The sequence below is a fragment of the Pseudomonas muyukensis genome, from assembly GCF_019139535.1.
GTDB classification, from domain to species: Bacteria; Pseudomonadota; Gammaproteobacteria; order Pseudomonadales; family Pseudomonadaceae; genus Aquipseudomonas; species Aquipseudomonas muyukensis.
The window spans coordinates 3,826,817-3,942,159 of sequence record NZ_CP077073.1; the positions used below are offsets into that span (position 1 = coordinate 3,826,817).

The window sequence follows — 115,343 nt, forward strand, 5'->3', positions numbered from 1 at the left end:
CGACGCCTTGTTCGCCAAGGCCAAGCAGGAGCTGCCGGGCCTGGCCCGTTATGGCCTGCGCTACGAAATCCTCGATCGCGCGGCGCTGCAGGCCCGTGAGCAACAGCTCGACGGCGACGTCAAGGGGGGCATCCACTGGCTCGACCCGAAGACCGTGAGCAACCCCGGTGGCCTCACCCGCGGCTATGCGGCGCTGTTCGTCCAGCGCGGCGGGCAGTTCCTTCACGGCGATGCCCGCAGCCTGCGCCAGGTCGCGGGTGGCTGGCAGCTGGACAGCCGCCGTGGCACGGTCAGCGCCGACGAGGTGGTGGCCTGCCTGGGCCCGCAGTCGGCCGAGCTGTACGAGCGCCTGGGCTACCACTTCCCGCTGGGCATCAAGCGCGGCTATCACATGCACTACAGCACCCGCGACGGCGCCGAACTCAACCATTCGCTGTGCGACACCCAGGGCGGCTACGTGCTGGCGCCGATGGCCCGGGGCGTGCGCCTGACCACGGGCATCGAGTTTGCCGCCAGCGACGCCGCCGTCAACGAAATCCAGCTGCGCCGCTGCGAGGCGCTGGCGCGCAAGCTGTTCCCGGCCCTGGGCGAGCGCCTGGACGACAAACCCTGGCTGGGCCGTCGCCCGTGCCTGCCGGACATGCGCCCGGTGATCGGCCCGGCGCCGCGGCACCGCAACCTGTGGTTCAACTTCGGCCACGCCCACCACGGCCTGACCCTGGGCCCGGTCAGTGGCCGCCTGCTGGCGGAGCTGCTGACCGGCGCGCCCCCCTTCACCGACCCGGCGCCCTACAGCGCCGCGCGTTTCGACTGACGACCCTGCGGGAGAACAACAACATGACCGCCCCCTTGAGCCTTGCCAGCCTGTCCCCTGCCCCCGACCCGCGCCCGGAGCTGATCCGCATCGAGGGTCTGAACAAGCATTACGGTGCTTTCCATGTGCTGCACGATATCGACCTGTCGGTGCGCGAGGGCGAGCGTATCGTGCTCTGCGGCCCGTCGGGCTCGGGCAAGTCGACGCTGATTCGCTGCATCAATCGCCTGGAGGTCGCCGAGCAGGGCAGCGTCCAGGTAGCGGGCATCGACCTGGCGGGCAACAGCCGCCAGGCCAGCCAGGTACGCAGCGAGATCGGCATGGTGTTCCAGCACTTCAACCTGTTCCCGCACATGAGCGTGCTCGACAACTGCCTGCTGGCGCCGATGAGCGTGCGGGGCTTGTCGCGCCGGGAGGCCGAGGAGCGCGCGCGGCTGTACCTGAGCAAGGTGGGTATCGAGAACCAGGCGCACAAGTACCCCAGCCAGCTTTCCGGTGGGCAGCAGCAGCGCGTGGCGATTGCCCGGGCGCTGTGCATGAAGCCGCGGATCATGCTGTTCGACGAGCCGACCTCGGCGTTGGACCCGGAGATGGTCGCCGAGGTGCTGGAGGTGTTGGTGCAGTTGGCGGACACCGGGATGACCATGCTGTGCGTGACCCACGAGATGGGGTTTGCCCGGCAAGTGGCGCAGCGGGTGCTGTTTCTTGAGGGCGGGCAGATCATCGAGGACAGCAGCCCGCAAGTGTTCTTCGGACAGCCCCGGACGGCGCGGGCGCAGGCGTTCTTGAAGCAGATCCTGCACTAGCGATTAACGGCCTTTCAGGCCAGAACCAATGCTCGCTGTTGCTGTTGCTGTTGCTGTTGCTGTCACCGATCAAAAGGCTAGCGTCAACCCCAGCCAGCGACAGCTGCGCCAGTGCAGGCGCCGCGCGTAACTTCGCGACTTCAGGAGGCCGAACGCAGGCCTTGCGTAGGGAGGTGACGGGCATGGATGCCCGTCAAGCGCTGGGGCCCAGGATGGGCCCTACAGCGCGGTCCTCCCGGGAGCAAGGCCGGAGTGAGGGAACCCGGAGCGGAGCGTAGGGCCGGATGAATGGAGCGCAGCGTTTTTTGGTTACTTTTTGTCGCGTTTGACAAAAAGTGACTCGCCGTAAGGGCGAAAAGGTGATTAAGCGTCGATATAGCAAATGAATGCGTTTACATCTGTGAATACCCACGCCGATTGACTTTGACTTTGACTTTGACTTTGACTTTCAGAGCGTGAGTTTTGAAAGCTATACGCGTATTCATTGGCGATGGCGACGCATAGTCACCTTTCCGCCCTTACGGCGGGTCCCTTTTTTAAGGATCAAAAAGGAACCAAAAAATCCTCGCTCCATTCATCCGGCCCCTACGCTGCGCTCCGGGGTCCCCTCGCTCCGTTCTTGCTCCCGTGGGTACCGCGCTGTACGCCCCATCCTGGGGCGCAGCGCTCGACGGCCATCCATGGCCGTCGCCCCACTACGCAAGAACTCCACTCGGCCTCCTGAAGTCGCAATTGGCGGCGCCTGAACTATCGCGCGCTTAGAAGCAAAATCAAAAACAGAGCAAGAGCAAGAGCAAGAGCAAGAGCAAGAGCAAGAGCAAGAGCAAGAGCAAGAGCAAGAGCAAGAGCAAGAGCAAGAGCAAGAGCATTCTGTCGCCGTCAAAACGACTGGGCGTCGACATCGCCAATGAATGCGCATACAACGCTTAAAAGCCCCCTCCAACCCCAAGCACCCAGTCACGAAAAACCGCCATACCCCACCGCCCACAACAAGGCCCCAACACCATGCTCTATCGCCTGGCCGCCGACGCCCTGGTCGTGCTTCACCTCTGCTTCATCCTGCTGGCCCTGTTCGGCGGCCTGATGGTGCTTTGGCGCCACCGCGCCCTGTTCATCCACCTTCCCGCCCTCGCCTGGGGCCTGGCCGTGGAAGGCCTGCACCTGCAATGCCCGCTCACCGACTGGGAAAACCACCTGCGCCGCGCCGCCGGCGACGCCGGCTACCCAAGCGGCTTCATCGAACACTACCTCTGGCCGCTGATCTACCCCGCCGGCCTGACCCCACAGATCCAACTCTGGCTCGGCGCCGCGCTATTGGCCATCAACCTTGGCATCTACGCCTATGTACTGCGGCACCTAGCGCGTCGCCACCACGAATAACCGCGGGAACGGCAACAGCACCTTGCCATCGCTGGCCGGCGGATAATCGCGCTGCATGGCCTGCAGATACAGTTGCAGGAAATCCCCCTGCTCCTGCTCATCCAGCCGCGCCAGGTACGGCCGCAACGCCGAACCCTTGAACCACTCCACCACCGCCTCGGCGCCGCCGGCCAACGGGTGGTGATAGGTCGTGCGCCACACATCCACCCGCGCGCACAGCGGGCTCAGCAGGTCGTAGTAAAACGCCGCGTTATGCCGCGCTGGCAAGCTGAAGTCAGCGAACTTGGCAGCCCAGGGCCCACGGCCGGCGATCTCGCGCAGCTGCCGGTGGGCCGGCTCGTCGAGGTTGTCCGGCGTCTGTACCGCCAGGCTGCCACCCTCGCTCAGTTGCCGCACCAGGTGCGGGTACAGGCTGCCGTGCTCCGCCAGCCATTGCAGCGAGGCATTGGCGAGGATCAAGTCCTGCGGCTCCTGGGCCGTCCAGCTGGCAATATCGGCGATTTCGCAGCGCACCCGGGGAATGCTCAGGCGCGGGCGCTGCCGGGCCTTGTCGATCATGTCGGCATCGCTGTCCAGCGCCGTGACCTGGGCATCGGCATGGCGCTGCAAGAGCACTTCGGTGGAGTTGCCCGGGCCGCAGCCCAGGTCGGTGGCATGGCGTACCGGGCGCGGCGGCACGGCGGCAAGCAGGTCGCGAACGGCGCGGGTACGTTCGTCTTCGAACAGCGAATACTGGGTGGCGGACCAAGCCATAGACAACGCTCCTTCGGTGGCGGTGCGCCTAGCATACGCCATCGCCAGGCATCACTGCGCGACAGAGCGGCAACCGACCCCGTATGCTCAGGCTCCATACCGCACGCCGAACGCCCCGATGAAAACCACCCTGGCCGTCATTCTCCTTGCCCTGGTCGCCGCCTGCGCCCTGCTCGGTTCGCCCTGGATGAGCCAGCGCTTCGACCTGGCCGACCTGCGCACCACGGCCAGCCAGCAGCTGTCGCGCCACCTGGACGATGGCACGCTGCTGGTGCTGCAGGCCAACAGCGCCGTCGACGTGGAGTACGACGGGCAACAACGGCGCGTCACCCTGCTCGAAGGCCGGCTTGCGGTGGACGTCGCCGATGACGACCCACGGCCGTTCCTGCTGGTTACCGAGCACGGCACCCTGGCCACCCACGACGCCCAGCTGTCGATGACCCGCCAGGGCGGCGCGGTCACTGCCAACCTGCAAGCCGGCAGCGCCGAACTCGACAGCGCCGGCCAACGCCTGCTGCTGCAAGCCGGCCAGTCGGTGCAATTCGACCGCAGCGGGCCGCGCACGCCATGAACGCAAACGGCCGGGCCCCCTGCAGGACCCGGCCGCCCTATAACTCAATGGCGCTTAATGCGTCTTGGCGCCCCGCATCTGGTGCACCACGCCCATGGCTACCACGATCGCCGCGGCGATACCGGTGGAGATCACCAGGATCTGGTAGTCCGGCATGAACGCCATGGTCACCAGCGCGGCAATGATGAAGGCGATCACCAGGTAGGTCAGCCATGGGAACAACCACATTTTCAGGCGCACTTCCTTGCCCTCGGCAATCAGCTTGCGGCGCATGCGCAGCTGCGAGAAGGCGATCACCAGGTACACCAGCAAGGCAATCATGCCGGTGGTGTTCATCAGCGTTTCCAGCACATCCTTCGGCCGCAGGGTCTCGCTGAAGTTGATCAGCGCACAGAACACCGCCACCAGGCACGAGCCGATGATCGCGTTCACCGGCACCCCGGTACCAGTGCGGGTGAACTTGAACAGGCGCGGCGCATCGCCACGCTGGGCCAGCGAGAACAGCATGCGCGAAGCGGTGTAGTGGCCGGAAATCAGGCAACTGCTCACCGAGGTCAGCACCACGAAGTTCATCAGCAGCTCGGCATAGGGCACGCCCAGCAGCTCGAGGGTCCGCCGGTAGGCGCCATAGCCGGAAACGCCCAACTGCGGGTCGTTCCACGGCACCAGGCAGACGATCAGGAAGATCGAGCCGACGTAGAACAGGCACACCCGCCAGACCACCGAGTTGGTCGCCTTGACGATCTGCGTGGCCGGGTCCTTGGCTTCGGAGGCGGCGATGGTGACGATCTCGGCGCCGAGGAAGGCGAACATCACCCCCAGCAACGCGCCAATCACCGTGGTGATGCCGTTGGGCATGAAGCCTTCGGCGGTCAGGTGGCTGATGCCGCGCACTTCACCGAACTGCCAGACATTCATCACCGCCGCGGTGCACACCACCAGGAAACAGACGATCGCCACCACCTTGATCAGCGCGAACCAGAACTCGAACTCGCCGTAGTGCTTGACGTTGAAGAAGTTGACGGTGATCAGCAGCAAGGTCGTGGCCAGCACGAACACGTTGACGCTGACATCGGGGAAGAAGCCGTGCAGGATCTTGCCCGCCACATAGGCTTCCCAGGCCATCAGGATCACCCAGTACCACCAGTACAGCCAGCCGATGGTGAAGCCGGCCCAGCGGCCGATGGCGCGGTCGGCGTAGGTGGAGAACGAGCCCGTGTCGGGCGATGAGGTGGCCATCTCGCCGAGCATGCGCATGATCAGCACCACCAGGATGCCACCGGCCAGGTAGGCCAGCACGGCCGCCGGGCCGGCGCTGTGGATCACGCTGCCGGAACCGACGAACAAGGCGCCGCCGATCACCCCGGCGATGGACATCATCGTCAGGTGGCGCGACTTCAACGAGGCGCTGAGCTTGCTCTCGTGCCCGTCCTTCGCGGTGGTGGATGTGGATGTAGCTTCCATCAGTCAATTACCCCGTGCTTCTTTTTATCCAAGGAAAAACTGTGAAACCCCGATGGCTATCGGACTCACCTGTACATCAGTGCGGGCAGGGAGGTGTGCGGTGCACACGCAGGCCATCCGTGGCGGCCTGCTTACGCGGCCAGGGCGCGGACCCTGGTCGAACTGAACCATGCTGGGGACGGGCACTGGGCGCCCGGCCTCGGGAAAAGAGGGTGCGAGACGAGGCTCGACTGAGGTGCAGCGATATTGTGATTATTCATGGCGCTGTCGCGTGCTGTGTTGGCGATATCTGACACGTAATGTAAAAATGTCGAACACTTTGAGCCATGCACAGCGGCACGATTTACGCACTGCACTGTACAGGTCGCCCATGCAATACACCTGCGATGCCCAGCAGACGCCTGCCGTCTGGCACACCTGAAGGCCCCTGAATGCTCCAGCTACATCCGGACTCCGCCACCCCGCTGGTCAACCAGATCATCGATGGGCTGCGCGCCCTGATCGACGACCAGACCCTCAAGCCCGGGGCCAAGGTGCCGTCGATCCGCGCCTTCGCCGCCACCTATTCGGTGAGCACCTTCACCGTGGTCGAGGCCTACGACCGCCTGGTGGCCCAGGGCCTGCTGGTGAGCAAGGGCAATGCCGGCTTCTTCGTCAATCGTGCGGCGAACGAGCTGTTGGACGCGCAGCAGCTCGAGGCCGATACCGCCCGTCCGACCTTCAACTCCGAGTGGTACCTGCAGCAGATCTTCGAAATCCGCCAGCTGCCGTACAAGCCCGGTTGCGGCTGGTTGCCCAATGAGTGGATGTACGAGGAAGGCCTGCGCCGCGGCTTGCGCCAGGTGGCCGGCAGCCCGCTGGAGCTGTCGGGCTACGGCGACCCCATGGGCCTGCCCGAATTACGTGCCTTGACCGCGCAGAACCTGCAACAGGAGCTGTCGATCGTCGCCAACTCGGCGCAGCTGATGCTCACCCATGGCGCCAGCCAGGCCCTGGACCTGGCGGTGCGCACCCTGGTGCGCCCTGGCGACGTGGTGCTGGTGGACGATCCCGGCTACCCCAACCTGATGAGCATCCTGCGCACCCAGGGCGCCACCCTGGTGGGCGTGCCGCGCACCCCTGCCGGCTACGACCTCGACCAGCTCGAGCGCCTGCTGGCGCACCATCGCCCTACCGCGTTCTTCACCCAGCCGCACCTGCACAGCCCGACCTGCTCGCGCACGCCGCTGGCGCAGTTGCACCGCCTGCTGCAACTGGCCAGCCAGCACGGTTTTCGCCTGGTGGAGAACAACCTGTACGCCGACATGATCGCCGAGCCCCAGCCCTGCCTGGCCAGCCTCGATCACCTGCAGCAGGTGGTGTACGTCGGCAGTTACTCAAAGAGCATTTCACCCAACGTGCGGGTCGGCTACCTGCTGGCCAACCCCGAGCTGATGCAGCAGTTGCTGCACCTGAAGATGCGCTCGGGGCTGACCACCTCGCAGGTGATGGAACGGGTGGTGTACGCGGCGATCATCGATGGTCGCTGGCGCAAGCACCTCAAGCGCCTGCGCCAGCGTCTGGCCGAAGCACACCAGGAAGTCGGTCGGCACCTGCATCGGCTGGGCTTCGAGCTGTTCATCGAGTCGGACGAGGGCATGTACATCTGGACCCGCCACCCGGCGATTCCGGACAGCGCGGCGTTGCTCGACGATGCCCTGGAGCAAGGCATCATGCTCGGGCCCGGGCAGTTGTTCATGGTCGATGCCCAGGCCACCGGGTGGATGCGCTTTAACGTGGCGTTCAGTACCGATGCCTCGATGTGGGAGTTGCTGGAGAAGGTACTGGTCAAGCATGTGCGGCGGGGGTGATTCGAATTATTCGGGAGCGGCGCTGCGTTGATGGCTCGAGGTGAGCTAGCGACAGCTGCGTCAGTGCCTGGAGCGCAGTACTCGAGGTGGCAGCAACTGCATAAAGCACTCGCCAAGCGCCACATCTAGGTGCACCCTGATGATCTCGCACACAAGGACCAGCAACGTTCATGGCGAAATGGCTAGACGGCGGCGGGCTCATGGCCGAGCGCATCCGCAACCACGATTGGGCTGCCACCTCCCTGGGCCCGTTGCATACCTGGCCTGAAGTGCTCAAGACCAGCGTCGCCCTCTGCCTGGGCTCGCGTTTTCCGCAAGCCGTGCTGTGGGGCGAAGCCCTGATCACCCTGCACAACGACGCCTTCACCCAGATCCTCGGCGACAAGCCACTGGCCCTGGGGCGGCCGTTCAGCGAGGTGTGGCAGGAAGCCTGGAGCGACATCGCCCGCATGGCCCAACGCGCCCTGGAGGGCGAGGCGGTGTACATCGAGGACTTCCCGTTGCAGATCGAACGCCACGGCAGCCCGGAACGCGCCTACTTCACCTTCTGCTACAGCCCGATCCGCGACTACCACGGCAAGGTCGTCGGCATGCTCGACACCGTCACCGAAACCACCGCCAGCGTGATCGCCAACCGCCGCCTGAGCTTCCTCGACAACGTCGGGCGCGCCGTGGCCACGGCCACCGACCCGGAGCGGATCATGGCCACCACCACCCGCTTGCTCGGCGAACACCTGCAACTGTCGAGCTGTGCCTACGCAGTGGTCGAGCCCGATGAGGACAGGTTCACCATTTGCGGCGACTGGGTAGCCCCCGGCTCGCCCAGGCTGGTCGGCCAGTATCGCCTGGCTGATTTCGGTGGCCTGGCCGTCAGCCGCCTGCGCGCCGGCCTGGCGCTGGTGATCGATGACAACCTGGCGCAATTGCCCGCGCGCGAGGCCGCGACCTTCCAGGCCATTGGCATCACCGCGACCATTTGCATGCCGCTGGTCAAGGACGGTCGCCTGACCGCACTGATGGCCATCCACGACAAGTTCCCGCGCACCTGGAGCGCCTACGAGCAAACCCTGATCAGCGAAGTGACCGAACGTTGCTGGGCGCATATCCAACGGGTCCAGGCCAACGCCGAGGTGCGCGAGGCGATGCTCGCCCTCGAGGCCCTCAACGCCACCCTCGAGCAACGGGTCGAGGAGCGCACCGGGCAGTTGCTGCATACCGAGGCCATCCTGCGCCAGACCCAGAAACTCGAGGCCATCGGCCAGCTGACCGGCGGCGTGGCCCACGACTTCAACAACCTGCTGACCATCATTCGCTCCTCGCTGCACTTCCTGCAGCGCCCAGACCTCGACGAAACCCGCCGCAACCGCTATTTCAAGACGGTCTCCGATACCGTCGAGCGCGGCGCCAAGCTGACCGGCCAGTTGCTCGCCTTCGCCCGGCGCCAGGCCCTGAACCCGCAGGTGTTCGAAGCCGGGCCGCGACTCGAGGCCATGGCCGACATGCTCGATACCGCCACCGGCGCGCATATCCAGGTCAGCCTCGAGCTGCCAGAGGCCCCCTGCCATGTGCATGCCGACCTGGGCCAATTGGAGACGGCGGTGATCAACCTGATGATCAATGGCCGCGATGCCATGGCCGGCGCCGGGACCTTGCGCCTGCGCCTGGAGGCCAACCGCAGCCTGCCGGGCCTGCGCGGCCAGCCCGCGCAACAGGGGCCGTTCGCCGCCATCTCGGTGATCGACAGCGGCGTCGGCATCGCCCCACACCTGCTGGAACGCATTTTCGACCCGTTCTTCACCACCAAGGCGCCGGGCCAGGGCACCGGGCTTGGGCTGTCGCAGGTGTTCGGCTTCGTCAAGCAGTCGGGCGGCGAGGTGCAGGTCAGCAGCACCGAAGGCCAGGGCACCACCTTCACCCTCTACCTGCCGCAAGTGCCCCAGCCCGCGGTCCAGGCCGACACGCACAACGCCCAGCCCATGCCGCCAGGCGAGCGACGGCGGATCCTGGTGGTCGAGGACAACCCCGATGTTGGCAGCTTCACCGCGCAGATCCTGCGCGACCACGGCTACCAGATTCGCTGGGCGGCCAGCGCCGAAGAGGCCCTGGCGCAGCTCGCCGCCGGCCAGGCAGGGTTCGATGCGGTGTTTTCCGATGTGGTGATGCCGGGGATGGGCGGGCTGGCCCTGGCCCGTCAGCTACGGCAAAGCCATCCAGGGCTGCCGGTGATCCTTACCTCAGGCTACAGCGAGGCCATTGCCGAAGGTGGCCACCAGGGCTTCGCCTTCCTGGCCAAACCGTATTCAGCCGAGCAGGTGTGCAGGCTGCTGAACGAGGTGCTGCAGGCAGGCAACGCCGCCCTGTAGGCGCCGGCTTGCCGGCGAACCAGGCGCTGCGGTGGTTGCAACATGATGGCTTTGATTCAAGAGCGCCGGGGCTGCTTTGCAGCCCTTTCGCGACACAAGGCCGCTCCTACAGGCAACCGCGCCCCCCTGTAGGAGCCGGCCTTGCCGGCGAACCAGGCGCTGCGGTGGTTGCAACATGATGGCTTCGATTCAAGAGCGCCGGGGCTGCTTTGCAGCCCTTTCGCGACACGAGGCCGCTCCTACAGGTGACCGCGCACCCTGTAGGAGCCGGCTTGCCGGCGAACCAGGCGCTGCGGTGGTTGGAACATGATGGCTTCGATTTAAGAGTGCCGGGGCTGCTTTGCAGCCCTTTCGCGACACGAGGCCGCTCCTACAGGTGACCGCGCACCCTGTAGGCGCCGGCTTGCCGGCGAACCAGGCGCTGCGGTGGTTGCAACATGATGGCTTTGATTCAAGAGTGCCGGGGCTGCTTTGCAGCCCTTTCGCGACACAAGGCCGCTCCTACAGGTGACCGCGCACCCTGTAGGCGCCGGCTTGCCGGCGAACCAGGCGCTGCGGTGGTTGGAACATGATGGCTTCGATTCAAGAGCGCCGGGGCTGCTTTGCAGCCCTTTCGCGACACAAGGCCGCTCCTACAAGCAACCGCGCCCCCCTGTAGGAGCCGGCCTTGCCGGCGAACCAGGCGCTGCAGTGGTTGGAATCTGACGTTTGAATGCTAGAGGGCCGGGGCAAGCCCCCCTGCCCAAAAGCCAACCCCACCGCCTCAGCCCCTGCCGCGCAACAGCTGCGCCAGGCTCTGCGCCAGCTCATCCTGGCGGAACGGTTTGCGCAGCACCTCGAAACCATGCAGTTCGCGCGGCGTCAGGTTGGCATAGCCGGTGATGATCAGCACCGGCAGGTCCGCCAGGCGCTCGCGCACCTGCTGGGCGAAACGCACACCGGTCATCTCGGTCATGACATGGTCGGTCAGCAACAAATCCGGGCGTAGCCCCTGGTCAAGCAGGGCCAACGCCTGCAGCGGCCCCTCGGCCTCGCTCACCTCATACCCCAGGGCCTGCAACTGCATCTGCGTGGCATGGCGCACCAAGGCTTCATCATCCACCAGCAACACCCGCCGCACACGACCTGTCAGGGGCAGCTCGGCAGGCGCGCGGGCCACCTGGGGCGCTTCACCCACCGGCAACCACAGGGTCGCCTCGGTGCCCTGCCCGGCCCTTGAATGAATCGCAAAACCGCCACCGGACTGCAACGCCAGCCCCTGCACCATCGGCAAGCCCAGCCCGGTGCCGCGGCCTGCCCCCTTGGTCGAATAGAACGGCTCGACACAGCGCCCCAAAACCTCCTCGCTCATGCCGCAGCCGTTATCCTCCACCTGTAGCCAGACCTGACGCCCCGCCAAAGGGTTCGGCGCCTGGTGCCCATCGTCTTCACCCAGGCCTGCGCAAATGGTCAACTGGCCGCCTTCGGCCATTGCATCGCGGGCGTTGACCACCAGGTTGAGCACGGCCAGCTCCAACTGGTGCGGGTCCACCAGCACCCCGGGCAATGCCGTGTCGATACGAATGCGCAGGACGATGGTCGGCCCCAGCGAGCGGGTCATCAGTTCGTGCATGTCCTCGATCAGCGTGGCCAACGAGACCACCAAGGGTTTCAAGGTTTGCCGCCGGGCGAAGCTGAGCAGCCGCCCAACCAGGTTGCGCGCTCGCTCCGCGGCCTGCAGGCCGCCGTCGATCAGGCGCTCGGCGCGCTCCGGCTGCGGATGCCGGCGCAGCAGTTCGAGCGAGGCGATGATGGGCGTCAGCATGTTGTTGAGGTCGTGGGCGATACCGCCGGTGAGTTGGCCGACCATTTCCATCTTGCGCGCCTCATGCAACTGCAGCAGGGCAGACTCGCGCTGGGCCAGCATGCGCGCCACACGCTCCTCGAGGTTCTCGTTCAGCGCGTGCAGGGCGCGCTCGGCACGGGCATGGGTCAGCGCCGCCCAGACCTGCTTGGCGGTCTCCTCGACCAGCAGGCACTCATCCTCGCCGAACAGGTGCGAACCATGGAAGTGCACCGCGAGCATCGCCTCCAGGCGTTCGGCGCGCAGTACCGGAACATACAGGCTGGCGCCCCGCTGCGGCGTATCGGCCAGGTGCTCGTGACGCACCCGCTGGCCGGCCAGCAGCGCGCCGTACAGCGCCGGATCAAGGCCGGCGTAGGGGTTGTCGCCGACCAGCGAAGGCACCCCAGCGGCCCACTCCTGGCTTACCCGGTAGTGGCAGGCATCGCCCAGGTCCTCACCGAAGCACACCCGCGCCGCGCCCAGTTCCTCGCCCAGGCGGCGGATCGCGTGGGCCTCGATGCGCTCGGCATCGCCCAACCCCGGCAAGGCCTGGCGCAGCTCCAGCAAAAAGGCCTGGCGACGCTGGAAGCGCACCCGTTCGGTGGTATCGGTGACGATGCACAGCACCCCGCCGACGCTGCCGTCGGCCTCGCGTACCGCCGAGTAGGACACATCGAAATAGGTCGTCTCGCCCAGGCCCTGGCGTTCGATGTAGAACGGCCGGTCCTTGGCGGCGAACGTCCTGCCGGTCTCCCGCACGCCGCGCAGCAGCGGCTCCAGGTCGCTCCACAGCTCGCGCCAGTTTTCCTCGGCCGGCCGCGCCAGCGCCCGCGGGTGCTTGATACCGATACTCGGCCCGTAGGCATCGTTGTACAGGGCAATGTACTGCACGCCCCAGAACAGCACGATCTGCGCCTGGGCCGGCAACAGCATGGCCATGATCGCCTGCAGCCCCGGCGACCAAGCCTGTGGCGGCCCCAGGGGCGAATCACACCAGTCCATGGCGCGCAGCAGGCCACTGACCGCGTCGCTGCCCAGCAGGCAAGGCGGCGGTGACTTCAGGTTGACAGCTTTGCTCTGCTGGCGTGTTTTCATGTCTCGGTCATCCCGGGCACGTTGTCATCCCTGAGGGTAAGAAATCACCCGTGGGCAAAACGTTCCCTTGGCATTACCGCGACGTTCAGTGCCGCCCTTCGGCCAGCATGCGCAGGGCCAGCCCGGCCAGCACGGTGCCCATCAACCAGCGCTGCAACTGCTGCCACAAGGGCCGTCCGGCGAGAAACACGGCAATCGAGCCGGCCATCAAGGCGATCAGCGCGTTGACCGTGACGCTGATAGCGATCTGGGTAGTACCCAGCACCAGCGACTGCGCCAGTACGCTGCCGTGGCCCGGCTCGATGAATTGTGGCATCAGCGACAGGTACATGACGGCGATCTTGGGGTTGAGCAGGTTGGTCAGAAACCCCATGGCGAACAACCGGCGCGGGCTGTCGGCCGGCAGGTCGCGCACCTGGAACGGCGAGCGGCCGCCGGGGCGCAACGCCTGCCAGGCCAGGTACAGCAGGTACAAGGCACCGCCGATGCGCAAGGCGTCATAGGCAAACGGCACCGCCATCACCAGGGCGGTGATGCCCAGCGCGGCGCAAAGCATGTAGAAGATGAAGCCCAGGGCCACCCCGCCCAATGAAATCAGCCCTGCCACGCGGCCCTGACAGATGGAACGGGAAATCAGGTAGATCATGTTCGGCCCGGGGGTCAGGACCATGCCCAGGCTGATCAGGGCGAACGCTAACAGGTTGCTGGTTTCGGGCATCATGCACATCCTTGTTGTTGTGAGTGGGGCAAGTGTATCCGCAGATGAACCTGCCTTGAAACGCTTCGCTGAGCCCGGTAACCTTGCGCCGCTGCTGTAAGTCCAGCAGCCGGGTTTGGTAGCCCGCGATCAATCAAGGCGCACTAGCGCCGCTTAGCGATTCGGTTGGCGCTTTTTTTGTGCCCGCTGTTTCGATTTATGGCGGCTGTGCGTGGGGCGCCTTCGTGCGCGCCGGTTTCCTTGATTCCCGGTCTACCAACCTGCGTACAGCCGTCACCATTCGTTTGGTAGCGATTTGTGGCGGCTCCATTGAATCAAGGAGCGACACAATGACGAAAGGTCTACCCGATCCCCCTTCCCGCGCCACCACGGCCCCTTGTAGTTTCGGCAATTGCGAGTGCAGCCACCCGTCGCTGTTCGCCGTGCGCGAGGGCGTCGATCTCGAAGATGCGCTGGTGCACCTGTCCACCCTGCTCAAGGGCGCGTTCGCCACCAACCTAAAGGCCATGGAACTGGCAAGCGGCACCTGCCAGGACTTGCTGATGGCCAACGACCACGGGCTGGATGCCGCCAAGGCGGTGGTCGAGGCGTTGCTCGATGGGGTGGAGATGCAACAGGTGGCGCCGGTTCTGTAACGCGGTGGCGGGCACCGGCTACGCCGGCGCCTGCAACGATCGCCTTTGCCCTGACGCTGCGGATCGCGCCTACGCCAACTGCCCCACCACCAACCCCAGGGCAATGGCGATCATCGCCACCCCCGACACCCGCCCGACCAGCCGCGCCGCCGCCGGGCGGGTACGCAGCACCGCCTTGGCGCCGTACCCCACCAACAGGTAGATCACCAGCGAACTGCACAGGTGCACCAGCCCCAGCAGCAGGATCTGCAACGGCAGTGGCCAGTTCGATTGCGGGTCGGTGAACTGCGGCAGCAATGCCAGGAACAACAGGAACACCTTGGGGTTGAGCCCGCTGACGCAGAACCCCTTGAGCGCCCAGCGCGAGCCGCTGTCGCCCTCGCCGCTCGCCCCTGCCTCGGGCACCGCCGGGTTGAGCAGCAGGTTGCCGCCCAGCCACAACAGGTACAGGCAGCCGGCCAGGGTCAGCAGGGTCAGTGCCAGCGGGTGCCCGGCGATCAGGCTGCCGACCCCGGCAGCGACGATCAAGGTGGCGAGAAAATGCCCGGACAGCATGCCCGCCACCGCCGACACCACCCAACGGCCACGCATGCCGGCGGAGATGGCATAGGCCCAGTCGGCGCCCGGGGTGATCACGAACAGGAACGAGACGGCCCAGAACGCCGCCAATACACTCATGGCCACTTCGATGGTTTCCTTTCACAACGGTTTCAGTGAAAGCAAGATTACGGATATCGCCGGGGGACTTTCTTTCGTATATTTCCCATTCAAGCCGCCAAACTGGAATATTCTCCCCCATGGATCGCACCGATCGAAAAATCCTTGCCGAGCTGCAAAAAGACGGGCGCCTGTCGGTGACCGAACTGGCCGATCGCGTGGGCTTGAGCCTGTCGCCCTGCCACCGCCGGCTCAAGGCGCTGGAAGAGTCCGGCGCCATCCTCGGTTACCACGCGCGCCTGGCCCCGGCCGCACTGGGCCTGAACTTCGCCGCGCTGGTGTTCGTGACCTTGCGCGAGGTCACCCGCCAGCCGGTCGCCGACTTCGAGGCGGCCCTGGGCGAGATCGCGCAGATCGTCGAGGCGCAGCGGCTGTTCGGCGACCCGGACTACCTGCTGCACGTGGTGGCCAAGGACCTGCCGGCGTTCCAGAAGCTGTACGACGAGCAGTTGACCAGCATCCCCAACGTCAGGCGGCTCAGTTCGACGCTGGTGATGAAGGAGGTGATCCAGGACCGGGTGTTGCCGATGTAGGCGCGGCCTTGCCGAGGCGTCGGCCCGGTCGGAAAGGGCCGCATAGCGGCCCCGGCCCGCTTGAATTCAAACCGTCAGACTCCAACCACCACAGCGCCTGGTTCGCCGGCAAGCCGGCTCCTACAAGGGCCCACAGTCCCCTGTAGGAGCGGCCTTGTGTCGCGAAAGGGCCGCATAGCGGCCCCGGCAATATCAGCTTGATACGCAGAACGGGGGGCGCTGCGCACCCCTATCGCGACACAAGGCCGGCTCCTACAGGGGTCACGCTAAATCAATGAGTGCGATTTGTTCCATGAACGCAGCATGCGCACGCCCCAGCCTTAGGTTTTTTAACGTCCATAAGCACAAATTTACTAATTTCCCCCGCTCCACCCGCCCCGCATCATCGCTCCAACAAGAACGCGTCGCCCGTTGCCGGCACGCACCTGGGCAGCCTCGCTTGCCCCACCTTGCCTTGGAGTCCGTCATGACCCGTGCAGCCAATTCGGCCCCCCTCATCGAGAAACACACGATCGGCTACGTGCCGCCGCAAGACCGCCATGGAAAGGTAAGGGACCTGTTCACCCTGTGGTTCGGCGGCAACATCGCCCCGCTGCCCATCGTCACCGGCGCCCTGGGCGTGCAGTTGTTCCACCTCAACCTGCTGTGGGGCATCGTCGCCATCCTGGTCGGCCATCTGCTCGGCGGCGTGCTCATGGCCCTGCACTCGGCCCAGGGCCCGCAGATGGGCATCCCGCAGATGATCCAGAGCCGCGCCCAGTTCGGTTCGCTCGGCGCCCTGCTAGTGGTGGTGATCGCCGGGGTGATGTACATCGGCTTCTTCGCCTCCAACATCGTGCTCGCCGGCAAATCGCTGCACGGCGTGGTCGACGCCGTGCCGGTACCGGTGGGCATCGTCGTCGGCGCGTTGGGCTCGGGCATCATCGGCATCATCGGCTACCGCTTCATCCACGTGCTCAACCGTATCGGCACCTGGGTGTTGGGCATCGGCATCGTGGTCGGCTTCGGCTACATCTTCAGCCATGTGCAAAGCGACGACTTCCTCACCCGTGGCGGCTTCAACCTGGCCGGCTGGCTGGCCACCGTGTCGCTGGCGGCGCTGTGGCAAATCGCCTTCGCCCCCTATGTGTCGGACTACTCGCGCTACCTGCCGGCCAACGTGAAGGTTTCCTCGACCTTCTGGACCACCTACCTGGGCTCGGCCCTGGGTTCGAGCCTATCGTTCATCTTCGGCGCGGTCGCGGTGCTGGCGATCCCGGCGGGCATGGACACCATGGACGCGGTAAAACTCGCCACCGGCACCCTCGGCCCACTGATGCTGGTGCTGTTCCTGCTCAGCGTGATCAGCCACAACGCCCTCAACCTGTACGGCGCGGTGCTGTCGATCATCACCCTGGTGCAGACCTTCGCCTACCGCTGGATCCCCACCGCCAAGAGCCGCGCCGTGCTGTCGCTGATCGTCCTCGCCGCCTGCTGCGTGGTGGCGGTGTTCGCCTCGGCAGACTTCATCGGCCACTTCGTCGACATGGTACTGGTGCTGCTGGTGGTGCTGGTGCCGTGGACGGCGATCAACCTGATCGACTTCTATGTCATCCACAAGGGCGACTACGACATCGACTCGATCTTCAAGGTCGACGGCGGCATCTACGGGCGCTACAACCCGCAGGCGCTGATCGCCTATGCGGTGGGCATCGCGGTGCAGATCCCGTTCATGAACACGCCGCTGTATGTCGGGCCGGTGTCCGCGCACATCAATGGCGCCGACCTGTCGTGGCTGGTGGGGCTGGCGATCACCTCGCCGCTGTACGGGTGGCTGGCCAGTCGGGACAGCGCGTATCGTCGTCGGCAGGTGGGTGCGAAGCTGGCGGCGGGGGTGTGAGTCCGCCGGACTGAAAATTGACAAGAGGACCCGCTGCGGCGGGTCTTTTGCCCTTGCCAGGCAAGCAGGCGCTGCCCGGGCTGGCCGGTGTGCGGCAGAACCGGCTCAGGGAAGAAGAGAAGGAGCTGGTCTCCGCCCGCAGCGCCTAGGACGTCGAGGCCAAGCGCCAGCAGACCCAACGTACCACCGAAACCAAGACCGAGAAGCAGCTCACGCTGATCAACGTCGAACGGGAAAACGTCAGGCCGAGAGCGGCAAGCAAACCGCCGAGTTGCTTCGTGACATGGCCAAGGTCAACGCCGAGGCCACCAAGATCACCGCCGACGAGGCATTAGACACACTTGACCTGCACCAGGAGAGCAACGAAAGCCATCCAAACAACAGCGATCAGAATGCAGTACATACCTAGCTTCATGCGCCTTTTCAGGTAGACCGGAAATCGCGACCATCCTCCGGATTCGGCCACCCCTGACGAATCTTAACTTAGGCCAGAACATGCCGGCCGTCATGGCACTCACTGTCATCAGTCGAAACTTTAGCGTCAGCGCGCCACCGTTTTTCAGTTCTTCGCGAAGACCTTCGCTTCGCTGCAATGCTTCGCACATTACCTAGAAATGGCGCGAGCCTGCGATATGCAACTGAATTGCAAGCCCGGCCAGCAGAATAACGAAAGGAGCGAGTAGCAACACTATCCTCAATTCCACAGGCCACCAGCTCAAATCAATCATAAGCACGCACGCAGCGTTTCAAGGCCGAGTAAAATCAACGAAAAAAACAATAAACGCCGATCCGCTCAAGGCAGTAAAAATACAACAAGCCGCAACCCTCATACGCCTTTTTAGATAGAGCGGAAACTCACGATAGTCTTCAGCATTCAGACTACCTCTCCGAATTGACAAAGTCGGCCACAATAGCTCACCCGCCATAGCACTAACCGTCATAGATCTAAATTTCAAAGTGTAACCTCCCCCCTTCTTCAGCTCATCACGCAGACACTGACTTCGATGAAGTGCCGCACACATAACATCGAATTGCCTGGAGGAGGCCATATGCGTAATTAGTACAATACCGGCAAATGCACTCACGAATGGCACCAATAATATCGCAATCCTCAGCCCAGCTGGCCAATGGCTCAAGTCAATCATATGCAGCCTCGTAAATTATCTCTCCAGTCCTCTCTCCGACTTGCCCCAAAACAGTACTACCCACAAAAGAGCCGGCCCCGACCATCGCGACTCCACAGGCTACTCTCCCCAACGGACCTAAAAAACAAACGTACTTACTTGCCATTTGTCCGCCCCAGGCCCCAGCGGCTCCTCCTCCAAGGGCTCCAGTAAAGCTACCGGTTTCAGTAAGCCTGACCTTTTTGCACGCTTCAGTTTCTCCCGCACGGCAAGCTTCGTAAATCTTCATGTAAGAAGATGTCGCCCCCAAGCCCACTGCCACATGCCCGCCATACTTCAAATACTTCGTCATCCTCGCCACTTCATCCAAATGCGTCGCATACCCCGGTACTGCTCCCGGCGCACCAGCCTTGGACCAGTGATGCACGAGGCTTTTAGTAGAGATATTCAAGCTCTTGCGCAGACTGTCATGCCCACCGAGGTTCAGGTACTTGCCCAGAAACGCACTACGCAGTTGTGCATCCAGCTGCTGATAGAGCGCTCGACGTGATGCGAAGAATTGCGGGCTATTGAGATGCCCATGCAAGGTGAACTCGCGCTGATGCAGGCTTTCCAGCCCCTTGAGCGTATCTCCCACCTGCCCCAGCCCGCGCGACAGCATGTCCTTGCCAACGCCCATGGATTGACTCGCACCATTGAGCACCCCGGCGACCTCGCCAATGTGCTGCATCATGAAGTTGGCCTCCTGCTCGTCGAGCACAGCCAGTGCCTCCCGCGCCCGCTGCGCCGCAGCCATCAGGTCGGCTTCCTCACGGGTGCAGGCGTGGTGGTTGTCGGGGTCACCGAGGACAAAGATTTCACCGGCCTTGAAACCTTGCTCGAAGGTAGGGTTCAGGCGCTGGATACGTGCAATAGGCAGTGTGCTGTCCTGCGCCAACAACTGCGCCAGTACCTGGGGGCCGGACATGCTGCGGGGGACGATATGAAAACCGGGTTCCAACCCGACTTGCACAGAGGCGATGGCGCCAGGCATCTGTGCGCTGGCTGGCGCATGGAGAGTGCGGGCGCTGGGGGCCGTCGCCGCGTTTGTCTGCCTGCCATGCATGGGATGACTGGACGGCGCCATTCCACCCAGAGGAGCAACCACCCTGTTACTGCCGTTCGGGCAGCCACAGGCAACCAGGGAACCATCCATCGCCAGTGGCTGACCGTCGGAAATCCACCCGAGGTAGCCCTCTACAACGACGCCAGGTTGGCAGCAGAGCGGACATTCGGTAGTCGAGTCCCCGACCCGCAGGACCTTGCGCCCATCACAGATGTAACCCTCACCGCTGGCGATGCAGATTGCACCCGTGGTGGTGACATCACCATCTACTGCCTGGCCTTTACCATCAAGACTGACGCGATACATGAGCAGGTTCCTTTTGCCCTGAAAGCTCAAGAACCTAACAAATGAAGTTCGCCCTGTTACCCGAGAAAAAGCGAAAGAGACCTTTCCTACCCCGCCTAGAGAAAAGTCTTAAAACCAACCCTGTAACCAGCCTGCTCAGGCGTGCAGCCGAACCTGAGCAGGCGGGTCACGATGCTCGTCAGTGCCCGCTACGCAACATCTCCTTCGGCACGTACTTGCCGATCTCGTACTTGCCAATCGCCGCCCGGTGCACTTCGTCCGGCCCGTCGGCCAGGCGCAGGGTGCGCTGCATCGCATACATGTAGGCCAGCGGGAAATCACCACTCACCCCTGCCCCGCCATGGATCTGGATGGCCCGGTCGATCACCTTGAGCGCGACATTGGGCGCCACCACCTTGATCTGCGCAATCTCGCTGCGCGCCACCTTGTTGCCGACGGTGTCCATCATGTAGGCAGCCTTCAGGGTCAGCAGGCGGGCCATGTCGATTTCCATGCGCGAGTCGGCGATCTTGTCGACGTTGCCGCCCAACCGCGCCAGCGGCCGGCCGAAGGCGGTGCGCTCGACCGAGCGCTTGCACATCAGCTCAAGGGCGCGTTCGGCCATGCCGATCGAACGCATGCAATGATGGATGCGGCCTGGGCCGAGGCGGCCCTGGGCGATTTCGAAACCACGGCCCTCGCCGAGCAGCACGTTCTCGTAAGGCACCCGCACGTTCTCGAACACCACTTCAGCATGGCCGTGAGGCGCGTCGTCGTAGCCGAACACCGGCAGCGGGCGAACGATCCTCACCCCGGGCGCGTCGGTGGGCACCAGGATCATCGAATGCTGCTGGTGGCGCGGGCCTTCGGGGTTGGACAGGCCCATGAAGATCATCACCTTGCAGCGCGGGTCGCAGGCACCGGAGGTCCACCACTTGCGACCGTTGATCACCCACTCATCACCGTCGCGCACGGCGCTGGCGGCCATGTTGGTGGCGTCCGAGGAGGCCACGTCCGGCTCGGTCATGGCGAACGCCGAACGGATCTCGCCACGCAGCAGCGGCTCGAGCCACTGGCGCTTCTGCGCCTGGCTGCCATAGCGCACCAGCACTTCCATGTTGCCGGTGTCCGGCGCCGAGCAGTTGAACGGCTCCGGCCCCAGCAGCGAACGGCCCATGATCTCGGCCAGCGGCGCGTACTCCAGGTTGTTCAGCCCGGCGCCATACTCGGACTCGGGCAGGAACAGGTTCCACAGCCCTTCGTCACGGGCCTTGGCCTTGAGCTGCTCCATGATCGCGGTAGGCTGCCAGCGGTCGCCCTCGGCAACCTGGCGCTCGAACACCGGCTCGGCCGGGTACACGTATGCATCCATGAACGCGCTGACACGCTCGCGCAGCGCCTGGACCTTGGGCGAATAGGCGAAATCCATCGGGGCTACCTTCCGTCAATGAAGAACATGGGGCTGAGCCTAGAACAGTCACCCTTCATCCACCTAGTCTATTTTCTGCGTGTATAAACATTCATAACCGATATATGATCGACCGATAACTCCAACAAAGAGCGGCGCCCATGAACCTCAGCAAGGTCGACCTCAACCTGTTCATCGTCTTCGACGCCATCTACACCGAAGCCAACCTGACCCGCGCCGGGCAAATCGTCGGCATCACCCAGCCAGCCGTGTCCAACGCCCTGTCACGCCTGCGCGAAACCTTCAACGACCCGCTGTTCGTGCGCACCGCCCAGGGCATGGTGCCCACGCCCATGGCGCAGAACATCATCGGCCCGGTGCGCAACGCCCTGTCGCTGCTGCGCACGTCGGTGCAGGAGAGCCGCATCTTCAACCCGCTGCAGGCCAGCAAGACCTTTCGCATCAGCATGACCGACCTCACCGAGGCGGTGATCCTGCCGCCGCTGTTCCAGCGCCTGCGGCGCCTGGCCCCGGCGCTGGTGATCGAGAGCTTCCTGTGCAAGCGCCGCGAAACCACCAAGGAACTGGCCGCCGGGCGCCTGGACTTCGCCGTCGACGCACCGCTGAACACCGACCCGCAGGTGCGCCACGTCAAGCTGATGCAGGACCACTACGTGTGCGCCATGCGCCCTGGCCATCCGCTGGCCGAGAGCAAGCTGACCCTGGACAGCTACCTGGGCATGACCCACATCCATATTTCCAGCCGCCGCAACGGCCTGGGCTACGTCGACCTGGCCCTGGGCAAGATGGGCGTGCAGCGCCGCGTGGCGCTGCGCTCGCAACACTACCTGATGGCCTCGCAGGTGTTGCAGCAGACCGACATGGTGATGACCGTGCCCGAGCGCTTCGCCCGTCGCCACCAGTTGCGCCACCAGCCGTTGCCGGTGGAGATCCCGGCCCTGGAGACCCACCTGTACTGGCACGAAAGCACCGACCAGGACCCCGCCAACCGCTGGATGCGCGAGCAGATCATCGAGTTGTGCGAGCGGGTGGTGGCCCAGGACCAGCAGGCGCTGGAAAGCGCCTGAGCGCTGTAATGGTGCATGCCCGCGAGGCGCCAGGAGAAAAATTTTCTTCCTTGCGTTGAAACACGGTTTTTTTATTTCACAAAGACCGCGAACTACTGGCACATAGGAAAAACATTCACCTACAGCCCCCCGTAGGATGCAGTACATGGACGCCGACAGGCGGCGTCCCTGCACGGACTCGCCGCAATCATGCCCAGCACCCCGCTCTACTTCGACTACGCCGCCACTACCCCGGCCGATGACCGCGTCATCGCCGCCATGCTCAGTTGCCTGGGCCGCGACGCCACGTTCGGCAACCCGGCCTCCAGCGGCCATGCCCATGGCCAGGCCGCCCGCGAAGCGGTCGAGCAGGCCCGGGCCCAGGTTGCCGCGCGGGTTGGCGCCCAGGCCGATGAGCTGGTGTGGACCTCCGGTGCCACCGAATCCAACAACCTGGCGCTCAAAGGCATCGCCCAAGGCTGCGGGCAACCGGGGCACCTGATCACCAGCCAGCTCGAACACAAGGCCGTGCTCGACACCGCTGCCGAGCTGGAGCGCCTGGGCTGGGCGGTGACCCGCCTGGCGCCGGACGACCAGGGCCTGATCCAGCCCGACGCCGTGCGCGCGGCGCTGCGCCCGGACACCCGGCTGGTGTCGCTGATGGCGGTGAACAACGAACTGGGCACGGTCACCGACTTCGCCCAGCTCGGCGCCCTGGTACGCGCGCATGGCGCGCTGCTGCATGTGGACGCCGCCCAGGCGGTGGGCAAGGTGCTGATCGACCTGGGCCGGCAGGCGGTCGACCTGATGTCGTTCTCGGCGCACAAGGTCTATGGCCCCAAGGGCATCGGCGCCTTGTATGTCGGCCCCCGCGCGCGCGCGCTGATGCGCGCGCAGATGCATGGCGGCGGCCATGAGCGCGGCCTGCGCTCCGGCACCCTGGCCACCCACCAGATCGTCGGCATGGGCAGCGCCTTCGCCCTCGCTGGCCAACCGGGCGAACCGGAGTACCAACACATTGCGCACCTGGCCCAGCGGTTGCGCGACGGTCTGCTGGCCCTGCCCGGGGTGAGCCTCAATGGCTGCCCGTTGCAGCGAATCCCGCATACCTTGAACCTGTGCATCGACGCCAAGGGTTTCAACAGCCTGGCCCTGGCTGGCGAGCTGGCGCTGTCCAGCACCTCGGCGTGCAACTCGGCGAGTAATGCGGCCTCGCATGTTCTGCTGGCGCTGGGCCTGGACGAGCGCCAGGCGCGCAACAGCGTGCGCCTGAGCCTGGGGCGTTATACCCAGGAGGCCGATATCGACGTCGCGCTGGCGGTGTTCGGGCGGGTGGTGAATGGGGCGGCGGTAGCGCTCTGGTAAGCAGAACCAGGCAGTAGCTTGAACGGCGCCGTGGCCATGGGCGTGGACGCCCTGCTGGTGTCGCTGCCCACGGCGTTCCTGCTGTTGAAGCTGGCCGGCGCGGCCTGGCTGATCTCCTTCGGCCTGCGCCAGCTGCAGGCCCGGGCGGTGTAAGCCCGGCACACCTGTGTCGTCTGTTTCGCCAGCAAGGCTGGCTCCTACAGCGCACGGGGCATCGTCGTGTAGGAGCCAGCTTGCTGGCGAACCAAGCGACGCGGTAGATGGCACCGGCTGCGCCGGTGTTCGCCGGCAAGCCGGTTCCTACAACGCTTACGGCCTGCAATACCCGTAGGAGCCAGCTTGCTGGCGAACCAGGCGACGGGGTGGCTGGCACCGGCTGCGCCGGTGTTCGCCGGCAAGCCGGCTCCTACAACGCTTACGGCCTGCAATACCCGTAGGAGCCAGCTTGCTGGCGAACCAGGCGACGCGGTGGCTGGCACCGGCTGCGCCGGTGTTCGCCGGCAAGCCGGCTCCTACAACGCTTACGGCCTGCAACACCCGTAGGAGCCAGCTTGCTGGCGAACCAGGCGACGCGGTGGCTGGCACCGGCTGCGCCGGTGTTCGCCGGCAAGCCGGCTCCTACAACGCTTACGGCCTGCAACACCCGTAGCCAGCCTTGCTGGCGAACACCGCCAACGCCGGTGCCAACCTGCGCCATCAGAGGAAGGTGAACACCTCGGCAGCCGGCAGGCGCGACTTGCTCAGCCCGGCGTTGAAGTCTTCCTCGCTGCGATAGCCCAGGCTCAACAGCACCACGCTGGTGTAGCCACGCTCACGCAGGCCCAGCTCGGCATCCAGGGCCTTGGCATCGAAACCTTCGATCGGCGTGGCGTCCAGCCCATGGGCGGCGGCGCCCAGCAACGCGGTACCCAGGGCCAGGTAGACCTGTTTCTCCATCCAGTGCTGCACGTCCTTGAAGTCATGGCGGTGCAGGTTCACATAACCGCGACGCGTCTGGTCCTGGGTATCGCGCGACTGCTCCGTGCGAAAACGGCCGTCGCTGGCCTCCTGCTGCAACACCGCCTGCAGGTGGGCTTCGGTCATCTCGGTACGGGCGGCGAACACCAGCACATGGGAGGCATCGCGAATTTTCGGGCTGTTGTAGGCAAAGCGTTCATCGGTGGCCTTGGCCAGGCGCGCCTTGCCTTCGGCGCTGTCGGCGACGATGAAGTGCCAGGGCTGCGAGTTGACCGACGAAGGGCTGTGACGCAGTTGCTCGAGCAAGGCATCAAGGGTGGCCTGAGGGATCTTGCGGCTGGCATCGTAGGCTTTGGTGGTGTAACGGCGCTTGGCGAGAGTAACGGTGTCCATCTACGGCAATTCCTCAAGGGATCGTGAATGAGGCAAATCTTATCTTCCCGCCACGAAAGAAAAACCAGCACAATGCAGCAACACTTTCATCCCTGGAGTGAAAATGCTGCGTATCACCGACCTGGAACTGTTCACCCGGGCCAGCGCCCTGGGCAGTTTCACCGCGGCCGCCCACGAGGCCGACCTGCTGCCGGGCCAAGTGGCGGCGGCGGTCAAGCGCCTGGAACGCGAGCTCGATGTGCGGCTGTTCGCCCGCACCACCCGCAGCCTGCGCCTGACCGCCGAGGGCGAGCTGTACCTGCCCACTGCCCAGCGGGTGCTCGAAGCCCTGCGCCAGGGCCGCGAAGACCTGCATGGCAGCCACAGCTGCCTACGCGGCGTGCTGCAGGTGGCGGCGCCTTCGGACATGGGCCGCAACCTGCTGCGGCCATGGCTCAGCGCATTTCGCCGCGAGCATCCAGGGCTGGGCCTGCGGTTCTTTCTCTCCGACCAGTTGGCCGACCTGTACCGCGACCCGGTGGATGTCGCCATCCGCTACGGCCTGAACGAAGACGCCAACTACATCGCCCTGCCCCTGGCGCCGTGGAATCGCCGGGTGCTGGTGGCCTCGCCCGACTACCTGGCCCGCCATGGCCGCCCGCGCAGCCCCGACGACCTGCTGCAGCACGACTGCCTGCTGTACCTGCAACAGAGCCGGGTGTACGACAAGTGGCGCCTGGGCAACCGCACCGTGCAGGTGCGCGGGCCGCTGTTCAGCGACGACGCCGATGTGGTGCGGCGCTGGGCCCTGGAGGGCGAAGGGATCGTCTACAAGTCGTGGCTGGATGTCAGCCGCAACGTCGCCGCCGGCGAACTGGAGGTGCTGTTGCCCGAGCACCCGGGCGAGCTGACCCCAGTGACCCTGGTGTGCCCGCACCGCAAGCAGCTCACCCCTGCCGTGGCGCAGTTGCACCAGTGGCTGGGCGAACGCTTCGCCACCCTGCGCCCGGAGGAGATGTTGCAGCGCCTGGCACCGGGCGTATAGTGCATCCACCGCCGACTGCAAGGAGCTGCCTGCGATGCCGAGCCTGGAATTTCTGCTTACCGCCCTGATCATCGTGCTGATCCCCGGCAGCGGGGTCATCCTCACCGTCTCCAGTGCCCTGGTGGCCGGGCGCCGCGCCTGCCTGTGGACCGCCTCGGGCTGCACCCTGGGCATCGTCCCGCACCTGCTGGCCTCGGTGCTGGGCCTGTCGGCGCTGCTGCACACCAGCGCCCTGGCGTTCCAGGGGCTGAAGTTCGCCGGCGTCGCCTACCTGCTGTACCTGGCCTACGCCACCTGGCGCGATCGCGCGGCCTTCGCCGTGGACGCCAAGGCCGCCCCCGCCAGTGCCGGGCAGCTGGTGCTCAAGGCCTGTCTGCTGAACATCCTCAACCCCAAGCTGACGCTGTTCTTCCTGGCTTTCCTGCCGCAGTTCATCGACCCGCACGCGGGCTCCGCGACCGGGCAGATGCTCGGCCTGAGCGCCGTGTTCATGGCCATGACCTTCGTCGTGTTCGTGCTCTACGGCCTGCTCGCCCACCTGTTCCGCCGCGCGGTGATCGACTCGCCCAAGGTCCAGGCCTGGCTGCGCCGCGGCTTTGCCGCCTCGTTCGCCGGGCTGGGCATCAACCTGGCGTTCGCCCAGCGTTGATGGCTGCACAATCGTTCTAAACCGCCGGCAGGTTCTGCGCTAAGGTAAGCGCCTCGACGCAGCACGGCCATCGCCATGAACAACTGGATCGACCTCAGACAAGACGCCGACAGCGGCATCGAGTCGGTGCGCGCGCACTTCGTCGGCCACGCCTACGACCCGCACTGGCACGACAGCTTCCTGGTGGGCTTCACCGAGCAAGGCGTGCAGCAGTTCAACTGCCGCCGCCAGCGCCATCAGAGCACGCCTGGGCAAGTGTTCCTGCTGGAGCCCGCCGACCTGCACGACGGCCACGCACCGACCGCGGACGGCTTCACCTACTCCACGCTGTACCTGGACCCCAACTGGCTCGATACCGAGTTGCGCGCGCTGTTCGAGCAGGCACCGCGGGACGCCCTGCCCGGTTTCAGCGCCCTGCTGCACCATGACTCGCGGTTGGCCGGGGCCACCGCCCGGGCGTTCACGACGGTCCATCAGCAGGAGCTGCGCATCGTCCGCCAGACCGCCCTGGACGACCTGCTGGCCTGCCTCACCGGCCACCTGCACTGGCGCAAGCGCCTGGACCCCGACCCACGCCTGCCGCTGACCGCGCAGCTTGCCCGCGACTACCTGCATGCCCACCTGGACCAGGACATCGGCCTGGCCGAGCTGGCCCAGGTGTGCGGCGTCGACCGCTTCCGCCTGACCCGCGCCTTCAAGGCCGCCTTCGGCCTGGCCCCGCACGCCTACCTGATCCAGCTGCGCCTGGCCCGGGCGCGACGCCTGCTGGCCGGTGGCCAGACGCCCGCCGCCGTGGCCTCGGCCCTGGGCTTCGCCGACCAGAGCCACCTGGGTCGCTGGTTCCGCCGCGCCTACCGACTGACCCCGGCGGACTACCGCAAGCGCTGCTCAAACCTTCCAGACTGAACACCCGCCCAAGGCGAGCATGGGGCTTCGAACAACCGGAGCTTTCGCCATGTCGCATACGCTGTTGCCCTTCATCCTCTTCGCCGTCGCCGCCAGTATCAGCCCGGGGCCGACCAACCTGCTGATCCTCGCCCATGGCGCCCGTCACGGCCTGCGCGCCAGCGCCGCGCCAATCATCGCCGCCTGTCTGGCGGCGGCCTTGGTGGTGCTGATGGTCGGGCTTGGCTTGGGGCAAGTACTGCTGCGCTACCCGCTGGCGCAGCAGGCGATGAGCTGGGCGGGGGCGCTGTGGCTGAGCTGGCTGGCGTGGAAGATGCTACGCAGCGCCGGTGCGCCGCTGGCGCAAGGCACCAGCGCTGGGCTGGCGCCACTGAGCGCGGCGACCTTGCAGGTGGTCAACCCCAAGGTCTGGGTGACGGCGGTGGCCATGGTCGGCCTGTTCGCCAGCCCGGCGTTGCCGATGTGGTGGCTGACCCTGGTGTTTTTGCTGGTGGCCTTGCCAAGCATGACCGCCTGGGCGCTGATGGGGGTGGGCAGCGCCCGCTGGTTACGCTCGCCACGGCGGTTGCGCGGGTTCAACCAGGGGTTGGCGGGGTTGTTGCTGGTGTCGGCGTGGTCGGCCTTGCTGATCTGAAGGGTGGCAGCGAGCATGCCGCTACTCGCCGAGCAAGCCCGCCCCCTGTGCCCCGCCGCCGCCCAATCAGGCCGGCGGATGCCCCTGCGCCTCGCGAAAGCGCCGAGTACTGGCCAGCGCCAGCAGCAACCCGACCACGGCCACGCTGCCGCCCACCAGGCCAATGTGAGCGACGCCCGTCTGGCTGCTGACGATGCTGCCGAGCAAGGCGCCGCCGCCGATGCCGATGTTGTAGATCCCCGAGAACAGCGCCATGGCCACGTCGGTGGCATCCGAAGCCAGCTTGAGGGTCTTGGATTGCAACGCCAGGCTGAAGCTGAGGATCGCCACGCCCCAGACCATGCTCAGCCCGGCGAACACATAGAAGTTGCCAGACAGCGGCAGCAGCAACAACAGGCAGGCGGCCAGCGCGCCGATCGCCCCGACCAGGAAACCCTGGGGGTAGCGGTCGCTGTAGCGGCTGAACAGCAGCGAGCCGAACACCCCGGCGCCGCCAAACAGCAACAGCAGCAGCGTGGTGCGCTCGCCGCCGATCTGCGCCACATGCAAGGCGAACGGCTCGATGTAGCTGTAGGCGGTGAACTGCGCGGTGATCACCAGGGTCACCAGCGCATAGGTGATCACCAGCGCCGGGCGCTTGAACAGGATCGGCAGGCTGCGCAGCGAACCGGAGTTCTGGCTCGGCAGCAGCGGCAGCGACTTCATCAGGCAAAGCATGGTCGCCAGGGCCACGCCGGCGATGCACAGGAAGGTGATGCGCCAGCCCAGGGCCTCGCCCACCACCCGCCCCAGCGGGATGCCCATGACCATCGCCAGGGTGGTGCCGGTGGCCAGCAAGCCCAGCGCCTTGGCCTGTTGCCCGGGCGGTGCCACGCGCACCGCCAGCGAAGCGGTGATGGCCCAGAACACGGCATGGGCCAGGGCGATGCCGATGCGGCTGAGCAACAGCATGGCGAAGCTCTGCGACAGCCACGACAGCAGGTGGCTGACGATGAACACCAGGAACACCAGCAGCAGCAGGCGCCGGCGCTCGATGTTGCGGGTCATCAGCATCATCGGCAGCGAGGCCAGCGCCACCACCCAGGCGTAGATGGTCAGCATCAGGCCGACCTGCGCGGTGCCCATGTCGAAGCTGCGGCCGATATCGCTGAGCAGCGCCACCGGGACGAACTCGGTGGTGTTGAAGATGAACGCCGCCAGCGCCAGGGCGATGACGCTCAGCCAGCTGCCGTTGCCGCTGGTGGGGGGCAACGAGGTGGGTACGGGACCATTCATGGGGGAAAACTGTTCTCCGCGGACAAGGCGATATGACGCGCCCCACCTGCCTGCTCCAGGCCCGGTGAGGCACGTTTTTTATTGAAAGGATGCCCGGCATGGTACGCATCAAGCCCCAGCCTCACAACCACAGGCGCGGACGGAGTACCATGCACCGTTTTGATGCACCCTTCCTGACAACATTGCGGAACAAGGAGTTCGATCCGCCATGAACAAGCAGCACCCCCAGCAGCAGTGGCGCGAGGCGGTGATCGCCCATGCCGAGGCCGTCAACCAGTACGTCGCGCAGGGCCGCGCGCACGGATGGGACGATCTCGCGCAGCCGCCGGCGCCGGCCACCGGGCACCTGCTCGAGGCCTGGCAGGCCGCCCTGCTGGCGATCAACCGGCCTGGCGTCGACGAGCCGCAGCGCCAGCTGTTCCGCGAAGCCTGGCCGCCTGCGCACCAGCCGCTGGTGCCGTTACTCGACGCACAGGCCCAGTGGGTCGGCCCCCTGTTGCTGCTGGAGGACGGCAGCCTGCTGGCGCGGGTCGGCCTGCCCCAGGACAAGGGCCAGGTGCTGCGCATCGACGCCCACAGCGTCACCCCGGTGATCGGCATCAGCCATTTCGGCCGCTGCCCGCAACGGCGCTACTATGCCCTGGCCAACGCCGAGGGGGTGCGCGTCACCGATGGCTGGGGCGGCCCGCTGGTGGCCCGGCTGGCCTGGCCCCACGGCCTGGAGGGGCTGCCCCCGGGCTATCCGTTCGAACCGCTGGACCTGCCGCCGGCGCCCATCACGCTCACGCCCTTCCCTTGCGGCCAGCGGGTGCTGCTGGTGAGCGACGACGGCATCTTCGTGCTCGCCGCCAGCGGCGCCACCCGCCTGCTGCCGCGCCAGCAGGCCATCCTCGACGACCTGCTGCGCGGCGTCGACCCGGATGACATCGCCCTGGGCCTGGCCATGGCGCACGCGGCCCTGGCCCCGGATGGCCGACTGATCGCCCTGGGCGAGCAATATGGGCGCCACCTGGTGCTGGACGACCAGCTGCAACCGGTGGCGGCCATCGGCCCGGCCAGCGAGTGCCCGCATTTCGCCCTGTTCAACCGCCGTGGCGACCAGTTGCTGCTCAATGCCTGCCACCGCTACCAAGGCGCCAGCCTCGGCGTGCGGGTCGCCGACCTGCCTGGCCTTGATACCGAGCCCGGCAGCGACCATCCACGCACGCCGCTGCTACACCAGGGGGCGCGCATCCATTCCGGGGTCGCCCGCCACGGCGAGTACATCGTCGGCGATGCCCATGGCTACCTGCGCGCCTTTGGCGAGGACGGTGGCGAACACTGGCAGCACTACCTCGGCTCGACCATCAGCGCCCTGGACATCAGCGCCGACGGCCGCACCCTGGTGGCGGCCAGCCACGCCGGGTTCATCTCGTTGATCGCCCTGGACAGCGGCCGGCCGCAATGGCAGATCGGCACCGGCGCCCACGCCGAGGTGCGGCGCTGGGTATGCTGGAAAGGCTTCGACGCGCCCCTGGCCTGGTAACACCCGCGCTCTTTGCCTGCCAGGCAAAAGTCATTGTCCCGGCGCCGGCTTTTTCCCCGGCGCCGGGCTGCCCAGAATCCACTCCTGACAACGCCTTGCCCCTTCAGGAGACACCCCATGAAAGCCTTCAAGCCCCTGCTGCTCGCCGCCGCCCTGGCTGCCACCGCCCACTCGGCGATCGCCGCTGACTGGCAGCAGTCCCCTTATGGCGCCAATGACGAAATCGGCGCCGCCAACCTGCTCACCCCCGAAGTGGTCAAGCAAGCCGTCGGCCTGGTCAAGACCGGCAAGACCTACCCACTGGCCGTGCCGGTGAGCAAGGACCTGCCCGCCTTCCGCCACCGCAGCTTCCACCTGTACAACATCCAGCCGGGCGAACAGGCCGGGCAAAGCCTGGGCCGCAACAAGTTCACCTTCAACGATGAACTGGTCAACGGCTGGACCGGCGTCGGCACCCAGCTCAACGGCATCGGCCACATCGGTATCGACAACGTCTACTACAACGGCAACAAGGCCGCCGACTTCGTCACCGTCGAAGGCGTGAAGAAGCTGGGCGTCGAGAAGGTGCCACCGATGGTGACCCGCGGCGTGGTGCTGGACATGACCGCCCACTACGGCAAGGCCATCGTGCCCGGCGGCACCGCCTTCACCGTCGCCGACCTCAAGGCGGTGCTGAAGAAACAGAACATCACCCTGCGCAAAGGCGACGTGGTGCTGTTCAACACCGGCTGGCTGGAGCTGATCGGCAAGGACAACCAGCAGTTCCTGGCCACCGAGCCGGGTATCGACCTGGCCGCCGCCCAGTGGCTGGCCGACCAGGGCATCGTCGCCTTCGGCGGCGACACCTGGGCCTCGGAGGTGTACCCGAACCCGACCGGCGAAGAGTTCCCGGTCAACCAGTTCATGCTGGCCAAGCGCGGGATCTACAACCTCGAACTGATCGACAGCCGTGAACTGGTCAAGGACAAGGCGTTCGAGTTCCTGTTCGTGCTGGGCCAGCCGTTGTACAAAGGCTCGACCCAGGTGAACATCAACCCTGTGGCCATTCACTGAGCACGCTTGCTCCCCTCAGCGACTGCCCTGCAGGGGCGCTTCAGATTACGGTAACCGAGCACCAGCACCGCCCCCGACAGCGCCGCCAGCAGCAGCACCAGTTCGCGGCTGTAGCGCGCCACCCAGGCGGGGAAGCCGACGAACTCGCGCACCAAGTGGATCTGCGCGCTGGCGCCGCCCTGGCGGATGCCGATGCCGCCCTGGCGGATCTGCGAATAGTCGGCATCGAAATACACCCAGACCTTGGCCTCGCCCTGGGCGTCGATGACCGGGATGTCGATGAGGTTGGTCGGTGCCGGGATCAAGGTATCGTTGCCGGCAGCATCGCGCACCTGGACCAGGCCCTTGCCCGGCAGGCGGATCTGCACGTCCTGCAGCGCCTGTTGGCGCGGGTTGTGCAACTCGATGAGCAGGCCGGTGCGGTGATCCACCAGGCCGGCTTCGAAGGGCCGGGCGAACAGTTGCAGGTACGGCGCCTGGGCCAGCTCGACCAGCTTGTCGACCTGCTGGTGGTCGAGGTTGCCGGCGGCGATGGCGCCGACGCGCGCGTGCAGGCGTTCGTACTTGAGCAGGTCGTTGGCCTGGGTGACGCGCTCGTTGAACTGCCCGGGGTAGGTCAGGTGGGCGTAGGTCAGGCGCGCCTGCAGCCGGTCGTCGTCACGCAGCACCGTGTAGAAGGCCGCGACGCAGACCGCCACGACCAGCGACGCGGCCAGTGTTTTACCGACTTTTTCCCAGCTCACCTTGAGGGTTCCTTGTGTTGACGAGACGCAATGGCTGGCAAAGGGTGCCAAGAAGCCGAGGCTGGGGCAAGGGTTGATGAGCTTTGACGCCCATGATGAGCAACGCCTCAAGGCGCCGCCGCGGCTCGCCGCTCAGGTTCCGAGCCGTAGGCGGCGCCCCAGGGCTGGCGCTGAAGACACACTAGGTAACGCCTGAACGGCGCCGCCCTGGCATTTGGTCTTCAACTCGATGGCCCCCCCTCTGCGCCAGGCAGCCTACAGCCGCCAGTCCAGGCTGACCAGCAGCGTGCGCGGCTCCCCCATGTAGACCCCGTTGTAGAAGCCGACGTTGTTGAAGTAGTGCTGGTCGAACAGGTTCTTGACGTTGACCGACGCCGACAGGTGCTCGTCGAAGTGGTAGCGCCCCATCAACCCGACCACGGCGAACGCCTGCTGGGTGATGCGATCAGGGGTGGTGACGATATTGCCCTTGGCATCGCGGCCAATCGGGCGCCGCCCCACGCCGAAGGTATCGCTCTGCCAGTCGAGGCTGCCGCCCAGGGTCAGTTGCGGTGACAGCTTGTAGGTACTGGAGAAACGCACCAGGTTCAGAGGCTGCTCGGTGTTCTTGCGGGTCTTGTCGCCACTGGCGGCATGGGTGTAGCTATAGCCCAGGCTCATTTGCCAGTCAGGCATCACCTCGCCGGCCAGTTCGGCCTCGAAGCCCTCCACCACCACGCCCTTGCCACCGGATTTGTAATATTGCTGGCCGTTTGGCCCAGGCGGCACCGAATCGTCGAGTTCGGGGACGTTGTCCTGCTTGCTGCGGTACAGCGCCGTGCTCAGGTGCGCGCGGTCGTCGAACAGGCTGCCCTTCAGGCCCACCTCGTAGACCTTGCCGACAATCGGCTCGAGGAACTTGTCGCTGACATCCTTGCGCGTCTGCGGGTTGAAGATATCGGTGTAGCTGGCATACACCGTGTACTGCTCGGTCAGGTCATAGAGCACCCCGGCATAGGGCGTCCACTGGTCGTTCTGGGTCTGCTGGCTGCGGCTGGCGCGGGTCAGGTTGAGGTTGGCGTCGTAGTTCCAGCTGCGGCTTTCGCTCTGCCAGCTGCCGTAGCGGCTGCCGAGCACGAAGTGCAGGCGGTCGGTGGGGTTGAGCCGGGTGGCCAGGTAACCGGCCTTCTGCCGGGTGAACGAGCGCGTAGCATCCAGGCCGCTGTCGCGGTCGACGAACTTGGGGATCGCCCCCATGTACTTCCAGTCGTCGATCTTCGAGTAGCCGGGCGGGTCGCTGCGCCCGGTATAGAACGGCGAGCTGCTGCTGAGCTTGGAAACCCCATAACCGACCATGAAGTCATGGCTGCGGCCGAACAACCCATAGGGCCCAGCCAGGTTGAAATCCACCGCGCGCATGCGCTCGACCCCAGAGAAGTGCGAGGTCCAGGCATTCATGCCGCTGCGGTCGGCGGCGGGAAAACCGTTGCCGCCGTAGTACACCTTGCCGTCACTGTCGCTGCGCCGCTGGGTATAGGCGGCCTTGAGCAGCCAGTCTTCGCCCAGGCGCTGGTCGAGGCTGGCGAACAGGGTCTGGTCCTTCAGCGGCCAGGACGACCAGGGTGTCGCCAGGTTGGTCGAGCGCGCCATGTGCGCCTTGCCGCCTTCGGCGTTCCAGTACGGCACGGTGCCCCAGGAGGCGCCTTGCACATGCTTGTTCTGGTAGTCGTAGCCAACCGCCAGCACGGTGCTGTCGGTCAGGTCGGCCTCGAGGATGCCGTAGGCCACTTCACGCTGGCTGGCGTACTTGTCCATGAACGATTGGCTGTCGCGGTAGGCCAGTACCGTGCGCCCGCGCAGGCGCCCTTGCCACCCCAACGGCCCGCCGACATCGAGGTAGCCGCGGTAGTTGTCGTAGCTGCCGGCGCTCAGCCCGGTCTGCACCGCCAGTTGCCCGGTCGGGCGCTTGCGCACCATGGCGATGGTCCCGGACGGATCGCCGGCGCCGGTGGTCAAGCCGGTGGCGCCACGCACCACCTCGATACGGTCGTAGATGATCGTGTCCGAGTCGGACTTGAGCCCCGAGAAGGTGTTGAGCATCCCGTCGATCTGGAAGTTGTTGATCGCATAGCCGCGGGCGTAATAGGCCGGTCGCTCCGAGTCGTTGCGCTGTACCGTGACGCCGGTGACATGGGCCATGGCTTCGGAGAGTGAGTCGAGCCGGAAGTCGTCGAGTTGCTGGCGAGTCAGTACCGAGACGGACTGCGGGGTATCCTTGATCGACAGGTTAAGGCGCGTGGCCGCGCTCATGCTGCCGGTGGTGTAGGAGCCGGTGTGCTCCGTGGTGCTGCCCAGGCCCTGGGCCAGCACCTCGGTGGCGCCGAGCTCCAGCACACCGTCCTCGGCCTTCGGCTCGGCCTCTTCAGCCAGGGCTAGCGGGCTGATCACGGTGGCACACAGACCCAGGGTCAGGGTCATGGAACGGCTGATGGGCGCGAACATCGCTGCCTTTCTCCTTGTTCGATTCGAGGGGTGTCCTTGGCTGCCGGTGTGAGGCAGCCATAGGAGAACGATTCTCGGATGCGAATCGTTATCGAATCTTGTAGAGTCCAGCCGTTTCCGGTTTGTGGATTGTCTTGAAGACCTTGGGGCTGCTGCGCAGCCCTTTCGCGACACAAGGCCGCTCCCACAGGGAATTGCAATCTCCTGTGGGAGCGGCCTTGTATCGCGAAAGGACCGCAAAGCGGTCCCAGGTTCTCGAACTAAACCAACGCACTTCGGAAGAATTACGGCATCACAGGCGGCACGTACTGCAAGGTGGTACCCAGCGCCCACAGCAACACCAGTACCAGCGGGATATGCACCAGCAACTGCACGAACGAGAAACCGATCAGGTCACGCGCCTTGAGCCCTAGCACGCCCAACAGCGGCAGCATGTAGAACGGGTTGATCAGGTTCGGCAACGCCTCGGCGGCGTTGTAGATCTGCACGGCCCAGCCCAGGTGGTACTGCAGGTCGTTGGCCACCAGCATCACGTACGGTGCCTCGATGATCCACTTGCCGCCCCCGGACGGGATGAAGAAGCCGAGCACCGCCGAGTACACGCCCATCAGCAGCGCATAGGTATCGTGGGTGGCGATCTGGGTGAAGAACAGCGAGATGTGGTGGGCCAGGGTCTGGGCATCGGCGCCCTTGACCTGGGTGAGGATGGCGGCGATCGAGCCGTACAACGGGAACTGGATCAACACCCCGGTGGTGGTCGGCACGGCGCGCGCCACGGCATCGAGGAAGCTGCGCGGACGCCAGTGCAGCAAGGCGCCGAGCATGATGAACAGCAGGTTGTAGGTATTCAGCCCGGAGATCGCGGTGATCGCGGGCTTGGTGGCGAACTCCTGGTACAGCCAGCCGCCGGCCAGGGCCACCAGCAACAGGATCAGGATCGGGCTGTACTCCAGCCATTCGCCCGGGCGGCTGCGCTGTGGCGACGGCGGCGCGCTGAAGCTTGGATCGACCCCGCAGTCCTCGGCGCTGCGCGCGCTGTTCGGGCCTGGGGCGGTGGCGTAGGCGATCACCAGCGAGACGATCACCAACGCCGCCAGCAGCACCCCGGACTGCCAGAGGAAGATGGTCTCGGTGAACGGAATCACCCCGGTGATCGACAGGATCGACGGTGGCAGGCTGGCCGGGTTGGCCTGCAGCTGCGCGGCCGACGACGACAAGCCCAACGCCCAGACGGCGCCCAGGCCCAGGTAGGCGGCGGCGCCGGCGGCGCGGTAGTCCATCTTCAGGTCCTTGCGCCGGGCCAGGGCCCGTACCAGCAGGCCACCGAACACCAGCGACAGGCCCCAGTTGAGCAGGGACGCGAGCATCGAGATCAGCGCCACCCAGCACACCGCCGAGCGGCCGTTGTTCGGCAGGCGCGCCAGGCGGTCGATCAACCGCGCGGCGGGTGGCGAACTGGCCACCACATAGCCGCCGATGACCACGAAGGCCATTTGCATGGTGAACGGGATCAGGCTCCAGAAGCCATCGCCAAAGGCCTTGGCGGTGTCGGTGGGCTTAGCGCCCATGGCCAGGGCGCCCAGGGACACCAGCATCACGGCCAAAGCGGCGAACACCCAGGAGTCGGGGAACCAGCGTTCGGCCCAGTTGGAGCAGCGCAGGGCAAAGCGGGCGGAGCGGCTGTCTTGAATTTCAGCGGCCACGGTAATGTCCTTTTCTTGTTGGATTGTCGGATTACCGGGCGAGTCTATAAGGGGTGCGTGGTTGGGGGCCTCCATGAACCGAGGGGCTACGACTAAAGTATTAGCCTGGCGCGAGAGGTGTGTTGCGTCCAAGTGCTTGGCGATGGGGCTGTGCCGTGCTCAAGATCGAGCGCCGCCCGCGCGGCGCATCGCGGATGAATCTGCTCCTACATGTCTTTCGGGCCAGTTAGGCCTGTGGGGCCATGGGCGCCCGCCTTGGCGCATGCCTTGATATTGTGTCGGGCCAACGAATACCTCCCAGGATTGGCCCGAAACACATGTAGGAGCGGATTCATCCGCGATGCGCCGCGAAAGCGGCGCTCGATTTCATGGACGCTACAACGGCTACTTAGGCCCGATGTCGGTGTAAAGCGTGGTGACACTGCCCGCCACGATCAGCTTCACCGGCCCCCCCGTCGCATCCAGGCGCACCGCGCGGGTGTGTGGATGCGGGTCGGCAAAGTACGCCGCCGGGTTGTGATACAGCCGGTCGGCGGCGCCTTGCACCAGCTCGCCGCGGATGGTCACCTTGGGCTTCTTGCCCGCAGGGATGCCCGACCAGTCGCTGCCGAACGACAGGGTGAAGGTGAACAGCGTCTGCCAATTGGCGGGGATGTCCTGGCCGACCCAGGCGTACTTGAAGTCGTTGTCCAGGGTGTTGTTGTCGGAATGGCTGAGGGTCTTGCCATTGAGCGGCGTGCCCGAGGAAATGGTGTACTTGGTGCCTTTGGGGATGTTCTCGAATACCACCGCCAGGTCCACCAGCGCGCCTTCGTCGCCCTGGTTGTAGCCGGCTGTGCTGACCACCTGCGGCAGGTCGCCGCGGACCATCTGCACGTTGCGCTGGGCAATGTTGGCGTTCTTCGACAGCACGTCCGCCAGGTCGGTGATGTTGGTCACGCCCTTCAGCGGGTTGGGGTGGTCCGGGGTGCTGGCCACCGCGATCATGCAGTAGTGGTCGCTGGTGTCTGGCGGCACCCAGGTGAAGCAATCGAGGGACGCGCCGATGGCCCCGGCCTTGATGGCGAACGGCGGGTTCTTGTCGCCCCCCGAGGTCTTCAACTGGTTGCCTTCCCACAGGTACGGGTACAACAGGATGTTGGGGGTGGCCCAGAACAGGTTCCAGTACCCCGCCAGCTCGCCGGCGGTGTAGTTCTTGCCACGCACGTAGAGGTAGTTGGGCAGGCCGATGTACAGCTTGTTGTCGTAGCCGTTGTTGTAGTTGGCCGGGTCGGTCAGTACCGAGGGGACGGCCAGCGGCTCCTTGCCGGCGAGGATGATGTCGGGCGAGGACGACGAGGCGCTGCGCGGTACCGTGCCATTCTCCGCCAGGGTCGCGCGCACGACGATGCCGCTCCAGGTTTCAGTAGCCATGTTGCGTGCTCCTTGCAGGGGTTATTTCGACAGGTTGATCTGCACCTTCTGCAGCAGGGTCTTCTTCACCGGCCCACCCGAGCTGCCATCGATGCTCGACAGGCTCAGGGTGATCGACGAGGTGCTCTTGAGCTGCTCGGGCTTGGCCACCCACAGGTTGAGGCTCAGGTCCATCTCGAAGGCTTCCTGCTTCTTGCTCTGCTTGCCCAGCAGGCTGGTGCCGGCGATGTCCTGGCGCGAGACCGCAAGCTTGGGGTTGCTGGCATCCACCGACACTTGCGTGTCCGCCGGGATGTCGGTGTAGCGCACCTCCAGGTCCAGTTCGGCGAAGGTGACGATCTGCGCGTACTGGGCACTGACCACCAGGCTGGCCGGGTCGTTCACCGCCTGGGTGTTCGCGGCGGTGAGCAAGGTGTACGGCGTGCCGTCGGAGGTCTGCTGGCGGGCGATGGCGTAGCCGGTCTGCGCCGAGACGCTCGAGGCGACGTTGACCAGGCCGCCGATGCCAGTCGAGACAATCTGCAGGCCGGAGAAGATTCCGGTCACTGCAAAGCTTGTATCTGCCATGTTCGTAGCTCCTTTACGTGGGTTGTGGGTCAGTTGGTGCGGTAGTGCTCTGCTTCGTACTTGCTGGCCATGTAGTTCAGCAAGTCGACCCGCAGTTCGGCCAGCTCGAGGAACTCGTCACTCCCGTACACCTTGGCCGCCGTGTAGAAGGCAGCCCACCAGGGGATCAGGTCCTTGAGCAGGCCTGGGCCGGCGCTGGGGCTGCCCAGCACCGTGTCGATCGCCGTCCCGATCTCCAGGCGAGTCGGGTCGGTCTTGTCCAGTTGCTTGTCGATCACGCTCACCAGCCAGTGGTTGGATGGCAGGTTGGCCGGGGGCGTGATGTTGGGTGCGTTGGTGTCGGCCTTGACCGGCTGGAACGCCGCTGGCACGCGGCTGACATAGGTGGTGCGGTACATCACCCGCCACGGCTCGCTGGGGTTGTTCATGGCCTCGCGCATGGCAGCGGCCGAGGCGCTGGTGGAATTGTTCAGCCAGTTCTGGTCCACCACCTGCGCCAATACGCTGAAGTTGTCGGCGGCCGGCGCCAGCAGGAACGACATGTAGCGGTAGGCATCGACCTTGCCCGGTGCGGCGTTGGGCCCATAGCCGCTGAACTTCAGGTTGCCGCCCTCCTGGGTGAGGATCGGCGCGGGCAGGAAGTTGGTCGGGCTTACGCTGCAGCTCAGGGCAAAGCCGTTGGACAGTGCCTCGACCTTGGTCGCGGTCATGGTCCAGGTGTTGCCCAGCAGGGTGTCGGCCTCGATGTAGTAGCCGCCGAACGGCGTGCCGATATCGGCCTTGAACTCCAGCCCCGCGGCGAAGGTCAGGCTGCTGGTGCCGGTGTAAGTCTCGCTATAGCTGTTGGCGAAGCTGTGCTCTTCCTTGTGCAGCCCCCCCGCCGCCGTCCACACGTAGTTGTTGTAGAGGCTGCGCAGGTTGCGCTGGTTGGCGAAGTCGTAGAACTGGTTGGACTTGAGCTTGTCGCGCAGGCTGTCCATGGCCGCCACCGTGCGGTACTTCTTGACATCGAACTGGTCGTAGTAAGCCTTGAGCTGCTGCTCCTGCTTCTCGATCCTGCGCTTGGTGTCGTAGGCTTCGAGCGGCTTGAAGTAGCTGCCGCGCTCATCGTTGGCTTCGGGGTAGTCCGGGTCGTTGACCAGGCCGACCTTGCCGTCCAGGGTGCCGTTCTTCACATAGCGCGGGTTGATCGGAAAATCGATGATGTTGGTGTCCACCGGGATCGTGGTGTTCGGCGCCAGCACATAGCCGACGGGGGTTTGCGTGCCCTTGAGCGCCTGCATGTAGAGGTCGGCGGTGGACGACTTGACCAGGGCAATGCCCACGTTGTTCTGGATATAGCGCCGCCCCACCGTCAGGTTGAGCACCGCGTTGGCCGCCTCCCAGTTGCCGGTGGGGGTCATCGAGGTGGCCAGGCTCACGCTGCTGGAATGGTTCTGCGACACCTCCAGGCCGTCGCCCAGGTTGCCCGACAGCACCATCTTGGCGCCGCCGGTGATGGTGGTCTCCAGCACCATGGTCTCGGCCTCGGCGCCCAGGCCCACCGACACATCGCTCTTGCTCTTCTGGTACAGGCCGCCCTTGAGGTTGAATTCGCCGTTGAAGGTCGAGGTCTTGTTGCCGGTGAAGGTCCAGCTCTTGCTTTCGCTCTCCTGGTAGGTGACCGAGCAGGCCGAGGCGTAGTCCGACGCCGGGCCACCCATGTCGCCGACCCAGTAGGCCAGGGTCTGGTTCTCGCTGGGCAGCGGTGGGCCGCCTTCGATGAAGCCGATGATGGTTGGCTTGCTCTGCACCTGGCCGACGAACAGGGTGTCCAGGTCACCCACTTTGTAGCCCACCTCCAGCGCCGTCACGCCGTCGCTGCTCTGGTAGAAATAGCCGCGCTTCATCACGCTGAAGATCTTGCCGTAGGCGTCCTTCTCGGCACTGGCGTACTCGATCACCGAAGGCTGGCCCTGGATCCGCGCGACGTAGTAGTCCGGCGTGCCGCCGAGGGTGTTGACCACGTACTGCGCCTCGTTCTGGATCGGCGCCGCGGCGCTGCTCCACTGCGGCGGGCTACCCGCCGGGGTCAGCGTGCCGTTGTTGCCAAGGCCTGTGAAGTCGAACAGCGTCGGGCCGGAGCCGGCCTCGATGCGCCAGTAGCCGGCCAGGTGCTCCTCGCCACCGGTCAGCGCCTTGTTCATGCTCTCGCGGATCTGCTGCTCGGTCAGGCGCGTGGAGAACAGCCGTACATCGTCGATGCGGCCGCTGTAGGGCAGCGTCAGCGTCGTGCCCTGGCGGGCGCCGCCGAAGGTGAACTGGCTATCCTGGTAGCCGCCGACATCGGCCACCTTCAGGCGCAGCGGCAGGCTGCCGCGGCCGTTGACCACCAGGCTGGCCTGGGCCACGTCCTGCCAGATCGTCCACAACTGGTTGCTGCTCAGAATCAGGGTGTTGTTGCCGGTCAGGTCCTTGGCGTTGGTGCCGGCCATCTCGTCGAAGTCCCAGGCAGCCACCAGGCCATCGGTGGAGGCTGGCGTGAGGCGCAAGTCGTAGGTCTGGGCGATCTGGTCGGTGGCCAGGGTGCGGTTCCACACCCGCACGTGGGAAATCAGGCCCTCGTAGTTGAAGGTCAGGTCGTCGTTGACCCCCAGGTAGAAGGACGAGGTCTGCGTACGCACCGTGGCCGGGCGCGCCAGGTCGTTGCGCATCTGCTCGGCCACCAGGGCGCCGTTGAGGTACAACCCGGCCCGCACGTAGTACTTCTGCGCCACGTACTCCTTGCTGCCGCTGTCGTTGGCCACGGTGCCGGTACTGAAGTTCAGGGCCACGTAGGTGGTCACCCCGGCCGTGATGGCGAACTTCACCTCGTGGGTGAAATTGACAGGTGGGTCGTCGTACTTGGGTGGGTCCATCTGCAACTGCACGGTCAGGCACACCTGGCCGAGGGTGTTGATGTACAGCGAATAGCTGCCGTTCTTCTCCAGCAGGATCTGCTTGCGGTTCAACGCCGACGGTGCGATCCAGGCTTCCAGGGCGAAGGTGCTGGAGGGGTTGAAGGCATCGCCGTCGCTGACCTTGCCGTAGTTGCTGGCCAGCAGCCTCAGCCCATGCCCTTGGCGCGAGGCCAGCGCGACATGGGTCCAGCCCTTGAGGATGCGGTTGGAGGTCAACACCAGCTCGTTGCGCCCGGCATAGGGCACCTGGAATGCTCCCTGCGCGCTCCAGGCGGGGCTGGCCGGGTTGGTCAGCGTGGCGTTGTACTCGACGCCGGTGGCGGCCGAGTTGGTGATCACGATGCCGCTGCCTTCGGCCAGGTTCCAGCGGATGCCGAGCATCGAGTCGGTGTCGGCGAAGCCTTGGCTGAAGCTGTTCTGCATCTGGCTGTCGCTCAGCGCCCGCTGCCAGAACGCCACGCCATTGACCCGGGCCGGCAGGCTGCCGCCCTGGTTGCTGCCCAGCATCAACGCGCCGAGGTCGCCGCTGAAGCTGTTGCTGGCCGTGGCCTTGACCGGGGCCCCGGCGTTGACCGACAGCTTGAGCGTCACCTGCCCTTGCCCGGCGAGCTCCACTACTGCGGTGAGGCAGGTCCAGGCCCCCACCGGCAGCGGCTGGGCCGTTTTCACCTCGCCCTGGTCGTCCAGGAAGGTGAACACCGCCTTGCCATACTCATCCACCGCCAACTGCACGTACTGGTCGCTGCCGCGCACCTGCGAGACCGACAGCAGCGTGCCACTCAGGCCGCTCTGCGGCAGGTAGACATAGACCTGCAAGGACAACGCCGGCGGCTTGAAGTTGAAGGCCCGGGTCACGTAGGTGCTGTCGCTCATCTCCAGGCCCGGGCCCTGGCGCGCGCCAATCATGTATTGCACCGGCAGGTCCGGGTGCTTGCGGTTGCCCAGCACGTTATAGGACAGCGCCCGCGACGACGGGTTGATGCGGCTGTCGCTCAGGGCCAGCCAGGCCTCCACGGTGAGGTCGTCGGTGATCGCCAATTGGTCCGAGGGCGAGTACGCCTTGTCGACATTGAACGCCACGTAGTTGCTCTTGTTCGGCGGGTTCAGGTCGAGGCTGAAGCTCGGAGGCAGCGGCATCCAGCCGCCGTTGACCCCAGGCGTCAGTACCGGGGCGATGCCGCCCGGGTGCACCGAGGTGTTGGTCAGCCGCCCTACCCCGCCGTCGGTGGGCGGTGCGTCGACCAACGCCCCGAACAGCATCGAGCCACGAATGGCGTCGTCCCGGCCATTGAACGCCAGCCGCGCGCCCTGGATCACTGCGGCGCTGGTCAAGGCCTGGGGGGCCATCCCGGGCGCATCGTAGCTTGGCCCCTGGAACAATACGCGCAGCAGCCCGGCATAGGCGAACGCGCCACCTTCGGGCGCGGGTGCCGGGGTGTCGACCACATCGGCGCTCAAGCCGTTGCCCAGGGCATAGATCAAGGTCGCCAGGCCGCCCTGGTAGCCGCTGGGGTAGGCGTAGCCGCTGGCGTCGCCATTGAGCACCTTGACGAACCCGGCCTGCTCGCGGGGCACGTCGGGCAGGCTGACGCCGCAGATGAGCACGTTGCACAGCAGCGGCTGCGTGGCGGCACTGACCGTCACCGTGAAGTCCTTCTGCTCGTCGCGCACGAACACCAGCACATGGCTGACCTGCTCGTCGGAGCGTGCCAGGCTCAGGGGCAACCCGTAGGCACGGCTGCCAGCGGTGGTCACGCTGCTGTAGTCATAATGCGGCGCCTTGCCGGCGAACACATCGAGCAAGGTGCGTGGCGTCGCCGGCACGGCGGGCCAATGCTGGTTGAGGGTGGCGCTGGCCGGCCAGCGCGGCGGCGCCGCCAGGCTGATGTCGACCACCACGAATTCATCGCTGGCCCCGGCTGCGACCGCCACCGAAGTCAGCTTGACCGGCAACTGCGGCACCGAGGTCAGCAGGAAGAAGCTGCCGTTGCCGCCCGCGCGGGTGGGCACCAGCACCGCCGGCGCGCTGCCTGCATAGTCGAAATAGGGTGTGGACTGGTCGAGCACCTGGGGGTCGTCCGGGTTGTTGGAAGCAGCGCCGTTCCAGATCTGCGTCAGCTGTGCGATATCCCGTGGCAGGCCCCGCCAGGTCTCCGTGCCGACGCTTTGCGCGGCCTCCACAAGGATGTCGCAGAGCAGCTCGGACACGCTGGAGGCGGCGACCGTGATCTGCGTGCTGTTCATGTAGGTGCCGACCCGGTGGGCGACGAAATTCACGAAGCCGCTCTGGGTGGCGTCCGGGGCCACCAGCAGCCGCGCGGCCACCGGTGCCCAGTGCTCGCAGCTGACGCCCCGGTACAGCGCCACCGAGGTCGCGGGCAGCTCCAGCGCCGCCGCCCTGGCCCCGCTGCTGCCCCATTGGGTGGTCCAGTCGACGGTGAAGGTGGCACGCGCCGACTGGGTGGAGAACTGCGCCACCGTCAGCAGGTCGCCGTCGCCGGGGTAGTACAGGTGCAGCAGACCGTCGGAGCCGTCGATCAGGCAGGTGGCCGCGTTCGGGCGGATGAACCCGGCAAGGCCCGCGTAGTAGGTCAGGCCCATGGCATCAATGTAGAACTCACCGCTCATGTCGCTGTTGACCGGCGAGGCCGAAGGTTCCAGGCGCGCGCCCTGCACCGTCACTTTCACGCCCGAAGCGGCCTGGTTGAGCGTGGTCGGCGGGTTGTCGCCGTAGTTGACGCTGTTGCAGTCCAGCTGCACTACGGCGGTGCCCGCCACCGTGATAACGAGGCGTTTCAACGCGCCGATGAAGCCGTTGCTGTCCGCCGCCACCAGCGCCATGGCCGTGCCGCAGGGCTCGGCCGTGGTGCTGCAGGGCGTGAGGGGTACCGGTGCGTCGTTCACCGTCAGGGTGAAGGGGTTGTCGCCCTTGCCCGCATAGCGGACGTGCAGGTCGCTCCACACGTCGTTGAACAGCACCGGGTGCAGGGTGCGGCAGCTGACCCGCGCGCTGCCATTGCCAAAGCCCACTTCGAGCTTGTCGCCATCGACGATCCAGACATAGGGCGCGAGGGTCTTCTCCTCGCCCTGGGGCGCACCGCCCAGCACCTTCAGCCCGTCGCCCTTGACGCCTGGCGCCAGCATCAGGCCGATCTCGAACGGGCCCTTGATCGCCAGCGGGTTGGTGCCGCTGGCGGGCTGCAGCAGGTTGAGGCTGGACACGCCGTCGAAACGCAGGTCGAACTCGGCCGGGACGATGTTGGAGGTGACGATCACCCCCGAGAGGTTGGCCATGGTGCCGTTCACGCCGATGGCCGAGTCCAGCGTGACGGTGCCGTCGGCGACCGTCAGGGTGATCATCACCCGGGTGGCGCGGCGCACGCCGATGCTCGAACCATCGGGCTGCACCACCTTCTCATGCTTGACGTAGGTCACCGCGCGGGGCGCCGAGGTGATCGCCAGCGCGGCGCTGGTGCCGGCCTTGGCCACGCCGAACACGCTGTCCGGCTGGATGCGCAGGTCGCTGCCCACGGGTTTGCCGGCCACCTCGAACAGGCCATTGTCAGTGGCGGGGAAGTTGAACAGCTTGACCGAGGTGGCGCTGCTGTCCAGGGCCAGGAACTGCCAGGCGAAACGCTCGCTGCCGGCGATCGGCAGCAGCAGCGCGTCGAAATGGCCGTCGCTCACGCCGGTGATCATCGACAGCTCGAGGGAAGGCTCCAGGAAAGGCTGGCCGTCGGGGTCGAGGAAGTCCTGCTTGTCGGACTTGTCGGCGGGCACGTCTTCCTTGTGGCTGCGGGCGTAGCGGACTTCCCACGCCGGTGACAGTTCGTAGTCGGTGGTCTTCTGGTCGGTGCCCGACTTGGTCTTGAGCAGGCGAAAACGGTTCACGTACAGGGTGCCGTTCATCGACTGCTGGATGACCGAAATGTACTTCTGGTCGGTCACCACCCGAAACGGCGCCAGCGACGGCACCAGGGTCGAGGCATCGCAGTCCACGGCGATGATGCTCATGCCCACCTGGCGCACCTGCTGGGTGAAGGTCACCGCGGTGAAACCCGACCAGTCGAGGTCATCGTCGTCGCTGTCGACGTCCTGGCCGAGCACATCGAAGTAGATGGCCTGCTTGCCCGCCACTTCGCGGCCGAACACCACCACCACACCCTGGAAATTGACCGATACGATCTGATTGAACTGCTGCACGCTATCCCCTCCCTGTTGATCGGCTATGGCTGCAGGAACACCGGCTGGCCGCTGCGGCTGGACTCGAGAATGGCTTCGGCCAACTGCACCGCGCGCAGGCCGTCGCGGGCCTGGCACACCGGCGGCGTGCCATGGCGGATGCAGGCGTACAGGTGGCGGTGTTCGTTGGGAAAGGCGTCGTCGTTGGTGCCCCAGTCGTGCTGCCAGGTCCAGGTGCTGACCGGCTGCTCGGGCCGGTCGTAGCGGTAGAGGCTCAGGACCTTCTCGCCCTGGGCATTGGGAAACTGCAGCACGCCCTGCTCGCCGACCACATCGAAGCTCGGGCGGATCCCGCCGCGCCCCACGCACAAGGGCTCCCAGCCCAGGCCGCTGGCGGCCCAGGACTCCGACCACAGCGCCTGGTCGCCGGCGACGAAATCGATCACCGCGATCACCGTGTCATGGGCACTGGTCGGCCCGCGCTTGAGCTTGCGGGTCGAGGCATAGACCTTGTGTGCCGGGCCGAACATCCAGGTCACGAAATCCAGCCAGTGGGTGTGCTCGAACACCACCCCGCCGCCCAGCTCGGCATCGTGGATGGCCGGGCTTTCAGCCCCCTTGCACACCGCCCAGACATCGCGGAACACCAGCGGGCGCCCCAGCACGCCGCTTTGCACGACCTTGCGCAGGTTGCCCGCGTCGGCGGAAAAGCGCATCGGGTAGCCCAGCAGGAACACCCGCTGGCTGTCCTCGGCCACCCGCACCACCTCCTGGCATTGCGCCGAGGTCTTGGCCAGGGGCTTTTCGCAGAACACGTGCTTGTTGGCCCGCAGCGCCGCGATGGCCAGTTCGGCGTGGTTGAACGGCGGCGTGAGGATCCACACGCACTCGATCAGCGGGTCGTCCAGCACCTGCTGCACGTCCTCGGTCCAGCCCGCTACCCGCCACTTGCGCGCCAGCGCCTGGGCCTTGCCCGGCACGCTGTCGCACAGGCAGCGCACGTCGAACAGGTCCCTGAGCTTGTCCAGCTCTTCCAGGTGCCAGTCGCACACCGTACCGCAGCCGATCAAGGCCGTTCGTATCGCGCTCATCCGCTCCTCCGCAAGCTGAAGGCCCGGCTGCTGTCGAGCCATTGTTGAAACATCAGCACCGACCACAGCCGCTCTTCCCTGAAGTGCTCGCCGTGGTGCAGCAATCGCGTCCACTCCCAGCGCACCTGGGCCACATCGAAGAAACCTTCGTCACCCAGGCGACCCGGCGCCAGCAGGTGCTCGGCCCAGTCGCGCAGGGGGTGGCGCAGCAGCGGGCTCACCCAGATGCTGAAGCCCAGCTTCTTGCGTTCGAGCAAAGCCCTGGGGATGTACTGGTAGGCCACCTGGCGCAGCAGCCACTTGGAGGTGTTCTTGCGGTGCTTGAGGTGGTGGGGCAAGCCCCTGGCGAAGTCCAGCAGCGCCCCGTCGAGAAATGGCATGGCCACCCGCAGGCCGGCATGCTCGCAGGCACCGATGGTTTTCTGCGTCACTGGCGCGAGGAGGATTTCCCCCTGCACCTGCACCAACTGGTCGAGCAGCACCGACAACCGCGGTGGCTCGGCGTCGGCCCCCGGCCAGGGGATATCCAGCCAGCCTTCGCCGAGCACCAGCCGCCCGGGGTCCAGTACCCGTGCGCCGAGCACGCGCTCCACGTGCCCCAGGCCATTGCCGGCCAGCACGCCACGCATGTCCTCGAAAGCGTCACGGCCGGGGTCGTCCAAGGCCAAGCGCCGGCCGAGCCAACGGGCCAGGCTTGTCGCCAGCGGCGTCGAGCAGCGCCCGGCCAGCGCCAGGCCACGGCCCAGTGCAGCCCTGCCCCAAGGCGGCACGCAGCGTGCGCGGAGCACGCTGCGGTACAGGTCCAGGCGCTGGGCATACTCACCCAGCACGCAGTCGGCGCCATCGCCGGCGAACACCGTGTCGACGTAGTCGCTGGCGGCGCGGGCCAACAGCATCGAGGGCAGTTGCGACGAGTCGGCCAGGGGTTCGCCATAGGTAGTGGGGATGTCAGGCACCACGCCTGCCAGCGCCGGGTCATCAAGCCGGATCTCGTGGTGCAGGGTTCCCAGGTGGCGGGCGATGGCCGCAGCGTCCGGGGCCTCGTTGCAATGCATGCCGTGCAAGCCTGCGGTGAAGGTGTGGATGGGCTTGCCCAGGGTTTTCTGCAACAGCGCCGCGCCCAGGGTCGAGTCGAACCCGCTGGACATGAAGGCGCCCGCCGTGGAGCCGTCCAGCCGCGCCTCGACGGCCGCCAGCAGGTGGCGCTCGAAGGTTTGCGTGGCCAGACCTGGGTCGATGGGTGTGCGCTGGGTGGTGGGCAGCGTTGCCCAGGACGAAGGCGCATAGGCTTGTTGCGCCACTTCGCCGCAATCATGTGCCGACAGCGCCACCCAGTGACCGGGCTGCAGCTTGCGCACCTGCCGGTAGAAGGTATGCGGCGCCGGGACAAAACCGTAGCGCACGAACAGCGCCAACGTCTGCCGGTCGACTTCCAGCTGCCGGTGCAATGGCCGGAACGCACCGAAGTCGCTGCTGAACAACCAATGCCCGGCGAGGCGACCGTAGAACACCGTGCACTGCGTGGTACGGTCGCAGGCCAGGACCAGCCGCTGCCGCTCGGCGTTCCAGTACGCCAGGGCGAACTTGCCGCTGATCCGGTTCAGGGTCGTCACCTCGCCCCAGGCCAGGAACGCCTGGGTCAGCAGTTCGCCGTCGGTGCACGGCTGCGCCGCCAAGCCCAGCCAGCCCTGCAACTGCGCGCGGTTGAGCAACTCGCCGCACCACAGGGTGTGGCTGTGCGCGCTGGACGGCAGGTGGTCGGCCTCGAGCCCCAAGGCCTGGCACATGGGTGACAGCCAGGGCCGCAGATCGCCCACGCCACTGCCCAGCCCACCACACAGGCGCGCAGCCGCAGCCTTGGCGGCGGTGGCCAGCGCCGGGCGGTTCACTCTGGCACCCGCGGCAGGTACTGTGCCTGGGCGCCCGCCAGCACGGCGGGTGCCTCGTACACCTTGAGCAGCTCGGCGATCCCCTGCCCCACGGCCTGGCCATAGAGCGTGCGGCCACGCTGCAAGCCCGGCCAGGCCTCGGCCGCCGGGCGCGCCAGCACATCGCGCAAGTGGCGATGGACGAACGCCGCCGACAGCGGCGGCAGCAGCAGGTTGCTCTGCGCGTCGAGCACGGTCTCCGGGCGGTCGGTGCTCAGGCGGCAGGTCAGGCAAGGCACGCCCAGCACCGTGGCCTCCTCCTGCAGGCCGCCGCTGTCGGTGTACAGCGCCAGGCAATGGCCGGAGGCCAGGAAGTGGATGACATCGGTGTAGTGCGGCCACATCGGCTGGACCACCACGCCGTCGAGCCGGACGTCGTCCAGCAGGCCGGCGAGCTGATGTTGGACCAGTGCGCCGTCGAGGGCGTTGCTGCGCACCAGCACCACCTGCACCCCCTCGATGGCCAGTCGCCCCAGCGCCTGCAACACCGCCTGCAAGGCCTGGGCGGTCATGTTCTCGCGCCGGTGCAGGTCTACCCGCAGCCAGCGCCCCTGGGCCAGCGCCGGGTACAGGCTGAACAGCGCACTGCGTGCAGCCCGTGGCAGGGCCAGACGCACCGCGTCGCTGCTCAGCGAACCGACCTGGCGCAGCTGTGGCAGCGGGTAGCCCTCGCGCAGCAGGTGCTCGACATTGCGCTCCACCGGGGCCAGCAGCAGGTCGCCGACCACGCTGGCCAGGGTGGTGCAGACCCCTTCAGGGAAGGGTTCTTCGTAGAACCGTTGCCAGCGCAACTGGCGTTGTTCGGCCAGGTCCTGCAGGTTCGCCCAGGCCCCCCGGTCCGGTCCGTAGCTGCGCAGCCCAGCCTCGACGTGCACGCTGCGCGCGCCATGGGCCAGGTACCAGAACTGGGCGAACAGCGCCGCCGTGGCGGTGTCCCCGGACACCAGCGGTACCGCGCTCTGGCGCAGGCCGCCGGCCTTGAGCCGGGCATCGAGGCACTCGATGGCCAACGCCAGCTGCGCGGTGCGGCCCAACAAAGTCCCGCGGATGCCGAAGCTCACCGCCAGCAGGTGCTCGTAGCCCAACTCCTCCCTGGCCTGGGTCAGCACCGGGTCGTAGTGCTGGCCGGTGTCGACCAGCAGGAACGGCAAGCGCAACGCGTCGCAGGCCAACACCAGGCTGGCCAGCTTGATGTAGCACGGCTTGGTGGCGAGCACGATCAAGTACAGCGGGCGCTGCTCGCGGTTGGCCTGAGCGATGGCTTCGGCCAGGCGGGCTTCATCCACCCAGGCCAGGTTGAAACTCAGTTCGGGCATCACGACATTCCTTATCGCGAGCGGTGGTCGGCAAGCTTTACTCGGTAACGCGCAGCGCGCTGTAGTAGCCCGCCTGCAACTTGGCGTAGGCCCGGCGGATCTCGCCTTCGTCCACCCCCACCAGCGGCTGGCCCTGGCTCATGGCCGGCCGGCCGATACCGCGCAGCAGCACGAAGGGGTAGTGCCCGGCGTTCAGGCGAATGCGCCCGCGCTTGTTGTCCTGGCGGATGCGCGCCATGACCCGCTCGAACGACGGTGGGTTTTCCAGGCCAAGGGGCGCGCCGCAGCGCAGCAGCAACTGGGCATGCAGGTGTTCTTCCTGTTCGCTGAGCCAGCCACGTTCCCGGGCGATGGCGGCGGCCACCAGCATCCCCAGGCCGACGGCGTGACCATGGGTCAAGGTGCCGGTCTCCAGCTCCAGGGCATGGCCGACGGTGTGCCCGTACTCCAGTACCACGCCCAGTTCGTGCTCCAGCGGGTCGTCCAGCAGCAGTTGCTGCTTGGCCTGGATCCCCAGCTGCACCAGCTCGATCCAGCCGGCCGGCGAGGTGTCCGCGGCCAAGCGTTCGAGCGCCGGCACGGTCGCGGCATCGAAGGCCAGGCCGTTCTTGCACAGTTCCACCACCCCGGCGGAGAACGCCGGCGCCGGCAGGCTCTGCAGGTACTGCACATCGACGCAGCACAGGCTGGCCGGGTGGTACAGGCCGTACATATTCTTCGCCGCGGTGCCGTTGACTGCCTGCTTCTGCGACAGCACCGAGTCGGACATCGCCAGCAGCGTGGTCGGAATGTGTACCAGGCCAATGCCGCGGTACAGCAACCCGGCCAGCATGCCGGCCAGGTTGCCGGTCAGACCGCCGCCGAATGCCACCACCACCGAACGCCGGGTAGCGCCACCGGCCACGGCCTGGTCGAGCAGGCCCTGCAGCACGCCGAGGGTCTTGGCCGCCTCATCCGCTTCCACCAGCAGGCAGGTCACCGGCAAGTGGCGTTGCAGGGCATCGAGCAACGGCGCGCCCCACAGTTCGTAGACCCGTCGATCGGCCACCAGCAGGATATGCGCCGCCTGCTCGCTGACCCGCTGGGCGATCTGTTCGGTAAAGCGGTAGCCCAGCAGCATTTGCATGCGCTGCTCGCCGAAGCGGAAGTCCAGGGCGCGCACTGGCAGCTCCTGGGTCGAGCGCCGTGCCGGTACATCCTGTAGAAGCGAATTCATTGCCCCTCTCCTTGACGTGCACGCAGTTCGTGCGCGTGCTCCTTGACCTTGGCGAACGCCTGCGCGACATGGGCCATGGCCTGGTCGTCGGCGAGGAACAACCAATGGGCCAGCATTACGTGCTGGCGATGCGCGGCCTGGGCGCACAGCAGCGGTTGCGGCACCCGCGGGGCCGTCAACAGGCGCTGGGAATGGCCGGGGGCGAGCACCGCGAACCTGTCCATCGGCGGATAAGGCGGGTGCACCCAGCAGCCCAGTTCGGCGGACAGTGCCCGGCACACTTGCGCTATCGCCACGCCCTCGAATTCGGGGCCTTCCAGGCGCACCGGAAAGTGGTACAGGGTGGTCCGTTCGGTGCCTTCGGCAGTCTGCTGGAAGGCGAACCCGCCGATTTCCTCGAGGAGCTGGCGCAAGCGCTGGGCCTGGCGGGCGCGCTGGGCGTTTTCATGGTCAAGGTCTTCCAGGCGGCTGAGCAGGATCGCCGCCTGGGGTTCGCTGAGGCAGGCGTTCTGGGCAAAGCCCTGGCCGCCCTCCTCCAGGGTCATGTAGCCCGATGGCACCGTATCGGTGACCCGCTGCCGACCGTCCGCGCGCAGGCGAAAGATCCGTGCGGCAAGGTCTGGGTCGTCGCAGATACAGGCACCGCCCTCGCCGCTGGTCAGCACCTTGCCATTCTGCATGCTGAAGGTGCCGACCGCGCCGAGCGTCCCCACATGCCGCCCTCGCCACTGGGCGCCATGGGCCTGGGCACAATCCTCGATCAGGTGCAGGCCATGGCGCCTTGCCAGCGGCAGTAGCGCATCCAGGTCGGCGATGGCGTTGTACAGGTGCACCACCATGATCGCCCGGGTACGCGGGCTGATCGCCGCCTCCACCGCATGGGGCGCCAGGCACAGTGAGGCAGGGTCGATATCGACGATGACCGGCACCGCGTTGATCGCCAGCACCGCGCTGGCGCAGGCCACCCAGGTCAGCCCCGGGACGATCACCTCGTCCCCGGCGCCGATGCCCAGGGCCTGCATGGCCGCCATCAGGGCACTGGTGCCGTTGGCCGTGGGCACGCAATGGCGCACGCCGTTGTAATGGGCAAAGGCTTCGGCGAAGCGCTGGTCCCAGGTCGGGCTGGCGTCGGTCTCCAGGCCACTGACCGACCAACGCCCGCTGCGCATCACCGTGAGCAGGGCACGCTCGCAGGTCAGCGTGGACTGCGGCCATTGTGGCCAGGCCTGGCGATGCACCGGGGTGCCACCGAACAATGCCAGGCCGCTCATGGCTGGGCTCCGGCGCAGGCCTGGGTCGGGCCGCTGGTCTGGCGCAGGTTGGACACCCCGCCCAGGTAGTAGCGCACGGTGGCGCGCTCGGAGCAGGCGAACTTCACCCCTTGCTCGCGCACCCGTTGGAACAGCTTGTCGTCTTCACCGACCCGCAGGTCCACCTCGCGTTGGCTGAAGCGCTGGTCGAAGCCCAGGTTGCGCAGGCACTCGGTGCGAAACAGCCATTCGTTCATGTCCACGGTGGCGCAGTTGTCGGGCGCCTCGGGGCCGCGCACACCGTCGCGCATCACCGGGCTGCCAGGGCTGAAGACGCCGTGGGCCAGGCCCCAGCGGTACATCCTGTTGGCCACCGCCGGGTCGTCATGCCAGGGGTAATGGGTGAAGGGGAACGGCGTGCCGTCCGGGTTGAGCACCTGGCGCCAGGCATGGGCCGCCTGCAGCTGTGGATCTTCCAGGCACTGGCAGAGGGTCTGCAGGTGCTCAGGTTCCAGTGCGTTGTCATCATCGAGGAACGCCACCAACGGTTGCTCGACCTGGGCCAGCGCCGCGGCCCGCAGGCGCGCCATGCGCTGCGAGGAAGCCCCCTGGAACGGCTGCCCTTCGAGCGGCTGCCACACCACCCGCTCGCGCCACCCCTCCAAGGCTGGGTGCGCGCGCAGTGCCATGGCCCGCTCGGACAGGATGCGGTGCTCGACACGCAGGCCGCCCTGCTGCGCGGCGACGCTGGCGATACAGCGCGCCAAGGCCTGTGGGCGGTCCACGGCGAAGGTCAGGATACAGATATCAGCCAAGGGTCCAGACACGTTCACCTCCGATCGAATGAGCATGGGTTGCCACCGCGGCCAGGTCTTTTTCTGCCACCTGGGAGGCATAGCCGGCCAGGTGCCTGAGTTTTTCCGGCAGCCAGTCGGCCAACGGCGTGAGCAAGGGCCGCAAGCCTTGGGCGGTGTGCGCCAACTGCTGCGCCAGGGCATGCGCCGACAACTCGCCGGCATAGGGCAAATCTTCATAGAACAGCAGCGGGCAGATCGCGGCGAACACCCGTTGCGCCGCCCGGCGCGTGAGCAGGTGGTCGATGTGCCCGCCTACCCCCAGTGGCGCATAGACCCTGGCCGGCCGGGCCTGCTCCAGGCGCTGGCGCAGCCGCTGCTCCAGGCGTTCGAGCTCTGGATCCTCAGGTGTCGCACCGTCGGCGATGAACAACGAATCGACATCGGGATAACCCCGCAGCGGGGCTTCGGCCAGGTCCAGGCACTCGTGGGCCAGGTGCAGCGCGTCGCAGAAACGCGCTTCTTCAGCCTGGCGCCAGCGGGAAATCTGCGCCTGGCTCCTGAGCGTCGGAGCGTAGGGGGCGAACCGGCTCTGGGAAAAGATCGTCAACAGGCGCACGTGCTGCCCCCGCTCCGCCCCGCTCAGCAAGCGCCCCGCCAGCGAATAGGCAATGTCGTCGCAGTGGGGCGACAGCAACCAGACCTCGCCCCGGCGGCTCATGCCCGCGGCCTCGCCGCCAGCACGCTGGCATAGGCCGCGCTCAGGGTGGCCAATGCCCGGGCCGGGGCAAACTGCTGTTCGAAGCGCTGGCGCAACTGCCCACCCAGTATCGTGCGGCCCTGTCCGCTCAGGGCATCCGCCAGGGCATCGGCCATCGCGCGGGTGTCGCCGACCGCCGTCAGCCACGGGTACGCCTGCCCGCACACCCAGCGCGCACCGCTGGTCGCCGAGGCCACCAGCGGCCGGCCCCTGGCCGCCAGTTCCAGGAGCGCGACCGGCGCGCCTTCGAACAGTGAGCTCAGCACGAACACATCGGCACTGGCCGCCACCTCATCGATGCCACCGAAAGGTTCGAAGCCGCCGGCAAAATCCACCGATGCCTCGATGCCCAGCATCCGCGCCAGGTTTTCCAGGCGCCCACGGTCCTCGCCTTCGCCCCAGAGGCGCAAGCGGGCGCGTGGGCAGCGCTCAAGCAGCAAGGCGAAGGCCGCCAGCAGGAACTCCAGGCCCTTTTCCGCCGACAAGCGCGAAATGCACCCCACCACCTGCCCCGGCTCGCGCAGTGCCGAGACCTTGGCAGGCGCACTGAGCAAAGTGTTGGCCAGTACGCTGACGCGGCCACGGTAGGCGTAGTGTTCGTGAGCGTGAATGGCTGCATCGGGGTTGAGCACCAACAGCCCGTCGAGCTCATGCAAGCGTTGTTGCAACGTGTTTGGCAGCCACCAGCAGCGGGGGCTGAGGTCGGTAGGCTCCCAACCGATGACCGGCACCACCGTGCGCTGGTCCAGCCATGCCAGGCAATGGGCTTCGATGGGCATGAACTGGATCAGGTCGGCGGAGCGTGCCGCCAGCAGGCATGCCAGGGCGTCGGCCATGGCCGCCGGGCTGCCATGCGCATCCTGAACCAGGCTCAGGCCCTCGACCTGCAACAGTGCCCGCCATGCCGGGTGCACTTCAGGCCCGGTGAGCAAGCGCAGCCCGTGACCAGCGCCAACCACCAGCCGGGCAAAGGTCACGGCCGCATATTCACTGCCGCCCAAGCTGGCCAGCGAAGGCACCACCCAGATCAGCTCCAGCGCAGGCTTCATGAGCGTATCAACTGGAAGAACCCGCCCTGCTCACCCGGCACGCCAGCAAGCTCGCGCCCGCAGCTGCACTCGACCGCGAAGCCCGCCCGTTGCGCGGCGTCGAGCAGTTCGGCATTGCTGTGGTTGCGCTGGCGGATGGTCTTCCAGTCGCGCCGCGCTTCGTGCCCATGGATATCGATGAAACTGTACAGCTGGTGGCTGACCAGCCAGCGGCTTTCGGGGTCGTATTCCTCCCACCCCATCATCGCCACATGCAGTTGCCCCTGTTCGCCGGCGATGCCACCCGCCAGGCCATGGCTCTGCAGGGGCTTGGGGAATGGCGCCGCGGCCGCGGCCAGGCGGGCCGCCGAGCGTTCGCGCATATCGGTCAGCAACTGGCCGCCGGGGCGCAGCGCGGCATGGGCGATGGCCATGAAGCGCCGCAACTGGTCGAGGTCGAAATGGGTCACGAAATCATCGGCGGCCACCAGGGTATCGAAGGTCGACCGCAGGGGTTCGTCGAGCACACTGCCGTGGGCCCAGCTCAAGCGTGCCCGCAGCTCGGGCGCAAGGCCTTCCGCCTTGGCAGCCAGGTAGCCCAGCATCGCCTCGCTGATGTCCACCCCGTGCACCCGGTGGCCATCCTCCAGCAACGGCAGGGCCAGGCGCCCGGTGCCGCAGCCGATGTCCAGCACCTGGCGCGCAGGCCCGCGCAGTTGCTCGCGGTACCAGGCGATGGTGTTGGCGGAGTCGGCGTCCCCGGCGCTGGCATCGAACAAGGCCGGGTCGTAGAAGTTCGCCAGCCAGGGCGGGTCGAGGGTCATGTCGCGAAGGTTCATAGGGTCACCCGGTAGTTGGCCCACTCCGGCTCCAGCCAGTCTTCCAGGTCCATGTAGCGGCGCTCGTAGCACCAGTTGCAATCGGCGCACTGCTTGATGGCCGGCCCGCCCAGGCGTTGGTGGTGTTCGGCGCGCAACTGGCGCATCTCGGGGCCATTCCAGAAGGCCGCGAAACCGCCCTGCTGCCAGTCGCCGAAGGTGAACTCGTCGCGGCCGTTGAGGTGGTCGCAAAAACCCAGGCGCCCACGGCTGTTGATGTAGAGGTATTGCCAGGGATGGATGCAGACCTTGTTCACGGCGTGGGGCTGGATGCTGGCCGCGGACAGCGCCGCCGACAGCTCGAGTTGCAGGTGGTGCCGGCGCTGCAGCTGGGCGAGCCGCGCCATCACCGTGGCGACCTTTTCGCTGTGGTACTCCAGGCGGTTGGGGTCGTCATCGGGCGCCCACAGCGGTTCGAACTTGAACCGGCGTACGCCCAGTTCCATACCCAGGGTGACGATGGCTTCCAGTTCGTCGAGGTTGCGCCCGCTGACGGTCACGCACAGGTAGAGTTTTTCCGCCGGGTCATGCCCGGCCTCGCGCTGGGCCTCGGTGAGCAGGCACAGGTTGCCCAGCACCTGCCGAAGGTCGGCGCCACCACGCAGTTCGCGAAACAGCGGCGCCGTGGCGGCATCGAACGAAACACCAACGGTGATGCCTTCATGCCCCAGGCGTTGCCACAGCTGCGGTTTGCGCACCACCGCGTTGGTGATCAGCTTGAGCTTGACCGGATAGCCCAGCGCCACGTCCAGGTAGTCGAGAAAGCCAGGCACGATGGTGCTTTCGCCCCATCCACGCAAGTCGACGAATTCGGCGCTGGGAAACAACGCGGCTGCCATTTCCTTGAACATCGGCAGCGGCAGGATATTGCCCTTGACCGGGCTGCAACGACACATCGGGCAGACCAGGTTACAGCGGTCCGTCAACTCGACGTAAATTGCTCGCGGTAGTTCGGCATGGGTCACCGGATCACTGCAGGCACTTTTAAGCTGAATAAACTGAACATTATCAGTCATGACCTGACGCCCCTACTTCCCTGTTTGTCCGTGGGACCAAGAATTTGACTATTCCCTAGCCTCGACGCCGAATACTTTCTGCCTGCCAGGCGCGCGGTGAAGTTCTACGATAGCACTGGATTTCAGCGGCGCAATATTTTTCGAACCCATGAAAAAACCTACTAAAACCCTGCCGACCAACGGCACAAGAAGGGGCTTTAAGCCCTGCTAAGCTGGGCATTCAGCGCGCCGTCAACGTGCAAACAAACTTCATGATGACTAGTGCTTTTTATATAACTCCAAGACAATAAGCTTATCGCCAAGGCAGGGAATCCGCCCAAGTAAAAACCGCCTAGGATGGCGCTTGCATTGTGAGCCAGTCGCACAATGAATCACGCCCCACATACACAGTTGTATATTGGGAGTCGCTCACCCTTGATTATTACCCGCACGCCTTATCGCATTTCTTTCTTTGGCGGTGGCACGGATTATCCTGCCTGGTACAAAACCCATGGCGGCGCAGTACTGTCCACCGCCATCGACAAGTATTGCTATATCAGCTGCCGCCACCTGCCACCGTTCTTCGAACATCGGTTCCGCATTGCCTATTCCCGAATCGAGAACGTGATGCACCCCCGCGAGATCGAACACCCTGCGGTGCGCGCGGTTTTGCAATACCTGGGCTGCGAGGACGGCCTGGAGATCCACGTCGACAGCGACCTGCCAGCCCGCTCGGGCATGGGCTCCAGTTCCGCCTTCACCGTCGGCCTGCTGCACGCGCTGAAGGCCCTGCAGGGCCACGCCATCGCCCGTGAAGCACTGGCCAGGCTGGCCCAGCATGTAGAACAGCAGGTCGTCGGTGAAAGCGTCGGCTCCCAGGACCAGATCGCCGCCGCGGTCGGCGGCTTCAACCGTATCGACTTCCTGCGCGGCGATGGCGGTTTCACCATCACCCCGGCCGATGTGCCAAGGCCTCGACTCGAGGCGCTGCAAGATCACTTGATGCTGTTCTTCACCGGGTTTTCCAGGATCGCGGCCAAAGTTGCCCAGTCGAAGATCGACAACCTGGGCAACCGTGTCGCTGAGCTCAACCGCCTCCATGCCATGGTCGACGAGGCACTCGCCATCCTCCAGGGCCCGGGCCCCTTGGAGGCCGTTGGTGAGTTGCTGCATTGCAGCTGGCTGCTCAAGAAGAACCTGTCGAACCAGGTCAGCAATCAAGACATCGATCACCTCTACAGCATTGCCCGGTCGGCGGGCGCCATTGGCGGCAAGCTGCTGGGGGCCGGCGGTGGCGGCTTCATGCTGCTGTTCGTCCAACCCGAGCGGCAAGCCCAGGTCCGCGAAAGCCTGCGCGACCTTGTCCATGTGCCCTTCCGGTTCGAGCAGTCCGGCAGCCAACTGATGCGCTACCAGCCCAGCGCCCCCTGATACAGGAGCGCAAGACATGTCCATACGTACCGCGGTGGTTCTGGCCGGAGGCCTGGGCACACGCTTGCGCAGCCTGGTCAGCGACGTACCCAAGCCGATGGCGCCCATCGCCGGCAGGCCGTTTCTGGAGTACCTGTTCGACTACTGGATCGACCAGGGCGTCGAGCGCTTCGTGCTCTCGGTCGGCTATCGCCACGAAGCGATCGTCGAGCACTTCGCTGGACGCTACCGGGGTGCCACGCTGCACTATGCGCGGGAGCCGCAGCCCTTGGGCACAGGTGGCGGGTTGCTGATGGCGCTCGAACACCTGACCCAGGCCGACGAGCACTTCCTGCTGCTCAATGGCGACACCTGGTTCGCCCTGGACCTGGCCAGGTTTGAGCAATTTGCCGAGCAGCATCACGCAGACTGCTGCCTGGCGCTTCATCGCAATGGGGAACCCCGGCGCTACACGGGCATCACCCTGGATGACAAGGGTCACGTCCTGGGCTTTGCCCATGCCAGTGCCGATGCGCGGGCATGGATCAATGGCGGGGTCTACTGGATGCGCCGGGCGTGCCTGGAGGCCCTCGCTCATCGCGCCGGGCAGGCGCTGTCATTGGAGCAACAGTTGCTGCCGCAGTGGCTGGACAGCGGGTTGAATGTACTGGGCTTCGTGGCGTCGGGGCGGTTTATCGACATCGGGGTGCCCCATGATTATCAGCGAGCGAGTGCGTTGATCAATGCGCCGCGTTAGGGGTGCTCGACGAAGGTTTTGCAGTGTTCTTGAGATCGAGCGCCGCCCGCGCGGCGCTCGGTCTTGAGAGCGCTGCAACGCTGTCGACTGGCACCTACACCATCAGAACGTCATTTCCTTGACATCATCCGGCACGATCAGCTTGCCGGCGGTCTTCTCGATGATTTCCTCGACACTCACCCCCGGTGCGGTCTCGCGCAGGATGAACGCGCCGTTGTCGATCTCCAGGTACGCCAGGTCGGTCAGCACCTTGCGGATGCAGCCGGCACCGGTCAGCGGCAGGCTGCAGCGCGGCAGCAACTTGGACTCGCCGTCTTTCGAGGCGTGGGTCATGGTGACGATGATGTTGTCGGCACCGGCCACCAGGTCCATGGCGCCGCCCATGCCCTTGACCAGCTTGCCGGGGATCATCCACGAGGCGATGTTGCCTTCCACGTCAACCTCGAAAGCACCCAGCACGGTGAGGTCGACGTGGCCGCCACGGATCATGGCGAAGGATTGCGCCGAGTCGAAGATCGACGCGCCGCGGCGGGCGGTCACGGTCTGCTTGCCGGCGTTGATCATGTCGGCGTCGAGGGTGCTTTCGGTGGGGAACTCGCCCATGCCCAGCAGGCCGTTTTCCGACTGCAGCATCACGTCCATGTCGGCAGGCACGTAGTTGGCCACCAAGGTGGGGATGCCGATCCCCAGGTTGACGTAGTAGCCGTCCTTCAGTTCACGGGCGACGCGTTGCGCCATTTGTTCGCGGGTCAATGCCATGGTCAGGATCTCTTTGTTGTTCTTGAGGGCGGCGCTCAGGCCTTGACGGTGCGCTTTTCGATGCGCTTCTCGAAGGTGCCGACAATGACCCGGTCGACATAGATGCCCGGGGTGTGGATCTCGCTGGGCAGCAACACGCCTGGCTCGACGATCTCCTCGACCTCGACCACGGTGATCTTGCCGGCGCTGGCGGCCAGGGGGTTGAAGTTCTGCGCGGTGTGGCGGTACACCACGTTGCCGTAGTGGTCGGCCTTCCAGCCCTTGACGATGGCGAAGTCGCCGGTGATCGACTCTTCGAGGATGTACTTGCGGCCCTTGAACTCGCGCACTTCCTTGCCTTCGGCGACTGGGGTGCCGTAGCCGGTGGCGGTGAAGAAAGCCGGAATGCCGGCGCCGCCGGCGCGCATCTTCTCGGCCAGGGTGCCTTGGGGGGTAAGCTCGACTTCCAGCTCGCCGCTGAGCAACTGGCGCTCGAACTCGGCGTTTTCGCCCACGTAGGAGGCGATCATCTTGCGGATCTGCCGGTCCTCGAGCAGCACGCCCAGGCCGAAGCCGTCGACGCCGCAGTTGTTGGAGACCACGGTCAGGCCCTTGACCCCGCGGCGCTTGATCTCGGCGATGAGGTTCTCGGGGATGCCGCACAGGCCGAAGCCACCGGCCAGCACCGTCATGTCGTCGGTCAGGCCAGCCAGGGCCTGTTCATAAGTTGCTACACGCTTGTCCAGTCCGGCCATGCTCAGTCGCCTTTTGTAGTTGTTGGAACCGTACGGTCATCTTCACTGTAGTCGACTGATTTGTTAATTTTGTTTTCGTCATCGATTGATAATTTTTTCAAAACAAAGGTCGAGCCTGTCATGAACGTCAAGCAGCTGCGTGCCTTCGTCACCGTGGCCAAGTACCAGAGTTTCGCCCAGGCCGGCGAGCACCTGCACGTGTCGCAACCGGCCCTGAGCCTGACCATCAAGGCCCTGGAGGACAACCTCGGCGGCGCCCTGCTCACCCGCACTACCCGCAGCGTCAGCCTGACGCCCGAGGGCGAGGTGCTGCTGCCCCTGGCCCGGCGCCTGCTGGCCGACTGGGACGACACCGAGGAGATGCTGCGCCAGCGCTTCACCCTGCAACTGGGCCGGGTGTCGGTGGCGGCCATGCCGGCGTTCGCTGGCAACCTGCTGCCGCAATCGCTGAAGGTGTTCCGCCAGCGTTATCCCAAGGTCAACGTCACCGTGCACGACGTGATCAACGAGCAGGTGCTGGAACTGGTGCGCCATCGCCGCGTCGAACTGGGCATTGGCTTTGAACCCGAAAGCAGCGAGGCACTGCGGTTCCACCCGTTGTACATGGACCGTTTCGTCGCCGTGGTGCCCGCCGACTCGCCACTGGCGCGCCAGCCGCAGGTGCGCTGGCAGGAACTGCTGGCCGAGGACTTCATCGCCCTGCAGCGGCCCTCGGCGGTGCGCTTGCTGCTCGAGCAGCACCTGGCCGCCGGCCATGGCAAGCTGGCGGTGGCCTTCGAGAGCCACCAGCTGGCGACCATCGGCCGCATGGTCGCCAGCGGCCTGGGCGTCAGCGCCGTGCCGGCCCTGTGCATCGAGCAGATGCAGCAGTTGGGCGCACGCTGCGTGCGGTTGGTCGAGCCCAGCGTCGAGCGGCGCATCGGCGTGATCGCCCTGAGCGATCACAATCTGTCGAAAGCCGCCGAGGCGCTGCTCGATGTCCTGCTTACCCATACCCACCCACAGGAGGTGATATGCGTTACCTGAATCTGGCGGGCAGCCGCGCTCCGCTCATTGGCCAGGGCACCTGGTACATGGGCGAGGACCCGGGGCGCCGGGCCGCCGAAGTGGCGGCCCTGCAACAAGGCATCGACCTGGGCCTGACGCTGATCGACACAGCAGAAATGTATGCCGAAGGTGGCGCCGAGCAGGTGGTCGGCCAGGCCATCGCCGGGCGCCGCGAGCAGGTGTTGCTGGTCAGCAAGGTCTACCCGCACAACGCCAGCCGGCGCGGTATGCCGGCCGCCTGCGAGCGCAGCCTGAAACGGCTGGGCACCGACTGCATCGACCTGTACCTGCTGCACTGGCGTGGGCAGTACCCGCTGGAGGAGACCGTGGAAGCCTTCGAGCGGTTGATCGAGCAAGGCAAGATCCGCCATTGGGGCGTGTCTAACTTCGACCTGGACGACCTGCGCGAGCTGAACAACACCGCCTGCGCCAGCAACCAGGTGCTGTACAACCCGGCCGAACGCGGCATCGAGTTCGACCTGCTGCCCTGGAGCCGCGCGCAGCAGTTGCCCACCATGGCCTACTGCCCGCTGGCCCAGGCCGGGCGCTTGTTGCGCCATCCGCTGCTGGCCCAGATTGGCGAACGCCATGGCGCCACGCCAGCCCAGGTGAGCCTGGCCTGGGTGACCCGCGGCGAGGGTGTGATCGCGATTCCCAAGGCGGTGAGCCCGGACCACGTGCGCCTGAACGCACAAGCCGCCGAGCTGGTGCTGAGCGAGGAAGATCTACGGGCCATCGACCAGGCGTTCGCGCCCCCGACCCGCAAGCAGCGCCTGGCGATGGTCTGAGCCCACCTGTAGGCGCCAGCCTTGCTGGCGAACCAAGCGCTGTGGTGGCTGGGCCTTCGTCTCAGGTTTTTTCGTGCAGGGCCTAATGAAAATCCCGACTACGCACATCCAGCCCATGCAATAACGGGCTGATGTCCTCCAGCCGCCGGGCAATCAGGTGCCGCACGCCCTTCTCCTGCTCCAGCCGCCCGCTGACCTTGAGCAACTGTGCCCCCACCAGCGCCCGCCGTTGCCGCTCGGCCAGGTCGCGCCAGACCACCACGTTGACCATCCCGTGTTCATCTTCGAGGGTGACGAAGGTCACGCCGCTGGCGGTTTGCGGGCGCTGGCGGCCGACCACGATACCGGCCACCGCCACGCTGTCGCCATGCGCGACGCCCGCCAGCTCATGGCAGCTGCGGCAACCCAGCGCCCGCAGGCGCGGGCGCAGCAGCGTCAAGGGATGCGGCCCCAGGGTCGTGCCCAGCGTGTGATAGTCGGCCACCAGGTCCTCGCCCAGCGTCGGCACAGGCAATTCAACCGAGGCTTCCGGCGCCGCCTCGAGCTGGGCGAACAACGGCAACTGTGCCTGCACCGCTGCCACTTGCCAACGCGCCTGGTGCCGGTCGCGGGCCAGGGCGCGCAGGGCTCCGGCGTCCGCCAGCCGCGCCCTGGCCCTGGCATCCAGCCCGGCCCGCAGGCACAAGTCTTCGACATCGCGCCAGGGCCGCTGCGTGCGTGCCTGTTCCAGGCGCCTGGCATCCGCCTCGTTGAAACCACGGATCTGACGCAGCCCCAGGCGAATCGCCAGGACGCCCTCGCCCACGGGCTCCAGGGTGCAATCCCAGGCGCTGTGGAACACATCCACCGGGCGCACCTCGACGCCCTGGCGACGCACGTCCTGAAGCAACTGGTCAGGGCTGTAGAAGCCCATCGGCCAGCTGTTGACCAGGGCGCAGGTGAAGATCGCCGGCTCATGGCACTTGAGCCAACTGCTGGCATAGCACAGCAAGGCGAAGCTGGCCGCGTGGGACTCGGGGAAGCCATAGCTGCCAAAGCCCTTGATCTGCTCGAAGATGCGCTCGGCGAAGGCCCGTTCGTAGCCATTGCGCAACATGCCGTCGATCAGCCGCGCCCGGTGTGGCTCCAGGCCGCCATGACGCTTCCAGGCCGCCATGCTGCGGCGCAGCTGGTCGGCCTCGCCGGGGCTGTAGTCGGCGGCGACCATGGCCAGCTCCATGACCTGCTCCTGGAACAGCGGCACGCCCAGGGTGCGTTCGAACACGGCCTTGAGCTGTTCCGAGGGGTAGGTGACCGGTTCCTGTTTCAGCCGCCGGCGCAGGTACGGGTGGACCATGTCGCCCTGGATCGGCCCGGGGCGCACGATCGCCACCTCGATCACCAGGTCGTAGAATTTTTCCGGTTTCAACCGCGGCAACATGGCCATCTGCGCCCGTGACTCGATCTGGAACACGCCCATGGTCTCGGCGCGGCCGATCATCGCGTAGGTGGCCGGGTCTTCCTTGGGCAGCGTCGCCAAGCGGTAGTGCTGCCCGCGGTGCAGGGCCATCAGGTCGAAGCAGCGGCGCAGCGCGCTGAGCATGCCCAGGGCCAAAACATCGACCTTGAGCAGGCCGACCATGTCCAGGTCGTCCTTGTCCCACTGGATCACCGTGCGCTCGGCCATGGCCGCGTTTTCCACCGGCACCAGCTGGTCCAGGGGCTGTTCGGAAATGACGAAGCCGCCCGGATGTTGCGACAGGTGCCGGGGGAAGCCGATCAGTTCGCCTGCCAGCACCAGGATGCGCCGCAACGACGGGCTCTGCGCGTCGAACCCGGCCTCGGCCAGGCGCTCGGCATCCGGGATCCGGTCACTCCAGCGCCCGCAGCACTTGGCCAGGGCATCCACCTGGTCGCTCGGCAGCCCCAGCACCCGCGCCACATCGCGCACCGCCCCCGCGGCGTGGTAGCTGCTGACCACCGCCGTCAATGCCGCACGGTGCCGGCCGTAGCGCCGGAAGACGTACTGGATGACTTCCTCGCGCCGGTCATGTTCGAAATCCACGTCGATATCCGGTGGCTCGTTGCGCTCGCGGGACAAGAAGCGCTCGAACAGCAGCCGATGCTCCATCGGGTCGAGTTCGGTGATGCCCAGCACGAAGCACACCACCGAGTTGGCCGCCGAACCGCGGCCCTGGCACAGGATGCGCTGGCCACGGGCGAAGGCGACGATATCGTGGACGGTAAGGAAGTAGCTCTCGTAGCCCAGTTCCTCGATCAGCGCCAACTCCCTGTCCAGCACCTCGCGCACCTTGGCGCTCGGCCCCTGCGGCCAGCGCTCGGGCAGGCCGCGCTCGCACAGCGCGCGCAACCAGCTGGCCGGGCTCTGGCCCGCGGGCACCAGCTCGCGGGGGTACTGGTACTGCAGCTCGGCCAGGTCGAAGCGGCAGCGCTCGGCGAGCAGCAGGGTCTGCGCCAGCAGGTCCGCCGGGTACAGCTCGCGCAACTGCTCGAGGGTACGCAGGTGGCGCTCGCCATTGGCGAACAGGAAGCGACCGGCCTCGGCCACCGGGCAATGCGCACGGATGGCGCTCATGCAATCCTGCAACGCGCGCCGGCCACGCGCATGCATGTGCACGTCGCCACAGGCCACCAGCGGTATGCCCGTGCGCAGGCCCAGGGCGCGCAGCGCGGCCAGGCGCCCCTCATCGTCGACACCGCGATGCAGGTGCACCGCCAGCCACAGGCGTTCAACGAACAGCGTTTGCAGCCAGGCCGCGTCGCCGCCCTCCGCCGCCGCGACCCACAACGCCAGCAACCCTTGGTGATGGGCCTCGAGGTCCTCGGCAAGCAGCTGGTAAGCGCCCTTCTCGGCCCGTCGCCGCGCCCGGGTGATCAACGCGCAGAGGTTCTGGTAACCCGTGAGATCCTGCACCAGCAGGACCAGCTTCGGCCCATGATGCACCTGCACCTCGCTACCGATGATCAGGGCGAGCCCATGCTGCTTGGCCGCCTGCCAGGCACGGACAATACCCGCCAAGGAGCATTCATCGGTGATCGCCAGGGCCTGGTAGCCCTGCTCGCGGGCTCGGCGAAACAGCTCGTCGGCGCTGGAAGCGCCGCGCTGGAAGCTGAAGTTCGACAGGCAATGCAGCTCCGCGTAGCCCGGCGCCTTCATGCGAACCAGCCTTGCAACCACAACGACCCGGGCGCCGCCAGGTCGCGGTAGGCCCAGCCACGCAGGCCATCGCGGGTTTCGACACGGTAGTAGTCGCGCCGCACATCGCCGCCGTCCCACCAGCCGGACTCGATGCGCTCGGCCGGCCCCAGCCACTGCAGCCCAGCCTCGCAGAGCAGCTGGGGCGTGGGCAGCAACCAGCCGGGGCGACTGCCGGGGGCCAGCAGCAGGCGCCCCTGGGCACCCTGCTGCGCCGCTTGCCAGGCGCATTCGGGGCGATGATCGGCTTCGGCGCGCAGGCCGCTGACCGCGTCATCGCCCAGCCGCGCGCGCAGGCGTTCGCGCAGTTGCTCCCAAGGCTGTGCCTGCTGGGCCCGGGCCTCGAACAAGGCCTGGTGCTGGGGCACGAAGGGAGGCAGGTCGGCGGCCAGCAGGCGCAGGTTGCGCACCGCTGCCGGAATGCGCAACGGCTCCAGGCGCCCCCGGGCCAGTTCGAACAGCATCGCGGCGTCACGCTCGGCGGCCAGCAGGCCGACCTTGAGCACGGTGTCTGGCCCTTGGGCATGCTCAAGGTGCAGTTCGAAACGCTGCACACCGCAATCGCGCCCGCCAAGGAACGCCGCCAGGTCGTTGATCAGGCGGCGCAAGGGGAACAGCAACGCCTGGTGCGACTCGACGTCGAAGTTCAGCTCCAGGCGCGCCTCGAAGCGGTCGGGGGGCTGGTAGAAATCCAGGCCCAGGGTGCGCAGGCCAAGCAACTGATCCAGGTGCAACTGCACCTGGGCACTGAAGCGCCTGGCCAAGGCCTCGCGCGGCAGGGCCAAGACCTGCCCGAGCCGACGCAGGCCCATGCGGGCGAACGCCTCGGCCGCCTCCGCCGGCAAGCCGACCCGCGCCACCGGCATGTTCAGCAAGGCGTCGCGCGTGCGCTGTGGGCAGGTCAAGGCCAGGCCGTCATGCCCATTGGCGAGCATCCGCGCCGCCACCGGGTTGCTGGCCACGACGATGCGCTGGCGCAGCCCCAGCTCGGCCAGTTCCTGGCGCAGGCGTGCCTCGAACAAGGGCCACGGGCCGAACAGCTGCAGGCTCGACCCCACCTCCAGCAACAAGGCCCGCGGGTAATGCAGGCTGACCTGCGCACTGAAGCGATAGGCCCAGGCGGCGAGCAACTGCTGGAGCTGCTCGAGGCGCGCCGGCTCGACCTCGACACAGCTGAAGCCATCGGCCAGGGCGCGGGCAGCCGTCAGCGTCTGCCCGGCGCGCAGGCCCAGGGCCCGTGCCGGCTCATTGACGGCCTGGAGTACACGGCGCTGGGTCGGTCCGCCGATCAGTGCCAGCGGCGTATCAGGGTCGTCACGCTCACGCAGGACGGTGTCCAGCGCCAGCTGGGGAAGCAGGATGCAGGCCCAGAGCATGATCCATCACCCCCGCCCCGGACAGGCGATCGGCGCCGCCGGTGGCAGGCCGCCCCGGCACTTGAGCACGCGCCATTGTGCCGGCCGGGTGTCGATGGCGATGCGCAGGGCCGCAGGCGACGGGTTGTGCGCGGCCTGCTGCCCGCGGCAGGCAAAGGCCAGGGCCTCGCCGGTCTCCGCCGCGACTTGCAGGCGCCGCAGCGCGCGGTCGTCGGCGCGCTCCGGCCAACACAACACCGCCGCGCAGCTGCCCGAACGCAGGCATTGCTCCGCCGCCCACAAACTGTCGCTGCCCTGGGCCGCGACCTGCACCAGCCTGGCCAGGTCCACCCCCGCCGCCTGCCAGGCCGGGGCATAGGGAATGAAGGGTGGCGCCACCAGCACCACCCGCTCACCCGCCGTCGTCAGCCGCGCCAGCGTCGGCCACAGCAACTGCAGCTCGCCACTGCCCGGGCTGGCCAGCAGCAGTTCGCTGAGCGCCGCGGCCGGCCAGCCACCATCGGGCAGCCGCGCATCGAGGGCGGCATGGCCGCTGGGCTGCAAGGCCTGCGGGCGCGCCTGGGCTTGCCGCCCGCGCCAGACCTGGCGCTGGTCGAGCAAGCGCTCGAGGTCGACCACCGCGCCCATCAATCGCGCCTCAGCAGGCCGCAGAACACGCCCTCGATGAACAACTCGCGCTCCGGACCGACGTCAATCGGCGCATAGGCGGGGTTGCGCGGCAACAGGCGATAGCCGTCACGGGTGCGTTGCAAGCGCTTGATGGTCACCTCGCCATCGAGCCGGGCGACCACGATCTGCCCATCGCGGGCCTCACCCTGCTGGCGAATGCCGACCAGGTCGCCGTCGAAGATGCCGTCGTCGATCATCGAATCGCCACGCACCTTGAGCAGGTAGTCCGGGGTGCGGCGGAACAGGCTGGGGTCGAGCAGCAGTTGCTCGTGGATGCCGAGGTCCGGGCCGATGGGGGCACCCGCGGCGACCTGGCCGAGCACGGGCACCTCGAGGATTTCCGGGCGGCGCAAGGGTTCGGCCAGGCGGATGCCCCGTGCCTGGTTGGGGGTGACGTCGATGAAACCGGCCTGGTGCAGGGCGGTGATGTGTTTGCGCGCCACGCTGCGCGAGGCGAAACCGAAGCGCTCGGCGATGTCGGCCAGCGACGGCGGCTGGCCTTGATCGGTGATGCGCTCGCGGATGAACGCGAGGATGGCGCGGCGTTTGGGGGTCAGATTGTCCATGGAGCACATTTGTACTCTTTTCGGGTAACGCTGAACAGCCCCCTTCGTCGCAAGCTGTGGCGTGATCAAAACGGACAAGACCCAAAAGCGCTAAGTCAAAAACCCAAATCGACCCTGCCGCACATCCCCCAAGCACGAGTTCCAGGCCGCCCACCGCCATCGAACCGATGCCCCCTTACGAGGACATCCTCACCCTCTGGCAGCGCACTCAGGCCAGGCGGGGGAACAAGCGCAAGGCGTTTTCCCGATTGACAGCCAGGCGTTGCTGCTCGGTGAAACCGAAGGTATCCAGCAGCCCGGTGAAGTGACTCGAGCGCGCCTTGTTGGCATAGGGCCAGTCGCTGCCGAAGGTGATGTTCTGCGGATTGGCGAATGCCAGCAGCGCAGGCAAGGCATAAGGACTACTGGACAGCGCGGTATCGAAGTAGAACTTGCGAAGCCGCAGGATACCTCGCTCGGTGCTCCCGTCGTCCGAGCAGACACGGGCCATGCGCTCGGCGGCATAGGGAAGGAACCCGCCTGCATGGGAAAGGATGATCTTCAGTTCTGGGTAGCGTTCCAGGCACCCCTTCTTGGCCAGGTTAAGGGCCGCACGCGTGGTATCCAGGAGAAAGTCCGCAGCATAGGGTGGAATCCCGTCGACGGGCTCGGCCGGCAGCTCCGAAGGGTGGACGAACACGGTGGCACGGTGTCGGTTCAATACCTCCATGAGAGGATCCCACTCGGGCGCCCCGAGGTAGGTACCCCGAACGTTTGCCAGCAAGATGACGCCGTCAGCTTTCAACGTGGTCAGGGCGTACTCGGCCTGCTCGACGGCGCCCGCAACATCAGGCAGCGTCAACGTTGCGAAGAAGCCAAACCGCCCGGGATGCTTGTCGACGACCTCGGCGCAGAACTCGTTGACCTCCTTGGCTTTCACGCGTGCTTCTGCATCATTGCCAAGGTGCACGCCTGGCGTGGACACCGACAGGATGCCGGTGGCGATACCGTTGCTGTCCATCAGGTCCAGGGCGCCCTCGACACTCCAGGTTGGGATGGGCAAGCCGCCGGCGGTAATACCTCGGGACTCGAGCCACTTTCCATAAAAAGGTGGAACGACATGCTGATGGGTATCGATGCGGCGGGCCTCTTTTGACGCGCGGCCACCTGCAGACTTGCTGCTTTCGGATGCACGGGCATCGCTTGGGGCCAAGCCAGATACCGCTGCGACGGTTGCGGCGGTAGCCATGGATTGGAGGACTTGTCTGCGATTCATGCTGCGTGCCTTTTTCGAGATGGATGAGCAAATGCAAGCCACCGAACAATCGACGCTGCCCCTGGCAGTCATGTCGCGCCCCATCCAGTGAGCTAGGTCAGCCTGTGCGACCCGATCAAAGCGCGAGCCGCTCGGACCTGGCCGGCACAAGTGTTGGCTTGGTATTCGCTGAGTATAAGAATCGCGCCGATTGTCCTACAATGAAAAACCGCGTCGCTGTGCACTGGATGCACATCATTATTTTTAAAGAGGTTTTCATGAATATTGATCGAGGCTCCGACTACAAGACGGTGCGCGGACTGAGCCGTGGCCTGGCATTGCTCAATGCCTTGAACCGGCTGGACGGCGGCGCCAGCCCGACCCGACTGGCCGAGATTACCGGGCTCCACCGGACCACCGTCCGGCGCCTGCTGGAAACACTGCAGGACGAAGGCTATGTACGCCGCAGCGAGTCCGACGACAGTTTTCGCCTAGCCCTCAAAGTGCGCGAATTGAGTGAAGGTTTTCGCGATGAGCAGTGGATCAGCGCCATCGCCGCACCGCTGCTGGCGGAGCTTCTACAGGAAGTGGTATGGCCGACTGACATCTGTACCTTGGATGTGGATGCGATGGTGGTACGCGAGACCACTCACCGCTTCAGCCGCCTTTCATTTCACCGTTCCATGATCGGACGCCGCCTGCCTCTTCTGCAAACGGCAACTGGGCTCACCTACCTCGCCTTCTGCAGCGACGCCGAGCGTGAACAGATCCTCACCCTCTTGGCGGGGCGTGAGGATAAAGCATTTCACTTGGCGCGAAATGTGGCGCAACTTGACAACGTCTTGCGCAAAGTCAGGCATCTTGGCTATGGGGAAAATTTCATGGCTTGGAACTACGAAGAAAAAATCGCCTCCATTGCCGTTCCTGTCTTCTCCGGGCAGCGCTTGCTGGGCTGTTTGAATCTGGTGTATGTGGCCAAAGCGATGTCAATCGAGCAGGCTGCACACCGCTATTTAGGCGCCTTGCAACATACAGCGAAGCTGATTCAAGAAAAGCTCGAAGCATCCTTATAGTTGGAGCCCGGCGACGGATCAGGCAATGGTCGTCATTGCCTGATGGTCATGCATTGCAAGGGGGATTACCTTGGCCTGCGGCGCTGAATATCCGGCCAATCGATTCTGTGTAGCCGTCGCCAATCCGGTCAGCAGCACCCCCTCACACAGAACCCATGCCATCTACCAGAGCTTGATCGTGTAATCCACGTTGACTCGCAATTCGTTGTCATCTCGGTGCGAAGCGCCGGCAAGGAAATCATTGCGATACCAGGCATGGCGCAAACGCAGCACCAGACCTTTGAAGCTACCTTGCTGGACGACGTATGACAGTTCGATATCCTTCTCACTTTCGCTCAGCCCGCCCCCGCCAAATTTCGGCAGTTCAATATTGTCACCGTGCACATAACGCAGCATGCCCTTAAGCCCTGGCACACCCAAGCCAGCAAAGTCCTGATCGAACCTGGCCTGCCAACTGCGCTCCTTGGGGTTGAGGAACTCCGAACTCAGCGTGCCCTCGGTAATTACCAGCGGCTCGGTGCCGTACAGGTAAGGCATCGCGGTATCACCCGCCAGGCGCATGTAACCGATGCCAAGGCTGTGACTGCCCCACGCGTACGTGAGCATTAGTGCAGTATTGCGGTTGTCGACCGGTCCGGCCTTGGCAGCGCCCTCTTCTGCGGTGACGAATAGGCGCAAGTCACTTTTGAGCCGGCCTGGCCCCAGTGGGCGGTTGTCGATGAAACCAAGAAAGTCCTTGCGGTAAAGCTCATCCAGAGCTGCATGGTAGTAGCGCAGCGTCAACGCCTCGGACCAGGCGTAATCACCGCCCAGGAAAGTGAAGCGATCAGAGGTGGCAGCGCCATTGAAGCGCCCGTTGGGTGCGGCGACGCTCATTTTCTGATAATCGCTGGAATCACGCAGGTTGATGCGGTCGAGCCAGCCTGCGTGAAGGGCCAGGCGCTCGATATCGCTGGAACGCAGGTAGGCGCCACGGAATGTTTGCGGCAACAAGCGAGCCGGGCTGGCGAAGGCAATCGGCAGGAAAGTGCTGATAGTGCCCCCTTGCAGTTCTGTATGCGAGATACGCAGTTTGCCGGTCAGCCCTAACTCGGAATAGTCGTCGGCAGGTTCGCGAGTGCTGCGATCAAATGGCAGAAGACCGGTGCCGGCGCGGTCGGCTGACGAATCCAGCTTCACGCCCAGCATGCCCTTGGCATCCAGGCCAAAGCCGACCGGCCCTTCGGTGAATCCGGAACTGACGTTGAGGATGAAGCCCTGGGCCCATTCGCGGGCAGCAGCCTGTGGCGTGGTACCCAGGTAGTTACGATCAAAATAAAAATTGCGCAACACCAGATCGGCGTGGCTGTCTTCGATGAAGCCTGCAGCCTGGGCAGCGCTGCTGCAGAGCAGGCCAACGGCCAGGAACATTCCAAGGACCTTGTGCATGGTCACTTCACTTTCTTGTAGTTATAGGAAGTCCTGCCGCAGGCGCAGCAGGAGGCACGTAAGGTTGAACAGCGTGTGGGATCAGCCGGGCCGGCGGCCGATCAAGCGGAACAGCGCCAGCGCAGCGATCACCACGCCCGGCGCCGATGCCAGCAGCACACCGGCGGAACCGGCGCCAAAGGCGAGCATCTGGCCCGCCACCAGCGGCCCGCTCATCGCCCCCAGGCGCCCGACCGCCACCGCCGCGCCAACACCGGTGGCGCGCACGCGCACGGGATAGAAGTGCGGCGCCAAGGCATACAGCACGCCCTGGCCACCGGTGGCGAAGAAACCAGCGAAGAAGCCGGCGACAAGCATTGCCGGCAGCGCGCTGGCTAGCCCCAGCCCCGCCAGGGCGGCGAGGATCCCCACGTAGACCAGGGCTGCTGTGACCCCCGCGGGCAGGCGCTCGAGCACCTGGCCCAGGGCCAGGGTGCCGATGGCAGCGCCGATCTGCAGGGCGAACATCACCCAGCTGGCGTCATGGCTGCTGAAACCCTGGCCGACCAGCAGGCTCGGCAGCCAGTTGATCAGGATGTACACCACCATCAAGGTGAAGAAGTAGCTCAGCCACAGTAGCCAGGTCGCCCCCTGGCCGAACAGCTCGCGACGCAGGTTCGGCGTGGCCTCGGCCTGGGCTGTGGCACGGAACTGGCCCGACTCGGGCAGGTACGCCGCCAGCAGCGGCAGGATCAGCAGCGGCCCAGCGCCACCGACATGAAACACCCGTTGCCACTCGCCGCTGTAGCCGGCAATGCCGATGCCGGCGGCGATCGCCGCGCCCAGAGGCACACCGCAGTACATCAGGCTGACTGCACTGCCGCGCAGGCGCTGGCCGGCAGCCTCGCTGCACAAGGCGATCAAGTTGGGCAGTGCGGCGCCCAGCCCGATACCGGTGAACAGCCGCGCCAGAAGCAAGCTGGGCAAGTGCCAGGCATGGGCGGTGGCCAGCGAGAACACGCCGAACAGCGCCACCGAGCCGATCAGGATGCGCTTGCGGCCGAAACGGTCGGCCAGCCAGCCACCGACCAGGGCGCCGGGCAGCAGGCCGAGAATGCCGGCGCTGAACACCCAACCCATTTGCATCTTGTCCAGGGCGAAGGCATTGGCCATGCCCGGCGCGGCAATACCGGCGGCCTGCAGGTCAAGGCCTTCGAGCAGGGCGACGAGGAAACACAGGCCGATGGTCAGGGCCATGCGAGGCGGGTTATTGGCAGAAGTCATGAATCACCCATTTTGTTTTTGTGTTGGGTTTTGATGGGGCGCTGTGCGCCCCAATCGCCGGCAAGCCGGCGTGTAAAGACGATCGGCAATGGCGTCAGCGCTTAAGCAAGTCCAGGGCCACATCCACGATCATGTCTTCCTGACCACCCACCATCCTGCGCTTGCCCAGTTCGACGAGTATGTCCACCGCCTTGATGCCATACCGGGCAGCTGCCACTTCGGCATGGCGCAGGAAGCTCGAGTAGACCCCGGCATAACCCAGCGCCAGGGTTTCGCGGTCCACGCGTACCGGGCGGTCCTGCAGCGGTCGCACCAGGTCGTCGGCCGCATCCATCAGCGCGTAGAGGTCGGTGCCATGGTTCCAGCCGAGCTTGTCGGCCGCGGCGATGAACACCTCCAGCGGTGCATTACCGGCACCTGCGCCCATACCGGCGAGGCTGGCGTCGATGCGGTCACAGCCCTCCTCCACCGCGGCAATGGAGTTGGCCACGCCCAAGCTGAGGTTGTGGTGGGCATGGATACCGGTCGACGTCGCTGGGTCGAGCACGGCCTTGACCGCACGCAAGCGCGCACGGATGTCATCCATGTTCATCGCCCCGCCCGAGTCCACCACATAGATGCAGGTGGCGCCGTAGCCCTCCATCAATTTGGCCTGTTGCGCCAGCCCTTCGGGCGTCTGCATATGGCTCATCATCAGGAAGCCAACGGTGTCCATGCCCAGTTCGCGGGCATATTCGATGTGCTGGCGCGAAACATCTGCCTCGGTGCAGTGGGTGGCCACGCGGACGATGCGGGCACCGGCGTCGTAGGCGTTCTTCAGGTCATGGAGGGTGCCGATCCCTGGCAGCAGCAGCGTGGCGATCTTGGCGTGGTTGACCGCGTCGGCCGCTGCTTCGATCCATTCAAGGTCGGTGTGGGCAGCGAAACCGTAGTTGAAACTGGAACCCTGCAGGCCATCGCCATGGGCCACTTCGATCGAGTCGACCTTGGCCCGGTCGAGGGCGCCGGCAATGGCACGCACGTCGTCCAGCGAATACTGATGGCGGATGGCATGCATGCCATCGCGCAGGGTCACGTCACTGATATACAGCTTTTTGCCGTTCATACCGGGGCTCCCATCGCCAGGGCCATGCGCTCGGCGGTAGCCAGCGCGGCGGAAGTCATGATGTCGAGGTTGCCGGCGTAGGCCGGCAGGTAGTGGGCGGCGCCTTCGACCTCTAGGAACACCGAGGTCTTGAGGCCGCTGAAGGTCCCCTGCCCTGGCAGTTTCAGGTCGCGCACGTTTTCAAACTGCACCTGCTGCTTGAGCCGGTAGCCCGGCACGTAGGCCTGCACCGCAGCGGCCATCTCTTCGATGCTCGCCGCCACCTGCTGCTGATCGGCGGCCTCGCTGAGCACGTACACGGTGTCGCGCATCATCAGCGGCGGCTCGGCCGGGTTCATGATGATGATCGCCTTGCCCTTGGCGGCACCGCCGATCACTTCGATGGCCTTGCTGGTGGTCTCGGTGAATTCGTCGATGTTGGCGCGGGTGCCGGGGCCGGCGGACTTGCTGGCAATCGAGGCGATGATCTCGGCGTAGTGCACCTTGGCCACCCGCGATACCGCCGCGACCATGGGGATGGTCGCCTGGCCACCGCAGGTGACCATGTTGACGTTGCTCGCCTGCAGGTGCTGCTCCAGGTTGACCACCGGCACGCAGTACGGGCCGATGGCCGCCGGGGTCAAGTCGATCATGCGCAGGTCGGCCTTGTGCTGGCGCAGGAAGGCATCGTTCTTCACATGGGCACCGGCGCTGGTGGCGTCGAAGACGAAATCGATGTCCTTGAACGCCGGCAGGCGAGTCAGGCCCTCCACCCCTTCATGGGTGGTGGCCACGCCCAGGCGGGCAGCGCGGGCCAGGCCATCGGAGGCCGGGTCGATGCCGACCATCGCCGCCATTTCCAAGTGCTGGGCGTTGCGCAGGATCTTGATCATCAGGTCGGTGCCGATGTTGCCGGAACCGATGATGGCGACTTTACGTTTATGGCTCATGGGACTCTCCGTCATTCGCCGCTGAAGGTCACGCCGACGCGGCCCAGGCCGTCGATCTCGGCTTCGAAATGGTCGCCCGGGGCCACCGCCACCATCGGCCCGAGGGCACCGGTGAGGATGATGTCGCCCGCCCGCAGCGGCTCGCCCAGACGGGCCATGGTGCGGGCCAGCCATACCGCCGCATTCAGCGGGTGGCCCAGGCACTCGGCGCCACTGCCGCTGGAGGCCAGCTCGCCATTGCGGGTCATGCGCATGGCTGCGCCACGTAGGTCGAGGTCGTGCAACTGGCGCGCCGGGCCACCCAGCACGAAGCAGCCACTGGAGGCGTTATCGGCCACGGTGTCAGCGAAACGGATGTTCCAGTCCTGGATACGACTGCCGACGATTTCCAGCGCCGGCAGCACATGGCCGGTGGCGGCGATCACATCGGCGCAGGTGGTCTGCGCGCTGGGCAGGTCGTGGGCCAGTACCAAGGCGATCTCAGCCTCTATCTTCGGCTGCATGACGCTGGCGAAGGGCACGCTTTGGTTGTCGCCGTAGCACATGTCGGCGAACAGGCTGCCGAAGTCGGGTTGGTCGACACCAAGCTGGGCCTGCACCTTGGGGTTGGTCAGGCCGATCTTGCGGCCGACCAGGCGGCGGCCGGCGGCCAGGCCATGGGCGACGTTCAGGCGCTGGATGGCGTACGCGGCCTCGGCGTTTTCCGCGCCGATGGCATCGCGCAACGGGGCGATGGCCTCGCCCTGTTGCTGGGCGCGGCGCAGATCGGCGGCCAGCCGCTCGAGGGTTTGCGAATCGATGGTCATGGGATGTACCTCAAATCAGTGCTGGAGGAAGTCCAGCACCAGGCGGTTGAAGGTGTCGGCGTGCTCCCACTGGGCCCAGTGGCCGCAGTTGTTGAACACGTGCAGTTCGGCGTCGGCAATGCCGGCGATCAGGCGCAGGCCGACGTCCATTGGCACGAAGCGGTCGTTGCGCCCCCAGACCACCAGGGTGCGGGCCTTGATTTCGCCCAAGCGTGGGCCGAAGTCGGGGAACTGCTTGGGGTTGGCGGCCAGGCTGGCGACGAAATTGTCGAGGTGGTCGCGGCGGCTGAGCATGTTGTCCAGGCGGGTCTGGAACAGCGCCTCGGTGAGGTCGCTGGGGTCGTAGACGAAGACGTTCATCATCTTCTTCAGGTTGTCGATGGTCGGCTCGCGGTACAGCGCGTTGATCAACTTGATGCCCTCGGTGGGCATCGGCACGAACGGGCTGGCGCCACCGGTGCCACCGCCCATCAGCACCAGTTTGCCGACCCGCTGCGGGTAGCTCAGGGCGAAGGCCACGGCGCTGTGGCCGCCCATGGAATTGCCGAGGATATGCACACGGTCAAGGCCGAGCACATCGAGCAAGCCCTTGAGCGCGGTGGCGTTGAGGTCCGAGCGCGAACCACGGCAGACGATCGGGTCGCTCTTGCTCCAGCCTGGGCAGTCCAGCAACACCACGCGGTAGCCGGCGGCCAGCAGCGGTTCGATGTTGCGGTTGAAGTTGGCCCAGCCACTGGCACCTGGGCCGGAGCCGTGCAGCATGACCACGGTCTCGGCGCCTTCGCCGAGGTCGTTGTAGTGCACCTGCAGGTCGAGCTCACCTTCGCGGATGTGGGCGAAACGGCTGCTGTCGGCTTCGTTGATGGCGATGCGGGTCATGATCGGTATCCTCCGTCGATCAGGTAAGGGAATGGGCGCTGAGCGAGCCGAAGCCGGCGATCCATTCGGGGATCGGCCGGTAGTAGCGCGCGCTGGCCTGGTAGTCGCCGAACGCGGCCAGCGCGGCGAAGGCCGCCACCCAGGTCTTGACCTCGTGGGTCGACTTGCCGGCCAGCGTCGACAGCTCGGCATTGGCCATGCCATCGAGCTCGACGAAGCGGCGTTGCTCCAGCAGGTCGAGAAAATGGTTGTCCCAGGCCGGGCTGAGCGGGTGCAGGCTGTGCTGGTCAAGCACGAAGCCTTCGGCCGCGCTGATCACCCGTTGCTGGCGGGCCTGGCGTTCGTTGGCCGGCAGGTCGCGACCACTGCCCATCAGGCGGTCGGCCATGCGCGCATCGACATGGGCCAGCTCCGGTACCGGCGGCTGGTGCGACAATCCTCCGGAACCAAGGAACAGCACGCGCTTGCCGGTGCTGCGGGCGAAACGGCCGATGGCCTCGCCAAGCAGGCGGGCGCGGGCGAAACTCGGCAGCGGTACCGCCACGCTGTTGATGAACACGGGGATCACCGGCTTGTGCGCCAGGCCGCCGAGCAGCAATTCCAACGGCTGGGCAAAACCGTGGTCGACCTGCATGCGGTAGGACACGGCGGCGTCCACACCTGCCTGCAGTACTGCATCGGCGCAGGCCTCGGCGATGTCACGCGGCACGTCCAGCGGGCCGGCGGCACTGTTGAAGTCACCGATGGCGGTGGCGCCCATGCCGATACAGAAGGCTGGCATCACATCGTAGAAAAAGCCGTTGTAGTGGTCCGGGGCGAACAGGACCACCAACTCTGGGTCGAACACGGCAATGCGCGTACGGGCGGCGCTGACCACCTCGTCCACTTCTGCCAGCACGGCTTGCGCCGGGTCGACGTACCCCACCAGCGGGGTGTGCGAGAGGCAATGCAGGTAGGCGCTCATCTCAGGCCACCTTCGCCGCCAGCGGCGCCTGCTGGGTGGCCTGAGGCGTGGCAGCCAACGCCTGCAACAGCGCATCGCTGGCCTGGCCGATGGTCTGCGGGATGGCCACGGCGCCGACGAAGCGGTCCGGGCGCAGCAGCGCGATGGACACCGGGAAGCGGCCGAACCACTCCTTGAGGCGACCACTGCAGTCGCCCACACGAATCACGCCGTCCGGCACTTCGCGCCCGGCCTGCAGTTGCACCTGCGGCAGCACCTGGATAAAGCACGCGCCCAACGCACGCCACGCCTGCACCTGCTCGGCACTCAGGCCCCAGAGCGGGTCGCTGCCCCAGGCGATGAAGGCGAAGTTGCTGCCGATCACATCGTCCAGCAGGCGCGTCTCACCCGCTTCGGTGACCACCTTGGGCTGGATGAACATGCGCCCGACCGGCGTGGCCTTGTTGTTCGGTTCGGCCACCAGTGCGCCCTTGGCGTATTGCGGCATGGGTTTGAAGCGCATTTCGAGGAAGTAGCGCTTGACCGCCGGCAGGTAGTTCAACGCCCACGACACGCCATCACGCAGGGTGCCCTGCCAGCGCTTGGGCGGCGCCAGCACGTGGCCGGCAAGCACCGACAGGTCGATCATCGCCTTGGCATGGTCGCGCCGTTCCTGCTCGTAGGTGTCGAGCAGCGCCTCGCCGGCCAGGCCCTTGGCCACCAGCGCCAGCTTCCAGCCAAGGTTGCTGGCATCGCGCATGCCGCTGTTGTAACCCTGGCCCTGCCACACTGGCATGATGTGTGCGGCGTCGCCGGCCAACAGCACGCGCTTGTCCCGGAACCGGCCGGCCAGGCGGGCGTTATGGGTGTACACACGCTTGCGGATCAGCTCGACCCGGTCCGGGTCCGGCAGCACCTTGGCCAGCAGCTTGCGCAGGTTCTCCGGCTGGCTCAGCTGGGCCTCGGTCTCGCCTGGCATCACCATGAACTCGAAACGGCGCACGCCGTGAGGCAACGCAGCCGACACGTACGGGCGCACCGGGTCGCAGCACAGGTACACGTTCGGCGTGCCCAGCGGGTCGTTGGCGATGTCGATGACGATCCACTGGTTGGGCGCGGTCTTGCCTTCGAAGGAAATATCCAGGCTGCGGCGGATCAGGCTGTTGCCGCCGTCACAGGCCACCAGGTAACGGGCACGCACGCTTTGCTGACGGCCTTCGGGGCCGTTCATGCGCAGGCTCACGCCCTGCTCGTCCTGCTGGAACTCGACTACATCGCGGGAGAACAGCGTGCGTACCTTGGCAAACCGCGCCAGGCCTTGGTACAGCACAGCATCCACCTGGGGCTGGATGAACGCATTGCGCCGCGACCAGCCGAACTCGTCGGTCATCGGCTGGATGTCGGCGAAGCAGCGGCCCTTGGGCGTCAGGAAGCGCATGGCGTGCCATGGCGTGGTGTGCGGCAGCACCTGCTCGACCAGGCCGATGGCCTGCACGGTGCGCAGCGACTCGTCGTCGATGCCGATGGCGCGAGGGTAGTCGATCAGTTGGTCGAGCTTCTCGATCTGCAGCACCTGCACGCCGGCCTGGCCCAGGTAATTGGCGATCGCCAGCCCGACCGGGCCGGCACCGATGACCACCACGTCAGCGGTGTAGTCGGCCTGAAGATGATCTGGATGTGACGTGTTCATTGTTGTAATCCTCGACACCGCCCAACGGCGCGCCCGGTAATTCCAGGCAAGCCGCTACCGTTCTCGCGCAGGCAGGCGCAAGGCAGTTGAGTGGGCGTTTTGGCTGGTACGGGTGTTAGCGCATCGACGCTACGCTTAGGTGTTGGAAGGTGCAGGCAACGGGTAAGGACGGCAGGCAGGCATGGCGCATGGTGTGTTCCCCTGTCAGGGCATTTGTAGTTGTTGCAGCGAGTATAGAAATGGCGCTGCCAGCTCGACAATGAAAAACCACCCTATCGTGCACTAAGTGCACATCACTGTTTTAATTGAAAATAATCATCTAAAAGCCGGCCGCGAGCGCCACCTCAAACCGCGCGAGAGGGTTGAGGCGCAACAGCGCAGCGCGGCCGGTATCGATCCACTTGTCCAGGGCAATTTTCTTGTGCAGCAAGACTGAATCAGAAGCTGTAGTTCAACTGCAGGCCCAGGCCATTGACCGTATTCTGGTAGGTGGCGCTGTAACCTGGACGCAGGCCACCCTGTGACGTGGCCTGGGAGACCTTTACCGGGTCTTCGTGGATGTAGCCGTAAGCCAGATCCAGTGAGGCCTGATCGGTCATTTGCCAGTTCAGGCCCAGGGTGAAGATCTTGCGGTCCCCGGTCGGCGCGCGGGTGGAGCTGTACTGATTCGGCATAGGGGTCGGCTCATAGGCGATGCCTGCACGCACCTTCCATGCTGTGTTCAGGCGATAGGCCATGCCCGTGGAGAACGACCAGGTATCCCGCCACTTCAGCGTCTCGACGATCGTGCCAAAGTCGGCGTAGGCCCGTGGTACACCGGAGTTCAGCACCCGCAGCTCCTGCACCTGGCTCCAGCGACTCCACAGCGCGCCGGCGGAAACATCCAGGCGATCGTTGATCCGCCAGGTTGCCGAGGCATCGATGGATTCCGGCGTGGTGAATTCCAGGCTCGCATCATATTTGCCGTTGAGGCCCGGCAGCCCCAGCGCCGGAATCGGTGACAGCAGCCCGTTGGCGCCGGATACCTTGGTCTTGCCCTTCAAGTTGAAGTCCACCTTGGAGTGATACGTCAGGCCAAGGGTCAGGTCGTCGAACGGATCGAACAGGATGCCCAGGTTGAACCCCAGGGCAGTGTCGTTGCCGGTGACTTTGACCGTACCGTCGCCCCGCCCGCCCACCGCGCTGTTGGCGATCTTGCTTTCGAGTAGCCCGTCGATGTGGTTGATCGTAGGTCCGAACCCCACGGACAACCGATCATTGATCCGGTAACTGACTGTCGGCTGCAGGGTGACGACTTTCACCTGAGTCTGCGAGCTGCGGTAGCGTCCCTGGAAGCTGCTCTCATAATCCGTGCTGCCGCCAAAAGGTGCGTAAACGCCAAAACCCACGTGCCAGTCGTCGTTGAGTTGCAGGGTGTAGAAACCCGCTGGCACCACAATGGGCTTGGGCACCATGTCGCCTTGCGAAGTGCCTGACACGCGGGTGTCGACCTTGCTGATGCGCGAACTCACATCGATGAAACTGACACCGCCACTGATGTGCTCACCCGCCAGGCGCGACATCCCTGCCGGGTTGCCATAAACGATGGACGCATCCTGTACGTCAGAGGCGCGACCGGAATAGGCCTTGCCGGCTGCACTGATGCTCTGCTCGTTGATTTGCAGGCCGTTGGCCAGCAGTTGGGTGGAGGTGAGGCATAGCCCCAGCACGCAAAGCTGATTTTTTATTGTCATGATCTGGCTCTTTTTATTTTTTTCAGTACCGAGGCGAACACCCGGGGACAGCGGTGGGAACTTCGGATTCAATGACCTGCAGCGTCACCGGCAAACCGCTGGCGGCCCGCTGGTTCAGCGCTTTCGCAGCCGCTCGGCGAGGGCGCCGATCGGTCGCCCCATGCTGCGCCGTAACCGTTGCGAGAAGGATTCGCCCTGGTAGATCGGCGCGGGTGTCACGGTTTCATTTGGCTGGCGGTACTGCGGGAATAGACTCAGCGCATGACCTCGGTTGATGCCGTGCAGGATCGCCGGCGACCACATGTCCAGGTTCTCCAGCGTGCGGCATTGCAACACCGTGGCGGGTGCCGGGGCGAAGGGATAGTCACTGCCGAAAAGAATGTGCGATGGCTCCACCAGTTCCTTGAGGACCGCCATGGAATAAGGTGACGGCGACAACGCCGTGTCGTAGTAAAAGCGCCGGATATAGGTCATCACGCCTTGCGGCGCCTGTTGCTGGAACTCTGGAAGCAGGTTGGCCAACGACACACGCCAGGCCACGAACGGCAGGAAGCCGCCGGAGTGGGCCAGAATCCAGCGGATGCCGGGATAGCGCTCCATCGTTCCGCTGAGGATCAGGTTGACTGCTGCGCGGGTGGTATCGCAGAGAAACTCGATGAGAAACCCCGGTGTCTGCAGGCCGATGCTTTCGCTGGTCTGGTGCATGTTGGGGTGGACCAGCACCACGGACTTACGACGATCAAGCTCGGCCATCAATTCGTCGAACCGCGGATCACCCAGGAACACCCCGTCCGTGCTGCCCAGCAAAACAATGCCCTCGGCCTTCAGCACGTCAAGCGCATGCACGGCCTCACGACATGCCGCATCGGTAAATGGCATCGGCAACACCGCGAAATTACCGAAGCGACTGGGGTAACGCGTGCGCATTTGCGCGGCGAAATCATTGCAGCGCCGCGCCAGCTCGCTGGCCTGCTGGACGCCATCGCCGAAGTGAACACCGGGTGCCGAGAGTGAAGTGATTGCTCGCTCGATCCCGTTGGCATCCATCACTTCGATGGACTTCTCCGGTGTCCAGTCTGGCAACGTGGCTCCGGCAACCTGGTGTAATCCTCTGGCATTCATGGCGTCGACGAATGCGGGCGGGATGATGTGATGGTGGATGTCGATACGGCCTTGCTTGATTGACATGCTGACTCTCTTGGTTGGGCTTCAACCGAGCAGTTGCAGGTAATGCGCTCGATGTGGCGGGCAGAACGGAATAACTCTACAGATCAATATTGAACACCAATGTTCAATATTGTCAATCGTCGACCCGCGCAGATTTGCTATATTTTGAACGCAATTGTTCAATGCACAGAAATTTCGTCGGAGCTCCTACCTTTGAAACTCACTCCCGTACAGAAGCGCATCCATGAGGCAGCGATCCGGCTGTTTGTCGAGAAGCGTGTCGAAGAGGTCAATGTCAGCGAACTGGCCCAGTTTGCTGGCGTGGCCCGCGGCACGATCTACAACAACCTCAACTCGGTGGCGTCGCTCTTCGAGGATGTCGCCAGCCAACTCAGTGCCGAAATGAACGACAGGGCCGCACGCAGCACGGATCCCGAAGCGACACCCGCCGTTCGCCTAGCCACCGGTATCCGGCTGTACATACGCCGCGCCCATGAAGAACCGCACTGGGGTGGCTTCATCGTGCGATACGGGGCCAGCAACGAGACGCTGCAGCAGTTGTGGAGCGGCCCGCCCATGCACGATGTGCTCAGCGGCTTGACCTGTGAGCAGTACAGCTTTGGGCAGGAGCAATTGCCTTCGGTGATGGCACTGATCGGTGGAGGCGTGCTGGGGGCGATGATGCTGGTACTTCAGGGGCAAAAGACCTGGCGCGATGCGGGCTCGGACATGGCCGAATTCGTGCTGAGAGCGCTTGGCGTGCCGGCCGATCAAGCGCGCAGCGCAGCCACTCAGGATCTGCCAGCACTCGCGATCTGATGCGCTTGCCTGACTCGCCCGCCTTGGCAGCGCGGGCGTGGTCGGCCAACGCTGCTTGCCCGCCTGAACATCCCGCCTGTCTCCAATTTGCCTCCCTCCCTGCTTTTGGTCGAAGACATCGTTCACAAAGCAGCCTTCTCATCGTCCGCCAAAAATCATATTTGAACACTACTGTTCAACAATGATCTCCAGTGTTAGAGTTTCTTCGAAATACGAACCCACTGCCCGGGTCGAAGTGACTTACGCCAGGAGCTGACAATGAACAATAAAGAACCTCTCCCCGCCTTGACCTCACGAACGGTGCAAGTGGGTCGTCGACAGATTTTCATCAGCGAAACGGGGATCGGTCATCCGTTGTTGATGCTGCACGGTGGCGGTGCGGGGGCATCCGGCCTGTCCAACTACTCGCGCAATATCGAATCACTGGCCGCGCAGTTTCGGGTCATCGTCGTCGACATGCCCGGTTATGGCCGCTCCACCAAAGGCGTGGATCGCAAAGACCCGTTTGGCGATTTGGCGGGGGCGATGCTTGGCCTGCTTGACGCCCTCAACATCAATAGCGCCCATGTGGTGGGCAACTCATTGGGTGGTGCCTGCGCCCTGCGCATGGCCCTGGATGCACCTGGCCGGGTGTCGGCACTGGTGCTGATGGGCCCCGGCGGCGTCAACACCACGCGCAGCCTGCCGACGCCCGGCCTCAAACTGCTGCTCGACTACTACAGCGGGGAAGGCCCTTCGCTGGCCAAGATCACCCAATTCATCCGCGAATACTTGGTGTATGACGCCAGCCAAGTCAGCGACGAGATGATCGAGGAACGTTACCAGGCCAGCATCGATCCGCAAGTCATTGCCGCCCCCCCCCTGCGCCGCCCCATTGGAATCCCGCGTTTTTCGCGCTGGGACTTCACTCGCGACTCACGACTCAAGCATTGCCAGGTTCCAACCTTGGTGCTCTGGGGCACGCAGGACAAGGTCAATCGCGCCAGCGGCGGCGAAGCCCTGCGCAGCCGCATGCCCGATTGCAATCTCTACCTGTTCAGCAAAACCGGGCACTGGGTGCAGTGGGAGCGTGCGGACGAGTTCAATGCCGTGACCCTGGCGTTCCTCGCCAGCCGTTCTGCACGCTGAGCCGCCGCCATGAACCAACACGTGATGAGCACCCGTACAACGCCGGACATTTTCGGTGCCAGCAGCATGGGTTACGCGCTGATCGAATCCTGCCAACTCGATCAATGGCGGGCGTTGCTCGAGCAGGGCATTGGCCTGCACTTGGCTTTCGCCGACGAACAGACCCTGGCCTTTCGCATGGATCAGCACCAACGGCGGATCATTGTCCAGCGTGGCCGGCAGGAAGACTTTCTGGCGGTGGGCTGGCAACTGCGCGACCAGGCGACCCTCGACGAAGTCCTGAATCGCTTGCAGCGCCTGGGTATCGAGGCGCATCCCGGACAACCGGACGAGGCCGCGCAGCGCGGGGTGAAAAAATTCTGGCGGGTGCTTGGCCCCAAGCGCATGGCCGTCGAACTGTTCTGGGAGCCGCTACTGACAGATGCCCCTCTTAACATGCTCAGTGCCGGCTTCATTACCGGTGCGGCCGGCATGGGCCATCTGGCGATCACCTCACGCAAGCCGCAACAGATGCAACGCTTCTGGGAGGAAATATTCGATGCCCGTATCAGCGACCATATCGTCGAACGCATTGCCGGACTGACCCTGGATATCGATTTTCTCAGGGTCAACGAGCGTCACCACTCCATCGCTATCGCACGCCTGCGCGGCCTGCCGATGGATCCGATACGCACCCGCGTACAGCACATGAACCTGTTGACCACGTCGGCCAGCGAACTGACCGACGCCTATTTGCGCTGCCGCAAACTCGGTTTTGAAATGGCTCATGAAATCGGTGAACACCCCAATGACCGTGAGCAGTCCTTCTACGTCATGAGCCCTAGCGGTTTCGAACTGGAACTGGGTTGCAACGCCAGGGTGGTCGAGGAAGCACAGTGGCGCACGACGTCCTATCAGGGCATCAGCCTCTGGGGCCATCGCCCGCAGAAAAACGGTACCTGGCACACGCTAACCAACAATCTGGGCAACGTCATCCGCGGCATGCGCTCGTTGCGCAAACCTGAGTATTCACCGCTCTTAGAGAGGCATCGTCATGAACAATAAAAACGATTCGGTACCGACCGTCGATGTGATCATTTCCGGTCTGGGGCCGACGGGGGCGACGCTGGCGCACCTGCTGGGCAAGCGCGGCCTATCGGTGCTGGTACTGGAGCGCGAACCTACGTTCTACGGCAATGCCCGGGCGGTCTACACCGATGACGAGTGCATGCGTGTCATGCAAGCTGCCGGTGTTGCCGCCGAACTGGCGGCCAACATGCAGGTCGACACGCCGGCGCAGTGGGTGCTCGCCAGCGGCAAGGTGCTGGGCCAGTACTGGCGCCTCGATCGCCCTTATGGTTGGCCAATCATCAACTTTCTGTACCAGCCCTGGATGGAAACCACCCTCAGCGATCTGCTCAGCCGTTACCCCAATGTGCGAATTGCACGTGGGCGTGAAGTCACCCGCTTCGAACAGGATGAGCATGGCGTTACCGTGACCCATCAGGCCACCAGCACCTTCCGCTTCAGCGAAGCGAGCGATGCGCGTATTGAATCCGCCATCGATCCCGACCCGCAGACTGTTCGCGGGCGCTATCTGGTGGGTGCGGACGGTGGCCGCAGTACCGTTCGCGAAGCCCTGGGCATTGCCATGAGCGGCAAAAACTTCCCTGAACCGTGGCTGGTAGTCGACCTGGAGATGAAGGAAGGCGAGGATGCCTTGCGCCACTTGCCCTACTTCAGCTTCATCTGCGACCCGGACTGCCCGACCGTCTGCTGCCCGCAGCCGGGGCGTTTCCATCGATTCGAATTCATGCTGATGCCCGGCCAAACCCGCGAGCAAATGGAAGATCCGATGGTGGTGCGCAACCTCATTAGCCGTTACGTCGATCCGGACAAATTCGCAGTCAAGCGCAAGCTGGTCTACACCTTCAACGCCTTGGTGGCGAAGGATTGGCGCAAGGGCCGGGTGCTGATTGCTGGCGATGCGGCGCACATGACACCACAGTTCATGGGCCAGGGCATGAGCTCAGGGGTACGCGACGCCTACAACCTGGCCTGGAAAATCGACGCCGTGATCAAGGGCCTGGCAGGTGATCGTCTGCTCGACACGTACGGCAGCGAACGCTTCCATCATGCCAAGGCGATGATCGACATCTCGGTACAGATGAAAGATTTCGTTTCGATGTCCAACCCTGTTTCCAGTACCGTGCGCAACCTGCTGGTCAAGACCGTGCTGGCAATGCCATTTCTGGGGCGCTACGTTCGTGAAGGCCGTTTCAAACCAGCCCCGTCCTATGCCGCGGACAGCTACCTGGGCATGCCGCGCCGACGTCGGCACTCCCCTGAAGGCCGGATGATCCCGCAACCCGAAGTTCGCACCTTCAAAGGTCAGCGCGTGTTGCTCGATGACCTGCTGGGCGAAGGTTTCGCCTTGATAGGTCTTGAGATCGATCCACGCGCACACTTGAGTCAGGCTTCCCGGCAACTGCTTGATATCCAGGGTACGCGTTTCGCCACCCTCTTCCCCTTCGGCACCCGCCCACAGGGCGCCGCTATCGAGCGCACCAGCAGCAGTGAGTTGCTCGAGATCGAAGACGTGCAAGGTGAGATGGTCGCTTGGTTCAAGCGCTCGGGGTTCTCCAGCGGCGCGGTAGCCTTGGTGCGCCCGGACAAGTTCACCTTCGCCGTGGTCGAGGCCGACGACCTGGACAGGGTCATAAACGAGCTCAAGTTCCAGCTGCAGTGGAGCCCTCGGCTAAACGTCGCTGGCGACCAGGCCCAGCGCCTGAGGAAAAGCGCATGAGCACGTTTTCCAGCAAGCATCGGTAAGGCGCAACGTCAGCGTTGGGCTTGTTCCAGTGCTTTTGGGGTGCATCAAGAACGCCACACTGGTTAAGATGAACCGGTACTGCTGAATTGATTCTCCACCGCCAGGATGCCCAATGCTGACCGCCCTGCTGTTCGACCTCGACGGGACCCTCACCGACACCGACACCCTGCACCTGCAGGCTTTCCGCCAGCTGCTGCACGAGCACGACGGCCGCCAGCTGACCCAGGAGCAGTTCGACACCCAGGTCAGCGGCCGCTCCAACGGCCTGTTGTTCGCCGAACTGTTCCCCGCGCTCGACGCGGCGCAGTGCCTGGCCCTGGCCGAGCGCAAGGAGGCCTTGTTTCGGCAACTGTCGCCCCACCTCGAGCCCATGCCGGGGCTGTTGCGCCTGCTGGACCATGCCCAGCGCCAGGGCATCGGCATGTGCGTGGTGACCAACGCCCCGCGCCTGAACGCCGAGCACATGCTCGGCGCCATGGGCCTGGGCGAGCGCTTCGAACACGTGCTGGTCGCCGACGAGCTGGCCCGGCCCAAGCCCGACCCGCTGCCCTACCTCACCGGCTTGCAATGCCTGGCGGCCCAGGCCGGGCAGGCGCTGGCGTTCGAGGACTCGCTGCCGGGGGTCAAGGCTGCGGTCGCTGCCGGCATCTTCACCGTGGGGCTGGCGACCACACAGCCCGAGCAGCGCTTGCTCGAGGCCGGGGCGCAGCTGGTGATCGCCGACTATGACGACCCACGCCTGTGGGCGCTGATCGCCAGCCTGCACGCCAACGGCTGAGGCCCAGCTCAGCTCAGCGGCGCTTGTAGCTTTTCTTGCCGGCCGGGGTCAGGCAGTACACGCCGCCGCGCGGCCCGGTGCAGTACTGCCCGGTGCCACAGCCGCAGCCCTCGCCGCTGCCGCTGGCACGCAAGGGCTGCAGGCGGGTCTGGCCGCCGTACAGGGCGCTGCAGCTTTTCTTCGAGGCGCTGATCGAGCCGTCGTTGCACAGGAAGGTGTCGCCGTCGCAGCCGGCAATGCCGCCCTTGCGCCCGGAACAGGGGGTGTTGCCGGCCTGCGCGACTGGAGCCGCCAGGCACAGGGCCAGCAACGGCGCCGCGCAGCGCCGCCAGGAGAAGAAGGTCATCGCCACGCGCCTTGTGATAGAGGGCGCAATAGTATCAACCATCGCCAGCGAAGTGGGGGCGCCGGTGTTCGCCGGCAAGGCCGGCTCCTACAGGGGGGGGTACTGGCCGTCTGTCGGTATTGGCCATGGCGTTGTCGAAAGCGCCGAGGATGATTCGACCACTGTGTGAATCCCTCACGTTGGAGTCGCCACCATGAGCCCTTCCGATCCCAAGCACGCCGTGGTCTCGCGCAGCCAGTGGCTGGCCGCGCGGCGCCAGCTGTGGCTGCACGAGAAAGCCTTCACCCATCAACGCGACGAACTGGCCGCCGCTCGCCGCGCCCTGCCCTGGGTGCGGCTCGAGGAGCACTACCGCTTCCACGGCCCGCAAGGCGAACTGGGCCTGGCCGAGCTGTTCGCCGGGCGCAGCCAGTTGCTGGTCTACCATTTCATGTTCGCCGACGGCTGGGACGAGGGCTGCCCGGGTTGCTCCTTCCTCGCCGATCACTTCGACGCTGCCAACCTGCACCTGGCGCACCATGACGTGACCCTGGCGGCGGTATCACGGGCGCCCTATGCCGAGTTCCAGGCGTTTCGCCAACGCATGGGCTGGCGTTTCCCCTGGTTCTCGTCCCACGGCAGCCGCTTCAACCAGGACTTCGGCGTCAGTGTCGCCACCGACGGCAGCGCCGAGTACAACTATGCGCCGTACACGGGCGAGGAGGCCGAGCTGCCAGGCCTGAGCGCGTTCTACAAGGCGGCCGATGGCAGCCTGTACCACACCTACTCCACCTATGCCCGTGGCCTGGACATCCTGGTCAATGCCTACAACTTCCTCGACCTGGCGCCGCTGGGGCGCAACGAGGCGGGCACGATGGACTGGGTGCGCCACCATGACCGCTACGACGGGGCGGCCAGCACGCCGCATTGCTGCAAGGAGTGACCGGCCTTGCTGGCCAGGCGCCTGCGCATCGAACCTCAGATCGCCTGCAGCGCCAGCAATTCGGTGAGCACCTCGGCCAGTGCCTTGACCATCACATCCGCCGTGGGCCGATGGACGATGACGATCTCGTAGCTGTCGACCTCCGGCAGCCCCTGCGCGGCGCCCAGCACGCGGTGCTCGGCGCTCGCCGCCCGCGGTGGCAGCAAGCTGATGCCCATGCCGTCGGCCACTGCCGCCTGGATGCCGCTGAGGCTCGAGCTGGTGAAGCTGATGCGCCAGCGCCGGCCCATGCCCTCGATCGCGCTGATCATGTCGTCGCGGTACAGCCCGCGCGGGGGGAAGGTCACCAGCGGCACCGGGTCGAGCTCGAAGGCCGGCATGCGCGCGCTGTCGATCCACTGCAGCCGCTCCGGCCAGCAGGCCACGCCCTCGCGGCTGTTGCGCCGCTGCTTGAGCAGCACCAGGTCAAGCTCGCCGTTGTCGTAGGCCTGGCTGAGATCGCGGCACAGGCCGCTGGTGACTTCCAGCTTGACCTGCGGGTGACGCCGGCTGAACGCCGACAGGGCGTTGGTGGTGCGGCCGCCGACGAAATCCTCGGGCACGCCCAGGCGCACGGTCATGCCGACCATGGCCCCGGCCAGGGCCTCGAGCATCTGGTCGTTGAGCGCCAGCATGTGCCGGGCGTAGCCGAGCAGGGTCTGCCCGGCATCGGTGGGCAGCACGTCGCGGTTGCCGCGCACCAACAGGCGATGGCCCACCATGTCCTCGAGGCGGCGGACCTTCTGGCTGATGGTGGACTGGGTGGAGTGCAGGCGCGCGGCCGCGGTGGTGAAACTGCCGCAATCGGCCACCACGACGATGGCGCGCAACAGGTCGAGGTCGAACAGGGCTCTATTCGATTTCACGCTGGAGGACATCTGGCTATTCAACGGCTCAATGACAAGCCTGACTTCTATCATGCGCGCCCCCAGCGGGCAACTCGCCGCCGGCGCATTCGCCCGGCCACTGCCCCCCATGCACAATCTTCACTTCTGCATCAGCCGCCGCTTGCCTAGCATGGTGTCTCACCTTTTCAGGACCCCGACACCATGCGCCTGCCCCTCGCCGCCTTGCTGCTGGCCCTGTTCAGCAGCCTTGCCGCCCATGCCGAGATCCCCGCCATGAATACCCAACTGTTCGAGGCCGCTCGCCGCGGCGACGCGAGCGCCATCCGCCAGGCCCTGGCCCACGGCGCCGCGCTGGAGGCCCGCGACGACCAGGGCCAGACCGCGTTGCTGGTGGCCACCCAGGCCAATCAGGTGCACGCCGCCAAAGTGCTGATCGAAGCCGGTGCCGACGTCAATGCCAAGGACGCCATCCAGGACAGCCCCTACCTGTATGCCGGTGCCCGTGGCTTGAACGAAATCCTGCAATTGACCCTGGCCCACGGCGCCGACCTGAAAAGCACCAACCGCTATGGCGGCACGGCGCTGATCCCGGCCGCCGAGCGCGGGCATGTCGAGACCGTGCAGCTCTTGATCGATGCAGGCGTCGAGGTCAACCACCTCAACCGCCTGCACTGGACCGCCTTGCTCGAAGCGGTGATCCTCGGCGATGGCGGGCCGCGCCATGTACAGATCGTGCGCCGCCTGCTGGCTGCCGGGGCCGACCCGACGATCGCCGACAAGGAGGGCGTGACGGCGCTGGAACATGCGCGCCAGCGTGGCTACCAGGCCATGGTGGCGTTGTTGGAATAGATCACCTGGCGCCCTGTAGGCGCCAGCCTTGCTGGCGAACCAGGCGACGCGGGGATGGCACCGGCTGCGCCGGTGTTCGCCGGCAAGGCCGGCTCCTACAACGGTTACGGCCTGCAATACCTGTAGGAGCCAGCTTGCTGGCGAACCAGGCGACGCGGAGGATGGCACCGGCTACGCCGGTGTTCGCCGGCAAGCCGGCTCCTACAACGGTTACGGCCTGCAATACCTGTAGGAGCCAGCTTGCTGGCGAACCAGGCGACGCGGAGGATGGCACCGGCTACGCCGGTGTTCGCCGGCAAGCCGGCTCCTACAACGGTTACGGCCTGCAATCCCCGTAGGAGCCAGCCTTGCTGGCGAACCAGGCAACGCGGTGCATGGCCTACTCCAGCACCTCGAACGGCAGCCCCACATAGTTCTCGGCAATGTTCGCCAACCCCGCCGCCGAGCCCAGGTAATAGTCGCGATCGGCCTCCTGCATCTTGCTGTCCCAGGCATCCTGGTATTCGCCAAAGTCATGCAGCAAGCGGGTCATGAACCAGCTGAAACGCTCGCCCTTCCACACCCGGCGCAAGGCCATCGGCGAATACTCGGCCAACAGTTCGGTACGCCCCTCGCGATACACCTTGACCAGGATCCGATACAGGTAGTTGACGTCCGAGGCGGCCAGGTTCAGGCCCTTGGCCCCGGTAGGCGGGACGATGTGCGCGGCATCGCCGACCAGGAACAGTCGCCCATGCTGCATGGGTTCGACCACCAGGCTGCGCAGCGGCGCGATGCTCTTCTCCAGCGCAGGCCCGGTCACCAGTTGCGCCGCCACGTCCTCCGGCAGGCGCGCCTTGAGCTCGGTCCAGAAGCGCGCGTCCGACCAGTCCTCCACCCGCTCCTGCAACGGCACCTGCAGGTAGTAGCGGCTGCGGTTGGGCGAGCGCTGGCTGCACAGCACGAAGCCGCGCGGGTGATGGGCATAGATCAGCTCGTGGTTGACTGGCGGGGTATCGGCCAGCAGCCCCAGCCAGCCGAACGGATAGACTCGCTCGAAGGTCTTGAGCACCCCGGCAGGGATGCTCTGCCGGGCCACCCCATGAAAGCCGTCGCAACCGGCGATGTAGTCGCAGTCGACCCGCTGCTGGCGCCCGTCGTGGTCGAAGGTCAGGTAGGGTTGCTCGCCCTCGATGGCGTGAGGCTGCACGTTGGCGGCGCCGTAGATGATCGGCGCCCCGCTCTGCGCCCGGGCCTGCATCAGGTCGCGGGTGACCTCGGTCTGGCCATACACCATGACGGTCTTGCCGCCGGTCAGGGCCTTGAGGTCCAGGCGCTGGCGGCGGCCCCCCAGCAAAAGTTCGACCCCTTCGTGCACCAGCCCCTCGCGGTCCATGCGCGCAGCCACGCCCGCTTCGCGCAGCAAATCGACAGTGCCTTGCTCGAGTACCCCGGCACGGATGCGCCCCAGCACGTACTCGGGGCTCTGGCGCTCGACGATCAGGGTGTCGATCCCCGCCTGGTGCAGCAGTTGGCCGAGCAGCAGGCCGGATGGGCCGGCGCCGATGATTGCAACCTGAGTCTTCATTGTTGTTGTCTCGTGATGACGATGCCGACCTGGGGCTGGCCCAGGCCTGGCATCTGCTGTTAGGGTTTGCACCTGTATTTTTACCGGCGATCGGCGGCTAGAAAGTGGGTTATCCGCTGCAAAACCTGCACTTTTGCAAAATACGTTCGATTAACGGACAGGCCCCAGCATGCCCAGCACCCTCCCCGGCATCCCGCTGTTCCAGCTCTACGGTGAAAACCACGCCTGGCCCGGCACCGACCTGCTGCACTGCGAGTCGATCCCGGCGCGCAGCCGCCTGCACCACTGGGAGATCAAGCCGCACCGGCATGCCGAGCTGTTCCAGTTGCTGTATGTGCAACGCGGCGAGGCGCGCATCGAGATCGAAGGCCAGCACAGCCTGATCCGCGAGGCGGCGATCCAGGTAGTGCCACCGTTGACCGTGCATGGCTTTCGCTTCAGCGCCGATATCCAGGGCCATGTGCTGACCTTCGGCACTGCCCTGGTGGCCGACCTCGAGCAGCGCCTGGGCGCGCCGTTGAGCGTGCTGGCGGCGCCGCGCTGCTACCTGCTGGGCAAGGATCGTACGCGCCTGGGCGGGCTGATCGACACCTTGCAGCAGGAGTACCAGGGCAGCGCCCCGGCCCGCGCGGCACTGTTGTCGGCGCTGGTCACGGCACTGATGGTGTGGCTGCTGCGCCAGCAGCCGCTGCAGGCGCCACGCACCCCGCACGAACGCGACCAGCAGCTGTTCGGCCGCTACCTGCGCCTGGTCGAGGCGCACTACCGCGAGCACCTGGCCGTGGACGACTTCGCCAGCCGCCTGGGCATGTCCAGCCTGCAACTGAACCTCTTGTGCCGCAGCCTGGCCGGGCAGACGGCGTTGCAGGTCATTCACCAGCGACTGCTGCTCGAGGCGCGGCGCAACCTGGTGTACACGCGCATGAGCATCGGCCAGTTGTCCGACAGCCTGGGGTTCAGCGACCCAACCTATTTCGCGCGGTTCTTCAAGCGCCTGGCCGGGCAGACGCCCAATGCCTACCGCCGCACCCGCCCGCGCAGCTAAATCACCTCGCGTGCCAGTCGTCTTCCGGCTATCGGTCATCTGCAACGAGGTACCCCCATGAGCAGCATGAGCACCCTGGCCTCCAGCGTCGCGCGCAACCTGCGCAAGATCATCAAGGCCGACAGCGGCCCGCGCCCCTACCAACTGTTCGATATCGAGCTGCAGCGGCGCGAACGCCTGAGCCCGTCCCTGTGCCGCTTGGTCTTCGCCGGCGACGATGTACGGCAGATGCGCACCCTGGCCGCCGATCAGCGCGTCAAGCTGCTGTTCCCCGATGCCCAGGGCCGCGAGGCGGCCCTGGCCAAGGACGGCGACTGGCAAGCCGCCCGGCGCCAGGCCCAGCACCCCATGCGCACCTACACCATCCGCGCCTTGCGCGCCGATGCCGGCGAGCTGGACATCGACTTCGTCCTGCACGGCGACAGCGGCCCGGCCTCGGCCTGGGCCGAACAGGCCCAGCCCGGTGCCCGCTTGCAGATCGTCGCCCCATCCCGCCACGCCGAGGGCGACCCAGGCGGCTATGAATGGCAACCCCCCCAGGGCTTGCAGCAACTGCTGCTGATTGGCGACGAAACCGCGCTGCCGGCCATTGCCGGCATCCTCGAGAGCCTGGCCGAGCTGGCAGCCCCGCCCGCGACCCAGGTGTTCCTCGAGGTGCCCGAACCCGGTGACTGCATCGACCTGCACCATGCGCCTGGCACCGAGCTGCACTGGCTGGCCCGCAGCGAGCTCGCCTGCGCCCATGGCGAGGCGATGCGCCATGCAGCCTTCGAACTGGCGCGTCTACCGCCGCCGACGCAAACGGCCAACGCACCGCTCAAGGCACTGGATATCGACAAGGAGATTCTCTGGGAACTGGCCGCGCCGGCCAGCAACGCCTTCTACGCCTGGGTAGCCGGTGAGTCGGCAGCGGTCATGGCGATCCGCAAGCACTGGATCAACGAACGCCACCTCGACCGCCGCAGCCTGACGCTGATGGGCTATTGGCGGCATGGGCGCAGCCTGGAATGAGCGAAATGAGCGCTGTGGTTGATTTCATCAATGACCACTATCGAGCGTGTCGATTTCCGTTGTCCGTCGCTGGCACCTAAGGTAGCGCCATGACTCACACGGAGAGACCTCCATGGCCAGCGTCCAGATCATGTCCGTCGTCGGCAGCGCCGTCCCCCGCGAATTGCGCCAGCAAGGCTTGCTGGCCTGCTGGTACCTGATGTGCAACGGCGAAGCCATCACCGGCCCGCTCACCACCCGCGCCTCGGCGCAGGACATGGCCCGGCAGCTCGCCCCCTGCGCGCTGCTGGCCTGACCCCGAATCTGTTGTTGTGCGTTGCTCCCTTGACGCCTCTTGTTGCCCGCCTTCATGGCGGGCTTTTTTTGCCCTGGGCAGTGGCCAAGCGAAAGCGCCGCCTTGAACACTCAAAGCCCGGTGACATCCAGGACCATGAACCATGCCCCAACGCTATTGCCGCTACTCATCGACCCCGGGGAGGTGCCGCGATACTGATACTTGCCGAACGCCACCTGGTTACCGCTGATTGCAGCCCCGTAGGGCGACACGTTGGTCCAGCCGCCTCCGGGGCCACCGGACGAACGCCAGACCATGGGCACGGTATTGGACACCGCGTACTTTCTACCGGCCGGGTAGGTCCGAGTAAACGCCTGACCCGGCGCGACGAACACCATGTCGACAATCGAGGCATAGTTTGCATCGGCGTCGAAGGTGACGACGCCTGCGGCATCGCGCAGTACCACCAGGCCGGTCCCGGCCATCGGCTCGCTCAAGCCATCCTGAAACGCATAACACTCGTGGGTGGCCCCCCGCGCGCCAGTGGTCATGTATTTCCAGTTAGCCTGGGTCGGCGTGAGGTTCATCGCCCACAGCGAAACCCAGGCCCCGGGGGGAGCTGCGACCGCGAAGATGGGGGATGTACCGGCACTGGCGCTCACCGCAAGCTTTGCATCGACGATGCTCACCATGGCCATGGCCGTGGTGGCCTGGACGCTCCATTTGTGCAATAGCCGGTGATTGTGGCCACTGCCATCGATCAGGATGGCCCCGTCGTCATTGTAGATTTCGATACCGACCATCAATACACCCCGTACTTGATGTAGGGGCCAGGGTTCAGGCCGACTCGCATGTTGAATGAGAGCTGCGTGCCATTGATGGATATCTGGATGCACGCCTGTATCGAATTGGGTATGTTGCCCTCGACCTGGAACCAGGGCCGTTTGCCGGTGAAACCTGGAATGTCCACAGTGCCGATCACCTGCTGGCGTCCGTTGTTGTACCGGCTCGTGTCGATACGGCCCAGCGTTTTCGGCAGCGAGCTCGCCAGGTTCAGCTGCAGCGTGCCGTCGGCCCGGTAGAGGTCGAACACAGGCTTCATTCGCCCCCCTCCTGCGTAGCCGAGGCCCCTCGGGACGCCCCCCTCAACCAGCTTTTTTGCAGCAGTGCTTCCATGATTTGGCTCTCCAATGACGACCTGTCGGCAGGGAAAGTACCAGCAATGATATGCACTGTAAATATGCATTGATGCATTTATGCATGAAAAGCCCAGCGCCCTGCATCCCCGCCCCGCCCGAACGAGTCGAGATGGCTACAGGACATGCAAGGGGTTAAGCCCAAAGAACTCGGGGCGCGAGACCTCGACGGCACAAAGCACGATGTTTCTTGATCATCACCGCCGACGCCCAGGGCGGACTGCTCGACGTGCAGATTGGTCCGAACTTGCCACGCTGGCATCGGCGGTAATGGGTACTGAATTGGTACAGGATTAAATTTCGTTCACCTTGCGCCCTTTGGATATAAGGCATTCGACAGCCGCTGAGCCATACTCCAAAATGCAACGGTTTTTTGGGGGAAACCCTTGCACAGCCAACGACATACCAACATTTAGTGAGCCTCAACGTGAAAACTTCCCTGTCCATCCTCAGCCTGCTGCTGTTGCTCACAGGTACCGCCACCCTGCCGTCGACCGCTGCTGCACAACAACCCCCGGCCCAGCAGCAACGCGACCCCGCCAAGCTGCACCTGGCCTCCGGCAGCGCCCTGCTGATCGACCTGAACACCAACAAGGAGCTGTACGCCAGCCATGCCGATCGCGTACGCCCGATTGCCTCGGTCACCAAGCTGATGACCGCGATGGTCGTGCTCGATGCCAAGCTGCCCATGGACGAAATGCTCGGCATGACCATCGCCAACAACCCGGAGATGAAAGGCGTGTATTCGCGGGTACGCTTGGGCAGCGAGCTGAGCCGCCGCGAAACCCTGCTGATCACCCTGATGTCGTCGGAAAACCGCGCGGCCAACAGCCTGGCCAACCACTACCCAGGCGGCTATGGCGCCTTCATCAAGGCCATGAACGCCAAGGCGCGCAGCCTGGGCATGAGCCACACCCGCTATGTCGAGCCCACCGGCCTGTCGACCCAGAACGTTTCCACCGCCCAGGACCTGGCCAAGCTGCTGATGGCCTCGCGCAAGTACCCGCAGCTCAGCGAGCTGTCGACCACCCGCGAAAAGACCGTGGCATTTCGCAAGCCCAACTACACCCTGGGCTTTCGTAATACCGATCACCTGGTCAACAAGAGCAACTGGGACATCAAGCTGACCAAGACCGGCTTCACCAACGAAGCGGGCCACTGCCTGGTACTGCTGACCAGGATGGACAACCGGCCGGTGGCCATGGTCATCCTCGACGCCTTCGGCAAATACACCCACTTCGCCGACGCCAGCCGCATGCGTCAGTGGCTGGAAACCGGCAGCGCCAAGCCGGCGCCGGCGGTGGCCATGCAGTACAAGAGCGAGCGGCAGAACCGCGCGCGCCTGGCCCAGGACTGAACCTAGTGTGGTGCTTCACAAATAACGGCCCTAATTCGCGGTGCTTTTTGCGCTCATGCTGCGTTGTCGCTCCTCGCCGGAGCTGGGCTACGACTCGTCGCGACGCCTTGCTTGAGCACAAAAATCACGCGCGAATTATGGGTCGTATTTGCAAAACACCACACTAGGAACCGGGGCCGGCTGACGGCCCCGCATCGGCGAATCAGGCCGTGGTATCGACCGAACCGCCGGCGCTGCTGCCGCCGATCTTGTTCAGTTGCTCCAGCAACTGGGCAGTCGCGGCCATGATCAGGCCGGTCAGGGTGGTGATGCTGGCCTGCTTGGCCTGAACCGCGACCATCTTGCTCGGGTCTTTCTTGGCCTGTTCCTGCAACTGGGCAAGCTGCTTCTGCTCCTCGGCCAGCTGCTTTTGCAAGCGCTTGATCTGCTCGCGCAGCTCCTTGACGCTCGGCGGCTCGTTGCTGTCGCCTTCAAGCTCCTTGGGCTTGGTGTCCTGGACCTTGAACGCGTCGCCCTTGAATACCAGGTTGCCCTGCTCGTTGACCTCGGGCTTGCCCGGCGCCGTGGCAGCCGCCGACGGCTGGGCGGCCCCTGTCAGCGTCGGGATATTGATGTTGGCGGTGGTTATTCCAACCATTGCGAACCTTCCTTGAAATGGACTTTTACACACCTGCATATCGGCCGACCCGTGCGCTTCTTGAATGCCACGCGCGGATAAATTTAGCCCCTCGCCACTCGTCCACCTGATACCCGAGCCCTGCCCGCCCTTGCCGGCAGGCCGATCCGATCAGTCCGCAACGAGATGGCAATGACCAAGACCCGTTCCCGCAAAGCCCTGTACATCGGCCTGCCGCTGGCCCTGGCGGTCGCCCTGGGCAGCGCCGCCGCTGGCTACTTCTACTGGCAAGGCCAGGCCGGCTACCCGCGCAAGATCGTCGACCAAGCCAACGCCCTGCACGAACACATGCTGTCGTTCGACAGCCACGTCACCGTGCCGCTGAACCTGGGCAGCGCCGGCCACGAGATCGACAAGGACGGCCCCGGCCAGTTCGACCTGGCCAAGGCCGGCAAGGGTCGCCTGTCGGGCGCGGCACTGACCATCTTCGGCTGGCCGGAGATCTGGAACGGCGCCAACGCGCCGCACCGCCCCAGCCCAGGCTTTGTCGACGCGGCGCGCCAGGAACAGGAAGTGCGCTACAAGATCATCAGCGGCATGGTTCGCGACTTCCCCAACCAGGTCGGTATCGCCTACACCCCCGACGACTTCCGCCGCCTCAACGGCGAAGGCAAGTTCGCCATCTTCATCAGCATGCTCAACGCCTATCCACTGGGCCACGACCTGGCGCAACTGGACCTGTGGGCCGCGCGCGGCATGCGCATGTTCGGCTTCAGCTACACCGGCAACAACGACTGGGCCGATTCCTCGCGCCCACTGCCGTTCTTCAACGACACCGCGGATGCCCTCGGCGGCCTGTCGCCGATCGGCGAGCAGGCGGTCAAGCGCCTCAACGACCTGGGGGTGATCATCGATGTCTCGCAGATGTCGACCCTGGCCCTGGAGGACGTCGCCCGCCTGTCCCGCGCGCCTTTCGTGGCCTCTCATTCGGCGCCCCGGGCGCTGGTGGACATCCCGCGCAACCTGTCCGACAAGGAGATGCGCTTGATCAAGGACAGTGGCGGGGTGATCCAGGTGGTCGGCTTCGGCCAGTACCTCAAGCCGCTGGGCAAGCCGGTGCTGGACAAGCTCGAGGCCCTGCGCGCGCGTTTCGACCTGCAGCCCTTGCAAGGCCTGGCCAATGCACTGATGCCCGGCGACGCGGTGATCGCCATCTGGCCCGAGCAGCGCTTTGGCGAATACGCCAGTGCCCTGTACGGCATCCTCGAGGAGGAGCCCAAGGCCACCCTCAAGCAGTACGTCGACGCCATCGACTACACGGTGAAGAAAGTCGGCATCGACCATGTCGGCATCAGCTCGGATTTCAACGACGGCGGCGGCCTGGAAGGCTGGAAGGACGTCAGCGAAATCCGCAACGTCACCGCCGAACTGCTCAGCCGCGGCTACAGCGAAACCGACATCGGCAAGCTCTGGGCGGGCAATTTCCTGCGCGTCTGGGAGCAGGTGCAGAAGTCCGCCCACCCCATCGCCAACCGCTGAGTCGAGCCCGCCCACCCATGAGCAACCGTCGCACTTTTCTCAAGCAGGCCAGCCTGCTCGCCGCCAGCCTGCCACTGCTGCCCCAGGCCCTGGCCGACACCGCCGCCAAGCCGTTGCGCGGCACCGACAAATGGCACAACCTGCGTGAGCTGTTCCCCCTGGACCCTGGCGTGGCGCACTTCGCCAACTTCCTGGTCACCGCCCACCCACGCCCGGTGCAGGCGGCCATCGACCGCCACCGCGCCGACCTCGACCGCAACCCTGCCGCCCTGATGGACTGGGAAAGCCAGTACGAATGGCAGCGCGAGGACGAGGTGCGCGAGTGGGCCGCGCGCTACCTGGAGGTCGGCCCACGCCAGATCGCCCTCACCGGCAGCACCACCGAAGGCCTGGCGATGATCTATGGCGGCCTCAAGGTGGGCGCCGACCAGGAAATCCTGGTCACCGAGCACGAGCACTACTCCGCGCACAAGGCGCTGGCCTTTCGCAGCCAGCGCCAGGGTACCGCGGTACGCAAGATCCGCCTGTTCGACAACCCGTGGACGGTGTCCAGCGACCAGGTGCTGAGCACCCTGGACCAGGCCATCAAGCCCCACACCCGGGTGCTGGGCATGACCTGGGTGCACTCCGGCAGCGGGGTCAAGCTGCCGGTGGGCGAAATCGGCGAGCTGGTGCGCCGGCATAACCGTGAACGCAGCGAGGCCGAGCGCATCCTCTATGTCGTCGACGGCGTCCACGGCTTCGGCGTGGAGAACGCGCGTTTCGCCGATTTCAACTGCGACTACTTCATCGCCGGCACCCACAAGTGGATGTTCGGCCCGCGCGGCACCGGGATCATCTGCGCCGCCTCCACCGGCATGGAGCACCTGGTGCCCACGGTCGCGACCTTCTCCCGCGACGAAGACTTCGCCACCATTATGACCCCCGGTGGCTACCACGCCTTCGAACACCGCTGGGCCACCGGCGAAGCCTTCAAGCTGCACCTGGAGCTGGGCAAGGCCGAGGTGCAGCAGCGCATCCACCAGCTCAACAGCCTGCTCAAGGCACGCCTGAGCGAACACCGCCAGGTGCAGTTGGTGACCCCGCGCAGCGAACAATTTTCCGCCGGCTTCACCTTCTTCCGCCTCAAGGACCGCGACCCCGACGCCGTGGCTGCGCAGCTGTGCGCCAACAAGGTGATGTGCGACGCCGTGCACCGCGACGTCGGCCCGGTCATTCGCCTGGCCCCCAGCCTGCTCAACGATGAGCGCCAGATCGACCGGGCCATGTCCCTGATTACCCAGCAACTCTGAACAAGGCATCGCCATGCATACCCCCCTGCACCGCCTCACCCTGGCCGCCGTGCTGGCAGCCTGCAGCCTGCCGGCCCTGGCCGCACCGCCCGCCATCGTGCCCGGCACGGTATTTCGCGACTGCGACACGCTGTGTCCGGAAATGGTCGTAGTGCCCGCCGGCACCTTCGTCATGGGCACCCCCGCCGATGAAATGGGCCGCCAGGACGACGAAGGCCCGCAACACCCGGTGACCTTCGCCAAGCCCTTCGCCATCAGCCGCTTCCAGGTCACTGCCGGCGAGTGGGATGCCTACCTCAAGGCCTCCGGCGCCCGCATCGCCGACGGCGACGACCGCCCGGGCCGGCGCTGCACCGCGAGCAAGCCAAGTTATCCGCAGGGCCCGCGCCAGCCAGCCGTGTGCATGACCTACTTCGACGTACAGGACTACGTGGCCTGGCTGTCGCAAAAGACCGGCCACACCTACCGCATGGTCAGCGAAGCCCAGCGCGAATATGCCGCGCGCGGCGGCAGCAGCGGCCCGTTCCCCTTCGAACCCGACGCCAACTACCAGATCAGCCGGCACGCCAATGTCTACGGCCCCAAGGACGGCTTCAGCTTCAGCTCGCCGGTGGGCAGCTTCCCGGCCAACGCCTTCGGCGTGTACGACATGCATGGCAACGTCTACGAGTGGGTCGAGGACTGCGAGCACGATAGCTACGTCGGCGCCCCTGCCGATGGCAGCGCCTGGGGCCGGGCGAGCCGCGCGGCGGACAGCTGCAAGGTGGTGCAGATCCGTGGCAACGACTGGGGCGAGGCACCGATCTTCTCCCGTTCGGGCAACCGCAACGCCATGGTTCCGGGCAAGCCTGGCGACTGGCTGGGGGTGCGTATCGTGCGCGAGCTCTGAGCCCGCCACCCGCTAAATTGTCCCCGCCGCTCCTCGTCCTATCGGTGTACCCCCGCAGCCCGGGGTGAGCGCCAGTGGCCTCCCCCGCCACCTCAAGGAACCGATAGCATGAGCCAGCCCCATTCCTCCCAGCAGGTCCACGACCTCATCGGCGTGGGCTTCGGCCCTTCCAACCTGGCCCTGGCCATCGCGTTGGAAGAGCTTGCCGAAACCCACGGCCACGCCCTCGACGCGCTGTTCATCGACAAGCAGAGCGACTATCGCTGGCACGGCAACACCCTGGCCACCCAGAGCGAGCTGCAGATTTCCTTCCTCAAGGACCTGGTTTCGCTGCGCAACCCCACCAGCCCCTACAGCTTCGTCAACTACCTGCACCAGAAGCAGCGCCTGGCCGACTTCATCAACCTCGGCACCTTCTACCCCTGCCGCCTGGAGTACAACGACTACCTGCGCTGGGCCGCCGAGCACTTCGCCACCCAGGCCTGCTATGGCGAGGAAGTGGTGCGCATCGAGCCGGTACTGGAGGCTGGCAAGGTGCATCAGTTGCGGGTGATCGCCCGTGATGCCGCAGGCCGTGAACACGCCCGCCTGAGCCGCGCGGTGGTGGTTGGCAGCGGCGGTACGCCCAAGGTGCCGGACAGTTTCCGCGCCTTCAAGGACGACCCACGGGTGTTCCACCACTCCAGCTACCTGAGCAGCCTGGCGACCTTGCCGTGCAACCAGGGCAAGCCGATGCGCATCGCCATCGTCGGCTCAGGGCAGAGCGCCGCCGAAGCCTTCATCGACCTCAACGACAGCTTCCCGTCGGTCAAGGTCGACATGATCGTGCGCGCCACCGCGCTCAAGCCCGCCGACGACAGCCCGTTCGTCAACGAGATCTTCGCCCCGGACTACACCGACCTGGTGTTCAACCAGGACCAGGCCGAGCGCCAGAAACTGATCGGCGAATACCACAACACCAATTACTCGGTGGTCGACATCGACCTGCTCGAGCGCATCTACGGCATTCTCTATCGGCAGAAGGTCGCCCACCAGTATCGCCATGCCGTGCTCTGCCGCCGCCAGGTGCAGGCCGCCACCGCCACCGCCGAAGGCATCGAGTTGACCCTGCAGGACCTGGCCACCCACCAGTCGCAGACCCATCGCTACGATGCGGTGATCCTCGCCACCGGCTACGAACGCCGCTCGCACCGCGACCTGCTGGCGCCGCTGCAAGGCTACCTGGAGGACTTCAGCGTCGCCCGCGACTACCGGGCGCTGGCCAACAGCGAGCTGCTGACGCCGGTGTACCTGCAGGGCTTCTGCGAAACCAGCCACGGCCTGAGCGACACCCTGCTCTCGGTACTGCCAAACCGCGCCGCGGAAATTGGCGAGTCGCTGTATGCCGCGCTCGCAGACGCCGAGCATGCCCTCCCCACCCACCCGACCAGCGCCCTGATCGGCGCATAAGGCCCCTAGACGTCATGAGCAAGCAAACCCGCGGCGCGCTGCGTGAACTCTTCGTCCTGCTGCGCCCGTACTGGGCGCAAGTGGTCACGGCCATTGTCCTGGGCATGGTCGGCGGCCTCAGCGTCACGCTGCTGCTGGCGACCATCAATGACGGCCTGCACAGCGAAACCGGCCCAGGGCCGGCACTGTTCGCGGCATTCGCCGGCTTGTGCCTGGTCGCCCTGCTCGGCTCGATCCTGTCGGACATCGGTACCAACCGCGTCGGCCAGCAGGTCATCGCCAGCCTGCGCAAGGACCTCGGCGCCAAGGTCCTCAGCGCGCCGATCGCACAGATCGAGCGCTACCGCAGCCACCGCCTGATCCCGGTGCTGACCCACGACATCGACACCATCAGCTCGTTCGCCTTCGCCTTCGCGCCCATGGCGATCTCACTGACCGTCACCCTCGGCTGCCTCGGCTACCTGGCCATGTTGTCATGGCCGATGTTCCTGCTGATGCTGCTGGCCATCGGTGTCGGCACCGCCATCCAGTACAGCGCGCGCAACCGCGGCATCAAGGGTTTCATCGCCGCGCGCGAGGCCGAGGACGAACTGCAAAAGCACTACAGCGCCATCGCCGAGGGCGCCAAGGAGCTGCGCATCCACCGCCCGCGGCGCCAGCGCATGCTGCAGGACAACATCCAGCGCACCGCCGACCATATTCGCGACACCCAGGTGCGCTCGATCAACACCTTCGTCATCGCCAAGAGTTTCGGCTCCATGCTGTTTTTCGTGGTCATCGGCCTGGCCATCGGCCTGCAGGCCTACTGGCCGAGCACCGACAAGGCAGTGATGAGCGGCTTCGTGCTGGTGCTGCTGTACATGAAGGGGCCCCTGGAGCACCTGGTCAGCACCCTGCCGATCGTCAGCCGCGCGCAGATCGCGTTCCGGCGCATCGCCGAGCTGTCCGAACAATTCTCCTCGCCCGAGCCGCACCTGCTGCAGGCGCCGACCCGCCCAGGGCGACAGATCCGCAGCCTGCAACTGCGCGGCGTGCGCCACAGCTACCCCAGCGTCGATGGCCGGGCGCCGTTCGAGCTGGGGCCGATCGATTTGCACATCGACCAGGGCGAGATCGTCTTCATCGTCGGCGACAACGGCTGCGGCAAGACCACCCTGATCAAGCTGCTGCTCGGGCTGTACCCCACCCAGGCCGGCAGCATCCTGCTCGACGGCCAGCCGGTCACCGACCAGAACCGCGACGACTATCGCCAGCTGTTCACCACGGTGTTCGCCGACTATTACCTGTTCGAACAGTTGGTCGACCCCGACCAGCAGGTCCCCGAGCAGGCGGCGGGTTACCTGGAGCGCCTGGAGATCAGCCACAAGGTGAGCATCCGCGATGGCGCCTTCAGCACCACCGACCTGTCCACCGGGCAACGCAAGCGCCTGGCCCTGCTCAACGCCTGGATCGAGGAACGGCCGATCCTGGTGTTCGACGAATGGGCCGCCGACCAGGACCCGACCTTCCGGCGCATCTTCTATACCGAGCTGCTGCCCGATCTCAAGCGCCTGGGCAAGACCATCATCGTGATCTCCCACGACGACCGTTACTTCGACATCGCCGATCAGCTGGTCAGCATGAAGAACGGCCAGCTGACCTGCGCTCGCGCGCTGGCTTGAAAAAATTTATCCGGTTTTGGCCTGAAGACGCGTCATACAAAAAAGAAAATCATTCTCATATATGCCAATACCTAGGAGCACGCTTTGAGTAACGCACCTCGCCTCTCCCCCCTGGCCCGGGCACTGGTCTTGCGCCGCACCCTGTGCGCCCCGCTGGGTCTGGCGGCAAGCCTCGGCGCAGCCACCCTGGGTCTGCCCCTGCAGGCCCAGGCGCAGACGGTCGATTTCAACATCCCGTCGCAGTCCCTCGATAGCGCGCTGCGGGCATTCGCTACCCAGGCCGACCTGCAGATCCTGTACAGCCCCGAAGACGTCCAGGGCCTGCGCAGCAGTGCCCTGGTCGGCCCGCGGGAACCTGCCCAAGGCATTGCCGAACTGCTGCGTGGCACCAGCGTGCGCTACAACCTCAACGGCAACGTGCTGACCCTGCATGCCAAGGCCGACGGCAGCGGCCTGACCCTGGACGCCACCAACATCAGCAGCACCGCGCTGGGCTCGACCACCGAGGGTACCGGTTCCTACACCACCGGCGCGACCAGCACCGCCACCAAGATGAACCTGTCCCTGCGCCATACGCCGCAGTCGGTCAGCGTGATCACCCGCCAGCAGATCGAGGACCAGGGCCTGCTGAGCATCGCCGACGTGCTCAACCAGACGCCGGGCGTGACCGTCAGCCAGGACAACACCGAGGTCAATTCTTTCTATGCCCGCGGTTTCGAAATCACCAACTTTCAGTTCGACGGCCTGCCCAGCCTGAGCACCAACGCACCGCTGCGGGACAACTATGGGCTGATCGGCACCTCCATCTACGACCGCATCGAAGTGCTGCGCGGCTCGGCCGGCCTGCTCAACGGCACCGGCTACCCTTCTGGGGTGGTCAACTTCGTGCGCAAGCGCCCGACCGCCGACTTCCAGGGGCATGTCACCGCCGGTGCCGGCACCTGGGACCAGTACCGCACCGAGGTGGACCTGTCCGGCCCGCTCAACGACAGCAAGAACCTGCGTGGGCGCATGGTCGCCGCCACCCAGGAAAGCGGCAGCTACATCGACTACCTCAAGCGTGAAGACCACGTTTTCTACGGCATCCTCGAGGCGGACCTGAACGACAGCACCACCGTCGCCTTCGGCATGGACTACCAAAATGGCCACGCCAACGGCTCGACCAACTCCAACCTGCCGGCGTTCTACACCAATGGCCAGACCGTCAAGCCTTCGCGCTCGACCAACTCTGGCGCCAAGTGGGCCTACAGCGACACCGAGACCCAGCGCTTCTTCACCAGCCTCGAGCATCACCTGGCCAACGACTGGCTGATCAAGATGGAGGCCAACTTTCGCCGTTACGACGTGGACAACATGACCTCCACGGCCAACGGCCAGATCAACCCGGTGGACAACTCGGCCACAGGTTTCACCAGCAAGTACTATTCCACCTCCAAGGAACTGGACTTCGCCGCCTACGCCAACGGCCCGTTCGAGCTGTTCGGCCGCACCCACGAGATGGTCATGGGGGTGAACTGGGCGCGCAACGAAAACGAGTCGGCGACCATTTCCTACGGCAGCTATCGCATCAACAATTTCTTCAACTGGGACAACAACCCGACCAAGCCGACCAAGCCGCTGTACACCGTCCCCTACGACACCGTGGCCCGCGAACGCGCGGCCTATGCCGCGGCGATCTTCAAGCCCACCGATGACCTGAACGTGATCCTCGGCACCCGGGTCACCGACTACTACTGGAACCAGGATGGCGTGATCCCACCGCTGCCCCGGCCCAACGTGCACTACAACACCCGCGACAGCGGCGTGGTGACGCCGTATGCCGGCATCACCTACGACCTGGACGAGCACCACACGGTCTATGCCAGCTACGCCGATATCTTCAAGCCGCAACCGTTCAACCCGGACCGCAACGGCGCGCCGATCGACCCGCTGACCGGTGAGAGCTACGAGCTGGGCATCAAGGGCGAGTACTTCGATGGCCGCCTCAATGCCAGCCTGGCGGTATTCGCCTCCGAACAGGACAACGTCGCCGAGGCCGACGGCCTGCGCGTGGATGTGCCCAATGCCACGGCCTATCGCGCAGCGTCCGGCGTTTCCACCCGCGGCTTCGAGGTCGAGGTGTCCGGCGAGCTGATGCCCGACTGGAACGTGCATGGCGGCTACACCTACCGTCACTCCGAAGACAAGGACGGCAAAAAGGTCAGCACCACCCAGCCTGAGCAGATGCTGCGCATGGTCACCACCTACCGCCTGCCGGGTGCGTTCAACCGCATGACCGTGGGCGGCAACATCTCCTGGCAGAGCAAGATCTACTACGACACCACCCTGGGTTACGCGCCCAACGCCATCGACGCCCACTTCGAGCAGAAGCCCTACACCCTGGTGGGGCTGATGGCCGCGTATGACTTCAGCGACAACCTGCGTGGCAACCTCAACGTGAACAACCTCACCGACCGCAAGTACTTCAGCGGCATGGGCAGCTACACCTCGACCTTCTACGGCGAACCGCGCAACATCATGGCGAGCTTGAAATACTCGTTCTGAGGCTTCAGGCAAAATGAAAGGCGGTGGACCTGTGGGTCTACCGCCTTTTTTTTATGCATGGTCAACTTGGCACCAGGCGCTGCCGATGTGCGCCGGCAAGCCGGCTCCTGCGGGTTGCAGGAGCCAACCTGGCTGGCGAACCAGGCGCCGGGGTGGATCGCACTAACGGTTCCAGGCAGCATTCAAGTCGGCGCACAAGGCCTGGTAGATGACAGCGACCTCGCTGACCACACTCCCCAGGCGCAGGAAGTCATGGGTCAACCCAGGGTAGTCGCGCACGGTCACCGGCACCCCGGCCGCGCGCAGGTGCTCGGCATAGGCGCGCCCCTCGTCCACCAGCGGGTCATGCCCGGCCAGGGCGATCACCGTCGGTGCCAGCGCCGCGGGAACCGTGCCCAGCAACGGCGAAAAACGCGGGTCCTGGCGGTCCTCCACGGTCCTGGCGTAGTGGTTGTAGAACCAATCCAGAGTGTCGCTCTCGAGCAGGTAGCCCTCGGCGAACAACTCCATCGAGGCGCTGCGCCGCGAGGCGTCGGCCACCGGGTAGCACAGCACCTGCACGCGCGGCTGCAGGCCCTGCCCAGTAGCGGCCGCCCCCGCGGCCAGCACGCAGGCCAAGGTGGCCCCCACGCTGTCGCCGGCGAAGGCTACCCGCTCCAGGTCCACGCCCAGGGCCTGAGCCTGGCCGGCCAGCCAGGCCAGCACATCTTCGCCATCCTCCAACGGCTGCGGGAAACGGTGCTCCGGCGCCAGGCGATAACCCACCGAAAGCACCGCGCAGTCGGCACCGGCGGCGAACTCGCGGCAGACCCCGTCATGGGAGTCGAGGCTGCCCACCACGTAGCCGCCACCATGGAAGTACACCAGCAGCGGCAGTCGCTCACCGGCGCGCCGTTGCGGGCGGTAGAGGCGCGAGGACAAGACCGCGCCATCGCGGCTGACGCAGCTCAGGGCCTGGCTGTCGATACCGGCCGGCAGCGGCCAGCGCAGTTGCTCGGTGGTCTTGTCGAACAGCGCCCGCGCCTGTGCGGGCGCTAGTTGGTGAAACGGCAGGTCGAGGGGGCCACGGGCCTGCTCGGCCAGGTCGAGAAAATCGCCGAGATCGGGATGCAGGGACATGTCATGGAGTTCCAATCAGAAAATGAAGGGGGCGTGACGGCCACGCAGCCGCCGTCACGCCTGGCGCCGAATCAGCCAAGCCGCTCCAGGCAATGGGCGATGATGGTCTCCAGCTCGCGCTGGTAGTCGTCCATCAAGCGGCGGATGGTTTCGCGACGATAGCGCCGGGTACTGAACACACACCGCAGCGCCAAACGGCCGTCATAGACCTGGCCGACGATTTCCAACCAGTTGCCCAGCGGCGCCGTGAGGCTGTAGCAGGCACCGACGCTTTCTTCTGCCGGGACCAGCAAGGCGCTGTCGTCGAAGCTCTGGTCGAACTGCCCCAGGTAGTTGAAGGTGACCCGCGCCTGCGCCTGCTCGGCCAGGCGCCGACGCACGTCGGCAGCGCCCAGGTAGCGCAGCACCCCATAACCCAGGCCCTTGTCCGGCACCTGCGCCAGCTGTTGCTGGGTGCCCAGCAAGCTGGCGCCGATGTCGTCGGCCTCGCCAGGAACCAGGCGCACCGGGTACATGCTGGTGAACCAGCCCAGCGAGCGGCTCAGGTCGAGCTGTTCGAACAGGTCTTCGCGGCCATGCCCCTCCAGCTGAACCAGCGCCGCCGACTGGCCGCTCCAGCGGCACAGCGCGCGGCTCAAGGCCGTCAGCAGCACGTCGTTGATCTGCGTGCGGTAGGCGGCCGGCACCTGGGTGAGCAACTGCGTGGTGCGCGCCGCGTCCAGCTCCAGGCGCTCCACCGCGTGGTGCCCGACCAGGTTCTTGCCGCGTGGGTTGTCACAGGGGAACGGTTGCGCGTCCGGCTGCAGCTGCGCCAACCAGTAGGCCAGTTGCTGGGCCTGCAAGCGCGGCGCTTCGCCGGCCAGGCGGGTGGCCCAGGCCTGGTAGCTGCTGGTGCGGATCGGCAACGCGATGGGCTGGCCCTGACTGCTGGCCTGGTAGGCCTGCTGCAGGTCCTGCAAGAGGATGCGCCAGGACACGGTGTCGATCACCAGGTGGTGAATGATCAGCAGCAGGCGTTGCTCGCCGTCCAGGCGGATATCCACCGCCCGCAAGAGCGGACCACGCTCCAGGTCGAGGCTGCGCTGCAGCGTTTCGGTCAACGCCTCCAGCGCCTGGGCGTCGGCCACCTCGGCGTGCTCCAGCAGCGGGCCCGGCTCAGGGCTGGCGTAGTACTGCTGCCAGCGCTCGCCGTCACGGGCGAAACGCAGGCGCAAGGCATCGTGCTGCGCCAGCACCGCCACCAGGGCCTGCTCCAGCGCCTGGCTGTCCAGCGGTTCACGCGCCTTGAGCATCAAGGCCTGGTTGAAATGGTGCGGCTCGCTCATGCCCTGGGCGAACATCCATTCCTGGATCGGGATCAGGTTGAAGCGCCCTTCGGCCGCCAGGTGGGTCTGGTCGGCCTCTACCTCGGCACTGAACACCTGCTGGTCGAACAACCCGGCGATGGTCTGCCAGCGCATCAGGTCGCGCAGTTTCAGGTTCAACGCCAGCTGCGGGTGGTTACGTACCCGCGAGATCACCTGCAAGCTGAGGATCGAGTCGCCACCGAGCTCGAAGAAGTTGTCGCCGATACCGACCTGCTCCACCTGCAGCACCTCGGCCCAGATCTGCGCCAGCAGGCGCTCCTGTTCGTTACGCGGCGCCTGGTACGCGGCCTGGCTGAAATCGGGCTCGGGCAAGGCCTTGCGGTCGAGCTTGCCGTTCAGGGAAATCGGCAGGCGTTGGAGGCAGATCACCTGGGCAGGCACCATGTAGTCAGGCAGGGCCTGGCGCAACGCCGCCTGCAACGCCTGCCCGCGGTCCTCGCCGGCCGGCGTCACCACATAGGCGATCAAGCGCTTGCCCGTGCCGTTGTCATGGGCCACCACCAGCGCATCGCTGACCCCGGGCTGCTGGCGCAGGCTGGCCTCGATCTCGCCAAGCTCGATGCGGAAACCGCGGATCTTGACCTGGTGATCGATACGCCCGACATAGTCCACCACGCCATCGCGGCGCAGGCGCACCAGGTCGCCGCTGCGGTACACCCGGGCACCGCCGCCAGCCGGGTCCGGCACGAAGCGTTCGGCGGTCAGGCCAGGCCGCCCGTGGTAGCCGCGGGCGACCCCCTGGCCACCGATGTACAGTTCGCCGGCAAAGCCCCACGGCAGTGGGTTGAGCTGTTCATCGAGGATCTGCAGCGAACGGTTGCCCACCGCCGTGCCGATCGGCGCGTAGGCGGCCTCGCAGGTCTGCCTCGCCGGCACCTTCCACAGCAACGGCGTGACCACCGTTTCGGTAGGGCCGTAGCCATTGGTGAAGCACTCAGGCCGCAACGCCGCCTTGACCAGTTCGAAGGTCTGCTCCGGCACGGCGTCGCCGCCGAAGCAGTAGATTTTCACCGGTGCCGGCTCGCGGCCGCTGCGCTGGGCGAACTCGGCCACCTGCTTGAGGTAGGCCGGCGGGAAGCAGGCGATGCTGATGCGTTCGCGGTGCAGGGCCTCGAAGGTCTGCTCGGGGGTCCACAGTTCGGCATCGCGGACCACCAGGGTGCCGCCGCTGACCAGCACGCTCAGCCAGCGCTCGTGGGCACCATCGAAGGCAAACGACATGAAGTGCAGTTCGCGGGTACTGGCGTCCATTTCATAACGTTCGACGATCGCCTGGCAATGCATGCTCAACGGACCGTGGGCTACCGCCACGCCCTTGGGCCGCCCGGTCGAGCCGGAGGTGTAGATCAGGTAGGCCAGGCTGTGCGCATGCAGCGCAGGCGCCGGCCAGGGCGCCTGCGCCGCGTCCAGATCCAGGCGGTCCAGCTCCAGCCACGGCAGTGCCGCCGGCAACGCCAGCCGTTCGCGCAGGCCACTGTCGCCGAGCAACAAGGCCATGCCCGAGTCCTCGACCATGTAGGCCAGGCGCTCTGGCGGATAGTCGATGTCCAGCGGCACATAGGCGGCGCCACACTTGAACACCGCCAGCAGCGCCACGACCATCTGCGTCGAGCGCTCCAGGGCCACGCCGACCACCCGCTCGGGGCCGACGCCCTGGGCGACCAGTTGCCGCGCCAAGGCATCACTGCGCCGTTGCAGGCTGGCGTAGTCCAAGGTCTGCCCGGCGCATGCCACGGCCATGGCCTGTGGGTTGCGTCGCGCCTGCTCGGCAATCAGCTCGACCACCGACGCCGCACGCCAGGCCCGGGCCGGGTCCGCGCCCCAGGCCTGCAGGGCTTGCTGTTGCGCGGCATCCAGCCACTGCAGGTTGCCCAGGGCGACGGTCGGCTGCGCGAGCATGCGCTCGAGCAGGTGCTCCATGGTCTGGCGAATCCCCTCCACCGCCGCCTCGCTGAAGGCGCTGCGCAGGTGCAGGTACTCGATCGACAGGCAGTCGTTCAGGTGCACCGCCAGGTCCATCGGCACGTTGGTCACATCGTGGTTGCTCGAGGCACCAAAGCGCAGGCCGGTATCGCGGGCCGTGCCCAGGCGCTCGTCGATCGGGTAGTTCTCGAACACGATGATGCTGTCGAACAGCGCCTGCCCAGACATGCCCGACCAGCGCTGGATGTCGGCCAGCGGTGCGTGCGCCTGGTCGCGCATGTCCAGGTTGTAGGCCTGCAGCTCACGCAGCCAGGCGTCCAGCGGTTGCTCGGCGACGAAGGTGTGGATCACCGGCAAGGTATTGATGAACAGCCCCATCAAGGTGTCGGCATTGGCCAGGCTTTCCGGCCGCCCGGCCACCGTGGCGCCGAACGCCACCGTGTCCTGCCGGGTGTAGCGCTGCAACAGCAGCAGCCAGGCGCCCTGGATCAGGGTGTTGGGGGTAATCCGCAAGCTGCGGCAGACCTGCTGCAGGTGCTGGGTGCGCTGGGCGTCCCAGCGGGTGTACAGCGCACGGTGACCGCGCTCGTCGCTGTGATGCCGCGGGTGCACCGCCTGGCTCAGCGAGGTCGCTTCGGCCAGTGGTTGCAGGCGGGCCTTCCAGGCGCGCTCCAGCTCACCGCGATCCTGTTGCTGCTGCCAGGCGATGAAGTCGCAAAAGCGCCCGCTCGGTGCCGGCACGCTGTCGCCGGCATAGTGCTGCAGCACTTCGCCCAGCAATCGCGAATTGCTCCAGCCATCCATCAGGATATGGTGGCTGGTCCAGATCATGTGGTACTGGTCTTCGTCGCTGCGCACCAGGCGCAAACGCAGCAGTGGCGCACAGGCCAGGTCAAAGCCCTGCTCGCGGGCCTCGAGCGCGCTCGCGGCAATCCGCGCCTCGTCGACCTGGCTGCCACGCCAGTCGAGGACCTCCAGCGCCAGCTCGACCTGGCGATGCACCACCTGCATCGGTTCGCCGCGCCGTTGCGGCCAGTGGAAACTGGTGCGCAACGCCTCGTGCCGGTCCAGCGCCGCCTGCCAGGCCTGACGCAGGCGCTGCACGTCCAGGCCCTGCACCGGCAACACCACCTGGTTGATGTAGAGCGCCGCGTCGTTGTCCTCCAGGGTGTGCAACAACATGCCTTGCTGCATCGGCGACAGCGGGTAGATGTCCTCGATGGCGCCTGGCGCCATCGGCAGTGCGTCCAACCAGGCCTGGGTTTGCCGGGCCAGCGGGAAGTCCGACGGCGTCACGCCCTGGCGCCCTGGCGCACAGCAGTGCTCGATCAGGTGCTCGAGGGCCGCCATGTAGGCTTGCACCAGGCGCTCGATGGTGGCGGGTTCGAACATCGCGGTGCTGAATGTCCAGCCCAGCGTCAGCGCGCCTTCGAACACCTGGCCATTGACGCTCAGCCAGTTGCCCAGCGGCCCGTCCAGGCTGCGTTCCAGGCCCCGGGCCTCGCGTGCCGGGGTGAACAGGGCATCCGCGCGGCTGAAGCTGCCATCGAACTGCCCCAGGTAGTTGAACGTGACCCTTGGCGTGGCCAGGCCGGCCAACGCCGCGCGGCTGGCAGCGTCCCCCAGGTAGCGCAGCAGCCCGTGGCCGATGCCCTTGGCCGGTACCGCCCGCAGGTGCTCCTTGATGCCCTTGACGGTCGCGCCCAGGTCCGCCTGCGCTTGCAGGCGCAGCGGGTAGAGGCTGGTGAACCAGCCGACGGTACGGGTCAGGTCGATGTCGTCGAACAGCTCCTCGCGGCCATGCCCTTCCAGTTGCACCAGGCAATGGTCGGCGCCTGTCCAGTCCTGCAGCACCCGCGCCAGGGCGCTGAGCAGCAGGTCGTTGATCTGTGTGCGATAGGCGGCGGGCGCCTGCTGCAGCAAGCGCCGGGTCGCCTCCGGGCTGAGCCGGCCATGCAGCGTGACGGCTTCGCGGCTGCGGGCGATATCTACCTGGTGGTCACGCGGCAAGCTGCCGTCGGCCCCCTGCACCTGCGCCTGCCAGAACCCCAGCTCGTCGCGTGCCGCCTCGCTGCGCGCGTAGCTGGCCAGGCGTTCGGCCCAGTCCTTGACCGAGCTGCCGCGAGCGCCGAGGCTCACCGCCAGGCCTTGCTGGCATTGACCGTAGGCTGTTTGCAGATCGTCGAACAGGATCCGCCAGGACACCCCGTCCACGGCCAGGTGGTGGATCACCAGCAGCAGGCGCTGGCTGCCATCGGCGAGGTTTGCCAACAGGGCCCGCAGCAACTGCCCGCGCGCCGGATCGAGGCTGCCCTGGGCCTGGTCGCAGGCCGCCGTGAGGGCGGCCTCGTCCGCTACCTCGACACGCCACAGCAAAGGCTGCTGCTGCCACTGCGCGCGCAGCCTGTCCAGGTCGATGAAGCGTGCCTGGCCAGCGTCGAACGCGGCGCGCAGCACATCATGCTGGGCCACCAGCGCTTGCAGCGCCTGCTCCAGCAGGTCGCCGTCGAGCCGCTGGCGGCCTTGCAGCAGCACCGACTGGTTCCAGCGATGCGCCTCGGGAATGGCGCTGTCGAAAAACACCTGGTGAATCGGCAGCAATGGCGCCTGGCCATCGACTGGCGCCCGATGCCCCTGCGCCGCGCGCTCCTCGCGGCGCGCCACACTGGCCAGACGCTGCACGGTCTGGTGCTGGAACAGCGCCTTGGGGGTGAACACGATGCCCTGCTGGCGCGCCCGGGTGACCAACTGGATGGAGACGATGGAGTCACCGCCCAGCTCGAAGAAGTTGTCGTTGATGCCGACCTGGGCCACCTTGAGCACGTCGCGCCACAGGTCGGCGAGCGCTTGCTCCAGGGCGTTGCGCGGCGCCACGTAGGCCTGGCTGGCCTCAAGCGCAGGTGCCGGCAGCGCACGGCGGTCGAGCTTGCCATTGGGGCTCAGC

Annotated in this window: 91 protein-coding genes and 2 pseudogenes (2 of these 93 running past the window's edge); 43 read left to right on the forward strand and 50 right to left on the reverse strand. The window is 65.7% G+C overall.

Going from position 1 to position 115,343, the window contains the following annotated elements; translation table 11 throughout:
- From KSS95_RS16955 to KSS95_RS16965, 3 genes are all read left to right on the forward strand, one after another.
- Nucleotides 1-814: the 3' portion of an FAD-dependent oxidoreductase gene (locus KSS95_RS16955; RefSeq protein WP_217848224.1), read on the forward strand. It extends 431 nt beyond the left edge of the window; the window shows 814 of its 1,245 coding nt (coding positions 432-1,245); the start codon falls outside the window, past its left edge; the stop codon is at nucleotides 812-814.
- Between the two features lie 23 nt (nucleotides 815-837).
- Entirely contained in the window at nucleotides 838-1,620 is a 783-nt protein-coding gene (locus tag KSS95_RS16960) for an amino acid ABC transporter ATP-binding protein (protein ID WP_302467654.1), read from the forward strand.
- A 1,005-nt stretch (nucleotides 1,621-2,625) separates the two neighbouring features.
- Entirely contained in the window at nucleotides 2,626-3,000 is a 375-nt protein-coding gene (locus tag KSS95_RS16965; RefSeq protein ID WP_217848225.1) for a DUF2784 domain-containing protein, read from the forward strand.
- Here the strand turns inward: KSS95_RS16965 and tam are convergent.
- Nucleotides 2,977-3,753 carry a trans-aconitate 2-methyltransferase gene (gene tam, locus KSS95_RS16970; protein ID WP_217848226.1) on the reverse strand — a complete coding sequence of 259 codons (777 nt, stop codon included), beginning with the start codon at nucleotides 3,751-3,753 and terminating at the stop codon, nucleotides 2,977-2,979. The genes KSS95_RS16965 and tam overlap by 24 nt on opposite strands.
- Nucleotides 3,754-3,871: 118 nt before the next feature.
- Between tam and KSS95_RS16975 the strand changes: the two genes are divergently transcribed.
- Entirely contained in the window at nucleotides 3,872-4,324 is a 453-nt protein-coding gene (locus tag KSS95_RS16975) for a FecR domain-containing protein (protein ID WP_217848227.1), read from the forward strand.
- 54 nt (nucleotides 4,325-4,378) lie between these two features.
- On the opposite strand, the gene KSS95_RS16980 is transcribed toward KSS95_RS16975, so the two are convergent.
- Nucleotides 4,379-5,788, reverse strand: a complete 1,410-nt coding sequence (locus KSS95_RS16980) for an amino acid permease (protein ID WP_134694138.1) — start codon at nucleotides 5,786-5,788, stop codon at nucleotides 4,379-4,381.
- 431 nt (nucleotides 5,789-6,219) lie between these two features.
- Between KSS95_RS16980 and KSS95_RS16985 the strand changes: the two genes are divergently transcribed.
- Both KSS95_RS16985 and KSS95_RS16990 read left to right on the forward strand, forming a co-directional pair.
- The gene (locus KSS95_RS16985) at nucleotides 6,220-7,638 is read left to right on the forward strand and encodes an aminotransferase-like domain-containing protein (RefSeq protein ID WP_217848228.1); all 1,419 of its coding nucleotides are present in this window, start codon (nucleotides 6,220-6,222) and stop codon (nucleotides 7,636-7,638) included.
- Between the two features lie 170 nt (nucleotides 7,639-7,808).
- Entirely contained in the window at nucleotides 7,809-10,001 is a 2,193-nt protein-coding gene (locus tag KSS95_RS16990; RefSeq protein WP_217848229.1) for an ATP-binding protein, read from the forward strand.
- A 763-nt stretch (nucleotides 10,002-10,764) separates the two neighbouring features.
- Here KSS95_RS16990 and KSS95_RS16995 read toward each other — a convergent pair.
- Both KSS95_RS16995 and KSS95_RS17000 read right to left on the reverse strand, forming a co-directional pair.
- Nucleotides 10,765-12,921: an ATP-binding protein gene (locus KSS95_RS16995; RefSeq protein WP_437179556.1), complete on the reverse strand. Its 2,157-nt coding sequence runs from the start codon at nucleotides 12,919-12,921 to the stop codon at nucleotides 10,765-10,767.
- 85 nt (nucleotides 12,922-13,006) lie between these two features.
- Entirely contained in the window at nucleotides 13,007-13,639 is a 633-nt protein-coding gene (locus KSS95_RS17000) for a LysE family translocator (RefSeq protein WP_134694142.1), read from the reverse strand.
- 413 nt (nucleotides 13,640-14,052) lie between these two features.
- Between KSS95_RS17000 and KSS95_RS17005 the strand changes: the two genes are divergently transcribed.
- Complete coding sequence (locus tag KSS95_RS17005; protein WP_217854010.1) at nucleotides 14,053-14,274, forward strand: hypothetical protein; 222 nt, start codon at nucleotides 14,053-14,055, stop codon at nucleotides 14,272-14,274.
- Between the two features lie 69 nt (nucleotides 14,275-14,343).
- Here KSS95_RS17005 and KSS95_RS17010 read toward each other — a convergent pair whose 3' ends face one another.
- A complete protein-coding gene (locus KSS95_RS17010) occupies nucleotides 14,344-14,958 on the reverse strand; it encodes a LysE family translocator (RefSeq protein ID WP_217848230.1) in 615 nt (204 codons plus the stop codon).
- A 113-nt stretch (nucleotides 14,959-15,071) separates the two neighbouring features.
- Between KSS95_RS17010 and KSS95_RS17015 the strand changes: the two genes are divergently transcribed.
- The 3 genes and pseudogenes from KSS95_RS17015 to KSS95_RS17025 all read left to right on the forward strand — a co-directional run.
- The gene (locus KSS95_RS17015; protein ID WP_217848231.1) at nucleotides 15,072-15,524 is read left to right on the forward strand and encodes an Lrp/AsnC family transcriptional regulator; all 453 of its coding nucleotides are present in this window, start codon (nucleotides 15,072-15,074) and stop codon (nucleotides 15,522-15,524) included.
- 466 nt (nucleotides 15,525-15,990) lie between these two features.
- Nucleotides 15,991-17,403, forward strand: coding sequence for a purine-cytosine permease family protein (locus tag KSS95_RS17020; RefSeq protein WP_217848232.1), 1,413 nt, complete (start codon nucleotides 15,991-15,993; stop codon nucleotides 17,401-17,403).
- Between the two features lie 62 nt (nucleotides 17,404-17,465).
- Nucleotides 17,466-17,728 (forward strand): annotated as a pseudogene (locus KSS95_RS17025) (SPFH domain-containing protein); the annotation flags it as partial.
- Between the two features lie 812 nt (nucleotides 17,729-18,540).
- Here KSS95_RS17025 and KSS95_RS17030 read toward each other — a convergent pair.
- Both KSS95_RS17030 and KSS95_RS17035 read right to left on the reverse strand, forming a co-directional pair.
- The gene (locus tag KSS95_RS17030) at nucleotides 18,541-19,938 is read right to left on the reverse strand and encodes a PAAR domain-containing protein (RefSeq protein WP_217848233.1); all 1,398 of its coding nucleotides are present in this window, start codon (nucleotides 19,936-19,938) and stop codon (nucleotides 18,541-18,543) included.
- A 178-nt stretch (nucleotides 19,939-20,116) separates the two neighbouring features.
- Nucleotides 20,117-21,346, reverse strand: coding sequence for an acyl-CoA dehydrogenase (locus KSS95_RS17035; RefSeq protein ID WP_217848234.1), 1,230 nt, complete (start codon nucleotides 21,344-21,346; stop codon nucleotides 20,117-20,119).
- A gap of 140 nt (nucleotides 21,347-21,486) precedes the next feature.
- On the opposite strand from KSS95_RS17035, the gene KSS95_RS17040 reads away from it, so the two are divergent.
- The 3 genes from KSS95_RS17040 to KSS95_RS24635 all read left to right on the forward strand — a co-directional run bounded on the left by KSS95_RS17040 (nucleotide 21,487) and on the right by KSS95_RS24635 (nucleotide 23,910).
- Nucleotides 21,487-22,413: a LysR family transcriptional regulator gene (locus KSS95_RS17040; protein WP_134692992.1), complete on the forward strand. Its 927-nt coding sequence runs from the start codon at nucleotides 21,487-21,489 to the stop codon at nucleotides 22,411-22,413.
- A 189-nt stretch (nucleotides 22,414-22,602) separates the two neighbouring features.
- A complete protein-coding gene (locus KSS95_RS17045; RefSeq protein ID WP_217848235.1) occupies nucleotides 22,603-23,757 on the forward strand; it encodes a cysteine desulfurase family protein in 1,155 nt (384 codons plus the stop codon).
- An 18-nt stretch (nucleotides 23,758-23,775) separates the two neighbouring features.
- Entirely contained in the window at nucleotides 23,776-23,910 is a 135-nt protein-coding gene (locus KSS95_RS24635) for a hypothetical protein (protein ID WP_263974798.1), read from the forward strand.
- Between the two features lie 543 nt (nucleotides 23,911-24,453).
- On the opposite strand, the gene nfsB is transcribed toward KSS95_RS24635, so the two are convergent.
- Nucleotides 24,454-25,107 (reverse strand): oxygen-insensitive NAD(P)H nitroreductase, encoded by a 654-nt coding sequence (gene nfsB, locus KSS95_RS17050; RefSeq protein WP_217848236.1) that lies wholly within the window; start codon nucleotides 25,105-25,107, stop codon nucleotides 24,454-24,456.
- A 103-nt stretch (nucleotides 25,108-25,210) separates the two neighbouring features.
- On the opposite strand from nfsB, the gene KSS95_RS17055 reads away from it, so the two are divergent.
- The 4 genes from KSS95_RS17055 to KSS95_RS17070 all read left to right on the forward strand — a co-directional run bounded on the left by KSS95_RS17055 (nucleotide 25,211) and on the right by KSS95_RS17070 (nucleotide 28,320).
- Nucleotides 25,211-26,131, forward strand: a complete 921-nt coding sequence (locus tag KSS95_RS17055; protein WP_217848237.1) for a LysR family transcriptional regulator — start codon at nucleotides 25,211-25,213, stop codon at nucleotides 26,129-26,131.
- Nucleotides 26,132-26,165: 34 nt separating this feature from the next.
- Nucleotides 26,166-26,780: a LysE family translocator gene (locus KSS95_RS17060; RefSeq protein ID WP_217848238.1), complete on the forward strand. Its 615-nt coding sequence runs from the start codon at nucleotides 26,166-26,168 to the stop codon at nucleotides 26,778-26,780.
- Between the two features lie 75 nt (nucleotides 26,781-26,855).
- Nucleotides 26,856-27,686 carry an AraC family transcriptional regulator gene (locus KSS95_RS17065; RefSeq protein WP_217848239.1) on the forward strand — a complete coding sequence of 277 codons (831 nt, stop codon included), beginning with the start codon at nucleotides 26,856-26,858 and terminating at the stop codon, nucleotides 27,684-27,686.
- 49 nt (nucleotides 27,687-27,735) lie between these two features.
- Entirely contained in the window at nucleotides 27,736-28,320 is a 585-nt protein-coding gene (locus tag KSS95_RS17070) for a LysE family translocator (RefSeq protein ID WP_217848240.1), read from the forward strand.
- A gap of 66 nt (nucleotides 28,321-28,386) precedes the next feature.
- Here KSS95_RS17070 and KSS95_RS17075 read toward each other — a convergent pair whose 3' ends face one another.
- Nucleotides 28,387-29,595 (reverse strand): sugar transporter, encoded by a 1,209-nt coding sequence (locus KSS95_RS17075; protein ID WP_217848241.1) that lies wholly within the window; start codon nucleotides 29,593-29,595, stop codon nucleotides 28,387-28,389.
- 208 nt (nucleotides 29,596-29,803) lie between these two features.
- Here KSS95_RS17075 and KSS95_RS17080 point away from each other — a divergent pair, with 208 nt between their 5' ends.
- Both KSS95_RS17080 and KSS95_RS17085 read left to right on the forward strand, forming a co-directional pair.
- On the forward strand, nucleotides 29,804-31,120 hold the full coding sequence (locus KSS95_RS17080; RefSeq protein ID WP_217848242.1) for a hypothetical protein: 1,317 nt from the start codon (nucleotides 29,804-29,806) through the stop codon (nucleotides 31,118-31,120).
- 117 nt (nucleotides 31,121-31,237) lie between these two features.
- Nucleotides 31,238-32,173, forward strand: coding sequence for a cyclase family protein (locus tag KSS95_RS17085; RefSeq protein WP_217848243.1), 936 nt, complete (start codon nucleotides 31,238-31,240; stop codon nucleotides 32,171-32,173).
- Here KSS95_RS17085 and KSS95_RS17090 read toward each other — a convergent pair.
- The 16 genes from KSS95_RS17090 to KSS95_RS17165 all read right to left on the reverse strand — a co-directional run bounded on the left by KSS95_RS17090 (nucleotide 32,167) and on the right by KSS95_RS17165 (nucleotide 57,358).
- Nucleotides 32,167-32,916 carry a hypothetical protein gene (locus KSS95_RS17090; RefSeq protein WP_217848244.1) on the reverse strand — a complete coding sequence of 250 codons (750 nt, stop codon included), beginning with the start codon at nucleotides 32,914-32,916 and terminating at the stop codon, nucleotides 32,167-32,169. The genes KSS95_RS17085 and KSS95_RS17090 overlap by 7 nt on opposite strands.
- A 255-nt stretch (nucleotides 32,917-33,171) precedes the next feature.
- Nucleotides 33,172-35,397 carry a TonB-dependent siderophore receptor gene (locus KSS95_RS17095; RefSeq protein ID WP_217848245.1) on the reverse strand — a complete coding sequence of 742 codons (2,226 nt, stop codon included), beginning with the start codon at nucleotides 35,395-35,397 and terminating at the stop codon, nucleotides 33,172-33,174.
- Nucleotides 35,398-35,681: 284 nt separating this feature from the next.
- On the reverse strand, nucleotides 35,682-37,100 hold the full coding sequence (locus KSS95_RS17100) for a short-chain fatty acid transporter (protein WP_217848246.1): 1,419 nt from the start codon (nucleotides 37,098-37,100) through the stop codon (nucleotides 35,682-35,684).
- A 384-nt stretch (nucleotides 37,101-37,484) separates the two neighbouring features.
- Nucleotides 37,485-38,513 (reverse strand): hypothetical protein, encoded by a 1,029-nt coding sequence (locus tag KSS95_RS17105; RefSeq protein WP_217848247.1) that lies wholly within the window; start codon nucleotides 38,511-38,513, stop codon nucleotides 37,485-37,487.
- Between the two features lie 21 nt (nucleotides 38,514-38,534).
- The gene (locus tag KSS95_RS17110) at nucleotides 38,535-39,080 is read right to left on the reverse strand and encodes a hypothetical protein (RefSeq protein WP_217848248.1); all 546 of its coding nucleotides are present in this window, start codon (nucleotides 39,078-39,080) and stop codon (nucleotides 38,535-38,537) included.
- 29 nt (nucleotides 39,081-39,109) lie between these two features.
- Nucleotides 39,110-46,222 carry a LamG-like jellyroll fold domain-containing protein gene (locus KSS95_RS17115; RefSeq protein ID WP_217848249.1) on the reverse strand — a complete coding sequence of 2,371 codons (7,113 nt, stop codon included), beginning with the start codon at nucleotides 46,220-46,222 and terminating at the stop codon, nucleotides 39,110-39,112.
- A 23-nt stretch (nucleotides 46,223-46,245) separates the two neighbouring features.
- Nucleotides 46,246-47,292, reverse strand: a complete 1,047-nt coding sequence (locus tag KSS95_RS17120) for a Gfo/Idh/MocA family protein (RefSeq protein ID WP_217848250.1) — start codon at nucleotides 47,290-47,292, stop codon at nucleotides 46,246-46,248.
- Nucleotides 47,289-49,181: an asparagine synthetase B family protein gene (locus KSS95_RS17125; protein WP_217848251.1), complete on the reverse strand. Its 1,893-nt coding sequence runs from the start codon at nucleotides 49,179-49,181 to the stop codon at nucleotides 47,289-47,291. The genes KSS95_RS17120 and KSS95_RS17125 overlap by 4 nt, the downstream gene beginning before the upstream one ends.
- Nucleotides 49,178-50,536, reverse strand: a complete 1,359-nt coding sequence (locus KSS95_RS17130; RefSeq protein WP_217848252.1) for a UDP-N-acetylglucosamine 2-epimerase — start codon at nucleotides 50,534-50,536, stop codon at nucleotides 49,178-49,180. The genes KSS95_RS17125 and KSS95_RS17130 overlap by 4 nt, the downstream gene beginning before the upstream one ends.
- Before the next feature lie 37 nt (nucleotides 50,537-50,573).
- Nucleotides 50,574-51,752: a 3-dehydroquinate synthase family protein gene (locus tag KSS95_RS17135; protein WP_217848253.1), complete on the reverse strand. Its 1,179-nt coding sequence runs from the start codon at nucleotides 51,750-51,752 to the stop codon at nucleotides 50,574-50,576.
- Nucleotides 51,749-53,023 (reverse strand): DegT/DnrJ/EryC1/StrS family aminotransferase, encoded by a 1,275-nt coding sequence (locus KSS95_RS17140; RefSeq protein ID WP_217848254.1) that lies wholly within the window; start codon nucleotides 53,021-53,023, stop codon nucleotides 51,749-51,751. Before KSS95_RS17140 ends, KSS95_RS17135 begins: the two co-directional genes overlap by 4 nt.
- The gene (locus tag KSS95_RS17145; RefSeq protein WP_217848255.1) at nucleotides 53,020-53,829 is read right to left on the reverse strand and encodes a glycosyltransferase; all 810 of its coding nucleotides are present in this window, start codon (nucleotides 53,827-53,829) and stop codon (nucleotides 53,020-53,022) included. The genes KSS95_RS17140 and KSS95_RS17145 overlap by 4 nt, the downstream gene beginning before the upstream one ends.
- Entirely contained in the window at nucleotides 53,810-54,517 is a 708-nt protein-coding gene (locus KSS95_RS17150; protein WP_217848256.1) for a PIG-L deacetylase family protein, read from the reverse strand. The genes KSS95_RS17145 and KSS95_RS17150 overlap by 20 nt, the downstream gene beginning before the upstream one ends.
- Nucleotides 54,514-55,605: a glycosyltransferase gene (locus tag KSS95_RS17155; protein ID WP_217848257.1), complete on the reverse strand. Its 1,092-nt coding sequence runs from the start codon at nucleotides 55,603-55,605 to the stop codon at nucleotides 54,514-54,516. The genes KSS95_RS17150 and KSS95_RS17155 overlap by 4 nt, the downstream gene beginning before the upstream one ends.
- Nucleotides 55,602-56,423 carry a class I SAM-dependent methyltransferase gene (locus KSS95_RS17160; protein WP_217848258.1) on the reverse strand — a complete coding sequence of 274 codons (822 nt, stop codon included), beginning with the start codon at nucleotides 56,421-56,423 and terminating at the stop codon, nucleotides 55,602-55,604. The genes KSS95_RS17155 and KSS95_RS17160 overlap by 4 nt, the downstream gene beginning before the upstream one ends.
- Nucleotides 56,420-57,358: an SPASM domain-containing protein gene (locus KSS95_RS17165; protein WP_225935521.1), complete on the reverse strand. Its 939-nt coding sequence runs from the start codon at nucleotides 57,356-57,358 to the stop codon at nucleotides 56,420-56,422. Before KSS95_RS17165 ends, KSS95_RS17160 begins: the two co-directional genes overlap by 4 nt.
- 534 nt (nucleotides 57,359-57,892) lie before the next feature.
- Between KSS95_RS17165 and KSS95_RS17170 the strand changes: the two genes are divergently transcribed.
- On the forward strand, nucleotides 57,893-58,888 hold the full coding sequence (locus tag KSS95_RS17170) for a GHMP family kinase ATP-binding protein (protein ID WP_217848260.1): 996 nt from the start codon (nucleotides 57,893-57,895) through the stop codon (nucleotides 58,886-58,888).
- A gap of 16 nt (nucleotides 58,889-58,904) precedes the next feature.
- Nucleotides 58,905-59,624, forward strand: a complete 720-nt coding sequence (locus KSS95_RS17175; RefSeq protein WP_217848261.1) for a nucleotidyltransferase family protein — start codon at nucleotides 58,905-58,907, stop codon at nucleotides 59,622-59,624.
- A gap of 102 nt (nucleotides 59,625-59,726) precedes the next feature.
- Here KSS95_RS17175 and KSS95_RS17180 read toward each other — a convergent pair whose 3' ends face one another.
- Nucleotides 59,727-60,383, reverse strand: coding sequence for a CoA transferase subunit B (locus KSS95_RS17180; protein WP_217848262.1), 657 nt, complete (start codon nucleotides 60,381-60,383; stop codon nucleotides 59,727-59,729).
- Between the two features lie 35 nt (nucleotides 60,384-60,418).
- On the reverse strand, nucleotides 60,419-61,117 hold the full coding sequence (locus KSS95_RS17185; protein ID WP_217848263.1) for a CoA transferase subunit A: 699 nt from the start codon (nucleotides 61,115-61,117) through the stop codon (nucleotides 60,419-60,421).
- 120 nt (nucleotides 61,118-61,237) lie between these two features.
- On the opposite strand from KSS95_RS17185, the gene KSS95_RS17190 reads away from it, so the two are divergent.
- Together KSS95_RS17190 and KSS95_RS17195 are read left to right on the forward strand one after the other, a co-directional pair.
- Nucleotides 61,238-62,143, forward strand: coding sequence for a LysR family transcriptional regulator (locus KSS95_RS17190; protein WP_217848264.1), 906 nt, complete (start codon nucleotides 61,238-61,240; stop codon nucleotides 62,141-62,143).
- Entirely contained in the window at nucleotides 62,131-62,952 is an 822-nt protein-coding gene (locus KSS95_RS17195) for an aldo/keto reductase (RefSeq protein WP_217848265.1), read from the forward strand. Before KSS95_RS17190 ends, KSS95_RS17195 begins: the two co-directional genes overlap by 13 nt.
- A gap of 82 nt (nucleotides 62,953-63,034) precedes the next feature.
- Here the strand turns inward: KSS95_RS17195 and KSS95_RS17200 are convergent, their stop codons facing one another.
- The 5 genes from KSS95_RS17200 to KSS95_RS17220 all read right to left on the reverse strand — a co-directional run bounded on the left by KSS95_RS17200 (nucleotide 63,035) and on the right by KSS95_RS17220 (nucleotide 70,014).
- Complete coding sequence (locus KSS95_RS17200) at nucleotides 63,035-66,109, reverse strand: error-prone DNA polymerase (protein WP_217848266.1); 3,075 nt, start codon at nucleotides 66,107-66,109, stop codon at nucleotides 63,035-63,037.
- Nucleotides 66,106-67,524, reverse strand: coding sequence for a Y-family DNA polymerase (locus KSS95_RS17205; protein ID WP_217848267.1), 1,419 nt, complete (start codon nucleotides 67,522-67,524; stop codon nucleotides 66,106-66,108). Before KSS95_RS17205 ends, KSS95_RS17200 begins: the two co-directional genes overlap by 4 nt.
- Before the next feature lie 6 nt (nucleotides 67,525-67,530).
- Complete coding sequence (gene imuA, locus KSS95_RS17210; protein WP_217848268.1) at nucleotides 67,531-68,151, reverse strand: translesion DNA synthesis-associated protein ImuA; 621 nt, start codon at nucleotides 68,149-68,151, stop codon at nucleotides 67,531-67,533.
- Complete coding sequence (lexA, locus tag KSS95_RS17215) at nucleotides 68,151-68,759, reverse strand: transcriptional repressor LexA (RefSeq protein ID WP_496198553.1); 609 nt, start codon at nucleotides 68,757-68,759, stop codon at nucleotides 68,151-68,153. The genes imuA and lexA overlap by 1 nt, the downstream gene beginning before the upstream one ends.
- A gap of 208 nt (nucleotides 68,760-68,967) precedes the next feature.
- Nucleotides 68,968-70,014 carry an amidohydrolase family protein gene (locus tag KSS95_RS17220; protein WP_217848270.1) on the reverse strand — a complete coding sequence of 349 codons (1,047 nt, stop codon included), beginning with the start codon at nucleotides 70,012-70,014 and terminating at the stop codon, nucleotides 68,968-68,970.
- Nucleotides 70,015-70,214: 200 nt separating this feature from the next.
- Here KSS95_RS17220 and KSS95_RS17225 point away from each other — a divergent pair, with 200 nt between their 5' ends.
- Complete coding sequence (locus KSS95_RS17225) at nucleotides 70,215-71,066, forward strand: DNA-binding transcriptional regulator (RefSeq protein ID WP_496198554.1); 852 nt, start codon at nucleotides 70,215-70,217, stop codon at nucleotides 71,064-71,066.
- A gap of 162 nt (nucleotides 71,067-71,228) precedes the next feature.
- On the opposite strand, the gene KSS95_RS17230 is transcribed toward KSS95_RS17225, so the two are convergent.
- From KSS95_RS17230 to KSS95_RS17265, 8 genes are all read right to left on the reverse strand, one after another.
- Entirely contained in the window at nucleotides 71,229-72,494 is a 1,266-nt protein-coding gene (locus KSS95_RS17230) for an OprD family porin (protein ID WP_217848271.1), read from the reverse strand.
- A gap of 81 nt (nucleotides 72,495-72,575) precedes the next feature.
- Entirely contained in the window at nucleotides 72,576-73,757 is a 1,182-nt protein-coding gene (gene mhpT / locus KSS95_RS17235) for a 3-(3-hydroxy-phenyl)propionate transporter MhpT (protein ID WP_217848272.1), read from the reverse strand.
- 94 nt (nucleotides 73,758-73,851) lie between these two features.
- Nucleotides 73,852-74,862 carry a 4-hydroxy-2-oxovalerate aldolase gene (mhpE, locus tag KSS95_RS17240; protein ID WP_217848273.1) on the reverse strand — a complete coding sequence of 337 codons (1,011 nt, stop codon included), beginning with the start codon at nucleotides 74,860-74,862 and terminating at the stop codon, nucleotides 73,852-73,854.
- The gene (locus KSS95_RS17245; protein ID WP_217848274.1) at nucleotides 74,859-75,791 is read right to left on the reverse strand and encodes an acetaldehyde dehydrogenase (acetylating); all 933 of its coding nucleotides are present in this window, start codon (nucleotides 75,789-75,791) and stop codon (nucleotides 74,859-74,861) included. The genes mhpE and KSS95_RS17245 overlap by 4 nt, the downstream gene beginning before the upstream one ends.
- Before the next feature lie 11 nt (nucleotides 75,792-75,802).
- Nucleotides 75,803-76,597, reverse strand: coding sequence for a 2-keto-4-pentenoate hydratase (gene mhpD, locus KSS95_RS17250; RefSeq protein WP_217848275.1), 795 nt, complete (start codon nucleotides 76,595-76,597; stop codon nucleotides 75,803-75,805).
- A 15-nt stretch (nucleotides 76,598-76,612) separates the two neighbouring features.
- Entirely contained in the window at nucleotides 76,613-77,476 is an 864-nt protein-coding gene (locus KSS95_RS17255) for an alpha/beta fold hydrolase (protein WP_217848276.1), read from the reverse strand.
- A 19-nt stretch (nucleotides 77,477-77,495) separates the two neighbouring features.
- The gene (gene mhpB, locus KSS95_RS17260) at nucleotides 77,496-78,440 is read right to left on the reverse strand and encodes a 3-carboxyethylcatechol 2,3-dioxygenase (RefSeq protein ID WP_217848277.1); all 945 of its coding nucleotides are present in this window, start codon (nucleotides 78,438-78,440) and stop codon (nucleotides 77,496-77,498) included.
- Nucleotide 78,441: 1 nt separating this feature from the next.
- The gene (locus KSS95_RS17265; protein WP_217848278.1) at nucleotides 78,442-80,109 is read right to left on the reverse strand and encodes a bifunctional 3-(3-hydroxy-phenyl)propionate/3-hydroxycinnamic acid hydroxylase; all 1,668 of its coding nucleotides are present in this window, start codon (nucleotides 80,107-80,109) and stop codon (nucleotides 78,442-78,444) included.
- Nucleotides 80,110-80,395: 286 nt separating this feature from the next.
- On the opposite strand from KSS95_RS17265, the gene KSS95_RS17270 reads away from it, so the two are divergent.
- The gene (locus KSS95_RS17270) at nucleotides 80,396-80,545 is read left to right on the forward strand and encodes a hypothetical protein (RefSeq protein WP_217848279.1); all 150 of its coding nucleotides are present in this window, start codon (nucleotides 80,396-80,398) and stop codon (nucleotides 80,543-80,545) included.
- 1 nt (nucleotide 80,546) lies between these two features.
- On the opposite strand, the gene KSS95_RS17275 is transcribed toward KSS95_RS17270, so the two are convergent.
- Entirely contained in the window at nucleotides 80,547-81,842 is a 1,296-nt protein-coding gene (locus KSS95_RS17275; RefSeq protein WP_217854012.1) for an OmpP1/FadL family transporter, read from the reverse strand.
- Between the two features lie 114 nt (nucleotides 81,843-81,956).
- On the reverse strand, nucleotides 81,957-83,030 hold the full coding sequence (locus KSS95_RS17280; protein WP_217848280.1) for an amidohydrolase family protein: 1,074 nt from the start codon (nucleotides 83,028-83,030) through the stop codon (nucleotides 81,957-81,959).
- Nucleotides 83,031-83,219: 189 nt separating this feature from the next.
- Between KSS95_RS17280 and KSS95_RS24870 the strand changes: the two are divergent.
- The 6 genes and pseudogenes from KSS95_RS24870 to KSS95_RS17305 all read left to right on the forward strand — a co-directional run.
- Nucleotides 83,220-83,369 (forward strand): annotated as a pseudogene (locus tag KSS95_RS24870) (TetR/AcrR family transcriptional regulator); the annotation flags it as partial.
- 42 nt (nucleotides 83,370-83,411) lie between these two features.
- The gene (locus tag KSS95_RS17285) at nucleotides 83,412-83,828 is read left to right on the forward strand and encodes a hypothetical protein (RefSeq protein WP_437179621.1); all 417 of its coding nucleotides are present in this window, start codon (nucleotides 83,412-83,414) and stop codon (nucleotides 83,826-83,828) included.
- Between the two features lie 258 nt (nucleotides 83,829-84,086).
- A complete protein-coding gene (locus tag KSS95_RS17290; RefSeq protein WP_217848281.1) occupies nucleotides 84,087-84,956 on the forward strand; it encodes an alpha/beta fold hydrolase in 870 nt (289 codons plus the stop codon).
- A gap of 24 nt (nucleotides 84,957-84,980) precedes the next feature.
- On the forward strand, nucleotides 84,981-86,000 hold the full coding sequence (locus tag KSS95_RS17295) for a VOC family protein (protein WP_217854014.1): 1,020 nt from the start codon (nucleotides 84,981-84,983) through the stop codon (nucleotides 85,998-86,000).
- Nucleotides 85,990-87,741 carry a bifunctional 3-(3-hydroxy-phenyl)propionate/3-hydroxycinnamic acid hydroxylase MhpA gene (gene mhpA, locus KSS95_RS17300; protein ID WP_217848282.1) on the forward strand — a complete coding sequence of 584 codons (1,752 nt, stop codon included), beginning with the start codon at nucleotides 85,990-85,992 and terminating at the stop codon, nucleotides 87,739-87,741. Before KSS95_RS17295 ends, mhpA begins: the two co-directional genes overlap by 11 nt.
- A gap of 139 nt (nucleotides 87,742-87,880) precedes the next feature.
- Nucleotides 87,881-88,546: an HAD-IA family hydrolase gene (locus KSS95_RS17305; protein WP_217848283.1), complete on the forward strand. Its 666-nt coding sequence runs from the start codon at nucleotides 87,881-87,883 to the stop codon at nucleotides 88,544-88,546.
- A gap of 13 nt (nucleotides 88,547-88,559) precedes the next feature.
- Here the strand turns inward: KSS95_RS17305 and KSS95_RS17310 are convergent, their stop codons facing one another.
- Nucleotides 88,560-88,892 (reverse strand): YdcA family protein, encoded by a 333-nt coding sequence (locus KSS95_RS17310; RefSeq protein ID WP_217848284.1) that lies wholly within the window; start codon nucleotides 88,890-88,892, stop codon nucleotides 88,560-88,562.
- A 193-nt stretch (nucleotides 88,893-89,085) separates the two neighbouring features.
- Here KSS95_RS17310 and KSS95_RS17315 point away from each other — a divergent pair, with 193 nt between their 5' ends.
- Nucleotides 89,086-89,814: a DUF899 domain-containing protein gene (locus KSS95_RS17315; RefSeq protein ID WP_217848285.1), complete on the forward strand. Its 729-nt coding sequence runs from the start codon at nucleotides 89,086-89,088 to the stop codon at nucleotides 89,812-89,814.
- A 35-nt stretch (nucleotides 89,815-89,849) separates the two neighbouring features.
- On the opposite strand, the gene KSS95_RS17320 is transcribed toward KSS95_RS17315, so the two are convergent.
- On the reverse strand, nucleotides 89,850-90,731 hold the full coding sequence (locus KSS95_RS17320) for a LysR substrate-binding domain-containing protein (RefSeq protein ID WP_217848286.1): 882 nt from the start codon (nucleotides 90,729-90,731) through the stop codon (nucleotides 89,850-89,852).
- 171 nt (nucleotides 90,732-90,902) lie between these two features.
- On the opposite strand from KSS95_RS17320, the gene KSS95_RS17325 reads away from it, so the two are divergent.
- Nucleotides 90,903-91,550 carry an ankyrin repeat domain-containing protein gene (locus tag KSS95_RS17325; RefSeq protein ID WP_217848287.1) on the forward strand — a complete coding sequence of 216 codons (648 nt, stop codon included), beginning with the start codon at nucleotides 90,903-90,905 and terminating at the stop codon, nucleotides 91,548-91,550.
- A 379-nt stretch (nucleotides 91,551-91,929) separates the two neighbouring features.
- Here the strand turns inward: KSS95_RS17325 and pobA are convergent, their stop codons facing one another.
- The gene (gene pobA / locus KSS95_RS17330) at nucleotides 91,930-93,117 is read right to left on the reverse strand and encodes a 4-hydroxybenzoate 3-monooxygenase (protein WP_217848288.1); all 1,188 of its coding nucleotides are present in this window, start codon (nucleotides 93,115-93,117) and stop codon (nucleotides 91,930-91,932) included.
- A gap of 169 nt (nucleotides 93,118-93,286) precedes the next feature.
- Here pobA and KSS95_RS17335 point away from each other — a divergent pair, with 169 nt between their 5' ends.
- From KSS95_RS17335 to KSS95_RS17345, 3 genes are all read left to right on the forward strand, one after another.
- Nucleotides 93,287-94,162 carry a helix-turn-helix domain-containing protein gene (locus KSS95_RS17335; protein WP_217848289.1) on the forward strand — a complete coding sequence of 292 codons (876 nt, stop codon included), beginning with the start codon at nucleotides 93,287-93,289 and terminating at the stop codon, nucleotides 94,160-94,162.
- 57 nt (nucleotides 94,163-94,219) lie between these two features.
- Nucleotides 94,220-95,173 (forward strand): siderophore-interacting protein, encoded by a 954-nt coding sequence (locus KSS95_RS17340; RefSeq protein WP_217848290.1) that lies wholly within the window; start codon nucleotides 94,220-94,222, stop codon nucleotides 95,171-95,173.
- 112 nt (nucleotides 95,174-95,285) lie between these two features.
- The gene (locus KSS95_RS17345) at nucleotides 95,286-95,468 is read left to right on the forward strand and encodes a hypothetical protein (RefSeq protein WP_217848291.1); all 183 of its coding nucleotides are present in this window, start codon (nucleotides 95,286-95,288) and stop codon (nucleotides 95,466-95,468) included.
- A 110-nt stretch (nucleotides 95,469-95,578) separates the two neighbouring features.
- On the opposite strand, the gene KSS95_RS17350 is transcribed toward KSS95_RS17345, so the two are convergent.
- Nucleotides 95,579-96,250 (reverse strand): hypothetical protein, encoded by a 672-nt coding sequence (locus tag KSS95_RS17350; RefSeq protein WP_217848292.1) that lies wholly within the window; start codon nucleotides 96,248-96,250, stop codon nucleotides 95,579-95,581.
- Nucleotides 96,250-96,549 (reverse strand): hypothetical protein, encoded by a 300-nt coding sequence (locus KSS95_RS17355; RefSeq protein WP_217848293.1) that lies wholly within the window; start codon nucleotides 96,547-96,549, stop codon nucleotides 96,250-96,252. Before KSS95_RS17355 ends, KSS95_RS17350 begins: the two co-directional genes overlap by 1 nt.
- A gap of 521 nt (nucleotides 96,550-97,070) precedes the next feature.
- Between KSS95_RS17355 and pbpG the strand changes: the two genes are divergently transcribed.
- Entirely contained in the window at nucleotides 97,071-98,000 is a 930-nt protein-coding gene (pbpG, locus tag KSS95_RS17360; protein WP_217848294.1) for a D-alanyl-D-alanine endopeptidase, read from the forward strand.
- Nucleotides 98,001-98,202: 202 nt separating this feature from the next.
- Here pbpG and KSS95_RS17365 read toward each other — a convergent pair whose 3' ends face one another.
- Nucleotides 98,203-98,637, reverse strand: coding sequence for a hypothetical protein (locus KSS95_RS17365; RefSeq protein WP_217848295.1), 435 nt, complete (start codon nucleotides 98,635-98,637; stop codon nucleotides 98,203-98,205).
- A 171-nt stretch (nucleotides 98,638-98,808) separates the two neighbouring features.
- Between KSS95_RS17365 and pvdM the strand changes: the two genes are divergently transcribed.
- The 6 genes from pvdM (at nucleotide 98,809) to KSS95_RS17395 (ending at nucleotide 107,990) form a co-directional block, all read left to right on the forward strand.
- On the forward strand, nucleotides 98,809-100,155 hold the full coding sequence (pvdM, locus tag KSS95_RS17370; protein ID WP_217848296.1) for a pyoverdine-tailoring dipeptidase-like protein PvdM: 1,347 nt from the start codon (nucleotides 98,809-98,811) through the stop codon (nucleotides 100,153-100,155).
- A gap of 17 nt (nucleotides 100,156-100,172) precedes the next feature.
- Nucleotides 100,173-101,447 carry a pyoverdine-tailoring periplasmic protein PvdN gene (gene pvdN / locus KSS95_RS17375; protein ID WP_217848297.1) on the forward strand — a complete coding sequence of 425 codons (1,275 nt, stop codon included), beginning with the start codon at nucleotides 100,173-100,175 and terminating at the stop codon, nucleotides 101,445-101,447.
- A gap of 13 nt (nucleotides 101,448-101,460) precedes the next feature.
- Nucleotides 101,461-102,336, forward strand: coding sequence for a formylglycine-generating enzyme family protein (locus KSS95_RS17380; RefSeq protein WP_217848298.1), 876 nt, complete (start codon nucleotides 101,461-101,463; stop codon nucleotides 102,334-102,336).
- Between the two features lie 108 nt (nucleotides 102,337-102,444).
- A complete protein-coding gene (locus tag KSS95_RS17385; protein ID WP_217848299.1) occupies nucleotides 102,445-103,785 on the forward strand; it encodes a lysine N(6)-hydroxylase/L-ornithine N(5)-oxygenase family protein in 1,341 nt (446 codons plus the stop codon).
- 14 nt (nucleotides 103,786-103,799) lie between these two features.
- Nucleotides 103,800-105,446 carry a cyclic peptide export ABC transporter gene (locus KSS95_RS17390; RefSeq protein ID WP_217848300.1) on the forward strand — a complete coding sequence of 549 codons (1,647 nt, stop codon included), beginning with the start codon at nucleotides 103,800-103,802 and terminating at the stop codon, nucleotides 105,444-105,446.
- A gap of 84 nt (nucleotides 105,447-105,530) precedes the next feature.
- A complete protein-coding gene (locus KSS95_RS17395; RefSeq protein WP_217848301.1) occupies nucleotides 105,531-107,990 on the forward strand; it encodes a TonB-dependent siderophore receptor in 2,460 nt (819 codons plus the stop codon).
- Between the two features lie 162 nt (nucleotides 107,991-108,152).
- Here the strand turns inward: KSS95_RS17395 and KSS95_RS17400 are convergent, their stop codons facing one another.
- Both KSS95_RS17400 and KSS95_RS17405 read right to left on the reverse strand, forming a co-directional pair.
- On the reverse strand, nucleotides 108,153-109,109 hold the full coding sequence (locus KSS95_RS17400) for an alpha/beta hydrolase (RefSeq protein WP_217848302.1): 957 nt from the start codon (nucleotides 109,107-109,109) through the stop codon (nucleotides 108,153-108,155).
- Between the two features lie 71 nt (nucleotides 109,110-109,180).
- A protein-coding gene (locus KSS95_RS17405; RefSeq protein ID WP_225935522.1) for a non-ribosomal peptide synthetase crosses the window boundary here: on the reverse strand, nucleotides 109,181-115,343 show its 3' portion. The gene runs 2,975 nt beyond the window's last position; the window shows 6,163 of its 9,138 coding nt (coding positions 2,976-9,138); the start codon falls outside the window, past its right edge — the gene reads right to left on this strand; the stop codon is at nucleotides 109,181-109,183.

Bases quoted from the DNA above. Each gene is read 5' to 3' on its own strand.
- KSS95_RS16960 (WP_302467654.1), top strand. From the start codon at position 838: ATGACCGCCCCCTTGAGCCTTGCCAGCCTGTCCCCTGCCCCCGACCCG.
- KSS95_RS16965 (WP_217848225.1), top strand. From the start codon at position 2,626: ATGCTCTATCGCCTGGCCGCCGACGCCCTGGTCGTGCTTCACCTCTGC.
- tam (WP_217848226.1), bottom strand. From the start codon at position 3,753: ATGGCTTGGTCCGCCACCCAGTATTCGCTGTTCGAAGACGAACGTACC.
- KSS95_RS16975 (WP_217848227.1), top strand. From the start codon at position 3,872: ATGAAAACCACCCTGGCCGTCATTCTCCTTGCCCTGGTCGCCGCCTGC.
- KSS95_RS16980 (WP_134694138.1), bottom strand. From the start codon at position 5,788: ATGGAAGCTACATCCACATCCACCACCGCGAAGGACGGGCACGAGAGC.
- KSS95_RS16985 (WP_217848228.1), top strand. From the start codon at position 6,220: ATGCTCCAGCTACATCCGGACTCCGCCACCCCGCTGGTCAACCAGATC.
- KSS95_RS16990 (WP_217848229.1), top strand. From the start codon at position 7,809: ATGGCGAAATGGCTAGACGGCGGCGGGCTCATGGCCGAGCGCATCCGC.
- KSS95_RS16995 (WP_437179556.1), bottom strand. From the start codon at position 12,921: ATGAAAACACGCCAGCAGAGCAAAGCTGTCAACCTGAAGTCACCGCCG.
- KSS95_RS17000 (WP_134694142.1), bottom strand. From the start codon at position 13,639: ATGCCCGAAACCAGCAACCTGTTAGCGTTCGCCCTGATCAGCCTGGGC.
- KSS95_RS17015 (WP_217848231.1), top strand. From the start codon at position 15,072: ATGGATCGCACCGATCGAAAAATCCTTGCCGAGCTGCAAAAAGACGGG.
- KSS95_RS17020 (WP_217848232.1), top strand. From the start codon at position 15,991: ATGACCCGTGCAGCCAATTCGGCCCCCCTCATCGAGAAACACACGATC.
- KSS95_RS17030 (WP_217848233.1), bottom strand. From the start codon at position 19,938: ATGTATCGCGTCAGTCTTGATGGTAAAGGCCAGGCAGTAGATGGTGAT.
- KSS95_RS17035 (WP_217848234.1), bottom strand. From the start codon at position 21,346: ATGGATTTCGCCTATTCGCCCAAGGTCCAGGCGCTGCGCGAGCGTGTC.
- KSS95_RS17040 (WP_134692992.1), top strand. From the start codon at position 21,487: ATGAACCTCAGCAAGGTCGACCTCAACCTGTTCATCGTCTTCGACGCC.
- KSS95_RS17045 (WP_217848235.1), top strand. From the start codon at position 22,603: ATGCCCAGCACCCCGCTCTACTTCGACTACGCCGCCACTACCCCGGCC.
- nfsB (WP_217848236.1), bottom strand. From the start codon at position 25,107: ATGGACACCGTTACTCTCGCCAAGCGCCGTTACACCACCAAAGCCTAC.
- KSS95_RS17055 (WP_217848237.1), top strand. From the start codon at position 25,211: ATGCTGCGTATCACCGACCTGGAACTGTTCACCCGGGCCAGCGCCCTG.
- KSS95_RS17060 (WP_217848238.1), top strand. From the start codon at position 26,166: ATGCCGAGCCTGGAATTTCTGCTTACCGCCCTGATCATCGTGCTGATC.
- KSS95_RS17065 (WP_217848239.1), top strand. From the start codon at position 26,856: ATGAACAACTGGATCGACCTCAGACAAGACGCCGACAGCGGCATCGAG.
- KSS95_RS17070 (WP_217848240.1), top strand. From the start codon at position 27,736: ATGTCGCATACGCTGTTGCCCTTCATCCTCTTCGCCGTCGCCGCCAGT.
- KSS95_RS17075 (WP_217848241.1), bottom strand. From the start codon at position 29,595: ATGAATGGTCCCGTACCCACCTCGTTGCCCCCCACCAGCGGCAACGGC.
- KSS95_RS17080 (WP_217848242.1), top strand. From the start codon at position 29,804: ATGAACAAGCAGCACCCCCAGCAGCAGTGGCGCGAGGCGGTGATCGCC.
- KSS95_RS17085 (WP_217848243.1), top strand. From the start codon at position 31,238: ATGAAAGCCTTCAAGCCCCTGCTGCTCGCCGCCGCCCTGGCTGCCACC.
- KSS95_RS17095 (WP_217848245.1), bottom strand. From the start codon at position 35,397: ATGTTCGCGCCCATCAGCCGTTCCATGACCCTGACCCTGGGTCTGTGT.
- KSS95_RS17105 (WP_217848247.1), bottom strand. From the start codon at position 38,513: ATGGCTACTGAAACCTGGAGCGGCATCGTCGTGCGCGCGACCCTGGCG.
- KSS95_RS17110 (WP_217848248.1), bottom strand. From the start codon at position 39,080: ATGGCAGATACAAGCTTTGCAGTGACCGGAATCTTCTCCGGCCTGCAG.
- KSS95_RS17120 (WP_217848250.1), bottom strand. From the start codon at position 47,292: ATGAGCGCGATACGAACGGCCTTGATCGGCTGCGGTACGGTGTGCGAC.
- KSS95_RS17130 (WP_217848252.1), bottom strand. From the start codon at position 50,536: ATGCCCGAACTGAGTTTCAACCTGGCCTGGGTGGATGAAGCCCGCCTG.
- KSS95_RS17135 (WP_217848253.1), bottom strand. From the start codon at position 51,752: ATGAATTCGCTTCTACAGGATGTACCGGCACGGCGCTCGACCCAGGAG.
- KSS95_RS17140 (WP_217848254.1), bottom strand. From the start codon at position 53,023: ATGAGCGGCCTGGCATTGTTCGGTGGCACCCCGGTGCATCGCCAGGCC.
- KSS95_RS17150 (WP_217848256.1), bottom strand. From the start codon at position 54,517: ATGAGCCGCCGGGGCGAGGTCTGGTTGCTGTCGCCCCACTGCGACGAC.
- KSS95_RS17155 (WP_217848257.1), bottom strand. From the start codon at position 55,605: ATGAAGCCTGCGCTGGAGCTGATCTGGGTGGTGCCTTCGCTGGCCAGC.
- KSS95_RS17160 (WP_217848258.1), bottom strand. From the start codon at position 56,423: ATGAACCTTCGCGACATGACCCTCGACCCGCCCTGGCTGGCGAACTTC.
- KSS95_RS17165 (WP_225935521.1), bottom strand. From the start codon at position 57,358: ATGTGTCGTTGCAGCCCGGTCAAGGGCAATATCCTGCCGCTGCCGATG.
- KSS95_RS17175 (WP_217848261.1), top strand. From the start codon at position 58,905: ATGTCCATACGTACCGCGGTGGTTCTGGCCGGAGGCCTGGGCACACGC.
- KSS95_RS17180 (WP_217848262.1), bottom strand. From the start codon at position 60,383: ATGGCATTGACCCGCGAACAAATGGCGCAACGCGTCGCCCGTGAACTG.
- KSS95_RS17185 (WP_217848263.1), bottom strand. From the start codon at position 61,117: ATGGCCGGACTGGACAAGCGTGTAGCAACTTATGAACAGGCCCTGGCT.
- KSS95_RS17190 (WP_217848264.1), top strand. From the start codon at position 61,238: ATGAACGTCAAGCAGCTGCGTGCCTTCGTCACCGTGGCCAAGTACCAG.
- KSS95_RS17195 (WP_217848265.1), top strand. From the start codon at position 62,131: ATGCGTTACCTGAATCTGGCGGGCAGCCGCGCTCCGCTCATTGGCCAG.
- KSS95_RS17200 (WP_217848266.1), bottom strand. From the start codon at position 66,109: ATGAAGGCGCCGGGCTACGCGGAGCTGCATTGCCTGTCGAACTTCAGC.
- KSS95_RS17205 (WP_217848267.1), bottom strand. From the start codon at position 67,524: ATGCTCTGGGCCTGCATCCTGCTTCCCCAGCTGGCGCTGGACACCGTC.
- imuA (WP_217848268.1), bottom strand. From the start codon at position 68,151: ATGGGCGCGGTGGTCGACCTCGAGCGCTTGCTCGACCAGCGCCAGGTC.
- lexA (WP_496198553.1), bottom strand. From the start codon at position 68,759: ATGGACAATCTGACCCCCAAACGCCGCGCCATCCTCGCGTTCATCCGC.
- KSS95_RS17220 (WP_217848270.1), bottom strand. From the start codon at position 70,014: ATGAATCGCAGACAAGTCCTCCAATCCATGGCTACCGCCGCAACCGTC.
- KSS95_RS17225 (WP_496198554.1), top strand. From the start codon at position 70,215: ATGAAAAACCGCGTCGCTGTGCACTGGATGCACATCATTATTTTTAAA.
- KSS95_RS17230 (WP_217848271.1), bottom strand. From the start codon at position 72,494: ATGCACAAGGTCCTTGGAATGTTCCTGGCCGTTGGCCTGCTCTGCAGC.
- mhpT (WP_217848272.1), bottom strand. From the start codon at position 73,757: ATGACTTCTGCCAATAACCCGCCTCGCATGGCCCTGACCATCGGCCTG.
- mhpE (WP_217848273.1), bottom strand. From the start codon at position 74,862: ATGAACGGCAAAAAGCTGTATATCAGTGACGTGACCCTGCGCGATGGC.
- KSS95_RS17245 (WP_217848274.1), bottom strand. From the start codon at position 75,791: ATGAGCCATAAACGTAAAGTCGCCATCATCGGTTCCGGCAACATCGGC.
- mhpD (WP_217848275.1), bottom strand. From the start codon at position 76,597: ATGACCATCGATTCGCAAACCCTCGAGCGGCTGGCCGCCGATCTGCGC.
- KSS95_RS17255 (WP_217848276.1), bottom strand. From the start codon at position 77,476: ATGACCCGCATCGCCATCAACGAAGCCGACAGCAGCCGTTTCGCCCAC.
- mhpB (WP_217848277.1), bottom strand. From the start codon at position 78,440: ATGAGCGCCTACCTGCATTGCCTCTCGCACACCCCGCTGGTGGGGTAC.
- KSS95_RS17265 (WP_217848278.1), bottom strand. From the start codon at position 80,109: ATGAACACGTCACATCCAGATCATCTTCAGGCCGACTACACCGCTGAC.
- KSS95_RS17275 (WP_217854012.1), bottom strand. From the start codon at position 81,842: ATGACAATAAAAAATCAGCTTTGCGTGCTGGGGCTATGCCTCACCTCC.
- KSS95_RS17280 (WP_217848280.1), bottom strand. From the start codon at position 83,030: ATGTCAATCAAGCAAGGCCGTATCGACATCCACCATCACATCATCCCG.
- KSS95_RS17285 (WP_437179621.1), top strand. From the start codon at position 83,412: ATGAACGACAGGGCCGCACGCAGCACGGATCCCGAAGCGACACCCGCC.
- KSS95_RS17290 (WP_217848281.1), top strand. From the start codon at position 84,087: ATGAACAATAAAGAACCTCTCCCCGCCTTGACCTCACGAACGGTGCAA.
- KSS95_RS17295 (WP_217854014.1), top strand. From the start codon at position 84,981: ATGAGCACCCGTACAACGCCGGACATTTTCGGTGCCAGCAGCATGGGT.
- mhpA (WP_217848282.1), top strand. From the start codon at position 85,990: ATGAACAATAAAAACGATTCGGTACCGACCGTCGATGTGATCATTTCC.
- KSS95_RS17305 (WP_217848283.1), top strand. From the start codon at position 87,881: ATGCTGACCGCCCTGCTGTTCGACCTCGACGGGACCCTCACCGACACC.
- KSS95_RS17310 (WP_217848284.1), bottom strand. From the start codon at position 88,892: ATGACCTTCTTCTCCTGGCGGCGCTGCGCGGCGCCGTTGCTGGCCCTG.
- KSS95_RS17315 (WP_217848285.1), top strand. From the start codon at position 89,086: ATGAGCCCTTCCGATCCCAAGCACGCCGTGGTCTCGCGCAGCCAGTGG.
- KSS95_RS17320 (WP_217848286.1), bottom strand. From the start codon at position 90,731: ATGTCCTCCAGCGTGAAATCGAATAGAGCCCTGTTCGACCTCGACCTG.
- KSS95_RS17325 (WP_217848287.1), top strand. From the start codon at position 90,903: ATGCGCCTGCCCCTCGCCGCCTTGCTGCTGGCCCTGTTCAGCAGCCTT.
- pobA (WP_217848288.1), bottom strand. From the start codon at position 93,117: ATGAAGACTCAGGTTGCAATCATCGGCGCCGGCCCATCCGGCCTGCTG.
- KSS95_RS17335 (WP_217848289.1), top strand. From the start codon at position 93,287: ATGCCCAGCACCCTCCCCGGCATCCCGCTGTTCCAGCTCTACGGTGAA.
- KSS95_RS17340 (WP_217848290.1), top strand. From the start codon at position 94,220: ATGAGCAGCATGAGCACCCTGGCCTCCAGCGTCGCGCGCAACCTGCGC.
- KSS95_RS17345 (WP_217848291.1), top strand. From the start codon at position 95,286: ATGGCCAGCGTCCAGATCATGTCCGTCGTCGGCAGCGCCGTCCCCCGC.
- KSS95_RS17350 (WP_217848292.1), bottom strand. From the start codon at position 96,250: ATGGTCGGTATCGAAATCTACAATGACGACGGGGCCATCCTGATCGAT.
- KSS95_RS17355 (WP_217848293.1), bottom strand. From the start codon at position 96,549: ATGAAGCCTGTGTTCGACCTCTACCGGGCCGACGGCACGCTGCAGCTG.
- KSS95_RS17365 (WP_217848295.1), bottom strand. From the start codon at position 98,637: ATGGTTGGAATAACCACCGCCAACATCAATATCCCGACGCTGACAGGG.
- pvdM (WP_217848296.1), top strand. From the start codon at position 98,809: ATGACCAAGACCCGTTCCCGCAAAGCCCTGTACATCGGCCTGCCGCTG.
- pvdN (WP_217848297.1), top strand. From the start codon at position 100,173: ATGAGCAACCGTCGCACTTTTCTCAAGCAGGCCAGCCTGCTCGCCGCC.
- KSS95_RS17380 (WP_217848298.1), top strand. From the start codon at position 101,461: ATGCATACCCCCCTGCACCGCCTCACCCTGGCCGCCGTGCTGGCAGCC.
- KSS95_RS17385 (WP_217848299.1), top strand. From the start codon at position 102,445: ATGAGCCAGCCCCATTCCTCCCAGCAGGTCCACGACCTCATCGGCGTG.
- KSS95_RS17390 (WP_217848300.1), top strand. From the start codon at position 103,800: ATGAGCAAGCAAACCCGCGGCGCGCTGCGTGAACTCTTCGTCCTGCTG.
- KSS95_RS17400 (WP_217848302.1), bottom strand. From the start codon at position 109,109: ATGTCCCTGCATCCCGATCTCGGCGATTTTCTCGACCTGGCCGAGCAG.